At 57.8% G+C, this 113,009-nt stretch carries 107 protein-coding genes and 3 pseudogenes (2 of these 110 running past the window's edge); 37 read left to right on the forward strand and 73 right to left on the reverse strand.

The features are described from left to right. The 21 genes from ACYAS9_RS02170 to ACYAS9_RS02270 all read right to left on the reverse strand — a co-directional run. Positions 1–202, reverse strand: the 5' portion of a protein-coding gene (locus tag ACYAS9_RS02170; RefSeq protein WP_463566669.1) for a DUF3168 domain-containing protein. Its footprint begins 167 nt before the window's first position; the window shows 202 of its 369 coding nt (coding positions 1–202); its start codon is at positions 200–202; its stop codon lies beyond the left edge, outside the window. Continuing rightward, entirely contained in the window at positions 202–678 is a 477-nt protein-coding gene (locus tag ACYAS9_RS02175) for an HK97-gp10 family putative phage morphogenesis protein (RefSeq protein ID WP_463566670.1), read from the reverse strand. Before ACYAS9_RS02175 ends, ACYAS9_RS02170 begins: the two co-directional genes overlap by 1 nt. Next, positions 671–1,012, reverse strand: a complete 342-nt coding sequence (locus ACYAS9_RS02180; RefSeq protein ID WP_463566671.1) for a phage head closure protein — start codon at positions 1,010–1,012, stop codon at positions 671–673. Before ACYAS9_RS02180 ends, ACYAS9_RS02175 begins: the two co-directional genes overlap by 8 nt. Beyond that, the gene (locus ACYAS9_RS02185; protein WP_463566672.1) at positions 1,009–1,326 is read right to left on the reverse strand and encodes a head-tail connector protein; all 318 of its coding nucleotides are present in this window, start codon (positions 1,324–1,326) and stop codon (positions 1,009–1,011) included. The genes ACYAS9_RS02180 and ACYAS9_RS02185 overlap by 4 nt, the downstream gene beginning before the upstream one ends. Then, positions 1,319–1,735, reverse strand: a complete 417-nt coding sequence (locus tag ACYAS9_RS02190) for a HeH/LEM domain-containing protein (protein WP_463566673.1) — start codon at positions 1,733–1,735, stop codon at positions 1,319–1,321. The genes ACYAS9_RS02185 and ACYAS9_RS02190 overlap by 8 nt, the downstream gene beginning before the upstream one ends. 41 nt (positions 1,736–1,776) lie before the next feature. Further along, on the reverse strand, positions 1,777–2,979 hold the full coding sequence (locus ACYAS9_RS02195; protein WP_463566674.1) for a phage major capsid protein: 1,203 nt from the start codon (positions 2,977–2,979) through the stop codon (positions 1,777–1,779). 9 nt (positions 2,980–2,988) lie between these two features. Continuing rightward, positions 2,989–3,645, reverse strand: a complete 657-nt coding sequence (locus tag ACYAS9_RS02200; protein WP_463566675.1) for an HK97 family phage prohead protease — start codon at positions 3,643–3,645, stop codon at positions 2,989–2,991. Then, positions 3,623–4,846, reverse strand: a complete 1,224-nt coding sequence (locus tag ACYAS9_RS02205) for a phage portal protein (RefSeq protein WP_463566676.1) — start codon at positions 4,844–4,846, stop codon at positions 3,623–3,625. Before ACYAS9_RS02205 ends, ACYAS9_RS02200 begins: the two co-directional genes overlap by 23 nt. Beyond that, positions 4,846–6,516 (reverse strand): terminase large subunit, encoded by a 1,671-nt coding sequence (locus ACYAS9_RS02210; protein WP_463566677.1) that lies wholly within the window; start codon positions 6,514–6,516, stop codon positions 4,846–4,848. The genes ACYAS9_RS02205 and ACYAS9_RS02210 overlap by 1 nt, the downstream gene beginning before the upstream one ends. Continuing rightward, positions 6,513–7,013 carry a terminase small subunit gene (locus ACYAS9_RS02215; protein WP_463566678.1) on the reverse strand — a complete coding sequence of 167 codons (501 nt, stop codon included), beginning with the start codon at positions 7,011–7,013 and terminating at the stop codon, positions 6,513–6,515. The genes ACYAS9_RS02210 and ACYAS9_RS02215 overlap by 4 nt, the downstream gene beginning before the upstream one ends. 196 nt (positions 7,014–7,209) lie before the next feature. Beyond that, positions 7,210–7,542, reverse strand: a complete 333-nt coding sequence (locus ACYAS9_RS02220; RefSeq protein WP_463566679.1) for an HNH endonuclease — start codon at positions 7,540–7,542, stop codon at positions 7,210–7,212. Further along, the gene (locus ACYAS9_RS02225; RefSeq protein ID WP_463566680.1) at positions 7,542–7,724 is read right to left on the reverse strand and encodes a hypothetical protein; all 183 of its coding nucleotides are present in this window, start codon (positions 7,722–7,724) and stop codon (positions 7,542–7,544) included. The genes ACYAS9_RS02220 and ACYAS9_RS02225 overlap by 1 nt, the downstream gene beginning before the upstream one ends. Then, positions 7,721–7,906 (reverse strand): hypothetical protein, encoded by a 186-nt coding sequence (locus ACYAS9_RS02230; protein WP_463566681.1) that lies wholly within the window; start codon positions 7,904–7,906, stop codon positions 7,721–7,723. The genes ACYAS9_RS02225 and ACYAS9_RS02230 overlap by 4 nt, the downstream gene beginning before the upstream one ends. Before the next feature lie 50 nt (positions 7,907–7,956). Then, on the reverse strand, positions 7,957–8,277 hold the full coding sequence (locus ACYAS9_RS02235; protein ID WP_463566682.1) for a phage holin, lambda family: 321 nt from the start codon (positions 8,275–8,277) through the stop codon (positions 7,957–7,959). A gap of 235 nt (positions 8,278–8,512) precedes the next feature. Then, positions 8,513–8,896: an antiterminator Q family protein gene (locus ACYAS9_RS02240; protein WP_463566683.1), complete on the reverse strand. Its 384-nt coding sequence runs from the start codon at positions 8,894–8,896 to the stop codon at positions 8,513–8,515. Positions 8,897–8,899: 3 nt separating this feature from the next. Then, positions 8,900–9,217, reverse strand: a complete 318-nt coding sequence (locus tag ACYAS9_RS02245; protein WP_463566835.1) for a hypothetical protein — start codon at positions 9,215–9,217, stop codon at positions 8,900–8,902. After that, positions 9,214–10,506 (reverse strand): tyrosine-type recombinase/integrase, encoded by a 1,293-nt coding sequence (locus ACYAS9_RS02250; protein WP_463566684.1) that lies wholly within the window; start codon positions 10,504–10,506, stop codon positions 9,214–9,216. The genes ACYAS9_RS02245 and ACYAS9_RS02250 overlap by 4 nt, the downstream gene beginning before the upstream one ends. 37 nt (positions 10,507–10,543) lie before the next feature. Then, the gene (locus tag ACYAS9_RS02255) at positions 10,544–10,753 is read right to left on the reverse strand and encodes a hypothetical protein (protein WP_463566685.1); all 210 of its coding nucleotides are present in this window, start codon (positions 10,751–10,753) and stop codon (positions 10,544–10,546) included. Beyond that, positions 10,750–11,400 (reverse strand): replication protein P, encoded by a 651-nt coding sequence (locus ACYAS9_RS02260; RefSeq protein WP_463566836.1) that lies wholly within the window; start codon positions 11,398–11,400, stop codon positions 10,750–10,752. Before ACYAS9_RS02260 ends, ACYAS9_RS02255 begins: the two co-directional genes overlap by 4 nt. Further along, complete coding sequence (locus tag ACYAS9_RS02265) at positions 11,400–12,206, reverse strand: DnaT-like ssDNA-binding domain-containing protein (RefSeq protein WP_463566837.1); 807 nt, start codon at positions 12,204–12,206, stop codon at positions 11,400–11,402. Before ACYAS9_RS02265 ends, ACYAS9_RS02260 begins: the two co-directional genes overlap by 1 nt. A gap of 177 nt (positions 12,207–12,383) precedes the next feature. Further along, complete coding sequence (locus ACYAS9_RS02270; RefSeq protein WP_463566686.1) at positions 12,384–12,578, reverse strand: Cro/CI family transcriptional regulator; 195 nt, start codon at positions 12,576–12,578, stop codon at positions 12,384–12,386. Between the two features lie 104 nt (positions 12,579–12,682). Here ACYAS9_RS02270 and ACYAS9_RS02275 point away from each other — a divergent pair, with 104 nt between their 5' ends. Beyond that, a complete protein-coding gene (locus ACYAS9_RS02275) occupies positions 12,683–13,564 on the forward strand; it encodes a S24 family peptidase (RefSeq protein WP_463566687.1) in 882 nt (293 codons plus the stop codon). Positions 13,565–13,660: 96 nt separating this feature from the next. Then, positions 13,661–14,794, forward strand: coding sequence for a beta family protein (locus ACYAS9_RS02280; RefSeq protein ID WP_463566688.1), 1,134 nt, complete (start codon positions 13,661–13,663; stop codon positions 14,792–14,794). Here the strand turns inward: ACYAS9_RS02280 and ACYAS9_RS02285 are convergent. Then, positions 14,791–15,363 carry a sce7726 family protein gene (locus ACYAS9_RS02285; protein ID WP_463566689.1) on the reverse strand — a complete coding sequence of 191 codons (573 nt, stop codon included), beginning with the start codon at positions 15,361–15,363 and terminating at the stop codon, positions 14,791–14,793. The two genes, ACYAS9_RS02280 and ACYAS9_RS02285, sit on opposite strands and share 4 nt — an antisense overlap. A 93-nt stretch (positions 15,364–15,456) precedes the next feature. Further along, positions 15,457–15,759 (reverse strand): DUF1654 domain-containing protein, encoded by a 303-nt coding sequence (locus ACYAS9_RS02290; protein WP_463566690.1) that lies wholly within the window; start codon positions 15,757–15,759, stop codon positions 15,457–15,459. Positions 15,760–16,524: 765 nt separating this feature from the next. On the opposite strand from ACYAS9_RS02290, the gene ACYAS9_RS02295 reads away from it, so the two are divergent. Next, positions 16,525–16,917 (forward strand): response regulator transcription factor, encoded by a 393-nt coding sequence (locus tag ACYAS9_RS02295; protein WP_463566691.1) that lies wholly within the window; start codon positions 16,525–16,527, stop codon positions 16,915–16,917. A 22-nt stretch (positions 16,918–16,939) separates the two neighbouring features. Beyond that, complete coding sequence (locus tag ACYAS9_RS02300) at positions 16,940–17,251, forward strand: hypothetical protein (RefSeq protein ID WP_463566692.1); 312 nt, start codon at positions 16,940–16,942, stop codon at positions 17,249–17,251. 83 nt (positions 17,252–17,334) lie between these two features. On the opposite strand, the gene ACYAS9_RS02305 is transcribed toward ACYAS9_RS02300, so the two are convergent. Beyond that, on the reverse strand, positions 17,335–18,456 hold the full coding sequence (locus tag ACYAS9_RS02305) for a putative phage abortive infection protein (RefSeq protein WP_463566693.1): 1,122 nt from the start codon (positions 18,454–18,456) through the stop codon (positions 17,335–17,337). Between the two features lie 145 nt (positions 18,457–18,601). Between ACYAS9_RS02305 and ACYAS9_RS02310 the strand changes: the two genes are divergently transcribed. The 5 genes from ACYAS9_RS02310 (at position 18,602) to ACYAS9_RS02330 (ending at position 23,618) form a co-directional block, all read left to right on the forward strand. Beyond that, positions 18,602–18,922, forward strand: coding sequence for a DNA cytosine methyltransferase (locus ACYAS9_RS02310; protein WP_463566838.1), 321 nt, complete (start codon positions 18,602–18,604; stop codon positions 18,920–18,922). 161 nt (positions 18,923–19,083) lie between these two features. Then, positions 19,084–20,229: a tyrosine-type recombinase/integrase gene (locus ACYAS9_RS02315; RefSeq protein ID WP_463566694.1), complete on the forward strand. Its 1,146-nt coding sequence runs from the start codon at positions 19,084–19,086 to the stop codon at positions 20,227–20,229. 82 nt (positions 20,230–20,311) lie between these two features. Continuing rightward, positions 20,312–20,911: a DUF4433 domain-containing protein gene (locus tag ACYAS9_RS02320; protein WP_463566695.1), complete on the forward strand. Its 600-nt coding sequence runs from the start codon at positions 20,312–20,314 to the stop codon at positions 20,909–20,911. A gap of 14 nt (positions 20,912–20,925) precedes the next feature. Beyond that, the gene (locus ACYAS9_RS02325; RefSeq protein ID WP_463566696.1) at positions 20,926–22,062 is read left to right on the forward strand and encodes a macro domain-containing protein; all 1,137 of its coding nucleotides are present in this window, start codon (positions 20,926–20,928) and stop codon (positions 22,060–22,062) included. A 299-nt stretch (positions 22,063–22,361) separates the two neighbouring features. Continuing rightward, complete coding sequence (locus tag ACYAS9_RS02330; RefSeq protein WP_065909778.1) at positions 22,362–23,618, forward strand: integrase domain-containing protein; 1,257 nt, start codon at positions 22,362–22,364, stop codon at positions 23,616–23,618. Positions 23,619–23,766: 148 nt separating this feature from the next. On the opposite strand, the gene ACYAS9_RS02335 is transcribed toward ACYAS9_RS02330, so the two are convergent. From ACYAS9_RS02335 to ACYAS9_RS02355, 5 genes are all read right to left on the reverse strand, one after another. After that, positions 23,767–24,036 (reverse strand): hypothetical protein, encoded by a 270-nt coding sequence (locus ACYAS9_RS02335; protein ID WP_065909779.1) that lies wholly within the window; start codon positions 24,034–24,036, stop codon positions 23,767–23,769. Then, positions 24,033–25,016 (reverse strand): integrase domain-containing protein, encoded by a 984-nt coding sequence (locus tag ACYAS9_RS02340; RefSeq protein WP_463566697.1) that lies wholly within the window; start codon positions 25,014–25,016, stop codon positions 24,033–24,035. Before ACYAS9_RS02340 ends, ACYAS9_RS02335 begins: the two co-directional genes overlap by 4 nt. Then, entirely contained in the window at positions 25,000–25,353 is a 354-nt protein-coding gene (locus ACYAS9_RS02345; RefSeq protein WP_065909783.1) for a hypothetical protein, read from the reverse strand. The genes ACYAS9_RS02340 and ACYAS9_RS02345 overlap by 17 nt, the downstream gene beginning before the upstream one ends. Further along, positions 25,340–26,746 carry a YfjI family protein gene (locus ACYAS9_RS02350; RefSeq protein WP_463566698.1) on the reverse strand — a complete coding sequence of 469 codons (1,407 nt, stop codon included), beginning with the start codon at positions 26,744–26,746 and terminating at the stop codon, positions 25,340–25,342. The genes ACYAS9_RS02345 and ACYAS9_RS02350 overlap by 14 nt, the downstream gene beginning before the upstream one ends. A 1,068-nt stretch (positions 26,747–27,814) precedes the next feature. Then, positions 27,815–28,351 (reverse strand): LasR-specific antiactivator QslA, encoded by a 537-nt coding sequence (locus ACYAS9_RS02355; RefSeq protein ID WP_083224212.1) that lies wholly within the window; start codon positions 28,349–28,351, stop codon positions 27,815–27,817. Positions 28,352–28,884: 533 nt separating this feature from the next. On the opposite strand from ACYAS9_RS02355, the gene ACYAS9_RS02360 reads away from it, so the two are divergent. Beyond that, positions 28,885–29,217: a hypothetical protein gene (locus ACYAS9_RS02360; RefSeq protein WP_431480365.1), complete on the forward strand. Its 333-nt coding sequence runs from the start codon at positions 28,885–28,887 to the stop codon at positions 29,215–29,217. Between the two features lie 441 nt (positions 29,218–29,658). Here the strand turns inward: ACYAS9_RS02360 and ACYAS9_RS02365 are convergent. The 3 genes and pseudogenes from ACYAS9_RS02365 to ACYAS9_RS02375 form a co-directional block, all read right to left on the reverse strand. After that, positions 29,659–29,886: pseudogene (locus ACYAS9_RS02365) on the reverse strand (methyl-accepting chemotaxis protein); the annotation flags it as partial. 45 nt (positions 29,887–29,931) lie between these two features. After that, positions 29,932–30,969, reverse strand: a pseudogene (locus ACYAS9_RS02370) (PAS domain-containing protein); the annotation flags it as partial. Positions 30,970–31,462: 493 nt separating this feature from the next. Then, positions 31,463–33,382: an ATP-binding protein gene (locus tag ACYAS9_RS02375; RefSeq protein ID WP_463566699.1), complete on the reverse strand. Its 1,920-nt coding sequence runs from the start codon at positions 33,380–33,382 to the stop codon at positions 31,463–31,465. A 260-nt stretch (positions 33,383–33,642) separates the two neighbouring features. On the opposite strand from ACYAS9_RS02375, the gene ACYAS9_RS02380 reads away from it, so the two are divergent. The 4 genes from ACYAS9_RS02380 to tnpC all read left to right on the forward strand — a co-directional run bounded on the left by ACYAS9_RS02380 (position 33,643) and on the right by tnpC (position 38,032). Next, positions 33,643–35,433: a sensor domain-containing phosphodiesterase gene (locus ACYAS9_RS02380; RefSeq protein WP_463566700.1), complete on the forward strand. Its 1,791-nt coding sequence runs from the start codon at positions 33,643–33,645 to the stop codon at positions 35,431–35,433. 310 nt (positions 35,434–35,743) lie between these two features. Further along, positions 35,744–36,076, forward strand: coding sequence for an IS66-like element accessory protein TnpA (tnpA, locus tag ACYAS9_RS02385; protein WP_463566701.1), 333 nt, complete (start codon positions 35,744–35,746; stop codon positions 36,074–36,076). Further along, positions 36,073–36,408 carry an IS66 family insertion sequence element accessory protein TnpB gene (tnpB, locus tag ACYAS9_RS02390; RefSeq protein WP_463566702.1) on the forward strand — a complete coding sequence of 112 codons (336 nt, stop codon included), beginning with the start codon at positions 36,073–36,075 and terminating at the stop codon, positions 36,406–36,408. Before tnpA ends, tnpB begins: the two co-directional genes overlap by 4 nt. A 61-nt stretch (positions 36,409–36,469) precedes the next feature. Further along, positions 36,470–38,032 (forward strand): IS66 family transposase, encoded by a 1,563-nt coding sequence (gene tnpC, locus ACYAS9_RS02395; protein ID WP_463566703.1) that lies wholly within the window; start codon positions 36,470–36,472, stop codon positions 38,030–38,032. Here tnpC and nhaA read toward each other — a convergent pair. After that, the gene (gene nhaA / locus ACYAS9_RS02400) at positions 38,029–39,399 is read right to left on the reverse strand and encodes a Na+/H+ antiporter NhaA (protein WP_463566704.1); all 1,371 of its coding nucleotides are present in this window, start codon (positions 39,397–39,399) and stop codon (positions 38,029–38,031) included. The two genes, tnpC and nhaA, sit on opposite strands and share 4 nt — an antisense overlap. Before the next feature lie 218 nt (positions 39,400–39,617). Here nhaA and ACYAS9_RS02405 point away from each other — a divergent pair, with 218 nt between their 5' ends. The 4 genes from ACYAS9_RS02405 to ACYAS9_RS02420 all read left to right on the forward strand — a co-directional run bounded on the left by ACYAS9_RS02405 (position 39,618) and on the right by ACYAS9_RS02420 (position 45,583). Continuing rightward, complete coding sequence (locus tag ACYAS9_RS02405) at positions 39,618–40,898, forward strand: DUF2254 domain-containing protein (RefSeq protein ID WP_463566839.1); 1,281 nt, start codon at positions 39,618–39,620, stop codon at positions 40,896–40,898. A 66-nt stretch (positions 40,899–40,964) separates the two neighbouring features. Beyond that, positions 40,965–42,542: a sensor domain-containing diguanylate cyclase gene (locus tag ACYAS9_RS02410; RefSeq protein ID WP_463566705.1), complete on the forward strand. Its 1,578-nt coding sequence runs from the start codon at positions 40,965–40,967 to the stop codon at positions 42,540–42,542. A gap of 248 nt (positions 42,543–42,790) precedes the next feature. Further along, entirely contained in the window at positions 42,791–44,410 is a 1,620-nt protein-coding gene (locus tag ACYAS9_RS02415; RefSeq protein WP_463566706.1) for a methyl-accepting chemotaxis protein, read from the forward strand. Positions 44,411–45,298: 888 nt separating this feature from the next. Beyond that, positions 45,299–45,583 carry a hypothetical protein gene (locus tag ACYAS9_RS02420; protein WP_032900782.1) on the forward strand — a complete coding sequence of 95 codons (285 nt, stop codon included), beginning with the start codon at positions 45,299–45,301 and terminating at the stop codon, positions 45,581–45,583. A 993-nt stretch (positions 45,584–46,576) separates the two neighbouring features. Here the strand turns inward: ACYAS9_RS02420 and ACYAS9_RS02425 are convergent. Continuing rightward, positions 46,577–47,185, reverse strand: coding sequence for an RBBP9/YdeN family alpha/beta hydrolase (locus ACYAS9_RS02425; RefSeq protein WP_065909794.1), 609 nt, complete (start codon positions 47,183–47,185; stop codon positions 46,577–46,579). 935 nt (positions 47,186–48,120) lie between these two features. Further along, positions 48,121–48,759, reverse strand: coding sequence for a TetR/AcrR family transcriptional regulator (locus ACYAS9_RS02430; protein ID WP_463566707.1), 639 nt, complete (start codon positions 48,757–48,759; stop codon positions 48,121–48,123). A 116-nt stretch (positions 48,760–48,875) separates the two neighbouring features. Here ACYAS9_RS02430 and ACYAS9_RS02435 point away from each other — a divergent pair, with 116 nt between their 5' ends. The 5 genes from ACYAS9_RS02435 to ACYAS9_RS02455 all read left to right on the forward strand — a co-directional run bounded on the left by ACYAS9_RS02435 (position 48,876) and on the right by ACYAS9_RS02455 (position 52,912). After that, positions 48,876–50,426 carry an MFS transporter gene (locus ACYAS9_RS02435; protein ID WP_431480361.1) on the forward strand — a complete coding sequence of 517 codons (1,551 nt, stop codon included), beginning with the start codon at positions 48,876–48,878 and terminating at the stop codon, positions 50,424–50,426. An 80-nt stretch (positions 50,427–50,506) separates the two neighbouring features. Continuing rightward, positions 50,507–51,109 (forward strand): hypothetical protein, encoded by a 603-nt coding sequence (locus ACYAS9_RS02440; RefSeq protein WP_463566708.1) that lies wholly within the window; start codon positions 50,507–50,509, stop codon positions 51,107–51,109. A gap of 99 nt (positions 51,110–51,208) precedes the next feature. Beyond that, entirely contained in the window at positions 51,209–51,445 is a 237-nt protein-coding gene (locus tag ACYAS9_RS02445) for a hypothetical protein (RefSeq protein ID WP_463566709.1), read from the forward strand. 645 nt (positions 51,446–52,090) lie between these two features. After that, positions 52,091–52,273: a DUF1289 domain-containing protein gene (locus ACYAS9_RS02450; RefSeq protein WP_463566710.1), complete on the forward strand. Its 183-nt coding sequence runs from the start codon at positions 52,091–52,093 to the stop codon at positions 52,271–52,273. Between the two features lie 90 nt (positions 52,274–52,363). Then, positions 52,364–52,912, forward strand: a complete 549-nt coding sequence (locus tag ACYAS9_RS02455; RefSeq protein ID WP_463566711.1) for a hypothetical protein — start codon at positions 52,364–52,366, stop codon at positions 52,910–52,912. Positions 52,913–53,028: 116 nt separating this feature from the next. Here ACYAS9_RS02455 and ACYAS9_RS02460 read toward each other — a convergent pair whose 3' ends face one another. The 3 genes from ACYAS9_RS02460 to ACYAS9_RS02470 form a co-directional block, all read right to left on the reverse strand. Next, the gene (locus tag ACYAS9_RS02460) at positions 53,029–53,277 is read right to left on the reverse strand and encodes a DUF6124 family protein (protein ID WP_463566712.1); all 249 of its coding nucleotides are present in this window, start codon (positions 53,275–53,277) and stop codon (positions 53,029–53,031) included. A gap of 372 nt (positions 53,278–53,649) precedes the next feature. After that, positions 53,650–53,862, reverse strand: a complete 213-nt coding sequence (locus tag ACYAS9_RS02465) for a hypothetical protein (RefSeq protein WP_463566713.1) — start codon at positions 53,860–53,862, stop codon at positions 53,650–53,652. 5 nt (positions 53,863–53,867) lie between these two features. Beyond that, positions 53,868–54,107: a hypothetical protein gene (locus ACYAS9_RS02470; protein WP_463566714.1), complete on the reverse strand. Its 240-nt coding sequence runs from the start codon at positions 54,105–54,107 to the stop codon at positions 53,868–53,870. Positions 54,108–54,302: 195 nt separating this feature from the next. Between ACYAS9_RS02470 and ACYAS9_RS02475 the strand changes: the two genes are divergently transcribed. The 4 genes from ACYAS9_RS02475 to ACYAS9_RS02490 are packed head-to-tail and all read left to right on the forward strand — an operon-like array spanning position 54,303 to position 59,644. Then, entirely contained in the window at positions 54,303–57,065 is a 2,763-nt protein-coding gene (locus ACYAS9_RS02475) for an ATP-binding protein (protein ID WP_463566715.1), read from the forward strand. Between the two features lie 11 nt (positions 57,066–57,076). After that, positions 57,077–58,273, forward strand: a complete 1,197-nt coding sequence (gene pvrR / locus ACYAS9_RS02480) for a response regulator cyclic di-GMP phosphodiesterase PvrR (protein WP_463566716.1) — start codon at positions 57,077–57,079, stop codon at positions 58,271–58,273. 42 nt (positions 58,274–58,315) lie between these two features. Further along, positions 58,316–58,963: a response regulator gene (locus ACYAS9_RS02485; protein WP_463566717.1), complete on the forward strand. Its 648-nt coding sequence runs from the start codon at positions 58,316–58,318 to the stop codon at positions 58,961–58,963. A gap of 36 nt (positions 58,964–58,999) precedes the next feature. Further along, entirely contained in the window at positions 59,000–59,644 is a 645-nt protein-coding gene (locus tag ACYAS9_RS02490) for a response regulator (protein ID WP_463566718.1), read from the forward strand. An 11-nt stretch (positions 59,645–59,655) separates the two neighbouring features. Here the strand turns inward: ACYAS9_RS02490 and ACYAS9_RS02495 are convergent, their stop codons facing one another. The 6 genes from ACYAS9_RS02495 to ACYAS9_RS02520 form a co-directional block, all read right to left on the reverse strand. Next, positions 59,656–60,006, reverse strand: coding sequence for a hypothetical protein (locus ACYAS9_RS02495; RefSeq protein ID WP_463566719.1), 351 nt, complete (start codon positions 60,004–60,006; stop codon positions 59,656–59,658). 181 nt (positions 60,007–60,187) lie between these two features. Next, positions 60,188–60,679 (reverse strand): fimbrial protein, encoded by a 492-nt coding sequence (locus ACYAS9_RS02500; protein WP_463566720.1) that lies wholly within the window; start codon positions 60,677–60,679, stop codon positions 60,188–60,190. Positions 60,680–60,699: 20 nt separating this feature from the next. Continuing rightward, positions 60,700–61,668 (reverse strand): fimbrial protein, encoded by a 969-nt coding sequence (locus ACYAS9_RS02505; RefSeq protein WP_463566721.1) that lies wholly within the window; start codon positions 61,666–61,668, stop codon positions 60,700–60,702. Beyond that, positions 61,619–64,249, reverse strand: a complete 2,631-nt coding sequence (locus tag ACYAS9_RS02510) for a fimbria/pilus outer membrane usher protein (RefSeq protein ID WP_463566722.1) — start codon at positions 64,247–64,249, stop codon at positions 61,619–61,621. The genes ACYAS9_RS02505 and ACYAS9_RS02510 overlap by 50 nt, the downstream gene beginning before the upstream one ends. A 35-nt stretch (positions 64,250–64,284) precedes the next feature. Continuing rightward, positions 64,285–64,983: a fimbrial biogenesis chaperone gene (locus tag ACYAS9_RS02515; RefSeq protein WP_463566723.1), complete on the reverse strand. Its 699-nt coding sequence runs from the start codon at positions 64,981–64,983 to the stop codon at positions 64,285–64,287. Positions 64,984–65,049: 66 nt separating this feature from the next. Then, entirely contained in the window at positions 65,050–65,625 is a 576-nt protein-coding gene (locus tag ACYAS9_RS02520) for a fimbrial protein (RefSeq protein WP_463566724.1), read from the reverse strand. 167 nt (positions 65,626–65,792) lie between these two features. Between ACYAS9_RS02520 and ACYAS9_RS02525 the strand changes: the two genes are divergently transcribed. The 3 genes from ACYAS9_RS02525 (at position 65,793) to ACYAS9_RS02535 (ending at position 70,771) form a co-directional block, all read left to right on the forward strand. Beyond that, positions 65,793–69,074: a hybrid sensor histidine kinase/response regulator gene (locus tag ACYAS9_RS02525; RefSeq protein WP_463566725.1), complete on the forward strand. Its 3,282-nt coding sequence runs from the start codon at positions 65,793–65,795 to the stop codon at positions 69,072–69,074. A 172-nt stretch (positions 69,075–69,246) separates the two neighbouring features. Continuing rightward, positions 69,247–69,486: a hypothetical protein gene (locus tag ACYAS9_RS02530; RefSeq protein WP_463566726.1), complete on the forward strand. Its 240-nt coding sequence runs from the start codon at positions 69,247–69,249 to the stop codon at positions 69,484–69,486. 136 nt (positions 69,487–69,622) lie between these two features. Continuing rightward, the gene (locus tag ACYAS9_RS02535) at positions 69,623–70,771 is read left to right on the forward strand and encodes an HWE histidine kinase domain-containing protein (protein ID WP_463566727.1); all 1,149 of its coding nucleotides are present in this window, start codon (positions 69,623–69,625) and stop codon (positions 70,769–70,771) included. On the opposite strand, the gene ACYAS9_RS02540 is transcribed toward ACYAS9_RS02535, so the two are convergent. From ACYAS9_RS02540 to ACYAS9_RS02635, 20 genes and pseudogenes are all read right to left on the reverse strand, one after another. Further along, complete coding sequence (locus tag ACYAS9_RS02540; RefSeq protein ID WP_463566728.1) at positions 70,768–71,301, reverse strand: DUF2514 family protein; 534 nt, start codon at positions 71,299–71,301, stop codon at positions 70,768–70,770. The two genes, ACYAS9_RS02535 and ACYAS9_RS02540, sit on opposite strands and share 4 nt — an antisense overlap. Beyond that, positions 71,301–71,837, reverse strand: a complete 537-nt coding sequence (locus ACYAS9_RS02545; protein WP_463566729.1) for a glycoside hydrolase family 24 protein — start codon at positions 71,835–71,837, stop codon at positions 71,301–71,303. Before ACYAS9_RS02545 ends, ACYAS9_RS02540 begins: the two co-directional genes overlap by 1 nt. A 63-nt stretch (positions 71,838–71,900) precedes the next feature. After that, positions 71,901–72,941, reverse strand: coding sequence for a phage late control D family protein (locus ACYAS9_RS02550; protein WP_463566730.1), 1,041 nt, complete (start codon positions 72,939–72,941; stop codon positions 71,901–71,903). 45 nt (positions 72,942–72,986) lie between these two features. After that, positions 72,987–73,193 carry a tail protein X gene (locus ACYAS9_RS02555; RefSeq protein WP_463566731.1) on the reverse strand — a complete coding sequence of 69 codons (207 nt, stop codon included), beginning with the start codon at positions 73,191–73,193 and terminating at the stop codon, positions 72,987–72,989. Further along, positions 73,168–74,016: a phage tail protein gene (locus ACYAS9_RS02560; RefSeq protein ID WP_463566732.1), complete on the reverse strand. Its 849-nt coding sequence runs from the start codon at positions 74,014–74,016 to the stop codon at positions 73,168–73,170. Before ACYAS9_RS02560 ends, ACYAS9_RS02555 begins: the two co-directional genes overlap by 26 nt. A gap of 9 nt (positions 74,017–74,025) precedes the next feature. Continuing rightward, positions 74,026–77,808: a phage tail tape measure protein gene (locus ACYAS9_RS02565; RefSeq protein WP_463566733.1), complete on the reverse strand. Its 3,783-nt coding sequence runs from the start codon at positions 77,806–77,808 to the stop codon at positions 74,026–74,028. A 148-nt stretch (positions 77,809–77,956) separates the two neighbouring features. After that, complete coding sequence (locus ACYAS9_RS02570; protein WP_463566734.1) at positions 77,957–78,541, reverse strand: phage tail assembly protein; 585 nt, start codon at positions 78,539–78,541, stop codon at positions 77,957–77,959. Between the two features lie 10 nt (positions 78,542–78,551). After that, positions 78,552–79,055: a phage major tail tube protein gene (locus ACYAS9_RS02575; RefSeq protein ID WP_459749807.1), complete on the reverse strand. Its 504-nt coding sequence runs from the start codon at positions 79,053–79,055 to the stop codon at positions 78,552–78,554. 12 nt (positions 79,056–79,067) lie between these two features. Further along, complete coding sequence (locus ACYAS9_RS02580; protein ID WP_463566735.1) at positions 79,068–80,228, reverse strand: phage tail sheath subtilisin-like domain-containing protein; 1,161 nt, start codon at positions 80,226–80,228, stop codon at positions 79,068–79,070. 87 nt (positions 80,229–80,315) lie between these two features. Further along, positions 80,316–81,002, reverse strand: a complete 687-nt coding sequence (locus ACYAS9_RS02585; protein WP_463566736.1) for a tail fiber assembly protein — start codon at positions 81,000–81,002, stop codon at positions 80,316–80,318. Between the two features lie 9 nt (positions 81,003–81,011). Beyond that, entirely contained in the window at positions 81,012–85,082 is a 4,071-nt protein-coding gene (locus tag ACYAS9_RS02590; protein WP_463566840.1) for a tail fiber protein, read from the reverse strand. Beyond that, positions 85,056–86,039, reverse strand: a pseudogene (locus tag ACYAS9_RS02595) (phage tail protein); the annotation flags it as partial. The pseudogene ACYAS9_RS02595 and the gene ACYAS9_RS02590, both read right to left, overlap by 27 nt. Further along, positions 86,039–86,641, reverse strand: a complete 603-nt coding sequence (locus tag ACYAS9_RS02600) for a phage tail protein I (protein WP_463566737.1) — start codon at positions 86,639–86,641, stop codon at positions 86,039–86,041. The gene ACYAS9_RS02600 and the pseudogene ACYAS9_RS02595, both read right to left, overlap by 1 nt. Positions 86,642–86,643: 2 nt before the next feature. Then, positions 86,644–87,522, reverse strand: a complete 879-nt coding sequence (locus tag ACYAS9_RS02605; protein ID WP_463566738.1) for a baseplate assembly protein — start codon at positions 87,520–87,522, stop codon at positions 86,644–86,646. Beyond that, positions 87,519–87,845: a GPW/gp25 family protein gene (locus ACYAS9_RS02610; RefSeq protein ID WP_463566739.1), complete on the reverse strand. Its 327-nt coding sequence runs from the start codon at positions 87,843–87,845 to the stop codon at positions 87,519–87,521. Before ACYAS9_RS02610 ends, ACYAS9_RS02605 begins: the two co-directional genes overlap by 4 nt. Before the next feature lie 168 nt (positions 87,846–88,013). Beyond that, positions 88,014–88,304 (reverse strand): hypothetical protein, encoded by a 291-nt coding sequence (locus ACYAS9_RS02615; protein WP_463566740.1) that lies wholly within the window; start codon positions 88,302–88,304, stop codon positions 88,014–88,016. A gap of 8 nt (positions 88,305–88,312) precedes the next feature. Beyond that, positions 88,313–88,891, reverse strand: coding sequence for a phage baseplate assembly protein V (locus ACYAS9_RS02620; RefSeq protein WP_463566741.1), 579 nt, complete (start codon positions 88,889–88,891; stop codon positions 88,313–88,315). Beyond that, complete coding sequence (locus ACYAS9_RS02625) at positions 88,888–89,418, reverse strand: hypothetical protein (protein WP_463566742.1); 531 nt, start codon at positions 89,416–89,418, stop codon at positions 88,888–88,890. Before ACYAS9_RS02625 ends, ACYAS9_RS02620 begins: the two co-directional genes overlap by 4 nt. Before the next feature lie 49 nt (positions 89,419–89,467). Continuing rightward, positions 89,468–89,794, reverse strand: coding sequence for a phage holin, lambda family (locus ACYAS9_RS02630; RefSeq protein WP_459749816.1), 327 nt, complete (start codon positions 89,792–89,794; stop codon positions 89,468–89,470). A 457-nt stretch (positions 89,795–90,251) separates the two neighbouring features. Then, complete coding sequence (locus ACYAS9_RS02635; RefSeq protein WP_459749817.1) at positions 90,252–90,641, reverse strand: antiterminator Q family protein; 390 nt, start codon at positions 90,639–90,641, stop codon at positions 90,252–90,254. A gap of 303 nt (positions 90,642–90,944) precedes the next feature. Here ACYAS9_RS02635 and ACYAS9_RS02640 point away from each other — a divergent pair, with 303 nt between their 5' ends. Then, entirely contained in the window at positions 90,945–91,766 is an 822-nt protein-coding gene (locus ACYAS9_RS02640; protein WP_463566743.1) for an XRE family transcriptional regulator, read from the forward strand. 46 nt (positions 91,767–91,812) lie between these two features. Here ACYAS9_RS02640 and ACYAS9_RS02645 read toward each other — a convergent pair whose 3' ends face one another. Both ACYAS9_RS02645 and ACYAS9_RS02650 read right to left on the reverse strand, forming a co-directional pair. After that, positions 91,813–92,124, reverse strand: coding sequence for a DUF1654 domain-containing protein (locus tag ACYAS9_RS02645; protein ID WP_463566744.1), 312 nt, complete (start codon positions 92,122–92,124; stop codon positions 91,813–91,815). Between the two features lie 149 nt (positions 92,125–92,273). Next, positions 92,274–93,245 (reverse strand): AraC-like ligand-binding domain-containing protein, encoded by a 972-nt coding sequence (locus ACYAS9_RS02650; protein ID WP_463566745.1) that lies wholly within the window; start codon positions 93,243–93,245, stop codon positions 92,274–92,276. 167 nt (positions 93,246–93,412) lie between these two features. Here ACYAS9_RS02650 and ACYAS9_RS02655 point away from each other — a divergent pair, with 167 nt between their 5' ends. From ACYAS9_RS02655 to hhe, 5 genes are all read left to right on the forward strand, one after another. Further along, positions 93,413–94,477: a nitrilase gene (locus tag ACYAS9_RS02655; RefSeq protein ID WP_463566747.1), complete on the forward strand. Its 1,065-nt coding sequence runs from the start codon at positions 93,413–93,415 to the stop codon at positions 94,475–94,477. Between the two features lies 1 nt (position 94,478). After that, the gene (locus ACYAS9_RS02660; protein ID WP_463566748.1) at positions 94,479–95,513 is read left to right on the forward strand and encodes a phenylacetaldoxime dehydratase family protein; all 1,035 of its coding nucleotides are present in this window, start codon (positions 94,479–94,481) and stop codon (positions 95,511–95,513) included. 17 nt (positions 95,514–95,530) lie between these two features. Beyond that, entirely contained in the window at positions 95,531–96,409 is an 879-nt protein-coding gene (locus ACYAS9_RS02665) for a transporter (protein ID WP_463566749.1), read from the forward strand. A 301-nt stretch (positions 96,410–96,710) separates the two neighbouring features. Beyond that, positions 96,711–97,334 carry an HAD family hydrolase gene (locus ACYAS9_RS02670; protein ID WP_463566750.1) on the forward strand — a complete coding sequence of 208 codons (624 nt, stop codon included), beginning with the start codon at positions 96,711–96,713 and terminating at the stop codon, positions 97,332–97,334. Between the two features lie 152 nt (positions 97,335–97,486). Beyond that, positions 97,487–103,219 carry a DUF4011 domain-containing anti-phage protein Hhe gene (gene hhe / locus ACYAS9_RS02675; protein WP_463566751.1) on the forward strand — a complete coding sequence of 1,911 codons (5,733 nt, stop codon included), beginning with the start codon at positions 97,487–97,489 and terminating at the stop codon, positions 103,217–103,219. 843 nt (positions 103,220–104,062) lie between these two features. Here hhe and ACYAS9_RS02680 read toward each other — a convergent pair. From ACYAS9_RS02680 to rutR, 7 genes are all read right to left on the reverse strand, one after another. Next, on the reverse strand, positions 104,063–104,836 hold the full coding sequence (locus ACYAS9_RS02680) for an outer membrane protein OmpK (protein WP_463566752.1): 774 nt from the start codon (positions 104,834–104,836) through the stop codon (positions 104,063–104,065). A 133-nt stretch (positions 104,837–104,969) separates the two neighbouring features. Next, positions 104,970–105,911 (reverse strand): ABC transporter permease, encoded by a 942-nt coding sequence (locus tag ACYAS9_RS02685; protein WP_463566753.1) that lies wholly within the window; start codon positions 105,909–105,911, stop codon positions 104,970–104,972. After that, entirely contained in the window at positions 105,911–107,026 is a 1,116-nt protein-coding gene (locus tag ACYAS9_RS02690; RefSeq protein ID WP_463566754.1) for an ABC transporter permease, read from the reverse strand. Before ACYAS9_RS02690 ends, ACYAS9_RS02685 begins: the two co-directional genes overlap by 1 nt. Further along, complete coding sequence (locus ACYAS9_RS02695; protein WP_463566755.1) at positions 107,019–108,524, reverse strand: ABC transporter ATP-binding protein; 1,506 nt, start codon at positions 108,522–108,524, stop codon at positions 107,019–107,021. Before ACYAS9_RS02695 ends, ACYAS9_RS02690 begins: the two co-directional genes overlap by 8 nt. Next, the gene (locus ACYAS9_RS02700; RefSeq protein WP_463566756.1) at positions 108,521–109,615 is read right to left on the reverse strand and encodes a BMP family ABC transporter substrate-binding protein; all 1,095 of its coding nucleotides are present in this window, start codon (positions 109,613–109,615) and stop codon (positions 108,521–108,523) included. Before ACYAS9_RS02700 ends, ACYAS9_RS02695 begins: the two co-directional genes overlap by 4 nt. 249 nt (positions 109,616–109,864) lie before the next feature. Then, complete coding sequence (locus ACYAS9_RS02705; protein ID WP_463566757.1) at positions 109,865–110,917, reverse strand: PDDEXK nuclease domain-containing protein; 1,053 nt, start codon at positions 110,915–110,917, stop codon at positions 109,865–109,867. Positions 110,918–110,948: 31 nt separating this feature from the next. Beyond that, positions 110,949–111,581, reverse strand: coding sequence for an HTH-type transcriptional regulator RutR (rutR, locus tag ACYAS9_RS02710; protein ID WP_463566758.1), 633 nt, complete (start codon positions 111,579–111,581; stop codon positions 110,949–110,951). 378 nt (positions 111,582–111,959) lie between these two features. On the opposite strand from rutR, the gene rutA reads away from it, so the two are divergent. Then, positions 111,960–113,009 carry the 5' portion of a pyrimidine utilization protein A gene (rutA, locus tag ACYAS9_RS02715; protein ID WP_463566759.1) on the forward strand. Its footprint extends 69 nt past the window's final position, so 1,050 of the gene's 1,119 nt are visible here — the first part of the coding sequence; its start codon is at positions 111,960–111,962; the stop codon falls past the right edge of the window.

The raw sequence follows: 113,009 nt of genomic DNA on the forward strand, positions 1-113,009 counted from the left end.
CCTGCAGGGTGAAACCATCGCTTTTGGGCCGGCCATGCAGGACATTCTCGGGCGCCCCCGTAATCTGCCTCCAGACCACATAGGGCTTGGCCACACCGTCCGGCGCTTCGCCGTACGAGTACAGCCGACAGTTGACGCCACTGCCCAGCAGCGCGGCGACGGCAGGGCTTGCTGAGCAAGCGGCGAATATCGGCGCATCCATCACGACGACTCCCGCAGTGCTGCGTCAATTTCCTGAGTGAACACCTTGATAAAGCGCTCCGTTACGGTAACGACGTTGGTTGAAAAAGCAGGCCGCATGAACGGCGCGCCGTGGGTGTTTTGGGTGCCAAACTCGATGTAGCGCCAGTGCCGGGTGTCGCCACCCGGGTTGCCGCTGGCATCCTTGCTGTGCTGGTTGGAACTGGCCCCGCCGCGCACACCCACACGCATGACTACGCCACCTTCGCGCAGGCCGCGCCGGGCCGATTCTTGCGTCACGATGTTTTTAAAGACCTTTTCCGCCGTGGCCGGGTCATCGAGCAGCCGGGCGCGGGCCTTTGCATCATCACGCACGATACTCATGGCCTGCCGGGCGGCCTTGCGCAGCCCTTTGCGCCGCAGCTTCGGCGCCAAGGTCTGCATCCGGTCCAGAGCACGCCCCATGCCCCGCAGACGACTGGTGATGCCATCAGCCATTTTTAACCCCCTTGGAGACCAGAATGGTCAGGTAGTCGCGGCCCGACTCGGCATCCTCAAGCGGCGGGCCTTCAATGCTGTAAATCTCGTTGCGGTACACGATGCGCATGGTCGGCAGCACGCCGGTACGGTAACGAATGACAATACGTGCGGTGACCTCGGACTGGGCACCATGAGCGGCGATCATTTCGCGGCTCGACAACGGCGAAACCCGCGCCCAGACCTTCTGCGCGAAGGGCACCCAAGCCGGCTCGCCAAACTCGCCGGTGTCAGGGTCTCGGGATTTAGTCATGTGCTGGATTTCGATCAGGTGCCGCAGTTGACCGGCCCTCACACATGCGCCCAGCGGTGCGGCTTCCAGAGCGCGCTGGTGGCCATGGGCAGCTCAGTCACGCTGCCGGCGGCCGGCGTGGATTCGCGGTTTGCGTACCAGTGCCCGATCAGCATCAGCGCACCCTGCTCGATGGCCTTGGTGATCACCAGGGCATTGCCGACCGGATCCGGCAGCGGCTCGCCGGCCGCCACCAGCGTGCGGTTGGTTTCCAGCTCGAAGGTGCTGAATGCCGCGTCCATGTAGCCTTGGATCAAGGTGTCTTCATCGTCATGATCGACCCGCAAATGCAGCTTCACGCGGGCCAGATCAATCATTGCTCGGCACCAGGGCTTGCAGGGCCTCTTTGTTGGCCGAGGCCGGGAACTCGATCCCCTTGGCCGCTAACCATTCCTTGAGCTTGGCCACGGTCATCTTGAGCGGGTCGGTTTCTGCCTCGGCCGCCTTGATGGCCAGGTCGATTTCGTCCTGAGAACTTTTCGGCTCATAGCCCTCTGGCGGGTAGTTCGCGGCCGGGTAGCCCGCATCGATCCATTCGGCAATGGTGGGACCGTCCAGACGCAGGCCAGCGGCCGACAGCACCTCAAGGTAGGTGGCCACGTCCAGGTGCTCAACCGCCACCAGGGCGCAGCGCGCCGTAACCTCTTGCTCACCGACCGGAATTTCGACGACCTCGTTGCCGTTTACTGCAAATTTGAACGGTGTGGTTACCAAAATCTTTTGCATAAGAACCTCCATGCAAAGGGCGCCCGAAGGCGCCCGCTCGATCAGGCCGCGCTCAGGGTCAGGATCTTGGTCGCCTGGGAGTCGACGAGCATGCCGCCGACGCGCTTGGTGGTGTAGAAGCTCACATGCGGCTTGCTGGTGTACGGATCGCGCAGGATGCGGGTACCGAGGCGGTCGACGATGGTGTAGGTGCGCTTGTAATCGCCAAACGCGATGGCGTTGGCATCAGCGGCCACATCCGGCATGTCTTCGTTTTCGACGATGCCATAACCCAGAATGCTCGAACCCTGCCCGGCCTCCAGGCCTGGACGCCACAGGTAGTTGCCGTCCTCGTCCTTGAGCTTGCGGATATAAGCAACGGTCAGGTTACCCATCATCCAACGGGCATTCTTGCGATAGCCCGCCTTGAGCGCGTGCACCACATCAATGAGGTTATCAGCGGTGATTTTGCCGGCGACGCCGCTGAGCAGCTTTTGCAGCTTGCCGAATGCCCGGACCTTGTCGTGCTCCAGGGTCATTTCATAGGCCAGCAAGCCCTTGGGTTTGCCGACGCCGTTGCCACTGGTAAAGGCGCTGCCTTCACGCTCGGAGAACTCCATGGCGACTTCGCCATTAATCCAGGCCTCGGCATCAAAAAAGATGTCATCCAGGCTCGTTTGCGAGGCTTTCGGGTTGGCGTACAGCTCTCCCATGAAGGCTTTGATGTTCGCCAGTTTCGGCGTGCCGGTTTCAGGGCGTTCATCCAGTTCACCCACCCAGCCAGAGCCCGTGCCGCCCAGGTTGACCAGGCGCTGGTACTCAGGCGTACCGACGGTCATCTGGTTGCACACTTCACGCATGGGCGAACTGTCGCGCAGCAGCTCCAGCACGCTGCGATCCAGTTCCTCAGGCACGGCATACCCGCCGTCAGCTTCGTTACCCACCTGCAGCGCTTTGGCCTGCAGATCGCCCAGGCCGGTGTCGATGCCCTTGCGAACAAACTGCATGAAGGCCGTTTTATGCTCGGTCGCAGCCTTGGTGCCGGTGCCGTTTGGGCGTTTCAGGCCGGCCAGTTCTTTTTCAAGCGCCGATTTCAGCTCGTCCAGCTCGCCCAGCTTTTCGTTGAGCGTGTCGACCTGGCCGGACAGCTTGCCCTTCTCGGCTTCCAGGCCTTCGATACGCTTGTTGTTCTTTTCCTTGAACTCGTCGAACTGCTTGCCCAAAGCCTCGGCAACTTCTTCGATATCTTTCTTATCAACAGCCATGGAGGCTCCTTACTGAATACGGTCTAAAAGGGATTTCAGAGATTTGAAAGCGCTGTCTGCACCCGCCTCTCGCGGTGAAACTGCGCTGTAGCCTTTGGCCATGAAGGCCTTGGCCTGTGAGCCGGAAAACCCTACCTCGCGCAGGGCTCGCTCCACCTTGCTGGGCGGCGGCGTTTCGCCCCGGGCCAGCAGGGTTTTCACATCGGTGATACGGGCCTCATCGTTGGCCGGGAACGTCACCAGGGAGACTTCCCACAGGTCGATGGCCTTGAGGATCCAGACGCCTTTTTCCTTGTCGTACTCGTAGTCATCAAGCATGTAGCCGATAGACATGCCGCTCAGACTGCCGGCCTTCATGTGCGCATGCGCACGCTTGGCCAGCGGGTCGTCGACGATCAAAAGTCGGCCCTTCACATACAGGCCGGTGTCGTCCTCGCGCATTTCGGTGTAAACGCCAATGGGCTCGCTCATGTTGTGCTGCCACAGCATCGCCGGCAGCCGGCTCTTTTCTTTCCAGCGGGCCAGTGAGGCCTCGAACGCGCCGCGCACAACAACGTCGCCGTAACTGTCTTCGACGCCGAACACCGAGCCGTACCCTTCAAACTCGCCGCTGTCGCTGACCGATTTGATGGTCAGCGCAAGGTCAAGACGCTTTTTTGTCTGCATCGGCAGCCTCTGGTTTGGTGGTCATGTTCATTGGTGTCAGGTAGATATCGCCGCCCTCACGGGGGTTGAGGTCTTCCAGTTCGCGGCAATCGTTCGGGCTCAGAATCCCCCACTGGATGCCCTTGCCGTATGAGGTGTAACGCCCGTTCAGATCACCGCGCATCAGCGCGCCGGCATTGAATTTGGCGTAATGGTTGAGCCGGTCTTTATCGTTGAGCAGACCGACCTGAATGCGGTGCTCGATGCGCGTCAGGTACGGCACCAGGCTGAAATTCACGAAACTCATGCCCAGTTGCTCGACGTTGTTGAGCGTCATTTTTTCCATGTTGGCCACCAAGTGAGGCGGCACACGGAACAGCCCGCAGATTTCGTCCTGCGTCAGGCGTTTGGACTCGATGAACTCGGTGTCCTTGGCATTTAGACTGATCGGTTTCCAGTCCAGGCCCATTTCCAGAATCATGGGTTTGTAGGCATTGGCCGTGCCCATGTGCTCGCCTTGAAACTCGGATTTCAGGCGGTCGAATGCGTCATCGGTCAGCGTTTGCTCGGTGCGTAACACCCCGCTGGTCACCGCACCGTTGGTGAACAGCTTGGCCGCATGAATGGCCATGGCCTGGCCCAAGCCGAGCGCCTGACGGGCATAGGCGATGGGATTCAGGCCGTTGAGACCGTCCAGGGTGAACAGGCGTACATGCCAGATTTCGTCCTGGGTGAGCGTGCGTTGACCATCGGAAAAGGTCACCGCGTATTCGACTGTCCAGTCGTCCTTGAGCTTGGGCTGCACCCGGTCCGGGTTGATCGGCAGCAGCTCCACGACATTGCCCAGCGCCTTGACCTTGTAGGCATAGAAGTTGCCACGCAGGCACAGGCACGCGACCAGCATTTCCCAGAATTCCTGGGAGGTCATATAGCTGTTGGGCGCCATAGTCAGCAGCGGATACAGCCGGTGACCGGTCGCCGGCACACGCTGGTTTCCGGTCTGTTTAAGCAATCGGCAAGGCAGCATGCCAATCGATTCGGCCAGCACCCGTACGCAGTTGAACACCACCAGTTGCTGCAGCGCGCTGGTGGTCGTGACCTGTTGCCCTGCGTGGGTGTCGTAGCCTTGGCCCAGCACCTTGTCCAGCTTCTCGGATGTATCGATGACCTGCGCGCTTCCCTTGGCCCCGAACAATCGGCCAATATTTTTGAGTAGCTTCATCAGAGTTTCCGAATTCCGTGTTTCGCGAGGTGGGCCGAAAGCGAGCTTTCGATTTGAGGATTCATCGCGAGCAGAAACACCGCGTTGAAGGTGGCCATCAGCGGGTCAATCTTGGCCGTGCCGCTGGCCTGCTTGGTGATCAGGAAGGCATTCGCAGACGGAACGCCCTTGGCATTACCACAGGCCCAAGCCATCAGCGCTTGGCCGCAATGCCAAAGCACACGCCCGGCCAACTTGCGCTCAATGGTCTTGATCGCGCCTGTCAGCTTCCAGCCTTGCGAGATACCAATGATCTTTTCTTCGGGAATACCCACACCGGCCAGCGCATCGAGCACGGCGCCGATGCCGGCAGGATCCAGGCCCACTTTATCGAGCAGATCGGCATCGTTGACCCGGGCAACGATCTCGGCCAGTTGATCGACGTCGTCACCGACATTGGCGACGATGGTCAGCTCGCCGGCAGCCTCCAGATCCCGCAACCGCGGGGCCTCGGATTTGCGCAGCTCCAGCACTGACTCGTGTACCCAGGCATGCGCCCAGTGCAACCACTCCCGCGTCTCACGATCCCGGCCCAGCACCGCAAGGCCCAGCAAGTCGTCGAGACCACCGCCGTCGACACCCACGTCGATGACTTCGCAGCGGCGCAGGATTTCGTCCAGGGTGAGCCCCTTGCGCGCTTGCGGCTCCCAGAACATGGCCCCGACCCAGCGGTCGGAGCGCAACGCCAAACCGATTTCGACGTTGAGGTGCTTTGCCAGGAAGCCCCGGAACGACTCTTCCCCCCCGGCCTGCGCCTGGGAGAATCCGCGCTCGATGAATGCCACGTCGACAGACAGCCCCAGGTTGGGATTGGTGACATAGGCGTTTTCAGCGTCACGATGCGCGCCGGCCTCGATCATGTGCGCCGGGAATTCGTACAGCACCGGCAGGAATGACGGGTCAACAATCACGCCGTCGCGCACGTCGCGGGCATACTGCAGTTTTTGCTTGAACACACCGGCCGGCGGATCATCCGACTGAGTGGTCGCATAAATCACGAACCCCTCAGGTCGCGAGGCCAGCCCGCCAGTGGCTTCGCGCAGCATGGCCTCGGCACCGGATCGCTTGCCGAACACCCACAGCTCGTCGATGAATACGCCGATGGCTTTCTTACCCGACACGGTGTCGCTGTCGGCCGCCACCACTTTCAACACCGCACTGGTCACCCGGTGCGTGACCGTGCGGATGTGATCCTGCACCTTGAACAGCGCCTTCAACTCATCGTCGGCGTTGATCATGTCCCGGATCGGCAGATAGCTGTTGTCGGCAATCTCTTTGGTCGGGGCCAGAATCAGGTATTCGCCGGACGGCCTCCAGTTCAGGATCATGGCGGTCACCATGATGCCGGCGGCAATAGTCGATTTACCGTTCTTCTTGCTGATCAACAGCAGGAACTCGGTAATCATCCGCCGGCCCGTGTCCGGGTCATAGGCCCCGAAGATGGCCGCGACAAACTCATTCACCCAGTCCCGAACGGTCTCGCACATCAGCGGGCTGCCCGTTGCGTCCACCATTCGGAGCGACCCGAACACCTCCAGGGCTTCGGCGGCCTGATCGGGATACAGGGGGCCACCAGGTATCAACGTCTCGCGGGCAACGATGCGCCGTTCCCAGTCGATGCACGCCGTCAAGGCTTACCACCAGGTACGGCTTTGAGGTTTGGCGGCGGCCGAGTTCCGAACCGACCATTCGCCACTTTTTCGGCTTTGTCTTTCGCGTCCTCTTTCTTGCCGCCTTCACCTTTGCGCTGGTGAGTGAACGGCATCAGCGCTTTTGCGGCATCGACTCGCAGCTTCGGCTCGGTGTCCGGGTCATTCATGACAGCCATCAGGTAACTTTTCGGGTCACTGTGCAAAAGCGCGGCGAGCAGATTAAAGCCACTCTGCGAGGGACCAGGCGAGGCACTTTCGGGGGCAGGATCCGGGGCCGCGCCTTTAACATCCTTGTTAAAATCCTGAGGCGTGATTTTTTTGCTCAGCTCGGCCAACACATCCGGGTCTTTTGCCAGCCGTGATCCCGCTGCAGAGGCCGTTTTCTCTGAGTATCCTGCCGCAATGGCTGCGGCTTTTTTCGACGCACCGCCCCGCAGAGCGTCAATAAATCGCCGCTTTTTGGGTGTTAAAGCCATTAACAAAAATCCTGAGAGGGAAATAAAATCTGCGCGTGGGATGGTGTGGGGTCTAGGAGCAAAAGAGCCCTATGTTTTACCTCCCCCCTACCCCTCTCAAATGAGAATTATTCTCACATCAAGAAATAACCCACACATTTCAATAAAAAACAACAATTATTTTAAATATTTACCAAATAGTCTTTGGTAACGATTATCAATAACCGGCTTTCTCTTCGGCCTGCTTGACCGAGTCGTGACAGGGTTTGCACAGCGACTGCCAGTTGGATTGCCGCCAGAACAGCTCCTGATCGCCCTGATGAGGAACGATGTGGTCGACCACACTGGCGCCCGTGGTGCGACCAAGGCGGGCGCAGTAGGCGCACAGAGGGTTAAGCAGCAGGTAAGCGGCCCGCGCCTTCTGCCACTTGTAGCCATAGCCGCGCTGCGTGCTGGTCTTGCCTTCACGCCAACTGCCCGAGCTGGCCACCTTGATGCGTGGGCCAGCGGTCTGCTGCACGCGCAGACCAAGCGTTTTCAGCCTGGCCATCAGCGGCCGCCAATGGGCTTGCCGCTCAGAGTGCGCAGAGGCTGCTCAGTCTCAGCGTCCTGCTCATCAGCCAAGCTCTCAATCAGTGCCAACTGATTGCGATTGATCTGTCGGAGCAGATTGGTTTGGCTCACCTTCTCAGCCAGAATCTTCTCCAGGAGCAACTCGACTCGATCACTCATGCCAGCAACAACTGGGTTTGGCGCAGCGCATGCGCTTGCAGCAATGCGACGACATAGCCCTGAGTCATGCCTGAGTTCTTGGCTGTATCAATGGCCGCCGTCAAAGCCTGATCCAGCGCCGCAACGCTGGGGTCGACAACTGGTGCTGCCTGTTCAACCAAAGCCAGTTTTTCTTTGCTCATTGCGAGTCTCCGTAAATAGGAAAGTCCGGCCCTGTAAGTGGCCGAGTGGATCATGCTTCAACTTTGCGCTCAGCCCAACGGCGAGCTATGAGCCGCACCTGGTCGACGCCTAGAACGCCAATGAATCCGGCAATCGCGTAGGACCAGCCGCCGTTTAGGCCGAATTTTTCTGCAGCAATCCCCACCAGAAAAACAAGTGAGGCGCCGAGCGCAGCTTCAAGCAAACGCCGCGGCCAACTCGTTTCCTTTCCTTCCCAACAGATCCGCAGAAAGCTGATGGTGAATGTAAGGACCGCTGCCCCGCCGTGCTCCCGCAGCAGCATGATGAGAGGCGCCCAGAAGGCAGGATCTTTTTCGGGCATGGTCGGCATCTCGGCTCTCCCCATGGGGAGTTGATACGAAAAAGCCCCGGCAAATACCGAGGCTTGAATGGGTGCAGATGGCCTGTACGGCACCGGCCTGTATAGCTACGGCTCCGTCGGGCTTGAGCATCTGCATAAACGAAAAAGCCCAGCGCGATGGCTGGGCTTAATGTGTGGTGTCGCGCTGTATCAGCTGAACACCGTGCTATAAAAACAAAGCTATTCCATATGGACAACTATTTTTTCAGGCAGCATCTCGTACGCACTCAATCGCGCAATCGATCCACGCGACACCGGCCTTGATCAGCTCCCGCGCTTTCATCTCACTGACCTTGTAGTGACGCCCCACCTTCACTGCCGGCCATTTTGACCCGTAGTAGAGCCAGACCATATCGCCCATTTGAGCGTCACGGCGGCATAGCCGTGCAAGCGCACCATCTACCGTCAGTGCCAGCTCATCCGTGATCACGTAAGACCTGGATGCGCTAGGCACCATGTCGCGCATGATTGCCAGTGACGGGGACACATAGCTTGGAACACCCTGCCCATCCATACGCCACCACCCCCATTGTTCAAGCATGTACTCGGTATCGCCGAGTGGGCGGTGCAGCGGCTTGCGAATCATCATGAATCAGTCCCCAGTGTAATTTGTGCCGCCTGCGCCCAGACGGTTGCTGTGTTGGTAATGCCCCTCTGGACCAGTGATCCGAGGCTTATTTAATTTGTTGATCAAAAGCTGTGCAGCCCGCAAGCGCAGGCTTAATTGCGTGACTAGCTCCTCCAATGCCAAGGCCTGGCCATCGTCGGCTCTAACCCAGCCAGAGGCGTTGCAGGCATCGCAAGCAAGCTCGTGGAAAACCCCTTTGGTAACCGCTTTGCCTCGGCAAGCCTGGCACTGCGCAAGTTCAATTTGCTCGACACGCATCGCTGGTCCATGGCGCTTTTTCAGCATTTCGCATCCTCGCCTATGGTTGAGTTCGCAATTGCCTTGCAGCCCGCGTCAGACGCGGTGTGCAGGGCATTACCGGAATCTGCCGATCTATTGCCGGTCAATCCGTGGATTGCGTTAAAACCCTTCGCGTCTAGATGGGCGTGCCATTTCTCCAAAGCATCTCGTTTGCGGGCCATCACATCCGATTGGATGTACACCTTCACGTTGTGGCCCATCGCGTGGTTGATCAGCAGCTCACCGACAAGATGGTCAACGCCCAGGTCTGCCCAGCCGGTCCGGGCAAGCTTGCGCAGATCGTGACTAGTCCACTCGCCCTCGCCCATGGTCCTAAACATGCTGCTGGCCCTGCCCTCGCTCAGCGGTTTGTTGTTGCGAGCCGGGAATAGAAACTGGCCTGAGTATCCATGGCCCTGCTGATAGGCGCGGTACTGAGCCAGCAGCCTGCAGACCTGTTCAGTAAGGGGCAGACGATGCTCAACGCCGGTTTTGGTGTGCTCGGCGGGTATGAACCACTCACGCTCGGCCAGGCTGATGTGCGACCAGCGCGCCTGGCGGGTTTCGCCAATTCGGCTGCCATGACACAGCATCATCAACGCGAGCACACCCGAGGGAGGATGGCTGGCCATGACGGACAGCAGACGCTGTATCAAATCAGCCAGCTGGGTACCGCGCAGGCGTGAGGGCTTGACCGTGACTTTGGCTTTCGAGAAGTCGCTGAAGCGGATGCCAGCTAAAGGATTTTTTGAGATAAGGCCCAGCTTTGCAGCCTGCCGAAAGGCCAGAGCCAGTAGTTGAAACACCAGGCGCACATAGTCGATCGATAGCGTTTCCTGCAGCGGCCACATCAGCTCTCGGTCCAGGAGAGGCTTGTCGATAGCGGCTAATGACAAATGCCCCAGACGTGGCAGCAAGTGGCACTTGATTACCGAGGCTCCAGTGTCCTTGCGCTTGGCCGACAGGCTACGGTCACGGGCCATTCGATCAGCGAACCATTGCAGCAGATCTGACATTGTCGTCCAGCTTGACAACACCGCGTGCTGGCCGCCCTGAAGGCGCAAGCGAATATCCGGCAAGGCTGCTATCACCTGCTTGGTGCTCAAATCGGGATAGCCCCCGATGCGATTCCACCGGCCGTTGACCACCAGGTACCAGGAGGCGCGCTCGCGTGCCTGGCTGAAACGCAGATACAGGCCCCGGTTCTCCAGATCACGCAGATTTCGCATCGATCCAGCCGCTTGCCGGCGGATTTCAGCGTCACTGAGTTTTACTGCTTGGGTCGCGCTCATACGACACCTTGACCTTGGCGAGCCAGAGCGAGGCCAGTCAATCTCGATTGGCGCATAGGCTGCACTCTCCATGAAGATCAACGACGGCATAGGTGGAAGGCCACATGCGCCCACCGTGAGCAATAGCCATCGCTTCGGTGCGGTACAAGGCTATGGGTTGTTCTGGTTGGTCGGACAGGCCCAACAAGTGGCTGCATGGATACAGCGCATAGCGGTACTCAAGCAGTTCAGGAGGCAGCAGCATCATGCTCGAGCACTCCGCCCCGCCCGCAGAGCCGCCAAGGCTTTACGGCCGGTTGTTTCGGTACGAACAGAGACCTTTTCAGGTAACGCTTTAGGCATCGTGCGTAGCGGCTCGCCGCTCAAGATCGCGCGCACAGCCATCGAGTAACTGCGCTCGAAAAGTCTATGAACAGACTCGGCCTGTAGCGACCGAAGGTTGTGAAAGCCCACTTCGGTAGCGGCGTGATAAACCGCTTCATGCGTCCAGACAGCTGTTGCCGCCATGGCTGGATGAGCATTACTCACAGCCTCGAGCATCGCTTGTTGCAATGACGGCAAGCCCAGCATCTCTGGAGTAGGACGGGACATTTCGATGAACTCACCCACGCTAGGCGCGAATGGATTTGTCCGCTTGCGGCACTGCTCGATGCCATGACGAATCTGCTCAATTTTTGTGATGCGTTCGGCCATAAACGCTTTGGTCCAGCTCACCTTCGCGGCCCCCACGGCCTTGTCATCCGGCCAAGCCTGTTTCCAAGCAGGGAAAATGGCCATCAGCTCACGGAACAGTGCGTTGATCACCGCCACAGTGCCGTCGTCAGGTCGGGAATTTGTGGTCGGTACTGGTGGCTCGTTACGCAAGGTTGCCAAGATTTCTCCAGGAGTACGCATCACACACCCTCCATGCGATCAGCCCAAGAGGTATCGTCAAAATCAACTTCGACAGATTGCCCGGCAGTGCCGACCGACCTTGCGCGCTCACGCTGGAACCAAATAACCAGCCTGTGACACCAACCGCCAACCGTTTCAACGGTGTTAGGCCTTGCTGCATAAAATCCTTTGAACTGGCGAATAACGCGCTCAGCAATGTCTTCAGGTTCAATACCGGCAATCTGCGTCTGGGCACTCAGGTGACGGCTATCTGGCTGCCAGTCAGCAAACATGGCAAAACGCTGACGCTCATCGTTGGTTTCGAGGGTTTGCCGCTCTTGCTCGGCAATGACCTCTGAGAGCTCGCGCTGCTGCTGTTCGGTTAATTGATGGTTATATGACGGATTGGGTGCAGCTGCTGCACCCCGTTCGTCCTTTAGCTGCACCCCGTTCTGCTGTGAGCTGCACCCCGTGCGGTTTCCTGCACCCCGTTCGCGGGGTGAAGTTCCCGCACCCCGCTCTAAACGGGGTGCAGCACATGCACCTCGTTTTAGCCTAAGGTCATACACCACTGGCCGCCGATCACGGCGGTCAATGTATGCAGCGGCGATAGCTTGATTACCTTCGACGATGAAGCCAGAGTCACGTAATTCTTCCAGCTTCTGGCGTACAGTTCGTTCAGAGAGGCCAGTGTCATCAGATAGGGTTATGGCAGACGGGAAAGCACCCCGTCCGTCAGCGCCGGCATAGTTGGCCAAGCACAGAAGAACGTGCCGTGCAGATGGATTGGATAGCTCGTCTCGTGAAAGCCCAAGCGCCCAGGTCATTGCTTGTACGCTCACTGCATACTCTCTCGCGTCATATCTGACGACACATAAAAAACTGACGCGTCAGTGCTGGTGGACATCACAGATGGCCTCCTACTGGTTAAAAAAACAGCCAAATCAATACCCTGTTGGCACACAGCTAAAGGGCAGATAATTCAGTTTCCGGCTGCCGAATGGCTAGGCGGCGGATTTCTGGGATGGGAACGGGCGCTGTTCCTTTGCCTGAAAGCTGCCGTCGGGCAGCTCAAGCACCTGGATATCTCTTTTAGCCATTAAGGCTTTGTAAATTGCTGGAGCTGTCACACGAAGAAGTCTTGCGGCTTCGGATTGCCCTTTTTCAGCAACGAACTTGTCTAGGGGGGTTTCTTTCATGGTTTGACCTCGATTGCAGGCAAGACCAATATTAACCATCTGTTAATTTTTAATCAATACCGATGGTTTCTTCTAATTTTTAACCATTGGTATACATTCGCCCGATGACCAAAAAACGAATCTTGCCCCCCGACCTTCAGGCCGAGTGCGCAGCAGCGCATCAGCTGTTTCTGTCCAAGAAAAACGAGCTGAAGCTCAGCCAAAAAAAAATTGCCGATGAGCTGGGGATCACGCCGCCAGGAGTGAATTTGTATTTCAAGGGGATCAACCCGCTGAATGCTAAATTTGCAACCGTGCTTGCGCGCTTGCTCAATGAGCCGGTTTCAGCATTCAGTCCTCGACTAGCGGACGAGATCCGCTCCTTAACTGTTGCTCCTGCTGCAGTTGTCCCTGAAAAGGGATCTGGAGCAGCCGATAAGGTGATGGAGATGATCCGCAAACACGGCGGTAATAATCTTGCCGTTGAGGCTCAGGAGAGGATTGCGGAGGCAGCGCTAGCTGCAGCTGGCGAGGCCCATGGCAAGGTCATCGGGACTGATTCGTCAGCACTGAAAGCCAGATCGGACGAGATCGTCATCCGCCAATACGATATTCGCGCCTCGATGGGCCATGGCCAAGTCCCAAGTGACTACAACGAAGTGATCCGCAACTTGATCATTCATGAGGATATATTGCGCGAGAAAGGCGTCTCGTATAGCTCAAAGCACGCCCTCGCAATGGTTACTGGATGGGGTCAGTCGATGGAAGGGACAATCAATGACAAGGATCCGGTCATCGTGGATCGGGGGGTCAATGAGTTCATCGGGGACGGCATTTACGTCATCACCTGGCACGACTTGCTGTATATCAAGCGCCTACAGGTGCTGGATACGGAAAGGTTCTGGCTGATCTCCGACAACGAGAAGCACAAAGACATTGAGGCACGAATCGAGGACGTGACCATTCACGCTAAGGTGCTTCTTATCTGGAATGCGCGGAAAGCATAGACATAGATAAAGCATTGTTGAAGATTAAGCCCATGAGAATGGACAGACTCTGGAAGAAAGGAATTTGCACACAAGTAGTATGACAAGGAGAGCGACATGGAAAAATCTACAAATGCAGTTTATAGCCCGTGCTTGAGGAGCGGTCAGTACGATTTACTCGCCCTCAAGGAGGTGGAAAGCAACAGGAGGAAATTGATCAGGCCGATAATCTCAGCTAAAGGCAGTAGCCTCAAACTTATTTCAGAGTTTGCTGATCATTGGTCAGGAAGTAGCTTTTGGATCGACTCTTCCCGATTCCCTCAAGACTTGCCTAGCCCTCTCAGTGAAAGCCTGAATAACCCGGATGATAATTTTTCCAACAAGCTAAATGCCTTTCTTCAACTTCAAAAAATCAATGATAGAACTTTACCTGTGATAGGTTTCAGATCAGGAGATCGGCAGCGAAACACAGTTCAATTTGGAATTAAGCTATACAACCACTTTGAAAGCGTCGCAATTAGGATTGAAGGCTCGGGTGAGGTTTTAGAGCGAAATATTTCTACCGCAAGAGCGCTACTTAATGCAATTAGCGACGACGAACTGGCTAGAACTAGTCTCATAATTGATTCATGGAGCATCAGTCAGATGCCTTCATTACAAGAGGGCAGCTCTATTCAAAAGGCGCTACAGCTTCAAGAAGAATATTCGATTTCCAAGATCACAACACTCAGTACTTCGTGGCCAGATGATCGTCCGGACAAAGGATCCAATGCATTGGTAACCAACTACGATCCGGTTTGGCAGGCCATCCTTCATGCAAAACTTAAGCAAGCTGGTGTCGAGTGCATCTACGGAGATTACGCGGCAACTAATCCAATGCGCGACATACTTGACGACTATGATCCAGCCAAGATGGCGCAGCCAATACCTTTTGCTGGATATTATATTGCATGCGCTTGGCACCAGGAGCGAAGGGGCGCCGGCGGGGAAAACGAAAAATACAGAGAAATTGCTGAGATATTTAGAGGTCTTGAAGGGTATCACGGCGATGAATTCTGCTGGGGCACGCGCGCGATAGAGGCTATTGCGCTAGGTAAGCGAGATAAGCCTGGAAATATGGCGTTCTGGAACAAAATACGTATAAATCAACACATATGCGCAATGGCAGAAGATATCGACGGCGGCATTCTTGATATAATAATGACCCCGCAGCCAGACGACGAATATGATGCAGATTTTGATTTAATCTAGGTGGTCTGCCGTGCCTTTAAGCATGCCAGTACATACCCTTTAATCTGATCTACAGCTATATGGCTTGAGACCTTGGCTCTAACTGACGCCTTGGTCTCACGCTTTTTCGATTCAATTCCATGCATGGCACACAAGACATCTAGCTCTTCTCGCCACAACAAACCACTTACATCGTAGCCATTGGTAGAGTTGTTAGATTTGGCTGCACGAAGCATGGCGACGCCACTAAGATCGTCAACCAGCAAGATGCCTACATTTTTGGGAGTAATCTCAAGAGCTTTTTCCAAATGTCGACCATGAGTACACAACCAGGTCTCATCAAAAACTCTAGAATACCCTTCGTGCTGCGCCGGCCACCGCTTCAAGGAGTCGGAGCCTGATTTTATTTCAAAGCCAACAAGCCGCCCATTGGCAAGTGCCAAATCTGCCCGAAAAGAAAGATCGATCACGCTATCCAGACGGCTATTCACAAACCCGAACTCATCTATCATGATGTCAGATGGGTCGTGAGAGAGGTGTTTGCCCACCCACTCCCTAAGCGTTCCTCTGATTTGCAATGGCGTCAGCACAGCGAGTCCTTGTAAAAAAACGGCGAAATTATAGGCCTGTATGACCTTACAGACCATAGCCGACTATCAAAATTCTGTCGTTCAAAACGGCACCTACTCATCAATTGCTCCCAGCTCTTCCACTTCGAGCTGACGATCCTCGTCAGTCGGCCTTTCCCACTCGATCAGCACATCCCCATCATCCTGAAACGTCAGGCTGACACCATACGTGTCTCCCAGCATCATCATTACCTCATTCCAGACCTCGTCAGTATCAGTATTCAGCTGGCGAACAGCAGCTGAGCACCGTTCCTGCGCTCTGGGCGAGTTGATCATTCCCGACACCCGCAAACTCAAGCGCTCTATAGCGCTCAATTCTGGGCGAGGCTGAGGTTCGGGTTTCTTCTGCTTAGCCATTTAAGCCATTGCCACCTCATAGCTGTACATCCATCCAGTCATAAAGGGAGCATACCCCATACTCACACAAAATAAGTTAACCATCGGTATTGACTGAAAGATATACCGATGGTTAACTTACCTTCTCGACGCCAAAAATCTTCACGAGGGGCTCAGTCGACTCGCTCTTTAACAATTAGCGCTAAATAAAAAATACGGCACCGCCTCTACGGCGACCGGAGATCAGATTGCCCCGAAAGGCAACCAACGCAATGACCACCGACGGCTGACTAGAGCGAAAGGCTCGAGCCGAGTGAATGACCCGCTATGCCGTGCCAGTGGTAAAACAAAATTTCACTAGCTGACCTGCTCACGCGGGCCAGGCGTGAAGTCACCCTGAGCAACCCTTTTCCGAAAGCCCTAGCAAACCATCGACATCATGGTATTCAAAGGCTAAACGCATTACATGGCTATCGAGAAAGGCAACTTGCAAAGCGCCCTACACCTGGCCACGCCCCTTCCAGAGAGACGCTGAACGGTGGATCTGATTGAGAAGCTCAAAAAACATATGCCGAGCTTGAAGCCCGGTATAGCTGCCCTCCACCCTCCCTTCCCACACCGCACGGGCAGGCACCATCCTTCGAGACCTGCGCGGGGGTTTGGTCATCTTCACTGGCGCCCGACCAATGCAGTCCAAGGAAGCCAATACAGAAATACCGTTCTTCCCACAGCTCTGGTAATTGAATTTCGCCGTGCTATGGAAAGCGCTAAACCGAGATAAGCATCATGGAATCGACGATAACAAGCGGTACATGGACTGGCCATCTTGGGCGCGGCCTTGCGCCTAGGGAGCTGGAGTGCGTGCTGGGAGTTGCCCAAGGCATGACAGCAAAAGAGATATCCCTTCGCATCAAAATCGCGAAAGGGACCGTAGAGAAGCGCTTGACAGCAGCAATGTTCAAGCTCGGAGTGCCGCGCCGTGCGGCGCTTGTAGCTGAGGCAATGCAACGCCAGATCATTACGCATATGTGCGTGATGCTAGCTGTGCTGATTGCTATCCATTCAACAAACGACGACATGCGCCGGGAGCGAAATACCGAGCGGCGCATGGCAGTGTTCGAAGTAAAGCTAGCCCGCAAGGGCGCTATCAAAGCCAGGCCTTGCATCTCGATTGCATAGGCTGTTTCCGAAGGACTGAACAATGACACAGCTCATCAACCTCTCGGCATCCGTACGGGTGGCTGCAGAGGCGCAGGCGGCTATGCAAGCCAGGGCAAATCTAGCTACCAAGGAGTTTTATTCGAAGACCGGTAGAACTCCGCCTAAGCTGGAACCTGCCGTGCGCTTTCAGATCAAAAACAAGGCAAAAGCCTTTCACATCTACGACCGCAAAACTGGACGGGTCGTGGGCTTCTGCTTTAGCTATCGCGCCGCCCTGGTTTATGCCGACGCTATGGAGCGAGGCGCATCACAGCGCCTGCTGCCCCGCCAAAAATCTCGTATGTCCCAATGATCAGCGATTCAGCAGCGCTGTTCCTTTTCGTTGAGCTTAGCAGCTATGAAATATAGTATGAATGAAGAGATAGTAAACGGCCCTCAAACAGAGGGCTCGCTTGAATCTCGCTTATAGATATGCATTTCAATGATTGCCCTGAGCTTTGTGTTACTTATGCTTTCAGAGTCCGCATAGGCAAGTTCATTGAAAAGACCTAACGCGCCAGGCCATCCAGAAATGGAGCTTCGCTCAAAGTCTTTTAAAAGTGAAAATTTTTCGACATAGTACTTTAGCCCTGCTCCTTTTGGGGTTAGGCAATTTAAATAAATCACTGACACCTCTGAAGGGCTCAACTGCGCTCGGAGCATGTTAGAATATGCTCTCTGCGCTGAATAGTTCTCAATAGCTCTTTTTAGAGTAATGTATGCTCCATATTTCCTAGATCGCAGTGCATCTTGACCAAAGCCGTCAACGTATTTCAAAACCTGATACATATTGCGAAAATAATGCCCCAACTCATCGCTATAATTTTCCATCATCGCACGAGAAGACGCCAACATTGCTGATTTACCATCGTCCTCCAAAGACGGAAGCCAACTGGAAAAGTTTAGATGTTTTTTTTCAATTGCCTTAAAGGCATCACTCCCTTTACGCTTAGGTGCTGACGCATGAGCACCTCGTATTTGAATAGAGCCAGCCAGCCTTGAGTGAACGTCCAAAAGCTTGAAGAAAACAGTTTCAAAACTTTGCTTATCTAAGATTGCGCTTTGCTTATTTTGTATGTGGCGGCTTTCGGAAGCATCTTTCCTAGCCAGCTCAAGCTCTTTTCTCTGCATGTTCAAGTTTATAATTACAGCCAGCAAAGCCACAAAACTCAATACAGGATTTAATACACCACCAATAAAATCGCCTATCTGCCCCCAGTACGCGGCGGAATCTTTATTCTTAACCGCTAAAAAAGGGATATCTTGCCCAAGTTGAAAGTGGTAAAAAACAGCACTCATAATAATAGCTGTGCACACCGCACCAACAATCAAAACCATTAAAGTCGCAACAAAAACAGCATCGACCTTCTTTCTACGGCTTGGTGCTTCCCACTCAGTTAAGTCGGCTTGAGATACAGCAGACTTAGCACGAAGAAATCTTGCCCCAAAAAAAAATGCCGCAACAAGCAGAAAAAGCAAAATACCTTCAGCACGAAACGACATAATCCATTCAAACATAGATCTTTCCTTGATTTTATAGAAGATCAGATAATACCTTTGAGGACCAGCTTTGGCCATTAATTATGGAAGCGTCTGCAGTGGCATTGAAGCAGCAACGGTAAATTGGGATCCCATCGACATCCAAGCTGCTTAGTACTCAGAGATCGAGCCATTTCCGTGCGCGGTATTAGCTCATCACTACCCCAACATCCTCAGCCACGGCGATATGACTCGTCTTGCTGTCAGGGCGCTAACGGGCTCCATCGCTGCTGCTGATCTTCTGATCGGCAGAACGCCTTGCCAAACGTTCAGCGCAGCTGGTATGCGCGCCGGCCTTGCAGATACTCATGGCGCTCTAACAATTAAATACTTGGATTTACTAGGTGCAATCCTAGGTGCGCCTTCTCAACGCTTGGGAATCGCTATGCGTAAAGAGTTCTTAGACGACCAATTTAACGTCGTACGCGACAAAGCTAGATGGTGAACGCAGATGCGGTACATGACAATCAAAAAATTTGCCAGCGAATCTGGCTACACCGAAGACGCCATCCGCTCCAAGATTCGGGACGGGATCTGGCGGCTGGGATACATCTGGATCAAGGCGCCGGACGGCCGGACGCTTATAGACGTGGAGGGTTATGAAGCATGGGCAGAGACGGGCGGGGAGTTCGGGCGGTCTCCGATTCGAGTATCGAAATCACGTTCATGTATCGGGGCGTCCGGTGCCGCGAGCGCATCTCGCTCAAGCCCACCGCCACTAACCTGAAAAAAGCAGAGCAGCACAAAGCCGCAATCGAACACGCGATATCTATTGGCGCTTTTGACTACTCGGTGACCTTTCCAGGATCACCCAGGGCGGCAAAATTCGCACCGGAGGCGAGCCAGGAAACGATAGCCGGATACCTGACCCGTTGGCTTGATGACAAAAAAAGGCATGTGTCGAGCAGCACGTTTGATGGCTATGAAAAAATTGTGCGCCTGAGACTCAAACCGGCTTTAGGCAAGATGATGATGGTTGATTTGAAAAGAAAGGACGTGAGGGATTGGCTGGGGAGTCTTGAGGTAGGCAACAAGACCCTAAGGAATATTCAAAGCTGTCTACGTTCTGCGCTGACCGATGCAGCAGAAGAAGAGTTGATCAGTACCAACCCGCTGGCCGGCTGGACGTACTCGCGCAAGGAGGCGCCGCCCAAGGAAGATGATGTAGACCCTTTCAGTCCTGAGGAGCAGCAGGCAATTCTGGCTGCACTGAGCGGGCAGGCGCGCAACCAGGTGCAGTTCGCTCTGTGGACTGGGCTGCGGACCAGCGAACTGGTAGCCCTGGAGTGGAGTGATATTGATTGGTTTCGGGAAGAAGTGATGGTCAGTCGGGCTATGACTCAGGCCGGCAAGGGTGCGGCCGAGGTCACCAAGACAGCATCGGGTCGGCGCGCGGTAAAACTACTCAGGCCAGCGTTGGAAGCGTTGAAGGCGCAGAAAGTGCATACCTTTTTGGCTGATGCCGAGGTGTTTCAGAACCCGCGAACGCTTCAGCGCTGGACTGGTGATGGACCGATCCGAAAAACCATGTGGGTGCCCGCTATGAACAAGGCTGGGGTCAGGTATCGCAGGCCGTATCAAACCCGGCATACCTATGCTTCGATGATGCTATCAGCAGGCGAGCACCCAATGTGGGTTGCCCAACAGATGGGACATAGCGATTGGACCATGATTGCAAGAGTGTATGGCAGATGGATGCCATCAGCGATTGACTCGGCAGGATGCAGGGCAGTTGAAATATTTTCGAGGTGAAAAAAAACCTATCCGAATGACTAGCGGCAAATTGCCATTTTTGGGATATTGTGTGCTTACGCCAATCAAGGAAGGGATACCCATGAGCCATCGCGTAGTTGAACTGCATTGCATCATGCCAGTAGAAAATATCCAATCTGTCGCTAAGCATGGAATCCTGTGTCACGACAGTGCAGAAAAAATAGAGCACAAATCGGTAGCACTACAAGAAATCCAAGACCGTAGGGTAGGCAAAAGTGTTCCTAACGGTTTACGGCTGCATCAGTATGCAAACTTATACTTTAATGCCCGCAACCCCATGATGTATCGAAGAAAGGACATTTGGCAAGACTTGTGCGTCATTCGTATCAGCTTGAATGCACTTAGGATACCAGGAGCTGTCGTAAGTGATCAGAATGCAGCTGCAGACTGGGTTAGCTTTTATCCTTCCCCTCAAGGAATGGAAAATATAAATTTTGATTACGTTTTTGCTGATTGGTGGGATGATGACGATCAAGTCACTGGCTTTCGCAAAAAAGCAGTGAAATGCGCAGAAGCTTTGATTCCCAAGGTTGTCCCCACCAACTACATTGTCGGTTTTTACACCGCAGACGCTCAAACCAAACAAAAACTAGAGACAATTCTTAATGGACTGAACTGGCGACTACCCGTGATGTCCAATGCTTATCTTTTCTTTAAGTAACATTAGGTAAAAACGTGATCAAAGTTCTTATAGGCGACATGTTTCGTAGTGAAGCGCAAACACTGGTCAATACTGTGAATTGTGTCGGAGTCATGGGCAAGGGTGTGGCGCTTGAGTTTAAGAAGCGCTGGCCTGGCCTTATGAAAGACTATGAGAAAAGGTGTTCTCAAAAGCTTGTAGAACCAGGTGTACCATATTTATACACCGACATGATAGGAACATCCATAGTAAACTTCCCAACGAAAGGACACTGGAAATCCGCCTCAAAGTTATCAGATATCGAAAAAGGTCTTGGAGTATTTGCTAGCAGATATAAGGAATGGGGCATAACTTCAATTGCTTTTCCGCCATTAGGGTGCGGAAATGGAGGACTGGAATGGGAAATCGTAGGGCCGGTAATGTACCGAGCTTTATCAAAGTTAGATATCCCCATAGAAATCTATGCCCCATTCGGCACGCCTACCGGCCAGCTTTCGACTAACTTCCTTAATCCAAATCAAGCAAAACTATTTGATGAAGAAGACTATAAAGGCTCCAAAAATCAAAAACTCAACCCCAACTGGATAGTTCTGCTTGAAGTACTTCACAACCTTGAATCCAAACCATATGTAAATCAAGTTGGAAGAACAATATTCCAAAGCATATGCTACGCAGTGACCGCTTTAGGAGTAGATACGGAGCTGGAATTTAAGAAGTCAAACCAAGGGCCACTTTCAGACCAAATTCAGAAGCTACTAGGAACTTTAGCAAATGCAAACTTACTGATTGAGTCTCAATCGGGAAGAAAGAACATATTAAAGACAGGGCCCGAGTATCTTAATGCGAGAGCAAAGTCTAAAAAGCTTTTAGACATCAACAAGAAGAAAATAGCCAAAGCTGTTGACTTATTTAGCAGAATAAAAAATACGGAGCAAGCCGAAGAGGCGACGACAATTTTTCAGGCCGTGCGAGAGCTCAAAAAAAATAACAGTGGTTGTACAGTTACTGAGCGTGAGATTCTTGACTCTGTCCTGGAGCGGAAAAAATCTTGGAGCGTTGAGGGCAAGCGCGAATCAGTTGCGATATCAGTTCGAAATTTGGTCAGTTTAGGCTGGATAGGCGTCAGTAGGAATGACTACCTTGTTTTAGAAAATTCCAAGACTCATATCTAGCGTTGACAGCTTCTAGAAATCCACGCTGAATGACAGCTTTATGACAACTTTAAGCCTGCAGCCCCGGTAATTCGGGCCTTTGCTGCGGGTTCAAATCCCCCCGGCTCCACCACTTCATCATCTAAAGACGTCCACGGACGTCTTTTTTTGTGCCTGAAATCCGGTAAATACGGGGGTTTCAGGGCTACGGGAGGCTTTTCAGGCTTTTTGAGTTCCAGGCAGTTTGGTATTCCCAATGGTATTCCCGGCTGCCCGGCGCTAATCTTGGGAATACCAAAAGGTGTCATGGAGTACTTCTCATGTGCGCTCAAACCACCCGCCTCTCCGACCGCCAGCTCAAGACGGTCAAACCGAAAGACAAGGATTACGTCCTCACGGATGGCGACGGGCTACAACTGCGAGTCAGGGTCAATCGCTCGATGCAATGGAATTTCAACTACCGGCATCCGGTCACCAAAAATCGAATCAACATGGCACTCGGCTCTTATCCCGAGGTTTCTCTTGCGCAAGCGAGGAAGAAAACCGTTGAGGCCAGAGAGCTGCTTGCACAGGGCATCGACCCAAAGGCTCAGCGCAATGAGCTGCAGGAAGCCAAACGAGCGGAAACGGAACACACCTTCGAGAACGTGGCCACCGCCTGGTTCGAGCTGAAAAAGGATTCCGTCACGCCGGCTTATGCCGAAGACATTTGGCGCTCCCTCACACTACATGTTTTTCCGAGCATGAAATCAACGCCTCTCTCGGAAGTCAGCGCCCCAATGGTCATCAAGCTCCTTCGTCCGATTGAGGCCAAAGGCAGCCTCGAGACAGTTAAGCGAGTGAGCCAGCGCCTTAACGAGATCATGACCTACGGGGTCAATTCTGGAATGATCTTTGCCAACCCTCTCAGCGGCATTCGAGCGGTATTTAAGAAACCCAAGAAAGAAAATATGGCCGCGCTGCCACCTGATGAGCTTCCGGAGCTCATGATGGAAATCGCGAACGCCAGTATCAAGCGGACGACCCGCTGCCTGATCGAATGGCAACTTCATACCATGACCCGCCCCGCCGAGGCGGCCACCACTCGATGGGCAGATATCGACTTCGACAAACGCATCTGGACCATCCCTCCGGAGCGAATGAAAAAGCGGCGTCCGCATACAATCCCGCTGACCGAACATGCACTCTCATTATTGGAGACGCTTAAACCCCATAGCGGCCACAGGGAATATGTGTTCCCGTCAGATAGAAACCCGCGCACCCATGCGAATAGCCAAACAGCCAACATGGCGTTGAAGCGGATGGGTTTCCAGGACCGCTTGGTCAGCCACGGCATGCGCTCCATGGCCAGTACAATCCTGAACGAGCATGGATGGGATCCGGAACTGATCGAAGTCGCACTGGCGCATGTCGATAAAGACGAAGTTCGAAGCGCCTACAACCGGGCGGATTACATCGAACGCCGGCGTCCGATGATGGCCTGGTGGAGTGAACATATCCAGAAGGCAGCCACCGGAAGCCTGTCGGCATCCGCCATCAATCAAACTAGGGACCGTAACGTCGTGCCGATACGCTGAGCCGCCGACAATCCGTGCCGTGCAGCAGGGCGACTGAAGTGGCGACTGTCGCTAAATCTGCCGCATGCCTGCGCTTCTTCGGCCAAGCCCCTGAGTATGGGAAGGCTCCGCATTCCCATACTCAGGGGCTCACACTTAAAAGCGTCTATCAGACAACCACGAGTTGCGCCTTTCTGCGGCGGATCAGCCCTGCTGTTAACTCATAGTAATAGACGGTCGCTGGTGCTGAGCAACGCAGATAGTGCTCAAAAAACCATCTGGTGTGCTTTTCCTTCCAGGACCAGGGGGTCGCACAACTCCAGCGCTCACGAATCGCCTCGTGCATCCTTTCTGCCTGCCTGATATGCCGCTGCCGCGTGGCATGCGCACCTTTGAGCACGGGACTCAGAAACAACGCCATATCGAACTCGGACTTCATCGACGACCTCCGATGTAGACACTCACCACGTCGATGCGGTTATGCCCCAACTCGTGGCTGATCTGCTGGCGTGCACGCTGATCGAGTGCTCGATCCTCTCGATGACCACGACCGCCATTGATGGGCGCGGAGAAGCCGGTCAGTTGCTCATAGCGCTCACAGGCGTAAGCCGCCCGCAGTTCATGAAAGCCTTTCAATCCATGCTCATGCAGGATGTCCCGTCCCGGTCGCACGATTGTCTGTAAGAAATCTTTGTAGCTTTCATCAGGTGTTAACAGATTCCGACTGCCCTTGGGTGAAGCCTCGCTGGCCCTGTCGAGGGCGCCACGAACTTGATCCGTGACCGCAATCCAACGCGGTGCCGATGCGCCTGATCGGCCGCCTTTGGTGCCGTCCTGGATATTGATCTTGCCCAGTTGCCGAGCCTCACGTTGCAGCCGGGGCAAGTCCGCCAAGATCGCTTCACGCAGGCGCATGCCGGTCTCCCGAGCAAGGAGCACAATGGCACTCACCCTCGATTGCTGGCCTCGCTCTGACAACGCCTGTGCAATCAACTCGACCTGGACACGGTCTTGGCCTTGCGGGGCCTCACTACGCACACCTGAGCGCTGCAAGCCAAGCGCCTTGCTCGGACTGGGGATTTTGACGTACTGATCACCGCGCAGCGCGGCCATCGTTCGGTTCACGCTGGACAGGCGGTTCTGCGCGGTGGCGATGCCGACGTTGCCCTGATCAACCTGCTCGCGCAAATGGAAGGCGTACCGCATAAGGATCTCGCGGTCGATCTGTCGCGCGTCATTGAGCCTTGGCCCTTCCTCGGATCGACACCAACGCACGAATGCCTGCCAGCGATCGCTATGGGCTTTGACGGTAGCAAAATGGCCGTCGCCAAACAGATCTTTCAGCGCTTGCGGTCCGGCATAGCTGAGCTGGCGACCGAAGCCAAAATTACGTCCCGCTCGCTTACCGACCCGAGCCATTTTTCTGTTCCTGATCGACTGCAGCGAGATCATGCAAAAGGGCTTGCCAGTGCGCACTCACGATGGCGAGCTGGGCCCAATCCGTCGGACGAAAACACAGCCTGTTATCGGAGACGTAGAGATGCGCGCCCTCCTCTTTCAACCATTGGATGATGGCTGTCGGCGAGGTGATAGCTTTATGGGGGGTGGCGACACCGGCGACACCGGCGACAACCCTTGTCCTGCCTGGCTTTGAGCGTGGCGACAAAGTGGCGACAGTCACGGCGACAAACCGCGCTTTCGGCTCCTTTTGGCGCTGAGCTAGGTGGTTGCGCAGCGCTTCATCAAGATTGAACATGGCGCACCTCGAAGGTACAACCGTCAGTGCTCAGCCACTGATGATCAATCAACTCGACCAACAGCTTGGCGGCATGACGACTACTCTTACGGGCAAAGCGAGGACCGTTGCGATTCAGCTCTCGAATACTGAAGCGCTTCCAATTCTTGACCTGCAGCCAGCGCAGCAGCCGGTCTGCCTCCTCTTTTACTCGGCACACCGGCTCCTGTTCGGTCAAGCGCTGGATCTCGGTGAGGTAATAGCCAACTAAGGTTGAGGCTCGCTGGATGTGATCGACCTCCACAACACTGCTCTCCTCCACGACGGCCAAAATGCCGGCGACGCGCAACAGGTTGTCGGCGGCCTTCGAACCGCTGGGCCGCACGCTGGCCAGCTCACCAAACTCACCCAGTTGAGCTTCGATAGCATCATGCAAATCAATCCAGCGACGGCGGGCTAACGGGCTGAGTGTCAGCGGTGATAGCCGCAAGGCACCGTCAGCGGAAAGTGACCAAGGCTGATGAAACAGGGCCGAAAGACGGTGGTGATATCGCTTTAGTGCGGGGTCTTTGGACAAGTCGACAGACTGGTAACTGCGTTGTCCGGCCAGGCTGGTGGGCCAGGTGATGAGGCAGCGACCGAGAATGCCTTGCTCCTGCAGCAATGGGTCACTGAGTAACTGCATGGCTAGATACGGTTGCAGCATCAGGTGCAGGCTTAAGCGTCGATCGTAAGCTCGCAAGCTTTCACCCGCCATAGACCGCGCGCGATCTATCGGACTGCCGTCCCAGAGTGACGACAAGGTCGTAACCGCTTTCAAACGGTTATCTCGACTCATGGTGCTGCTACCGAGGAATTGCCCCCCCTCGTCACAGAACAGGCCCATGCTCGGCAAGTCATGGCAGAGTCCCTTGATCAGGGCCTCGATAGTTGGATCGGTGGTGATCAGCCTAGGTGCAGAGGGCTCTGCTTCAAGCGGTACGCCGTTTGTGGGGTCGGGATCTCGAGCATTGATAAGCTGCGCCTGTCGCTGCGCGACACGGTACCGGGCGAGTTGTTCACGGTAGCGCTGCCACTGCTCTCGCTCCCATTGCCGTGCTGGCAGTAATGCAGATCGGTCTGCCGCCGTTTTACGATCCCCCGAAGCTGCCACCGTGATCAGGTACAGCGACAGGGGATAATTTCTCCCGTCGAGCTGTAAGCCGGCATGACCTTGGGTAGCCAGGGCCGAGGCGGCCAACACCGATTGCGCTGCCAGTGCTTGGGGCACGCCGATGACCTCGGCCATGCGCTCCACCGCAATCCCGAGAATCCCACCCAGTGCCTGCACGGGATAAGGCTGGGGCACGGGGTTCGACTCAATCAACGGTCGAGGTGGTCGTGGTAGTTCAAGCTTCGGATCTAACTGCTGCATGGGCCCTCTCCTCAATCATTGCTAGTTGTCCTCACGTAGTCCCGCCACGACTGTTGAGTGTTATCAGGGATCAAGGCCCCTGCGGCCTGTGAGGTGTTCACTGACGCGGAACGAACGGCTCCTTACAACCGGGAGCGAGGGCATAACCCCATGAATCTGGCCTCCTTAGTCGCATCCGAAGATGCGGGCGGGTAGAGGCTGTGCCGACTGACGAGTTCGGCACCTGGAGATCTGGAGTAGGAGAAGGCAACGACATGGACACCTGGGGCATGCCTGACTGTCAGTCAGATGCAGCCTTTCCATTGGCTGCGGCACCGGTGCCTGTGTCGTTGCGGATGGCGACGAATCGGATTTGTCAGGTCGATTGTCACGAGGAGAGGTGCGGCAATGCCCTGTACAACGTGGCTTGCAGCAGTGGTACGAGCGCCCGTCTCTTTCCAGAAGAAAGAGACGGGCGCGGATTGGCGCAGCGAAGTGTGCCAAGAGGTGAGGTTGCTGCAATGCAGCGAGGTAGGTCCATCGTCTGCCGCAATGGGCAGATTGGTCGAGTAGGCATCCATCACTCTTGGGGAGTGACCGTGCGAGCCGCCGGACGCTAATCGCACTTGGGGAAGAACCCCCACGCGAGTGGCGTAGCCTTAAAGGTTCTGGCTACCTGGGCAGGTGCTGTCAACGACAGCGATCCGTGCGCCAATTGTTATACCCACTCGAAAAGGCGGTCAAGCGTCACGGCCAAAGCGCTCAGAAAATGGCGACTGTCGCCACTTTTGTCGCCATGCTCCAGGCCATGTTCTACGTGGGTTGTCGCCACTGTCGCCGGTGTCGCCATACCTATATCCATGCCCAACGAAAGGATCCGCTTTAACACTGAAACGGCTCTGCGCCCGATACAGATCACGAGCAATTACTGACGGGTAAAAGAAGGCTGGCGCTGATCAAATTTGAAATGAAAGGGAGGGACGCGGTGGCTGCAAGAAAAAGCGAGTGAACCCTCCGATCGGCGCGATCAAGATCGCTTGATCGGAGGGTTTGGCGGGAAAAGCAAAGTCTCAAACGTCAATTACAAACTCAGGTATCGATGCTGGTTGATTGGGAAGTGACTGCCTCACGTCGCATGATTAGCGTCTGCTGCAATCGCAGCAGAAAACCTGCTTCAAATGCTTCTTGGGGATCACCTGGACGATGATGCTTTCGGTTTTGCGCCAGTGCCCACCACAGCGGTAATGATGAGCCATCGAGCCAGGTCTCAGCGCACCGAACGCCGTCCTCAATCATCGGGCGGAATTCATTGCCCCATGGTGTTCGAAGACCAGGACGGCCTTCAGCTGAAGGGACAGAAACGTACTCACCAACCTGTTGATGAACGCGCTGAGCTGGGATACCGGACAAACATCGAAACGCCTTGTCGAACAATACAGCCGCGTCATCCAACAGCTCTACCGCCAGCTCAACATCCTGTGGAAAATGAAGCAGGACGCTCTGTGCTCCATTAAGCCGAAGTATTGCAGCCTGCCGTAGTTTAATCGCTGCATCTTCAGGGGTAAGCGATGAAGTATCGATGCTGTTGGGTTTGGGTAGGCCAATGAGAAGCGAAAGATCAAACATCGCGGAATCCTCCGAGATATTGTGCAGCTTGAATCATTTGGCCAGGGTGGCGCACGAGCTTAAAAGGGGGACAGGTCATTTTCCTTATCTCCTCGGACAGTTAAGGAGCCGTCCACCCAGCCGTTCTGACACGAAATGGGTGGCGGACCGTACGGGGGTCAGAAACCGGCGTCCGAGGGAACCGGCCAGGCCGAAGCCTGCCCCGCACGGACCGCCATAGAAAAGCAGCAGCTAAGCCTATGTAAGCACTTAATAGCTGGCTATGGCGCTATGCGCCTCGAACAATTCAGGTTCTGACACCCGGCCACGGGATTGACCGTGACGGGACAAAGCGTAAATGTGAAGCAGTGACAACACAAGCATGCAGTATCAATAAGCTATACATCGAATGAAGCTGCCAGCCAGATGATGACGCTCGACGGTGACTGGTGGCCCTCCACCGCTTCAGGTCTGACCTAGCGAAGAATAATGCAGAGTCCGACCACGCTGATAGAATCGGCATGGTTGTACATAACGCCCTTCTGAGAAATGTTATGAATACAGAATTGACGGAAGAAGAGATGCGCCGGGCGCTATTCGGTTATTCTCAGTCCCCTGCGCCAGCATTTAACACACACGTGCACGACACCGTCTCGGATGTCGTGATGGTACAACCGGTAAACGCAGCGAAGAAAAAGAAAGTCTCAAAAGGCTTCACGCCCAGGCTGAGAGTCACGCTGCGGGTGGGAAATGAATTTGAAGGCAAAATGCACGAGATGGTGCATGAGGCCGATACGCTGAGCTCAATAGTTGCGGAGCAAGAAGCTACAAAGACGGCCAGAAAAAAATTCAGGTTTGTGGAAGTTGTATCGGTCAAGTCGATGTAAGCGGCCCCTCTAATTTGGCACTAAATCGCTTTCTGTTACCACGGGTCACCCGACCGACCAGTTCGTGTCGATTGAGGCCTTAAACCTCAGTTACGCTAATCATATCGCAGGCTGGATTTAACACTGACGCTCCATCCAAAGTCTCGATACTCAACTGACCGCCAGCTCCCCGCAGCCGAGGGTAGCGATGGGCAGAAACCGGCCAGAAGCGGACGCAGATGACATGTCACTTCCCGGAGGTCATTCATGGCTCTACAATAATCAGCAACGATACAGAGCGCCCTGCATAAATTCCCAACAGATGGTTCATATCTGGGTAATGGATGCTCGAGCTCACTGCCGTTGGTTGTCTACTGTAGATTACTTAGTACGTACCGAGGCAGCGAGCAGATGGACGAATGTCGCGCCAGCTTGGCTTAAACAGAGCAGTAGTTAGCGGGCGATCATTCCGGCAGCTTGTTCGGTTGCTTCTGTAGTGCGAGTCGCGAGCTTGCGAACCTCGTCGGCAACGACCGCGAAGCCACGACCCGCTTCGCCAGCGCGCGCGGCCTCGATCGCCGCGTTCAGTGCCAGGAGATTTGTCTGGTTCGCAATGCTCTGTATAGTCCCAACTATCTGAGACAATTGAGCGATGTTTTCCTCAAGCGTCTGCTGATGCGCGACCTCTGCCTGTCTTAACGCTTCCTGCTCGTGCTGCAGATGGACATCCACGAGGGCCCCTACTACCCGAAGCGGCGAGCCGGAGGCGTCGCGCCGAGTCTGACCTCGAGCTCTGAACCATCGATATTCACCGCTCTTCATCTTTAGCCGGTACTCGATATCAAAGGGCGTCATCCCAGACCGGTCGTTCAGGTGAGCTCCAAATGCGTTGAGGCTTTGCTCCTTATCATCCGGGTGAAGCCTGGATGCCCAGCTATCCAAGACATCTGGGAACTCCTCCACGGTTTCAAATCCAAGCAATCGTCTGAATTGAGGAGACCACCAGAATGGGTTCTTTGGATTTACCGGGTCACCCGCGATAACTTCCATATCCCACAAACCGTCCGAGAGCATTTCCCTGGCCAGTTCGAACCTGGTGATGATGACGTCGTGCTCTTCGTCTCGCTCAAGCTGATCATGGATGTCACGCAGAGAACCCGCTACGCGTATAGGCATACCTCGATCATCCCGCAGCGTTTCTCCTTGTGCGTAGAACCAGCGGTATGAGCCGTCCTTCATCGCAAGCCGATTTTTCACCTTATAAGGGGTGTGCCCGGATTTATCGTTCAGATGGCGGGTGAAAGCGTCAAGAGTGGCTTGCTTGTCCTGCGGATGCAGGCGATCAGCCCAACTCGCCAGAACATTTGGGAAGTCGCGCTCATCGCTGAACCCCAGGAGGTTGCGTAGTTGCTGAGACCACCAAAAACGATTTTTAGGATTCACGGGGTCGCCGGCGACTACCTTCATATCCCAAAGCCCTTCGCTGGAAGCGCGGTTGACAAGGTCAAACCTGATCTCGTGTGCAGAAGCGGACGATGCTGCGTCGCGAAGTAGCTCACGAGCTGCTTCCAATTCCTGCTCAAGCTCCTGTATACGGGACCTGGAACCGCGATCGAGTGAATCAAACGCCCTCCAGGCATCAAGGACTGCAGCAGCTTCAGCGCATCCGTCTACTTGTGGCGGTACTCCGCGAGTAATCGCGGTCACCAATTGTTGTATCGCGCGACGATCACGGCGCATTCCGAAAAGGGTAGTCATGGCAATTGGACTCATAATTGTTGCGGGCCCTATCCATGGCACCTCGCCATCTATATCGTCACTGAAGAAAAAAGCTGTACACAATTTTAAATTTGTACACGTTCTTTTTTTATGAATTGCCCCTGAATGAGCAGATTTCTCAACAGACCTCGATTAGGTCGCGTGTGGTCGGCTTCTAGCGTTAGTGATGGCAGTATTCGGCCAAAGGCGGACGCTTGCCGACCTGAAGCTCAAACTCTGCAAGCAAAAAGCCCATCCTTCGCTTACAGGGCTACCTGAAACACATCACTCCATCGCTTTCTGGCGCCAACAGGATGCATCTGCACGGTCCTACGTCGATGCGGCTGTGGGCTATTCGATCAAGGAGTAGCGCTCGGCAGAACGCAATGTGAGCAACGTGATTGGCTAGCGGTAGTTCGCCAACTTTGAAAGATGCAGTCATTGGCTTCGCGGGGCAAGGCACGAAGGTTGCGAATTGCTCGGCGTATACCTGAGGTGTCGAGCCTGCTCATCGTTGAGAGATTAAACGCTGCACAATTGCTTTAAGCTCTTTTAGGGCAAAGGGCTTTAGCAGGAGTTCGGTCTGGCCGCTTTTAAGTGCGATCGCCGGGACAGCATTTTCCAAGAAGCCGGAAATGAAAAGAACTTTGAGCGTAGGGCATTTTTTGAGCGCGATCACCGCCAATTCATCGCCACTCATACTGCCGGGCAGGCCGATGTCCGTGATCAGTAACGCTGCCTCTGCTTTTGCTGCTAGCTCCCGCAGTGCTTGTGCAGCGGTTCCAGCCTTGGTGACTTGATAGCCGACTTCTTCCAGCGTCTCGCCAATAAGGTCACGAATAGCATCTTCGTCGTCGACCACGATTACCCTTGCGTTATGTGCCTGGAAATCGTGTTCCATACTGATCGGTACGCTGACATCAACAGTTGTGACTTGACTGTGGTGCAATGGCAGGAAAAGGCTCACCGTAGTGCCTTTCCCCATAACTGATTCGATCCGGGCCTCGCCCGATGATTGCTGGGCAAAGCCATAGACCATCGAGAGGCCCAGGCCGGTTCCAGAGCCCAAGGGTTTGGTGGTGAAGAATGGGTCGAAAGCGCGCTCAAGCACGCTTTGGGGCATCCCCGTCCCGGTGTCAGATATCCGGAAAAGTGCGTATTGCCCTGCGTTCAGCGCTGTAGCGCCATCCGTGGTATCAACGCGGGCCTTGCTGATTTGGATCTGGAGCCGACCTCCATGAGGCATAGCGTCGCGCGCATTGATGCACAGGTTCAATATCGCGTTTTCCAATTGGTGGGCGTCACATAAGCACAGCAAAGTTTCTTCTGGTGCCAATAGCTCCAGTTCGATTCGCGGCGTGAGGCTCCTGCTGATGAGTTCCCTCATTTCTTGAGCTAGCAACGCCAGGTCGACAACTGAGCTCGCCAGAGGCTGACGTCGGGCGTAGGCCAGCAGCCGATGTGTCAGAGAGGCTGCTCGGGCAGAAGCATTTCGTGCGAGCCCTACATATAGTGGTAGGTCCTCTTGCTTGCCCTGGGCGATACGTCGGTCAAGCATGTCCAAGCTGCCCGTGATTACGGTCAGCAGGTTATTGAAGTCATGGGCTAATCCACCTGTTAGCTGGCCCACTGCTTCCATTTTCTGGCTCTGCTGCAACTGCGAGCTCACTTGCTCCAGCGCTTCTTGACGTTCCTTGTATTGAGTAACGTCCCGCGCGACCGCAAAGTACAGCCCCTCTCGACGTGCTATTCGCCAGTTCAAGTGCAGTGGTTTGCCATTGGCGCGAGAGCCTTGGGTATCGAGCTCTGCGATATCCCCTCTGCCCAAGGTGAGTAGGGCATCCGACAGTTGGGAGGGGGAGATGAAGCAGAAAAATGCACCACCCTTGAGTTCTAGATCTGAAAGTCCGGTTTCGGTTTGCCAGGCCGGATTCATCGCCACGACGTCACCGTCCTCGGACAGCGTGCAGATTAGGTCAGGGGATACATTCCAGATACCATCTCGCTCCAGTGTACGACGCTCGACCTCATACTCCAGACGATCGTTGACATCGGAGAGGGCGCTCAAGGTTCTTCGGAATAAGGCGCAAACAACCGCCATGCCGAAGGTCACGAATGCGAAACTTGCGCTACTAACCCAGGCGGTCAAGCCATCATTAAAGCCAATCTCGCCAATGAAGAAATAGTGTGCGGTGAGCACTGCTAGCACGCAGCCTATGACCGATGGGCCAACGCCGAAACAGAAACCGATGAACATAAGCCCCGGTATGAAAAACAGGTACGGTAGTGCTGTGAAGGGAAGCTGCACGCGCACGGCGGCACAAAGCGCAATCACCACGACGGTGCCGGCGTAGCTAACCGGAGGGCTTGGCTGATTACGTGCAAATCGGCGCACCAACTCAAGACTACGAGAGAGAATACTGATCAAATGTTGCTCCGTCGGGGCCAGGTCGGAGAGCTGAGGTGCGAATTGTCGGCAGTCGATACGGCGATGGTTCGCCACCTCAGATAATTATCGGCAACCGCTACTTCAGCTTTAAGCGGTTCACAACCAGGCCTATAGTTTCTGATTATCAGCGCAATGGCTAACCATAATTGTTGGAATTTGGCGCCGTGATAAGCTGAAGGCATAGAATCAACACCTAATCTTGGTATTTCCAGCCGACTTATCACTCAATAGTAGCCGAAATGACCACATGCAACTTATGGCCCGAGGAAGAACGCGCTCGGCTGGTCGACGTAGACCGTTTGACCTCCGACTTGGAAAGCGGCTCGGACCCTGTGCTGAACAGCATTGTGGCGATGGTCTCCAGCTATTTTAAGGTGCCTACTTCGCTGGTCAGCATCATCGAGCGCGACTATCAAGTTTTCAAAGCCCGTGTGGGCATGGAGCCTGAACGGACTTCGCGCGAAATATCCTTCTGCGCCCACGGTCTCGACGAAGGGGGGATATTAGAAATATGTGACCCTGTCGCTGACCCGCGGTTCTTGAGCAACCCCTTGGTAATAGGCGCTCCGTTCATCCGGTATTACGCAGGTGCTCCGTTGACAATCAATTCAGGGCGCAACCTGGGCAGGCTCTGCGTGCTTGACTATAAAGCGCATGCGCCGATGGACGAGCAAGGGCGAACCCTTCTGCGCAACGCGGCCCAGGTTGTGGTGGCGCGGTTGGAATCCATGCACCGCTCGCATTACATCGACCCGATGACTGGCTTACCCAACCGGCAGCGCTTTGAAGCAGATATTCTGCAGGCACCTGATCAGCATGAGTGGGGCGCTGTCCTTATAGAGCCGCTCTCCGCATCGGGCATGGACAGTTTGGCGAAGTCGCTTGGCAGCGAGTTTTTCACCAACTTCATGCTGGCGGTCAAAGAGCTGGTCTTGAAGTTCCTGCCCGCAGAGACGCGTTTGTACCGCTCCGGCACTATGGGCTTTGTCGCATTGCTCAACCACCGGACACTGTCGCTGTCCAGCCTGGCCGACAGCATAGTGCATGCGTTCGAAAGGCCGCTGTACTGTGTGGATATCCCCGTTTTCTCCGATGTAGGGATCTGCGTACTGCCGCTCAAGCCCGAATCTGGCCTGCCGAAGGATATCCTGCGCCTGATGTCCAGCATCACTGATGCTGCGCGCCGAAGCGAGAGGCGTTGGCTCGATTACGATCCCGCGATCGATTCGAGCCTGCGTCGCAGCACCGTACTTCTGAATGACATCGAAGCGGCACTTGGCACCGTTGATCAGTTCAGGCTGGTCTACCAACCTCGTGTCGATCTTGCCAGCAACCGGTGCGTTGCTGTTGAGGCACTGCTGCGGTGGTCGCATCCCAAGCTAGGTGAGATTAGCCCTGCTGAATTCATCCCGCTGGCCGAAACCACAGCTTCTATTCGCCACATCACCAGCTGGGTAGTGCGGCGCGTCTGTAAGCAGCTATCAGAGTGGCGCGCTAAGGGCTTGGAAATGACTGTCTCCCTGAACGTCTCGGCGCTGGATCTGACTGACGGACGTCTGTTCGATAAGTTGGTCGAGGCCCTGCAAGCCTTCAAGGTAGCACCACGATTCATTGAGCTCGAATTTACCGAAAGCGTCCTAGTGACTGACTTCCAGGCCGTGCGGGTTCAGTTACAACGTTTTCGCGATCTCGGCGTTGCCATTGGGATTGATGACTTTGGCAGTGGTTACAGTAACTGGGCCTACCTGCGCCAGATTCCAGCAACTAGCGTCAAGCTCGATCGTTCACTGCTAGCTGATCTTCAGCCGGGTAACAACGAATGGCACATCTTCCGAAGCCTGATCAGCTTAATGCGGAATCTTCGTTTGACCGTCGTGGCGGAAGGAGTTGAAACGGAGCTGCACTACCACCTGCTGCGAGGTTGGGGCTGTCAGCAGGGTCAAGGATATTACTTCGCCAAGCCATTATCCCCGGTCGCGCTTCTCGCCTGGTTTGAGGAGGGTGCCTGGTTGTCTGGGCGGCCTAGCTGACGTATCCGCTCTGGGCCTACGAGACTGGAGGAGATTCAGATCGCGTCATTAAAAGCAGGCTTGAGGTTGATCAATTTCTGGGTATTTGGGTCCGAAGGGTTGCCTCATTCCCACTATTACTAAGGGTTAAAGCTTGCGCTCATTCAAAAAGGGGTTGTATCGATGGCGATTGAAGACTCCAAGACGTTAAAGACCGTGAGAACTGAGGTATGCGTCCGGCCAAGTCATCTACCCAGCCCCGCAAAGCTAAGACATGGTGTGCACTTAAATTTAAGTGGACACCAGTTCTAGCCTTTCAAGCGGGTATTTCATGCAGCCAACACGCCGTTCCTATTCCAAGTCCTTCAAGGCCCAGGTCATTCAAGAGTGTGCACAGCCCGGCGCTTCGATTGCCAGCGTCGCGCTCGGCCATAGCCTCAATACAAACCTCGTCCACAAATGGATTCGCCTGCAAACGCAGAAAAGCACCGCGCTGCAACCTGCTTTTATTCCGCTCCCGATGCCGCTGACGGTAGCAAACTCGCAAGCTGCATCGTCGAATATCTTTGTTGAAATCCAGCACTCGCGTGGCACTGTCAAAGTGAGCTGGCCCACTGAAAATGCTGCCGCTTGCGCGACCTTTGTTCGAGACCTTCTGCGATGATTCGCATCGACTCCATCTGGCTCGCCACCGAACCAATGGACATGCGCGCAGGCACCGAAACGGCGTTAGCCAGGGTGATTGCGGTGTTCGGTGCGGCGCAGCCGCACTGCGCTTATCTGTTCGCCAACCGCCGCGCCAATCGCATGAAAGTGCTGATGCATGACGGTTTCGGAATCTGGCTGGCGGCGCGCCGGTTGAACCAAGGCAAGTTCCACTGGCCTGGCATTCGCCATGGTTCTGAGATGGAACTGGATACCGAGCAACTTCAGGCTTTGGTGCTGGGTCTGCCATGGCAACGCGCAGGTTCTGGAGGCTCGATCACACTGCTTTAACGGTTGCCATTAGCCTATCGGTCTATCGTCGCGAATTGCCTGCTCTGGCAAAATTGGCCCCATGACTTCGCTACCCAATCTCGATCACCTGCCCCCTGAACAACTGCGCGTCTTGGCGGCGCAGTTGATGCAGCGTGTCGAGACGCTCGACCACCAGGTCGACACGCTGGGCAAGAAGATCAACCGCGATCAGACGGTGATCGAGAAGCTGACTCACGAGATCGCCCAGCTCAAGCGCTTGAAATTTGCCAAGCGCAGCGAGCAGATGAATCCTGAGCAGGCCAGTTTGCTCGATGACCTGATCGATACCGATATCGCAGCGATTGAAGCAGAGCTTCAGGCCTTGCAGACAGTGCCAGCGGCGCCCGAGAAAAAGCAGAAACCCAAGCGCACTGCATTACCGGCTGAGTTTCCACGCACACTGATCCATCACGAACCGGACAACACTCACTGCCCATGCGGCTGTGCACTCAGGCGCATCGGTGAAGACGTCAGTGAGAAGCTTGATTACACACCAGGCGTGTTCACCGTCGAGCGTCATGTGCGTGGCAAATGGGTCTGCGATGACTGTGAAACCCTCATTCAGGCACCGGTTCCGGCTCAGGTCATCGACAAGGGCATCCCAACCGCTGGACTGCTGGCTCACGTCATGATTGCCAAGTTCGCTGACCATCTGCCGCTTTACCGTCAGGAATCGATCTTCGGTCGAGCAGGCTTGGCGATTCCACGTTCAACCCTGGCTCAATGGGTTGGCGTGACTGGGGCTCAGTTGCAGCCGCTGGTCGATGCGCTGCGCGACGTAGTGCTTGGGCAGCAGGTGATCCACGCCGATGAAACACCGGTGCAGATGCTCGTTCCGGGCTCGAAGAAAACCCACCGTTCCTATGTATGGGCTTACGCCACCAGCCAGTTTTCGTATGTGGCAGCGGTGGTTTATGACTTCAGCCCCAGCCGTGCCGGAGAGCACGCTCGCCACTTCCTGCAAGGCTGGAAAGGCAAGTTGGTCTGCGATGATTTTGGCGGTTACAAAGCCAGCTTCGAGCTAGGTGTGACCGAGATCGGATGCATGGCACATGCACGGCGTAAGTTCTTCGAGTTGCATGCGACGAATAAAAGCACGCTCGCCGAGCAAGCCCTGCGCTATATCCAATTGCTGTACGAAATCGAGAGCGAAGTCCGCGATTTGGAGCCGGATTTACGGCACCGAATACGGCAAGAAAAAGCCGTTCCGGTAATGGACATGCTGCATGCCTGGATGAGCGCCCAGCGCGATCTTGTGCCCGAAGGATCAGCCATCAGCAAAGCACTCGATTACAGCCTGAAACGCTGGGTGGCGCTGTCGCGCTACCTCGATGACGGGGCCGTACCCATTGATAATAATTGGGCAGAGAACCAGATCCGGCCATGGGCTCTTGGACGCAAGAACTGGCTCTTTGCAGGGTCACTACTCAGCGGAAAGCGAGCGGCGGCGATCATGAGTTTGATCCAGTCTGCGCGGATTAATGGTCATGATCCATATGCTTACTTGAAGGACGTGCTAACACGCCTGCCAACGCAGCGGGCAAGTGAAGTCGATCAGTTGCTACCGCACGTGTGGAGGGGCTTTCACAAGATAGGCAATTAGAGTCCTGCGGCTGATCTACCGGCAAATGAGCGGAACTTGGATTTCCCCCAAACCAAACCGAGCATCGCAGCCAAGGACGAAGCGGCAAGTACACTCAATTTTGCCGCCGCGAGTAAACCAGGATCGTCAAACGCAAGGCCGGAAATGAAAATTGACATGGTGAAGCCTATACCTGCTAGCAGCCCTACCAGCGCGACGCCCTCCCAATTGACGCCCTCAGGCAGTTCGCAGATCTTGAACTTTATCAGCATAAAACTGGCGATCATCACCCCCAGCGGCTTGCCAAGCACCAACGCCGTCGTCACACCTATGAACACGCCTTGTGCCGCCGTATCGTCCAGGTTGACACCCTTTAGACTGACACCCGCATTGGCCAGCGCGAACAGCGGCATGACGCCGTAGGCGACCCATGGGTGCAGCCCCAATTGCACTCGCTGCACAGGAGATAACATTTCTCGCTCTGCATGACGCAATTGTTTCAGTGGTTTAGCTACTGCCTTTGGGCTCTGCTCAGCGTGCGAGAAGCGCTCCATCAGTTCCTGAAATGTACGCCCAATCGTATCCAGAGGTCGTTCACGCAAGGGCTTGGAATTGACAGGCGTCATTAGCCCTAGAACAACACCGGCAAGCGTTGGATGAACGCCGGTCTTTAAGAGCCCAAACCATACAATCGCTCCAGGTATGACATAGACGTAAGCTTTGCCAATACCCATGCGTTGAAATATCAGCACGATCAGCAACCCTGCTGCTGCAATGATCAACCCCAGGTAATCCAGGTTGGCGGTGTAGAAAACAGCGATGATCAGTATCGCAACGATGTCATCAATGATCGCCAGCGCAAGTAGGAGGACTCTCACGGAGCCGGGAATCGATTTACCCAAGAGAGCAAGTACGCCCACGGCAAAGGCAATGTCCGTCGCCGTAGGCACAGCCCACCCGCTGGAGGCAGGGGTGCCGAAATTGAGCGACGTATAGATCAGCGCAGGTACGACCACACCACCCAGCGCAGCACCAATAGGTAACGTAGCGAGCTTGAAGCTGGAAAGCGCACCGTCACTTATCTCTTGACGGATCTCCGCGCCCACGACGAGGAAGAACACAGTCATCAATCCATCGTTGACCAGAAAATGCAGCGACCGTGAAATAGTGAATTGCCCAATGCCTATGGTCAGCTCGGAGTTCCAGAAATGCTCATAAGACTCCGATATCGAACTATTGGCCCAAAGGAGAGCTACGATAGCAGCCAACAAAAGCGCAATACCGCTGACTGCTTCGATATGGGAGAACCGCTCCAGCGCTGAAAGCGCACGTTCGGTTAAAACTTGAGGACGAGGAATAGTTGAAGATGCCGGTTTTTTGCTGGCCACAGTGGAACTCCACCGGCGGCCCGACCAGCGCTTGCTTTTAACCTGCGCATCGCTTTATGCAATGACGCACCCAGAGCGATCATAGAAAGCTCGGCGCGCAGATGCAATGCTAGGCGCCTATGCGCTGAACCTTCTGTTGGTGAACGAACTCAATCAGTCTAGGTAGTCGGAGGATGATTCCGTTTACTTCCGAAGCAGTTGTCCAAAAAGGTAAGGCTATGATCGCTCGATGGCGTTGGATGCTGGTGCAACTTACAAAAAAGCTTTGGCTCAGAGCTACCTTGTTTTCACTGCTGGGCGTAGCAACCGCCTTGATATCAATCTTGCTCAAGGACTCGATTCCATTTTCTCTGTCGGCCCGCATAGGCGCCGATGCCGTTGACAAGATCTTGAGCATCATTGCCTCCAGCATGCTTGCAGTGACCACCTTTTCGCTAAGCACTATGGTGACAGCGTACGGAGCGGCCAGCAGCGGCGTAACACCGCGTGCGACGACGCTGGTAATGGAGGACACAACAACACAAAACGCTCTCGCGACGTTCATCGGCTCATTTCTATTCAGCCTGGTAGGCATCATCGCCTTGAGCACCGGAGTCTATGGCGCCCAAGGACGGGTGCTCCTGTTCGCAGCGACCATAGTGGTGGTCATCCTCATCGTTTACACGCTTTTGCGCTGGATTGATCACCTTTCAAAGTTGGGGCGAATGGGCGAGACGATTGATCTAGTGGAGAAAGCGGCCATTGATGCAATCGATCATAGAGTACGGTGGCCATACTTGGGCGGAGTCGCTTTCCCAAAGGGGTGGACTGTGCCTATCGGCTCTCGGATCGTTACCAGTGAATCGACTGGATATGTACAGCATATCGATGTTCAGGCACTGAGCGAGGTAGCGGAGGCCGGAAACCTCAAAATATTCGTGGATATTCTCCCCGGTAGTTTCGTCCACATGGGGATGCCACTGGCCTATCTCGTACCGCTGGCCAAAGAGTCTGTCGAGATCACTAGCCAGCCGTCGGAGAAGGTGCTCGCTACGCTGACAATAGGCATCCGGAGAACCTTCGAACACGATCCCCGCTTTGGACTTTCAGTGCTATCGGAAATAGCATCCCGCGCGCTGTCTCCCGCAGTGAATGACCCCGGCACGGCCATTGATGTCATCGGGCGAGGCGTACGTAGCTTGACTACGTGGGGTAAGCCACAGCCAGTTGCCCCTGAGCATGAAAAAAGCTGCGGCCAGGTTTTTCTGCATGGCTTGAATGTGGACGACTTGTTCGATGACTTCTTTGCGCCGATAGCCAGAGATGGCGCAGCAATCATCGAAGTGGATCTGCGCCTGATGAAAGCCCTGATCAGCCTTGCTCAGATCGATCCCGCTTTGTTCAAAGCCGTTTGCGTGAGGCACGCGAATATCCTTTTGAGAAGATCAGACAGCGCCTTGGCTTTGAACGAGGAAAAGCACCAACTAAGGGCACTGGCAGACAAGTTGCTGTTTAACTAGCCAGCCTCACTACTAAGGTACGAAAGCTGCATAGAGCGCTCAAAAGCCAATTTGATGACGCCTTCTATGAAGCCTTTTTACCTTACCTCCACCAGGCTCGCGCCTTCCATGCTTACCAAAGCACTGCTTGGCTTCATTGCTCTAGTGTGTCTCTCGTTGATTTTGGCTACAGCCTGGCAGATGAACCAGTCCAAGCGTGAGCGCGTAGCTACCGCCAAAATTGCGGTTTCAAACATCGTTCTTGCCGCCGAGCAGCAAGCTCAGGATACGGTACGACACGCTGATAATACGCTGCGTGATCTCGTGGAGCGCGTGGAGCACGATGGTGCAGAGGGGGCTCAGCAAGCTCGACTGGCGAAACTGATGGCCCAGGATGTGGTGAATGTGGACGGCATCCAGGGACTTTTCATCTACGATGCCCAAGGTAATTGGGTCGCCAATTCCTTTTCCCAAGGTATACAGGTGAAAAACAACAGCGACCGCGCGTACTTCGCGTATCACCGCGATAACGCCGATGAGTCCATCCACGTCGGTTCCATTGTCGAGAGTCGCATTACGGGGGAGATGGTTATCCCTATCAGTCGACGCATCAACGCTGCCGACGGTAAGTTTGCAGGTGTGGCGTTAGCGACTGTGCCCGTTGCCTATTTCCAGTCATTCTTCAAGCGCATGGATGTGGACGACAAGGGCGTTATTTTCCTTGCGCTGAACAATGGCGACCTGCTGGCTCGTCGACCGACGTTAACCGCACTCATGACGACCAATGTGGCCAAAGGGGATCTTTTCACCAGTTACCTTCCATACAGCGATAGCGGTACCGCTGTGATCAAGTCTGTAGTGGATGGCGTGGAAAGGATTTATGCCTATCGGCGGGTTTCTGGGTTGCCCATCGTCGCTGCTGCTGGCGTGTCCTGCCAGCATGTATTCGCCCCCTGGTGGGCCTATGCGTATCGATCCATGGCTCTGGTGGCTATGATCACTTTGTCTTTGGCTTCGCTGGGTCTCTTGTTGTACAGGCAAATCCAGCACTTGATCACTGCGGAAAGTGAGTTGAGCATCGCCCGAACCGAGCTTGAGATCATCGCTCAGACCGACAGTCTGACGCATCTGGCCAATCGACGTTGCTTCGACGCTACGTTGCAAAAAGAGTGGGGACGAGCGTCTCGAAATAACTCGGTCATCGCCATCATTTTGTTGGATATCGACTGGTTCAAGCAATACAACGACTGCTACGGCCATCTGCGAGGGGACGACTGCCTGCGCCAGGTAGCCGGGATCATCGGAAGCTGCATCAACCGGGCTGGCGATCTAGCGGCACGGTATGGCGGTGAGGAGTTCGTAATCCTGTTAACTGAGACAGATTTAGCGGGTGCTTTGAGCGTTGCCGAAAAAGTCAGGATGTCCATCGAAAACGCTCTTATAGAGCACTCTGGCAGTCCAGTGGGGAACGTCACAATCAGTTCCGGCGTGGTAGCGATCAACGCACCCGAGAAGGAGGGTTATACAGCCGCCCTGAGGGAAGCAGATCTACTTCTTTACTGTGCTAAAACCAAAGGTCGCAACTGCGTCGAGGGACGAGCAATGGCCGACACCACCAGAAAGCATTTCATATACCAGCCCGTTCTAGGCACAAGCCAATGCTGATTATGGCCGATTTGCTGCCCGTCTCGCCTTCTGCACCCCATTGCAATCCATCCCAGTTGAGATGGGGGTAGGCCTTTTGTGCCGCTGGCCTGATCATTCAACCTGCTTCGTGGCCTTTGAATCTGCATGCCAGGTTTTGACAGCCGTCTAGCGGCCACATCGCCTCTTGACGAAAAGCTTAAAGTTTCCAATTTTGGGTCGATAGCCTTTTGAATATGTCAACCATCATTGGAAAGCAGGAATCTAGCATGCGCCTTAGAAATCTCAATTTAGCTCCACGAGCTGCCCTGTTTTTCACTTCAATCATCATTCTGGTTTTTGTGCTGGGCATATTCGCAGTCCTCCAAATGGGCAAGCTAAGGGATGCCGAAAAAGACGTCGAACTCAATTGGATGGCCAGCATCCGACAAACTGCGTTGATGGACAAGGCGACACTTCGCCTGAGGCTCGAGACACAGCGAGGCCTTGCTGACCCTCAATCCATTCAAAAGAACATTGAAAGCTTCGCTGGCTATCGCAAGGCTTTCACCGATGCGGTGGCGGGCTATGAGCCACTGATAGCGAGCGATAAAGAGCGCTCGTTTTACACGCCAGTAAAAAACAGCGCCGATGCCTATTCCAAACAACTGGATATTCTCGAACCGTTGATGAGACAAGGTGACATAGCCACAGCGGTCAATCTGGTGAGTACAGGTATCCGCCCGCTCACGAATGCGATGGAGCAGCAGATTAAAGACTTGACCAATTTTAACAACGAGGGCGCAGCGCAGGCCGGGCAAACCGCAACCGATCTCTATAACAACGGCCTTTGGCTTGTCGTTGGCCTCATAGCGGGTGTAGTCATTTTGACGATTGGCTTGGCATTACTGCTGACGAAAAGTATTACCTCTCCGATTAACGATGCGTTGTCCGTCGCGGAGCGTATCGCGGCCAGTGACCTCTCCAAGGAGGTATTGGTCAGCGGTACTGATGAAGCAGGGCGATTGTTGAAAGCGCTTGCACAGATGCAGACAAACCTGCGTAACACGATTATGCAGATCTCCGATTCGTCCACGCAACTTGCCTCTGCGTCAGAAGAGATGACAGCGGTCACTGAGGAGTCGAGTCGTGGTCTTGTCGCCCAAAATGACGAGGTCAATCAAGCAGCCACAGCGGTCACAGAAATGAGCGCGGCAGTTGACGAGGTCGCACGTAACGCGGAGTCAGCTTCTGAAGAGTCGAAGCGTACCCAAGGGTATACCGAGGTCGGTTTGGCGCGGGTGGCTCAGACGTTAAAGTCAATTCAAACGCTGAACGGTAACGTTGAAAACACCAGCGAGCAGATTCAAGGGTTGTCAGATCGTGCCCAGAGCATCACTAAAGTGGTCGAGGTGATTAGGGCAATTGCAGAACAAACCAACCTGTTGGCTTTGAACGCAGCCATCGAGGCCGCACGAGCTGGCGAGCAAGGTCGTGGGTTTGCGGTGGTTGCGGATGAAGTAAGAGCTTTGGCCCATCGCACTCAAGTGTCGACCCAGGAAATCGAGCAGATGATCGCTGCCATCCAGAATGATTCTGATCTGGCCGTGAAGGCAATGAACACGAGCCGAGATCTGGCGTCCGAATCGCTTGGCGTCGCCCAGGAAGCCAGTACCTCGCTGGATCAGATCGCCACGGCCATTGTTCAGATCAATGAACGTAACCTCATGATCGCGACGGCCTCTGAAGAACAATCGCATGTAGCCCGCGAGGTTGATCGCAATCTGGTCAGTATCCGCGAGTTAGCAGCGCAAAACGCTGCGGGTGCCAGCCAGACAGCAAGTGCATGCGGTGAAATGTCAAAACTGGCGGTTAACCTGAATCAGCTGGTTAACCGATTTGTGGTATGACAAAGGCTTTAGGGAAGCTGAGGGCCAACCTCGGACTAGCCAGGCACTGAAAGCAGTGTGCCCGAAATGCTCAAATTTTCTGATTACGCGGCAATTCCGATAAATCGGGATTGCCTCAAGCGTAATGGTTGTTCCCGGCATTAAAAGTCCAAAATGACTGAATTGGCAAAGCGCACACGATTAGTCTCAATATTCAGCCTGACTCAGCGTGTTCAGAATGGGGGGGATACCCGTACGCTTACGAACTGAGGGCAAGGCGCAGAGTTGTAAAGCGCCGGGTGGGTGCTGTTGGGGCTGTTCGACCGTAAGGACGGCAATGACCAATACGTGGAGTACCACTTGGGCCAGCCCGCCGAGGCGACTGGGAGCGCGAGGGTATATCTGTCTAAGCGACTGCAAAAGTAAGCCCGGCGCGTTACCAATAACGCCGCTCACGTTCAAAAGGCCGCTACACCTAAGCCGGGTGTGTGGGCCTTTTTTTGCCGGCGGAAACCACCCCCCCATACAGTGGTTTTACGCACTGATGCGCCCTCACTCGAAAAGGAAGCGCAGCCATGCCCTTACCCCGCTACGTGGTTTTCCCGTCGAGGAGTGCGGCCACAACAATTCACTAGCTCTAGCAATTGCACTCTCTGGGGGCGAAGGTGGCAAGACAAAAGTTCAGGGCGCATACGAGAATGATTTCCTCAGCACCGACAGCCACGAAAAGGCTATGGCAATCTACGCCGAGCACTCGGAGCCCTAACCCTAGGCTCAAGTTCGCTCCCTTTGGTCGCATAGCTTGATTGTCGCCTTCGGGTCGTCAGCTGCCGGTAGAGATAAGCTGCAACCGACCCTGTGCTGTCGCTTGTACCCCCCGCCCCACTTGAGCAGTGAAGGAGTCCCTATATGAAAAAGCCCCCCTTGTACCTCTTTGCCAAGGTGCGGTGCATTTGTGAGTATCGCCCCAGTGTTACGGCTATCGTGCTGTTTGGTCTCGAGGTTGAGGGTGAGGACGAACCACCGGTTTATATGGAGATTCGCTTCATTGATTACACCAGCCAGCAGATTGAAGGGGACCATCTGATGCTTTCGCTGGAGGAGGCACTTGAGTACGCTCAAGCTGATTACGGTATCCACCAGACTGATTGGCGTGCGATGAACCAAGAGGAAATTGATCGGATTACCTGGTAGCTAGAGCAGCTACCGGGCCTGTTCCTGACTCGGCGTTGAAAGACGAGTGAGAACCGCAACTGATCAAGAGGAGCCCCTTCCGATGATCGCTCGCAAGACGTTGCAGCCCTCAAGGCCCCAGAAGGAATCCGTTTCGGACATTGTAGAGTTCGGTAATTTGACTGCTCGCCTGCCGCTATGAGTCGAATGCCAGATCGCAGCTCGACGTTGCACTTAAAGCTGTCAAGGTTGCCTAATGCCCTAGGCAGCGTCCGATCCGAAACTGCCATTGCGTCTTTTACACGCCGAGAACGGCTTGGGCTTGGATTCGTTCGAACCTTTCGTGGATGGTTCAGTGCAGAATTTGCGCGATGGCAAATCCCTCTTCGAAACAGGTGAAGCCAAGGATCAGAAAACTGGCTCTGTGGGCTACTGCGAATAGTTGCCAGACAGCGAACAGCATCCTCCCACTGCGCCAATGCAAGCCAGTTGAGTATTTCCAGCTCGAACCAAATATGCTGCCAAGCCGCGTCGGCTTGGATCAAGGCAGTGTCTTGCCATAAAGATTCGGTTTGCGCGACAAAAGCCGACCATGCAAAGAGATTCTTCGACGCTTGTTCGCTCTCGCTGAGCCAGTACGTCCTGGCACCCATAAAATATCCCCTGGCATTGATCCGTAAGTGGCAGCCATCGGCTAGGCGTGAATCACACGCCCTTCAGTTAACATCGATACCAGGATAAAGATCCGCAAGTGGGTGGTAATCGGGATCTTCAAAACGACTATTGTTGTAATGCATTTTGGCAGTAGGCCCCTCGCCTTCGTACGTCACCTCAGAATTGGGAGTCAGATGCCATCCGGTCCCATCTTTGTCGCGTTCGATCAGCGACGGATACAACGTACATGTCCCGCCCGAACCGGATGTCAGCATGAGTTGGTAATAGCGTCCGGCTTGGAGCGTGAACTTTGCCGAGACATAGCAGTAACGAGTGCGTGTCCCGTGGATACGCCAGCGGCTAAATCTGTGTCTCGTGCCCAAGAAGCCTCGCAATAACCGTATATATTTCTGGAAACTGTACAAATCCCTCGCGGTCGAGAAAATGTCCCCCACCACTAACGACTTGTTGCTCGGCTTTGAGGTTGCGGGACAGTTCGATAGATGCTGCAGGCTCAACAATTGAATCGTTGTCGGAAAACAGCGAGATGATTTTCTGTGTACGACGGCAAACTTCCGCGTGGTCCAGCGGTGCATCTGTGAAGGCGTGTAGCTCTGGCAACGTAGACACCGTTCTATCGAAGCCGGAGACCAGCAAGACTCCGCCAGTTAAGGTGTGTGCGGGTAAGGACAACAAGTGCCGTAGAGCAGCGATGCATCCAAGACTATGCCCTATGAGGATCGTGTTTGTGTCAGCTGCTGGCAGTGATTGCTGCAACGCCAATGCCCATTTTATTGGATCAGGATTGAACGAATCAGGCATAGCTGGAATGCTAACTTGCGCGCCTTGCTCCCGTAGCACCTCCGCCAACCAAGGAAACCAGTTCACATTGGGCGAGGCAGTATAACCATGCACAATTACAACGTGTATACCGTCATAGCGGTTCGATGTTCTGTTGACTGCATGCATATTGGGTATCAGAGATCAGCGGATTGATCGGTCGCTGATACTACACTTTCTACTTTCGGCCGGCGAGGATGTCACAGCTGAGAAATTGAGCTAGCTGGATAATTCCCTGCAACGCGTGTCGTGGTATGCGTCCAATCGCGGCCATCGGCAATGCGGTTGTAATCTAGGGCTGATGGCAATTCGTGGCCGTCAATGACCACGACTCGTGCTGGTCACTCCGTTGAAAATGGCTGGTGAAATGCGATGCAAACGAGTGGTCAAGTGAGGGCCAATTTCGCATGAGTGACACAAGACCTGATTTCGGCAAACTTGCCCTCCGTCCAGCCACAGGGTGCGCAAAATTCCCGTGGTATTGCCTAAAGGCGTTGGTTTTTGTGCTGTTAGCGCCGGAAAGTATGCATAGTGGGAGCACTGCCGCAAGAAGCGATGTAGTCGTGTTTTTTGCGGCACAGGCGGCAATGGCAATGGATCACTGATTTGGATGTGGCGGGGATGGCTCCTAGGTGACGTCTGCGCATAAGCAGCTTCCTTGGTACACCGTTGTCGTACGCTTTTCCGATCATGCGAAAATGTCAGCGTAACCGTCCAATTAAGTCAGTCGACTACCCGTCAAGATACTAACTAACCAAACCGTTGAGGGCGTGGGTGGCTCACAATTACACTGCGATTTATCGGGCTGGCGAGTTGGAGGGCTGATGGGGTTTTCGCGAGCAAGCTCGCGCCTACAGGCGTGAGATGTCGGGGGGACGTATGCATAGCCCCAGGTCAGCGCCTTTCCAGCCAGGCAAGCCTGAGCATTTCATTTGCCTCGGTCGGTTACGAGGCCCATGGTAGCTCCCTTAAGCCACCGATATCCTGAGGCAACGCCAAGTAGAACGATAAGGCACCGAAATATACTGGCGAGCGTCTGCTTCTGGCCGAAGCACCGCCTCCGATCAGGCTTGTTTGACGCCGTTGGGTAACATCAGCAGGCAAGCATCAGCAACGGCATGGGCAAACGGGGCGAAGTCCTCGGTATTAGCGGCGATGATGTGATCAGTCGCGCCATGGACGCCCGCATAAATGAGCAATGCCACAACGCTCGGATGTTCTGGCGCCCAATTGCCGGCCAGCTTCCCCCCTTCAATAATCGCAAGCAATTGCTCGAGAATAGCGTTCTTCGAGCCGTTGGCACGATCATGATGGTGGTGGTTCACGTAGACGATATCGTGGATACGATATGTCTTGACGTAGGTTTCGATGTTGGCGTGAATCCAGGCGCGAAGACGCTCTTCCCAGTCATCGGCAGCGCAGCGCGCCATTGCATTGTCCAGGCTGAGCATGAAGCGCTCGGTGTAGCGCACGGCCAGGGCGTCAAGCATTTCGTTCTTGGAAGAAAAGTAGTGATAAAACGTGCCCTTGGCCACTTGAGCTGACTCAACGATCTCGTTGATCGTGGTGGCCTCGACCCCCTGAGCTAGAAAAAGCTCCTCGGCTGCCGCCATCAGTTCATCAAGACGTACTTCGGCGGGTTTGGTCCGGGGCTTGGGAGCACGTTCTGTCGCCGGAGCTTTTAAGGGGGCTTTGGTTTTCATCGTCTCGTTTCGAACAATTCGTCAAAGGAAATCAGTGTAAAGGAGGGAACCAATCGAGGTGGGAAAAAGTTGGAACGATCAATTGACCGACGGTCAGTCGGCAAATATCATGAGGCATGAACATTGATCGCTCCGCCTCAGACAACCCGTTCACCCGGCGCTTTCCCCGTATAGCGGCGCTATGTGCAGCCTACCTCGGCACCTTTCTCGCCACGCTGGATATCAGCGTCGTGAACGTGGCACTACCGACACTGCAAGACGCGTTGCAAACGGATATTTCCGGTCTTCAATGGGTCGTCAATGCATACACGATCTGTTTGTCAGCCTTCATGTTGTCTTCGGGGCCCATCGCCGATCGTTATGGGCATAAGCGGGCTTGGCTGGCAGGTGTGGGGCTGTTTACTGTCGGCTCAGCAGTTTGCGCTATGGCATCCAACCTGGATTTACTGCTGTTCGGGAGGGCGGTGCAGGGAGTCGCCGGTGCGCTTCTGATCCCGGGTGCCCTGCCAATTCTCAGCCATGCATTTCCAGACGCTGAAGAGCGTGCTCACGTCATTGGTGGCTGGTCGGCGTTCAGCGCATTGGCGCTTATCCTGGGGCCATTGCTGGGTGGCTTGTTGCTCCATGGCATAGGTTGGCAGAGTATTTTTGTTATCAACCTGCCTCTTGGGATGATTGCCATAGGCCTGGGCATCTGGGGGATCAGGGAGCGCAAACAGCAAGCGCGCACAGCGCTGGACCCGGCAGGGCAAGTGCTCAGCGTCGTGTGTCTTGCCAGCCTGACTTATGGGCTCATCAGTATCGGCCAGCCGGGCTTGAACCCTTTGATACCCATAGCGGCGCTGGCAGTTGCCCTGGTGGTGTTTATTTTGTTTATGTTTGTAGAGCGGTGTGTAGATCGACCGTTATTGCCACTTTCGCTGTTTCGCAGGCGTTCGTTTGCCGTGGTCAACCTGGCCTCTTTTACCCTGGGTTTTTCGTACTACAGCTGCCTGTTCTTCTTCTCGATCTATTTACAGACGATTCAAGGCTTGTCGGTGGTTGAAACGGGTTGGCGAATGATGCCGCAGTTTCTGGTCACCGGTTGCGTGTCGATTTTGTACGGGCGCTTGAGCGCAGTGATGACATCGCGAAGACTTCTGGTGGCCGGTTATGGCGTGACGGCGCTGGCGATGTCTACCATGGTGACCTTCACAGCACATACCCCTTATTGGATTGTGGGCACCCTGTTCGGGCTTCTGGGGCTCGGAGCCGGTCTCGCAGTACCTGCCACCAGCATGGCGGTTATGACCGCCGCACCGATTGATCGTATGGGGGTGGCCTCTACCACGATGAACGCGTTGCGTCAGATGGGCATGACAATCGGCGTCGCCTTTTTGGGCACGCTCATGAGCAGCGAGGCGTCACGAGTGCTAGCTGCCGCGTTGCGTGATCAAGGGGTAGCCAAAGCGCCTGAGATTGCGCGGTATGTGATTGCTCATGGTGTGGCATCAAGTGACTCGCTGATTGTTTCTGCACTTTTTGTTCCCGCGATGGAGCACGGGTTTCATGTGGCAATGATGGTTTCCGGGCTCGCCTGTGCACTGGTGGCCCTGATGCTGTTAATCACCTCTTTTGAGGCCGACACCTTGCCATCGCCCCCACCGAAACACACAGATGGCGGCTGACTTTGCTTCAGAGTGGAGCCAGCCTTGAAATTCACCTGCAGTTCTGTGGTCTGTACAACAATCCCGTTAAGGACTGTTTTATGCCTATTCGCCGTACCCTCTGTTTCCTGACGCTGCCGTTGTTCGCAGGTTGCCAGTATTTGCCCCACACCAACTACTTCACCGCGCCCGAAAACGAGCCCAATCCTGCCTGGGTACGTATCGTCGACTACACGCAACATGCCGAAGTTTACCAATACGAAAACGGTAAACGTTCGGGCGGCGCTGTTCGCACCGGCCTCCTGCCGTTCACCCATACACAAGACGTGGGCATGCCCAAGGCAGGGCAAGACCTCACATGGGACTATTACGAAACGCGGATCCGACCCGGTATCGAAACGCAGGTGGATCTTTTCTGGGAGGGGGCACGCACTCGCTCCTGCCACATCTCGACGAAGTTTACTCCCCAAGCCGGACGCTATTACCAGTTCAGGCTGACATCCGGCTCATCAGGCAGCTGTAGGGTGTACGCATCGCTGATTGAGCGCGACACAGAAGGAAACGGTTGGCATCTCACGCCGAATCCGCAGGTGACCTACAACGGTGATGGACCGACGGCCCAAACCTATTACCAGAACAGTAGGTTTGAGGACCCCGATTATCATCCACCTGAAGCTCTGTATCCTGGGATGGACATTTACTAGACAGGTGCACGACTACAAGGAATCGTTAATTGGCTAGCGCGAAATACTTCCGAACGCTCGGCGAGCGAGCCTCAGAAGATGTGTTCGCATGGGCGGCATTTGTCGCGCAAACAGAATTCCAGTGGAAAGACACAGCGTCAGTCCAGAACGCCGTCGCCTGGCGACGTATGGTTCGAGCTGGAAATACTCAACGGGCTTGCGCTGGCGCATTGGGAGGATGAGGGAAAGCCTGTTAACTGGTCGAGCCGCTGGAATACCGACTATCGACAAGAAGCTGCGGCCCTGGCGAATGACTTGCTGGAGCTTTTGTGCGATGCAGAATCATCTGGAGGCTGAACCATCACGCTGGTCTCACGCAAAGTGCCCAGAAGTCGGATTGCGGCGAACAACGACCCGACGGTCAGCTCAATACGGATCTAAACCGCTCTTCAGGGAGTTCCTCTGCAAAAATTGCATCGGCTTTCAGCGGCACACCCTCAAATATGCCAGCTTATCCATCCCCATCCGCGCGCTTGTGCAATAGAGCATTTTATAAACTGCTCACACCGTATTGTTCCTCACTGCGTTGATGCTCTTTTGGCTGATACTGCGCGTCGAGATTGTAGAGTGATCACGGGATGACTGCTTCTGGCCGGTTTCTGCCTGTTGCCACCTTCCGACTCGGATCGAGTGCTGCCCGTTGTCCCGCCTGCTGCGAGAAGATCACTGCTTATCATGGATGCGAAGCAAGGTTTTCAGATCAAATACAGGCGGGGGTCAACGGAGTGCTATCCCATGAGGTATTCCATTTGGTATTCCAATCAAAATACACAACTAATATTAACTATAATAATCAATAAGATAATTTACCGTTTCAGATTACCCCGGCCCACCAAATCCCAGAAAAAAGACGCCTTAGGGCGTCTTTTTTTTGTGCCTGGCATTCAGAGAATCTGAAGGATGTCGGAACCGTATCGAACGCTTGGCGCAGAAAGGTTGACCATGGCCAAAGACATCGACCCCCCCTGCACATCGCTATGCCAACTCAGCGGCGACTTATGCAGCAGTTGCGGTCGCAACAAGGAGGACATTCGCAAATGGCGGCGCATGAACCGCCCTGAGAAAATGGCCGCCGTGCAGCGCGCAAGCCAGCGTTTGAAAAGCCTCAACAAAAAGAAGAGCTAAGCAGGATGAATCGGGCGGTGTAAAAGTCGCTCCGCCCTGCAATACTTCGCCAAAATGCCCGCTCATCTGACAAGGCGACCTAGACAACACATGCAACCAAAAACCCTGATCTTCTCGCTGCTAATCACCGCACTGACCGTATTCCAGGCCAATGCCACAGACAAAACCTGCGCCGAAACCATCGGCCAGAAGCGCGCCGAGTTGCTGGTCAAACAATGCATCAACGTTTCTCCCGCTACCCGCCCACCCTGCAACGTGGCCAACAGCTGCGAGTTGATTAACAGCGAAGTCGAACGCGGCTGCGGCTTTCTGGGCGATGATCCGAACACGCCGGACTACTGCCACTTCAGCCTGACCAAACCGGAAACCTTGCAGGGCGCTTTGATTGCCGGCAACGGTATCGATGACTACAGCATCACCGTGCTGGTCAATGACGGTCGACGCTTCAGCGCTTATTGCAAAAGCCAATGCGATGCCTGGTTCGCTGCCGAAGATGAAGGCGAAGCTACCCTGCTGCCGGCCATGATCGGCAAGAACGTCAAGGTCACCGTTGCCCGCGAACTCAACAAAGACCGCATCGCCGGGCCGGCATCGGACGAAAAACTGATCTTTGTGAAGAAGATTGAGGTGGTGAAGTGATAGCGGCGCGTCTGAAGCGCATGGCTACCCCATAAACCAAAAACCCCACCACCTCTTCAGGCAGCAGGGTCCACACCACACAAGCAACTCACCTCAATCTGTCAGACCAACAGCCCTTACGTTTCCTCTACTTCCGGGCTAATCACCGGCCACTGGTCAAGCACCTGATCCAGCGCCAGGTGCGCCTGGGTAATCAAATGCATCCCGGCCATGGCCAGATGGCGTGGCGGGCCTTGCAGGTTGTCGGCGCTCTCATAAACCGTGGCGGTGGCGCAACGCAGCACTTCCACGGCATGGGCCACGCGGCATTCAAGGAGGATCAGGGTTGCTTCGAGGGTGGGCGGATCGGGGACGATCTTTTTCATGGTTACAACTCCAGTGAGACTTAGAAAGTCATCACCCATTGCCTACCAAACGCCGGGTGGCGACCGTGCACAAGTTGGTAGGACCGGTCACTGGCATCCGGCGCGCCCGAAGGCGCCAAGCGCACGGCCGCCATAAAACACAGGCCGTAGAAAAGCGCCTCGCTAAGGGGGCGCCTCGCGTCAGTGAACTCCAGGCCTACCAAACCTGATCGCTGGATTTACAGCGACGGCCTGAGGGTAGTGACCGAAGTTAACGAACGCAAGCGAGCGGGATTTTCTCGGAAATTTCCTTCAATAGAAAGGGAAGCGTCTTGCTATCAACACAATAAAAAGGCCCGGTACAACGCCGGGCCTTCGCAACGCCTGAAGAAATCAGGCGCCGGACTCAGGGTCGCTCGCAGGCCCATCACGAGATTCCTCAAGATCCCCTTCACTCTTACCAACAGTCTCCGGGTACTCACTGGATACCGAATTATTCACATCCACATCGAACAGCTCTTCCTCCACGCCAGCGTCATCGTCCGCAGGCAAAGGAACGTCTTCCCCATGAGTGTGAGGGTCATGACCGGTTGAGTTATTTGCCATAGTCCCTACTCCTCATCAATCAGACTGTCCGTCCTGGCCGTGCCGTTTTCACGGTCAACCTGAGCGTCCTGATCGGAGCCCGGATTGCCTGGAGGCGGATTCCAGTCTTCTGGCCGCTGCTCATTCCCCTGCTTTGGCTCCGACGGAGCCTGTTCAATCCCGGAACCGTGACCTTCGCCGGTATCGGGGGTTTTCTCATCAGGGCCTGGATACGCGGCTTCAGGTCCGTTGTTATCGATTCCCATGATCCTTCTCCTATCAAGGCGCAGAACGTCTGCACATAAGATTGAGAGGGATCGGCACCTTGCAGAGTGCCTGTCTGACGGACGAACGGTAGACACGCAAATGCACGGCATTGGAGACATCGGATTTTCCTGACCTGCCCCCCTTTCAGGAATTGTCTGATTAACGCCAGCTCTTCCAGGCCTCACCCTTGGCGCATGAAATCAACTCCTCAAGCTGCGCGGCGGCTTCTCCATTTATTTGCCTGCGGCCTGATAACCGCAGCCTTCGCCGGCTCGTTTGTTTATTTACGGGCGGTCTTCAGTGAAGAAGTTTCCCTGCGCCGCACCCTCATGAACGAGGCCGTCTTTAATGCCCAGGATTTTTTCGTCAGTCGCCAGACGCTGCTCAAGAGTCTGGTGCTGGCCACGGTGCCGAATAAACACGACACCGAAGCCTTTGTCAGTGTCGATCCAGCAGAAGAGGTGAACATCAATCTGGGCAGTGAGGCGGGTCATTGGAGCCTTTGGCTCACGCGCCGGATGATGGACTATCTGCAGGCGAGCAAGGTCAATCTGCTCTACGTGCCGCAAACGGATGAGCCGAAGGTTGTGCGGTTATTTGAAGTCTCTGCGCGTGTTGGCCGCTTGCCCAAGTTGGTCATGCAACGTCTGGTGGATGAGGGCCGCGAAGCCTCGATTGTGGGCGATGACCTGTGGTTGACGGATAACGCCTCCCTGTACTCGCCCTTCTACCTGTTCACACGGCTTGATTATCGCAACCTGTCTTCCGGCTGGCTGGGCATTGAAGTCGACGTACCGGACCTGGTAGCGGCTTTAAGCAGTGAAAGTGCCGGCGACTTCACGCTGCTTGACGGCCAGGGTCAGATCATTTTCAGCACTATCGCTCCCGCTGCACGGGTGGGTTCATTGCACCTGCAGGAACCCGAAAAGTCGTTCGGTTTTATCGGCAATGGCTGGTATCCCGACCGCCTGGCGATCAGGAAAAAGCTCGGTTACTCCGGCTGGCAGATTGTTTATACCGTGGGCATTCAATCTTTGTTGCCGGTATTGGCCTGGCCGTTTGTGGTGTGTGTGCTGTTTTGTATTGCGCTGGCTGTCGGCTTGCGTTTTCTGATCGTGCGCATTGATCGGCGCCTGATTACGCCGGGTGAGAATCGTATTCAGGCGCTGGTTGAAAGTGAGGCGTTCAGCCGCGCTGTATTACAGGTCGCACCGGTGGCCTTGTGTGTGATTCGCCGTACGGACGGCACCGTGGTGCTGGAAAACTCACTGTCGCAGCAGTGGTTAGGCGGCAGCAGCGAGCGTGGCACGTTATGCCACGGCTGGATTGCTCGCGCCTTCGACGGCCAGGAAATACGCAACAGCAATGAAATTGAAATGGACGATGGCCGTCTTCTTTACCTGGCCTTTGCGCCCACGCGCTACGAAGGTCAGGACGTGTTGATTTGCGCCTTCAGCGATATCAGCGCGCGTAAACAGATTGAAGTAACGCTGCAACGCGCACGGCAGTTGGCGGATCGGGCCAATGAAGCCAAGACCTTGTTTCTGGCGACCATGAGTCATGAAATCCGCACGCCGCTGTATGGCGTGCTGGGCACCCTTGAGCTGTTGGCGCGTACCGAACTCAACGACCAGCAAAGCAACTATCTGAAAGCCATCGAGCGTTCCTCCGGCAACCTGTTGCAGTTGATTTGCGATGTGCTGGATGTCTCACGCATCGAAGCCGGGCAACTGCAACTTGAGCTCAGCACGTTCAGCACGCTGGAGTTGATGGAAGAGATTGTCCAGGGGTACAGCGGAGCCGCGCAGGCCAAAGGTCTGCAGTTGTTTGCGTTGATTGATCCGGCGGTGCCGGAATGGCTCAGCGGTGATGTCACCCGTATTCGCCAGATATTGAATAACCTGCTTAATAACGCGGTGAAGTTCACCGACTACGGAAAAATCGTCCTGCGTCTGAAAGTCGACAGCCGTGATGATGAGCGCGTCATGTTGCACTGCCAGGTATCGGATACCGGCAAAGGAATCGCTCACGAAGAACAATCGCGGCTATTCGAGCCCTTTTATCAAGTTGAGTCCGCCAGAAATGTGATCGGCGGAACCGGGCTTGGCCTGTCCATCTGCAAGCGGCTCATGCATTTGATGAACGGCAATATACGCCTGGTCAGCGAGCCTGGATTAGGCAGCAGTTTTACCCTGCGTTTGCCATTGGTAGAAGTCAACGACCCTCTGCGTGCAAGCCCTGTCGGCGCATTGTCTCCGGGTATCGTTTATGTGGTTTCGCCACTGCGTGAACTGGCTGAGTGTTATTGCGCCTGGTTACGTCGCTGGGGCGCGAGGGCGCAGATGGGCACACCTGAATCTGGCGGCACGTCAGAGGGCGCGGTGTTGCTGGAACTGCACCCAGGCTCTGCCCGGCAGTTAATCAAGCCACGATGGAAAGGGCCTGTGGTGGTGGCCGCCAGCGATATGTCAGTGTCGCCGGCGATTGAAAATACGTGCTGGCTGGCAGACCTCAATAGTTTGCAGGACGTCTACCTCGCCCTGTGCAAGGCGCAAGGCATCGGTACGCCTCTTGAAAGTGGCATAACACGGGCAGAACTCACCCTTGGATTACGCATTCTGGTCGCGGAAGACAACGTGATCAATCAGCTTATCTTGCGTGATCAGCTTGAAGAAATGGGCTGTACCGTGACGCTGGTCAATGACGGTATCGAAGCACTGGAACGCTGGCAGGAAGGAACATTTGATCTGGTGCTGACCGACGTCAACATGCCGAGAATGAACGGCTATGAGTTGGCGATCCAGTTGCGGGCCATGAACGTGACCCACCCCATTATCGGTGCCACCGCCAATGCCATGCGCGATGAGGGTGAACGCTGCCTGAACGCAGGCATGAATCACTATTTGATCAAGCCTTTTACGCTGCACACCCTCTACAACTGTCTTCGGCACTTCTAAAGGAGGATCCAGTGAAGCCTTATCGTGTACTGGTCGTTGAGGATCATCCTTTTCAGCATGAGTATTTGCTGAATGTCTTTAACGAAGCCGGTGGCTTTACCGTTGATACGGTCTGGGATGGCGACAGTGCGCTGGAGTGCCTGGCGCTTAACGACTACGACCTGTTGCTCAGCGACTTACTGATGCCCGGCATGGACGGGGTGCAATTGATCCAGAAAATCGCTGCCCTGAACAATCGACCGGCGCTGGCCTTGATGAGTGCCTCGTCGCGTCGAATGCTGATAAGTGCAGGGCTGGCGGCTAAAAACCTGGGGATTTCAGTGGTGGGCCTGATCTCCAAACCGGTTGAATTAAAAGCGGTCATGCGTTTGAAAGAACGGATGGCGATGTTTCGTCACCCCGATGACAGTGGCCCGGCACAGGCCCTGGAAGTCGATCCGCACAGCATTATTTCAGCCATGGCTGACGGGCAGATTCAAGCCTGGTTCCAACCCAAGAAATCGCTGCGCAATGGCAATATTCTCAGCGCTGAAGCGCTGGTGCGTTGGGCGCATCCGCAGGCCGGCCTGTTATTGCCCAGGGACTTTCTATCCGAGTTGATCAAGCAAGGGCTGGAAGAGCAATTGTTGTGGCTGATGCTCAAACAGACCTTGCCGGCCCAGAGACAATGGCGGGAACAGGGCTGGGATATCCCGGTTTCAATCAACTTGCCCACGCACTTGCTGGATGACCATGATCTGGCTGACCGCTTGCGCGATTATGTCGTGGCCGACGGCGCAGAGCCGCGCAATATCATTTTTGAACTGATGGAAAGTTCAACCACAGAAGAACTCAGCAACTACTATGCTGGCGCTTGTCGCCTGCGCATGATGGGCTTCGGTCTGGCGCAGGATGATTTCGGCAAGGGGTTCAGCTCCTACTTCAACCTGGTGTCTACGCCATTCAGCGAACTCAAGATTGATCGTTCGCTGGTGCATGGCTGTACCGAAAATGAAAATCTGGCCTGCGCGCTGCGCAGTATTGTGGAACTGAGTCGAAAGCTAGGCCTGACGGTCGTCGCCGAAGGTGTCGAAACGCAGGCAGAACTCGCCTTTCTGCGCAGTATCCAGTGTGATCAGGCCCAGGGTTTCCTGATCTGCGCCGCTGTATCGAGCAGCGATTTTGAAACTCTTTTACTCGAAGATAGCTCCAAGCCATCATCAGAGTAGTTCAACGCGGTGGCATGGTTTTTAAGCATCTGGAGCCGGGCGATGCGTGAACTGAAGGTAGTGATTGCCGACGACCACCCCGTGGTATTGGTGGGGCTTCGGGAAGTGATTCTGCGCGATAAGCGCTTTGAGCTGGCAGCCGAAGCCTTGAACTCGTCACAACTGGTCGAGCAGCTGACGCTGCATCAACCCGCCCTGGTGATTACCGACTTCAACATGCCTGGGGATGAAACCTATGGCGACGGGCTGCAACTGATCGAGTACATCACCGAGCATTTTCCCGGAGTGAAAATTCTGGTCCTGACGATGGTAAGCAACCACCTGATCATTTCGCGTTTGATGGAAATGGGGGTGGCGGGCGTGATCGCAAAAAATCACATTCATGAAGAAATCGGCAAGGCCTTGAACGCGCTGGCCAATGACAGGCCTTACAACGCCCCACAGGCACCCGCGCTGTCGGTAATGACCAACCCGAAAGTCATTGATGAGCGCTTTTCCACGCTGTCGCCGCGTGAAGTGGAAGTCTTGCGACTGATGGTGGCAGGCAGCAGTGTCGGTGACATTGCCCGTCAGTTGAATCGCAGCGTCAAAACCGTCAGCACCCAGAAAGTGTCGGCGATGCGCAAACTTGAAGTGCTGAGCGACCATGCCTTGATCACGTATTGCATCAAGGCCGCCGCCTTTGAATAGTTGCAGTGCCTTTTCGATACCGGAGTCCTGTGTGCCATGCCGAAAATGAGAGTCTTGCTGGCCGACGATCATCCGATTGTATTGATGGGCGTTCGCGAAATCATTGAACGCGACCCGCGCTTCAGTGTGGTGGGCGAGGCCATGAACTCGTCCGATTTAATCGAGAAAATCGCGCAACTGCGCCCCGACGTCATCATTACCGACTACAACATGCCGGGGGACGATCAGTACGGCGATGGCACGCGCCTGGTGGAATACTTGCGCCGGCATTTTCCCGAGCCGCGGGTGTTGATCCTGACGGTGATTTCCAACCCTCAAGTGTTGGCCTGGTTATATGAACTGGGTATCAGCGGGGTCATTTCCAAGAACGCCGGGCTGGAACAAATCCTGGTGGCGCTGGATGCGTTTTATCGTGAAGGGCATTTTCAACAAGACACCGGCGGCGAGGTGTCGAGTGACGAGGCGGATGATGTGTCGAGAAAGCTCAGCCAGTTAACGGTCAAGGAGTTCGAAGTGCTGCGCTTGTTTGCCTGTGGCATGAGCGTGGGAGACGTTGCGCAGAGCCTGAACCGCAGCATCAAAACGATCAGTACCCTGAAGATGTCGGCAATGCACAAGCTTGAAGTCGACAATGATCAGGCGCTGCTGGTCCTGTGCGTCAAAGCCAATCTGTTTGCCTGATGGCTCCCTGCTTACAGGTAAATCATTTCCAGCAGCAGCGTTGAGGTGTAGCTGCCGATCGCGGGCAGTTCCTCGCCTGTTTTAACCGGCCTGACCGTCAGCTTGAGTTTCAGCGAAGTGTCTTGAACCGGAAAAATCAATTGTTCTCCCAACGTCAGGCCCAATACTTTTGCCACACCAGTCATGTCGTACAGGCGGGTTTTCAGCCCCAGCCTGTCGAGGCTGGTGCGTAGCGTATCGTTGCCATAGGCGCCGTTACCGGCGCTGAAGCGCAAATGCACCAGGCTGCCCTTGATGCATTGAAAGTCCAGGGCAACCTCGGTCCATTCGGTGATGTCCGAGTTCAGCGAATTAAGGTTCACCTTGGGGATTTCAATACTTTGCGAGGCTGGAAAACTGGCCGTGCAAGGCGGCTTTATCAATGTGCCGGATATATCAATCTGAGCACTCTGCTGAGCATCGGCGCAGGCACGTTCGCTGACACCTGAAGTGGCGACAGAAAAAACAATGGCCCACACGCTCATTCTTGTTCGCATACGGGCCTCACAGGTATTCGATGCTCATCACCGCTGAACTGCTGAAGGCCCCTTCAGACACGGCGCCAAATGCATTCAGTTTCATTTTCATGCTCAGGTCGACCGCCCCGCTCTGATTGTTCAACGTGCGCTTTACACCACTCAGGTTCAGCACGCTGTTATCACTGTTCAGGTACATGTAATAGCCTAGGTAATCTCTGCCAGCCCAGCCTTGTGTAGTGGAACCACTCACAAGCTGCCGGGCCTGGATACTGACGCTCAAAGAGGAATTGGGTGGGCATGTCAGGGTGACCGGAATGTCGATCATCGGCGCGCTGGCGATCTGGTCATAACGCACATTGCCGAAGTTGGCGGTCAGCGTCTTGCTACTGGTCAGCGTGCACGGCGGTCGCGTGAGCGTGCCGCTTACATTGATGGTCACGGCGTCCGTGACTGCGTGGGCAGCGGTGCAGGCAAAGCCTGCCAAAAGTGCAGCGGCCAACGACACGGGTAATTTCATGGTCGGGTTCCTGTGCCTGATCAGCGATAAGTGATGTTGAGGGTGTACTGGCTGGAGAAGTTACCGGCCGGAGAAACACGGGTATTCAAGCGCGGCCGGAAACCGAGACGAATGTTATTGGTGCCGGTGGTCAGCGATAACGTGCGCGGGCTGTTGAAGGTCACCGCCGTATCGTTATCGGCCCAGGTGGCGGCCATCGACAACCCCGCCAGCGTGGTTGCTGATACGCCTGGACTGCCGCTGACTGCACTTTGCGTGGGCACCAGTGTGGCGGTCGCCTGAGTGCCACGTGTACAGTTCATCGTGACATTGGCGATTTGTTGCGCAGTGGCGAAATCGTTGCTGCTCAGTGTGCCAAAAGGCAGGTTCAGGGTGGTGGCCGACCCCATGGAACAGGCGGGTCGTACAACGGTGTACTGCATCAGAATGACTTGCAGATAATCGCCATAGTTTTCCCAACCGTTAATCGACGTGTCGGTCAGGCTGACGCTCACCATGTAGCTACCGGGTGTGGCCGCGGCAGCACCGGCCACCAATACGTTGTAAGAAAACGTAGTGCCGACCGTCAGCGGCACGCAACTGCTTGGCATGCAGGTGGTAGAGGCCGTTCCGATGCTTTGCTCAGGCACCTCACGCCCGGAGTTGACATGAAAAACAAAGAGCTTTGGACCTTTGCCGATGTTGTAGAACTGGGTATGCGAGAGAGACGCTCCCGAGGGATACCAGCGCGTGACTCGGCAATTGGCCGTCATGTTGACCTGAAGGGTCTCGGATGGCGCCACTTCGCCAAGATCGATGATGCCTGTGGTGCCCGTGGCCGTGCACGACAGGTTGTTTTCAATCAACGCAAAGGCCGGCGGACTGGCCAGGCTGAGTAAAAAGCAGAGCAGCATCAAACGGCCCCTTACCCGATTGAAGGCAAGCGGTTTAGCGGTTGATTCATGCATCGGGAGTACCTTGAGTGTCTGTCGGTATTGCGGCCATGGCATCGCAACGAACCTGCAACTGTCCGATACCGGTTTCGGCCAGGTCATAGCTGTTCAGATCCAGCTCCTTGGCGCACCACAGCTGGCCGTTGACGTTGATCTGCAACTGCGTCTTGTCTGGCACGCCGGTCATGAAGACCCGCCCCTTGTCCGCCACCATGGCGCTGTTCAGCAACGTGCCATCAAGCCCCAGCAACCGGGCCTCGGCGGCAAACGGTGCAGGCTTGCCAGCAGTTGAGCTGACGCTGATCAACAGCCGGCGGCCATTACGGGTTTCAAAGCTGGCCAGTACGAAAGCGCCGCGGTTGGGGGTAACTTCCTGGACCAGTTGTTCGATATCGGTGTTGTCCGATAACGAGTCGGTGTTGAGCGAGACCTTGTTTTTTCGGTACGGCTGGGCCGAAGGAATGATCGTGTAGCCGCGGCTGTTGGTTTTAACCCCGCTCTTGGTCAATACGCCGACATCGGCAGCACCGGGCGTGGCCACGATGATGTTGGTCTCGCCCAATGGCTGGGTGAACATCACGCTGTCACGAATGGCGACGACCGCCCCTTCAACACCGTAATCGGCCTGACGAACAGTCTGGTCCCGGCTATAAGAGGCGTGCCAGATCGCATTGGCGGCGTTATAGCGGGCGGCGACCGAGCCGCCCATCAAGCGCTCATCGTCACTGACTTGCTGATTGATGCCCACGCTGTAAGACAGCGCATCGTCCGGCAACCGGGAACCGCTGAACGTCGCCGAACGGTTGGCACCGCCAGCGGAGTCCTGGTAAGTGCTCAGGCCTATGCGGCTGCTGCTTCCCGGATTGCCCAGCGGAAGGCTGACACTGAGCGACACGCTGCGAGTGTCATTGCCGGTGCCACTGTTCTGCGCCACACCCAGGTTGTAGGAGGCGCTGCCGACACTGAAGCTGTAGCCCAGTTGAATCGCGGTATTGCTCTTGGCCAGGTTCCAGTAATCGGTTTTGGTCAGGTTGGCGTACATGCCACCGTAGGTGCCAAATTGCTGCGACACGTTGGCGGTAAAGCTGCTTTTCATGTGGCCGTTCAAGTAAGGCGAAAGCGCAGTGCTGTTGTTCAGGGTTTCATCACGATAAGGGGCCAGCGAATGGCGGGATCGCGCGTTGACGGCCTCGTTGAAACTGTAATAACCGCTGGTGGAATAGCGGTAGCCAATCAGACTGAAGCTGGTGTCTGTCAGGTCGATGGACCTGGAATAACGAAAACGATACGACTGCCCCGACAAGGTCCTGGACTCCGGCCCCATGTCGTCGCTGATGGCGTGGGTCACATCCAGCGAAACAGCACCGAAGCCTGCAAAGTCATGGGCAAAACCCAGCAGCGCCGAGTTGTACTGTTCACTGACGATAGTGCCGCCAAACAGTGTGGTGCCATCGGTCAGCCCGCGGCGGTAAGTGCCTTGCAGAAAGCCTGGTGTTGCCAGGTTCAGGGCGCCGTCTGCCGGGCGATACTGGCCTGCGGTCAAGGCGTAGCTTTGCTGACCTTCGCGCAGCATATAGGGCACCGACGAGAACGACTGGACATACACCTGCCGCTCGCCATTGGGGCCTTCGATCGTCACCTCGATATCGCCGTTGCCCGAGGTCGAGTACAGGTTCTTGAGCGCAAACGGTCCCGACGGTACCCACTGTTCGCTGATCACATAGCCACGCTGGCGCAACGTTACCCGCGAGCGGCCATTGGCGACGCCGCGTACGACCGGGGCAAAGTTGCGCGACTCATCGGGCAGCATGTCCAGGTCAGAAGCGATGCCCACGCCGCGGTATGAAAGGGTGTCGAACAGATCGCTGTCCGTTGCACTCTCGCCCACCGTGGCGATAGCCATCAGGTTGCCCAGATCGCGCTGCACATAGGTGTCGACCGATTTCCACTGACCGTCGAGCTGGGTGCTTTGTTGCCAGGTCGAGAAGTTGCGAAAACGCCAGGCGCCACTGTTGAACCCGCTGTGCACACTGCCGAAACGTGACTGCCGGCTGCCATATTGGCCTTCATAGTGGCTGCCGGAAAAACTGTAGTTGGCAAAGGCAACCGGCTCACCGTTACTCCAGGTTTTACGGCGGGTGGCAAACGGTACAGTACCGATGTAAGCCTGAGGCACGTGCAGGTTCAGGTGCTGTTTATTGAAGTCGTAGTCGTATGTCACACCGGCAAGGTCGCGGTTGAAGTACACACAATTGTCAGCACTGATATCGGCGTTTTTCAGGCGCGCAGGATCGACGCCCAAATCAATCAGGGCCTGAACGCTCAAGCAAGGGAACAGCCCGTTTGGGGTCGAGACCTGACTGGGGGTTTCACGCATGAACGGCAGGTCGCGCTGTTCGATCAGCCGGTCATTCACCGACAGGTCAATGCGGTAGATACCGGGTAGCTGGCCTTGACTCATGGCTTTTACTTGCTCGGCCACTTCAACCGAACTGTTACCACCACCGATTTCCAGGAAGGCGGAATCGAAGCTGTAGTCTGCCTGTGCGGCGGTCGCGCAAAGGCCGACAGAACCCAGGATTAACGTGCTCCAGCAGTTTATTCGGCGCGCGAAGGCGCACATGCGCAGTCGCAGCATGAGGGAGCCCTTCCAGTCAGCTAATCAGTCAGTCATCAACGGGGAGAAACAGGGGTGGCCTTGACCGTACTGCCGTACTCGTCGATATAACTGAGCACCAGCGTGTCACTGTTTTTCAGCGGGATCCGGGCAGTGACGGTGCTGCCGGGCTTGATCACTTCCGGCATTTCCTGGTGGGGGACGTTGTTAACCAGTAGCTCACTGACCACCACGTTGAATCCCGAGGCGTTGTGCACACTCAACGTGCCGTTTTCAGCACGCCATTGCAGGTTTTGTACGGCATCGCGTAGAGACCCTTTCAAGTCGGCGGGCCGATAAAACAGTTTGATCGTGGTCTTGAGTGCGATTTGCAGCACGTTCTGATTACGCTGCTCGGCGCTCATGGCCGGAATCGCTTTTACATTAAGTAAAAACAGGCTTTCCTTGTCGCTTGGCAAGTTCTGCGCGTTGGTCGCGATGATCCGCAGAATGTTCTGGCTATTGGCGTCCAGGCGAAACAGGGGCGGCGTGATGATGAACTCATCGGCGCTCTCATCGCGATTGTCGAAAGGGCTGACCCAGGATTGAACCAGATACGGCACTGCGTCTTCGCCGGAATTGGACAGTGAAAGGTTGGCCTCTTTTTCCTTGCTTTGATACACAACCCGCGTGGAGCCCACATTGACGCCTGCCTGAACCTGGGGCAGCCACAAGCCCGCCGCCAGCGCCAGAAAGGCTGCAACTTTTAAACGCATGAAAGGATTCCTCTGCTTAACGCCAGAGCCCGCGATGACCGCGAGCCCTTACGTTAAAAACATGAATTACTTGTAGGTCACGTCGAAGCTGGCCAGCGCGTTGACTTTACCGGTGCCAATGCCACGAGCGCCTGGAGTGTCACCCGACGCTTCGGTGTCTGCCACCAGGCGCACATAGGAGGCCGTGAAGTCGAAGGTGTTGGACTGAGGACGCAGCACGTAATCGTTGCTGTCGGTGTTCAGCGCCAGTTTGTTACCGGTGCGTGCGTCATTGATTTGAATGCCGATGCCAGACACCTGATTTTCACCGGTCATGCCCAGTACAGTCGCATCGGTGCCCGATTGCTGACCACTGAACTTGATCGAGGCGTTTTTCAGGGTCGAACCGCTGCAATTCTCCAACGAGATCGAGAACGGTGTGGAACCGGCCGTGGCGCCCACGGTGTTTGCAAAATCAGCAATACGCACCTGGCCCATGTCGACCGACTTTTTCACGCTCTCGCTGTTGATGGTGCACGCGTTGTCATTGACGGTACCGGTGAATTCAACCTGACCATCAGCGGCTTGAGCGGTCGCCGCCGCCATCACGATCAGCAGCGAAGAACCACAGAGCGCGGTGTATTTGCCCATTTTTTGAAACATGAAATAAGCCCTATGCAAAGAAGTGGTAAGTAATAGCCCTTTTTAGCCCCTGTTTACGGCGTGCCGCAGCAGGTGTTGCATAGGATGCAATCGAGAGAAAAATCAACCTATCAGACAATTCCTGTTCTACATCTCCAAGGCTGACTTTCAGGATGACGGGCTAACTCATGAAGCATGCAAAGCTACGCCTCGGTGCATTGGCACTGAGCTCACTCAGGCTGAACAAACTGCTGCTCGTGCTGACCGGGCTCGCCTTGTTGCTGGTGAGCATGAGTTATTGGGCGGTTAACCGGGTGCTGAAGGAAGAAGGCGAAAAAACCGACTTCCATTTCGCACGCCTGATGGAAAGCATTCATGAACATGAAGCCTTTCTGCGCAACGCCGTGCAGAGCTACGGCCAGTCCAATGAAAACCTGTTGATGGACAGCAAGCCTTATGCACGCCAGGAGTTGCTGCGCCAGGGCGACGAGCGCCTGTTTCAGAACAGGGACACTGCCAAGTCCTTGCCGTTTACGGTCAGTCAGCGAGACCAGTTCAGCCTTGATGACATGCAGGGGATTTATTCGTTTGGCGTCCAGTTGACCGATCTGTTCACGGCTTACTGGTCAGACTCTTTCTATGCGGCGCCTCAGGTCTTTGTCTTTTCGCCCAGCGACCAGTTCACCATTGCCGTGCCCGGCATCGAGGGCACCCGGCAATACCCTTTGTTGCTGAAAACCAACTTCTTCGACCTGACCAAGCGTTTGTACGATGAGCTTCTACAACCACGGCATACGCTGGCCGATGATCAATTGATCTGGATAAGAGCTCCGGTCGGTCTGATTCAGAATCGTAAATACATCGTGGGCGCAATGAGACTCGACCTGTCCCGCCACTTCATGCCGCAGGCCGGATCGAATGACCCGGTGATAGTGACGGCCTTGCTCAATGTCAGCGACATCAGTGATCTGGAGCGTTTGTTGATGCGCCCCACACAAAGTCGCCTGACCCTGATTTCCCCTGCTGGCGACATATTGATCGGTGACGCTCGGGATGTCGAAGATCAGCCCTTGGGGTTGAGTTTCACGCAAAAGGGCCTGCGCTTTAAGTTGAGCTCAGGTGAAGCGCAGCCGTGGATCGGCCTGTACACCATTACCTATCAGAATTTCTTTGGTTATGCGAAATGGCCATTGATGGGCGCCGTCGGCCTGCTTTTGCTGTTTGCGCTGGTGGGCGGGTGGGCCAACCGCTGGTATCGATTGCAGATTATTGAACCCGCGCAACGCTCCAGCCAATCGTTGGCTGAAAGTGAAGAGTTCAACCGGGTGATGCTCGATAACGCCCCCGTTGGCCTGTGTGTGGTTGAACGAAGTACCGGCGCGGTGTTGCTGGAAAACCAGCGTGCACAACAATGGCAAGGCACACCCGAACTGATTGGCCTGTTGAAACGCAATTATGGCGAGCACGAACTGGGCGAGGTTCAGCTTGAAGTGGCCGGGCGTTATCTACAGGCCTGTTTCGCCTTCACTCGTTACAAGGGCAAGGATGTCGTGCTCTGCGGCTTCAACGACATCACCCGGCATGTGGATGACGCTAACCTGATGGAACAGGCACGGCGCTCGGCCGATGAAGCCAGCAAAGCCAAGACCCTGTTTCTGGCCACCATGAGTCATGAAATTCGTACGCCTTTGTACGGTGTGCTCGGCAATCTCGAGTTGCTGGAGCTGACACCGCTCAGTGAGCGCCAGCATGGTTACCTCAACACCATTCAGCGCTCATCCACCGTGCTGTTTCAGTTGATCAGTGATGTGCTGGATGTCTCCAAGATCGAGTCGGGACAAATGGCCGTCGAAGCCCGGACATTCTGCCCGCTGGATCTATTCGAAGATTGCGTGCGCAGCTATTCGGCAGCGGCCGGCAGAAAAGGACTGAAGGTATTTTCCTGCGCTGATGCGAACTTGCCCGCCCTGTTGCTCGGCGATGACGTGCGGATCCGGCAAATCATCAACAACCTGCTGAGTAACGCGATCAAGTTCACCGACTCGGGGCGTGTCGTACTCAGGCTTAAAGTGACCGACATTGAACACAGCCATGTGTCATTGCAGTGGCAAGTGTCAGACACCGGCATCGGGATCAGTGAGCCGCAGTTGGCGCGCCTGTTCAAGCCGTTCTCGCAGGTGGGTGGCAGCGAACGCGCCGGCGGCGCAGGGCTGGGCTTGTCTATTTGCGCGCGCCTGAGCGAAATGATGGGGGCCAATTTGCGCGTGGTGAGCGAGCCGGGGCTTGGCAGCAGCTTTTCACTGCACATGCGTTTGCCCATCGTCACCGGCTCGCTGCCCAACAGTGCCGATATCGATCTCAAGAATGTGGCTGTCCATGTCAGCGCACCGCTCAAGGATATCGGGCAGAGCCTGGTTGACTGGTTGAACGGCTGGGGCGCACGGGCGCAGCTCTTGCCGGCCGCGGATGCCGGGGACCGTGAGGCGATAGCACTGGATATCGTCACCGATTCATCACACCCGCCGTCAGGGTCGGTCGAACGTGTGATTGCCACCGAGTCGGGCCGCAGCCAGCCGCACAGAACAGCCCGAGGCTGGGAGGTCAGTGCGTATGACATCAGGGCCATTGCCAGAACCTTGATGCAGCTCGCACGCGGAACCGCCCCGCACATGCCTCTTGATGTGCCGCAGCCCTTCACCCGCCTGGACTTGAGCGTTTTGGTGGCGGAAGACAACCCCGTCAACCGCGAGATTCTCAGGGAGCAGCTAGAGGCATTGGGCGTTCGGGTAACCTTGGCCGAAGACGGTGAGCAAGCCTTGCTGCGCTGGCAGGAGGCGCCTTGCGACCTGGTGATCACGGACGTGAACATGCCCAGGCTCGACGGCTATCAACTGACACGCCGCCTGCGAGGCCTGGATGCAGGCGTACCGATTATTGGCGTCACGGCCAATGCCATGCGTGAAGAAGGCGAGCAATGCCTGGAAGCGGGGATGAACGCCTGGCTGGTCAAGCCCTTGAGCCTGACAACGTTGCGCCAGACGTTATCGACCTATTGCCACAAGCTACCGCCGGTCGCCTCGCCCGCGCCTGAAGTGGTTGAAGTAGCTGAAGTAGATGAAGTCCATGGGCAAGAAGCACCCAGCGATGACCTTGAAGGCTGGATGACACTTTCGCCGGCCATGCACCGACTGTTCATCACCACCATGCAAGAGGACCTGGCGCAGGCCGAGCAGGCATTGCAACACGCCAATACCGCAAGGCTGGTCAGCTACATCCACCGTATGCATGGCTCATTCGCCACCATTTGCGCGACCACCCTGGCGGCGGCCTGCAGTGAGTGCGAGAACGACTTGTTGCGCGAACCATTGAACGCCACATCGGCTGCGGCGATCAAAGCACTGTTGCAACGCTTGCACACCGTGGTCTCAAGACTGGTTGCCGGAGAGCTGTATCCCAAGGGCCAGGCCTGAAGGCCGGTGCAATTCGGGCATCACCCGCCTGGGTAATTGCATAGCACCGGGTTTGTTTCCGGCCGGGAAAGGCTATCCTTGCCGGGCAATGGCCGCTCGACAGGCGCTGTTGCAGTCCATAGGCAGCGCTCGCGCCCGCTTTTACCTGATAGCTGCTTGAGAGTCAGAAACCATGCCACAAGAAAAGCTCGACCTCCTCCGCCTGCAAAAGCCCATTCGCGACGAAATGAACGACCTGTTGCGCGCCCTCAACGCCGCCAGCACGCGCGCGGACATCGAGGCCGAAAGGGATATTCAGATCGAATCGATCCAGACGCTGCAAAACACCAAGCGCCTGCGTGCCGCCGACGCCGAAGCACTGTTCATCATTTTCGACGACGCCGTGGAAGCCAGGCTGGAACAATTGCCCTGACTGCCGGTCCATGCACGAACGGTTGAATGAACAAAAATGCGGTCAGGGCCATTTCCATACGCCAGCGTCTTGAGAGACGCCCTGCCCACGCCTTTGTATAATCGGCTCTTTCCGGACTTTCGAGGACTGTCCTCCCATGCAGTCGCTCCTTGAAAACTTTCGTGACCGTGCACTCGATGTCATGTCATCCGGCGCCCCGGTCGAGCCGTGGCTGAGCGAGTTCGCCGTGTTTCTGCAATCGCAACTGCCCGGCTCGGTGGTCGGCATCAGCGTGCTGGACAGGCCCGGCCGCACCTTTCGCCACTCCATCTTCCCGACCCTGCCACGCGCCTTTGGCCTGTGCCTGGAAAACAACGTGATTGTCAGCAATCGCGGCACCTGCGGCCGCGCGATCCTGAGTGGCCTGCCGATTGAAGTACCTGATATCGCAGTAGACGAACGTTTCTCGCCGCCGTGGCGAGCGCTGCTGATAGAGCACGGCCTGACTTCGATTCTGTCCACGCCTGCGCTGGGACTGGATGGCACGCCGCAGGGCTGCGTCGCGGTTCTGCACCCTGTCGCAACCGTTCTGGATGCGGATCAAAGAGCCCTGATCCAGCTGGCCTCGGTGCTGTGCGCCAAGGTCTGTCTCTACAGCCGCACCCGTGAAACGCATCAGTTGCTCATTGGTGAGCTGGAACACCGCATGCGCAACATCTTCGCCGTTATTGGCGGGGTAGCGGATCTGACGCTGAGAAACAATCCGGAGCCGAAGACATTCCGTGAGGCGTTCGGCAAGCGGCTGGTGATGATGCACCGCGCCCACTCGATTGCCACCAGCACCGAGGTGACCGGCCTGGATGCCTTGCTGCAAGAAGTGTTGGCGCCGTACACCAGGGACTATGACATTCAGTACCGCGGCCCCGCTGTGCAACTGGCCCCGGAAGCGGCCTCGGCGCTGGCGCTGGTGATCAATGAGCTGGCGACCAATGCGGCCAAATACGGCGCGCTGTCGGTGCCGGGCGGGACGCTGAGGATTCAGTGGTCGATCGATCAGGAAAGTGGCAGCGACAATAGCAATGCCGACCCGCAATTCTCGCTGAGCTGGGTTGAAAGCAACGGCCCAAGGGTCGAAGAGCCTGCGCGCAAGGGCTACGGCACCACGATGATCAATGGCAGCTTGCGCAATGCCTTTGAAGGCTCGGCGACGTTGATTTATGACCCGGCAGGCTTCCGGTGCCAGGTTCGTGCGTCCTTTACCGACAAACTCGGCAAGCACGTATCCGCCGTGCCCGCTCAGGCTTAAGGGTTCGCCTGCACCTTGCCGGCAAGCACATCGAAGGCCCGCTCGCAGGCCTGCCCGGCTATTCGAGCGGTGTCAGCAATTGCTGCCAGTTCACGATTGCGCGCGACAGACTGGTCGAGCACGACGGCAAGCAGATTGCCGGGGTTTTCGGCTGCCGGGCCGCCGCTGGCAGCGCAGGCGCTGCGGCGCGCTCGATCGGCGGCGAGTAATTGATCGACTCGCTGGCGCAGCCCGTCAGCAACATTGGCAGCATCAGCGGCCTGAGTGAGTGCGGTATCAATCTGTTGTTCAGCATCGGCGTTTACCTGGTTGATGGCGTGTTGCAGGGTTTGCTCACGGCGGCGTTCGGCTTCGCTGGCGGCCAGGCGCGCGGCAGCATCACTGGCATTGCGGGCATTCCAGCGCGCCAGCCAGGCGTCTTCGGTCGTCGAGCGACCATGCTCGTAAGCTACAAACAGTGCCGCCAGTTGGGCGATGGCTGCCAGCAGCGCCCACACGATCCGACTGTCAGGAGCGACCGGCAAACCCATCACGCCATGGCTCCGCCGCAGGCGGTGTACATCGCCAGCAGGTCCGGCTCAGGCACTGGCTGCTGAGCGCGCTCTTCGGTGTAGATCTCCAGCAACCGGGCCAGCGTATGCTCGCGCTGGCCATAGCCGGCACCCGGCAAGCTGGCCCAGATCGGCGCGGCCTTGTTGATCGCCTGCTCAATGCTGCCCGCCTGAATGAGGGGTAATGCCCCGCACTCGATCAACAGTTTGATCGCGGCCAGGTCCTGCGCCTCAGGGGTAAAGCGGCCGATAAAGCCGTAGTTCCTGACAATGGCATCCCAGGTGCGGGCCAAAAACTGGTAGCGGCCGGCGGCCGTGGACTTGATTTTGTAGCGTGGCAAGTCCACCAGCATTCGCGGGTGCTTGCTGTAGTCGGCGAACAGCTTGCCGCCCACCAGCACGTTATAACCGTCATCGCTGGCCTTGATCGTCGAGGTGCCCTCCGACCAGGCCAGCATGTCGAGAAAGGCCAGCACATTGGTGCCGCCCGCGCGTGTTTTATCAATGCGTGCCATGTGATTTCTCCAGGCGAAAAAAAGCCCGCGTCATGCGGGCTACACAGATCGTTGTCATCGGCCTTAGCGCTGGGCGACCTTCAGCGGTTCTAGCTGTTGCTTCCTGCCTTCGGCCCTGGCCTTGCCCTGTTTGCCGCCATTGCATTCCAGGGCGGTGGTCCAGCCGTCGCGGGTGTATTTCTGCTCGACCGATTGCACCTGGTATTCGCCATCCAGACCGACCTTGAAGCCCTGCACGTCAATGGCGCGCTCGGCAAACAGGTCGGTGCGACCGGGCATGACCAGGCTCACATCGGCGGTGGCGCGGTTGAGCGCCGCCAGTCGCGCCCTGGCCGCCTGCTCGGCGGTGGTTTTGTCCGGGTAAAGATGCCGATCGGTGTGCACCGGCGGCAGTGTGTCGGGTGCGTCGTGGTTGACCAGTTCGACGAGCTCCAGCGTGCCGGTCTGTTTGTCCTGATACTGGCTGCGCACGCTTTTCTGCGTGCTGCGGTCACTCAGTCGAAAGCTCCATTGGCTGACATCGCTGTGCCGAATCACCACGTTGGCCAGGCGTGTGCCGCTGGCGGTCGTGCCGCCCTGGCGCGGCATGACCAGCAACTTGCCGTCGGCCACCTTGGCGGTGCAGTCGTACAAGCGGCCCAGCCGGGTGATGAAGTTGAAGTCCGACTCGTTGAGCTGGTCGATACGCGCCACCTGAACCTGCACGTTGCACACCGGTTCCCAGCCATTGCGGCTGGCAATATCGCCGACGATGCTTGCCAGCGGCACGCCTTCCCAGGCGCCGCTGCGCGTGGTCTTGCCACTGCCGCGCATGTCGCTGGCCTTGCCACGGATTTCCATCGTGTCCGGCGGGCCCTTGAACACGATCGAGTCGACGATATAACGCCCCAACCGCGCCAACGGTGCGCCGGCATAGCCCATGAAAATCTCGACACTGGCGCCGCGCGGCGGCAGCGCCACGGCCTGGTCGCGGTTATCCAGGTACAGCTCGAACACATCCGACTCCATGCCGGGTTTATCGAGGGTACGCAGGTACAACAACCGGTCGTTGATCAATGTGGTGATGTCGGTGCCGTCGGCGACGATTCTGAATGTGGGTTGCATCAAGCCTCCGAAAACAGTGAACGGAACAGGCCGCCAACGCGGCGGCTAGCTCCACAGTTGAATGGCCACTTCGCTGACCTGGGTAAGGTCCGGCAAGCGGATCAGCACGCCTGCGCGCAGGGGCTGTACCTCATCGGCAAGGCCCGGATTGGCGTCCAGCACCGTCTCGACCGTGCCATTGAGGTGGCCGTAATAGCCATGGCACAGGGTGTCGAGCAGATCGCCGTCAGAGGTACGCAAGATCGTCGCCATAGCGGCTCAGCTCCAGAGTGAATTTCTGTTTGCGCGGCGCGCCGCCATGCAGCAGCGCGCTCTGCTCCTCTTGAACGCTCAACAGGCACCAACTGCCCAGAATCGCGCCATAGCCGGTGACCAGGTTCAACGGCTGCAGGCGACCGGCCAGGCTGCGCAGGTTTTCAAGCTGCTTGATGCCGGCACGAAAGCCCGGAAACACATCGCCGCTGAGGGTCATGCGATCATCGCCAAAACCCACCGCTTGCTGCGCCGGTCGCCGCGACAGACGCGCCTGCGCCGCCCAGTTGAAAGAAGATCTGCGCGACAGCGAATTGAACGCGGCGGTGTCGAGGTTGAAGTAGTACGGCTCAAGGTTGGGGTCATGCGGCTGCATGATCAGCAAGTGTGGAAACGGCTTGATCGCAGGCGTGGCCGGCGTCGGGTCACTGGTCACCGCCCGGCTGGGCAAGACGTTGAGCAGCGACGGGGCGGACGCCTTGCCGATCAGGTTCTTGGCCGCACTCAGCGCCCGCCCGCTCTGCTCGTTCAGCGAACTCAAGCGCTCATCAATGCCCGACAGCGCCCGCGTTGCCCGGTTATAAGTAGCCGCCACCGCGCCCACCCTGGACTGCACGGCAGTAATGCGGCCCATGACACGGCGCAACTGGCCGCCCGCCAGATCGCCGATGATCGGCAGCCCTTCAAGCTCGGCCGCGGCCCCCGACAGATCGCCGATGGCGCTGTTGACCGGCCCCATCATGCTGTCGAGGTTGCGCCGACCGGACTCGCCGGCCTGCGCCAGGGACTTCACAGCGCCCTGCAACTGCTCCATGTAGGCCATGACGCCTCCTTACAGATGCGGCGCATCGAACAACTGTCGATCGCCGGTGTAGTGGTTGAACTGTGCAAGCACCTGGAGGATGTACGGCTGCAACGACTGGATCAGCGCCTGCGGATCCTTGACGTCGCCCTGCACGGTGATCGGCATGCTGATCTGCTGGTTGACCGGCGCCGGCGCGGCCTGGGCAGTTGTCGCTTGCGTGGCGCCTGCCGGCACCGCACCCGCACCGCCCGGAACCGCACCCGCGACAGGTGCCTGAAACGACGCATTCAGTTGCCGGGCCTGCTCCAGTGCCGCGCTTTGCCGGGTCAGCGAAACATCACGCGACAACGCTTCGATGCTGCTCATCGGCCGCTCGACCGCTTGTGTGCTCAAGGGCAAAACCGTGCCTTGCGCCAGGCTGACGGGCACCAGCGGACGAGGACCTGGCGGCTCTTTGTCGTCGCTGACCAACCAGCGCCCCAATGTGCCGCCCAGCCATTCGCCACCGTCGGCGCCGATAATGCCGCCGATCACGCCACCCAGTGCGGTGCCGATAATCGGTACCACCGAGCCGATGGCAGCGCCTGCGGCGGCACCCGCCAGTCCGCCGGCCAGACCACCGCCAACGCTGCCGATGCCCTCGGCTTTTTCCTCTGTGGTTTTGTCACTGGTCAGCACCTGCGCCACTTGATTACCGGCTTCAAGCACCCTGGCCAGCGGCACCGCCTTCTTGATGACGCCGACGGCCTTGCCTGCCATGTCTGTCACACGACTCAAGCGCCCTGCCCGGGCATTCTCGGGTTCGGGTGGCGTAGGTGCTGGCGGTGCAGCTGGCGTTCGCGCAGCGGAGGACGCCCGATTCGCGCCCGCACGCCGTCGATTGCGCGCCCCACGCCGCCGGCCACGCCCGCGCTGATTGTCAGGATCTTGAGCGGCATCGGACGCTTGCGCAGACGACGATGAGCTTGCAGCGCCGCCGCCCTTGAGTCCGTCAAGATTGACCACGAACACCCTTTGCACGCCGCCCGCCGCTTCGCCATAGGTATGACTGGCGGCATCACCGGCGACGCTCTGATCCTGACCGGCATCCGCACTGCCGTTATCAACCGGGCTGTCATCAGAAGTCGCTGTGTCCGCCTGGCTGTTATCGGTGCGGGTGCTGCTGATCGATTCGCGCAAGGAATCGACGACCTTGAGGCTGGTGCCGACCAGATCGAACCCGCCCTCTTCGCCTTCCTTGGGCTCGCCGCGCAGTTTGCCGGCAAACCTCAGGCCGCCTTCAACGAGGTCCAAGGCCAGTGAGCCCTTGCCGCCACTGCCCGCCTGCGCCCTTTTTTCCATGACTTCGCGGGCAGCTGCGATGCCTTTTTGCCCGATGTCGATAGGGTTGAACGTGTCTTGCTCTCCGTCCTTGGGTTCGCCACGAACAGAGTCCGCGACCTTCAGGCCGCCCTCCAGCACATCCAGCGCCACCGTGCCCAGGCTCAACGGACTATCGCTGCCCTGCGCGGTGTTTTTCTCAAGCACTTCGCGGGTGACGGCAAGGCTCTTGAAGCCCACATCGAACAGATCGACGCCGCCTTTTTCGGCCGGCGCCGAAGTGTCGCGCAGGCCATGCAAGGATTTCAGGGCACCCTCGAGCATCTCCACAACCACCAGAGAACCGCTGCTCTGGGCGCTACCGTCATCAGGGTTCGGTAGTGCGACCGGGGCCGCGACCGGTTTAACGCTGATATCCGTGGTATCAACGGCCGGTGTCCCGACCTCGTGCTCAGCGACGGGTTGCACGACCGTGCTTGCACTGACCGGAGCCACAGCCTGGTCCGGCGCGGCACCGGCGGCTTTGCCCTCTTCGCGGTCCGTATGGCGGCTGGCGAGCCTTTCGGCCAGGAACACCGTACTCGCGGTTGCAAGCAGTTTGCCGCCCGCCTCCCGCCAACCGGTGCCCTGTGTTGGCGTGCGCGCCGGGCGCGGGGCTGAACTGTTTTGCAGCCCTGCACCATTGCCTGAAAACCCCAGCCCCGAGAAGCGCGAGACGAACCTGCCAGCAGGGCTGACCGTCTGCGGGCTCGGCATGTCCGCAGGGCGCTGGGCCGGTTGGCGGGTCTTCGCGGTGTCGTTGCCCTTGCTACGCCGGGCAGCTTTTCCGTTGTTTTTGTCAGGCGGGCCGCTGGCATCAGGCGCAGGCTGCTCCTTGTTTTTGCCGCCCAACGTCCCTTTGGCAAAATTGACCAGCCCTTGCCCGAGCCGGTAAGCCGCAATGCCCTTGAACACGGCCAGTGCCGCCACCGCCACGCCGGCCAGACCCTGCACGACCCTGGGCGACTGTTCCGCCAGGGCGCCGACACTGATCGCGACCTGCCGAACCGTATCGGCCACCACATCGGTGACCGGACGCAGGCTGTCACCGATGCTGCGCATGGCGTCATCGGTGGCATCGCCGGCTTCCTTCCACTTCTGCGACGAGGTTTCGCGCCGCTCGCCCAGGTTCTGGTCAAGCAGCCCGCCGGCGTTCGCACCGCCGTTCTTGTGTTGCTGGTAAAGCTGCTCGTTCTGCGCGGCACCGGCCAGTGCTACCTTGACTTGCACATCGGCAAAGGCGTTGCCGGTCAGCAACGCCTGCTCCAGCGTCTTGAGCATCTGCCGGGCTTTCTCAGGGTCGGCCTCCTGGCTGATCCTTGTGGTGCCTTCGGCCATCTGCCGGGCTTTTTCCGGGCTGCTTTTCTCGAGGTACTGGCGAGCCAGTGCAACACTCGATTCAAGCGGCGACAGGCCTTGCTGCTGCCGCGTAGCCAGTTCGGCGCGGTAATCGATGCCGACCGCCTTGTAGGCGCTGACCGTGTCTGCCGAACCGATGCCGGACACCCAGGTTTTGAGTTCTGCTCCGGCGGCGTCGGCATTGCCGGTCGACCGGGTCTGCACCTGCAACATCGCGCCGATCTGATTGACCGCCGCCAGTCCCGTGGTGCCTTGCTGGCTCATGAGCGGCAACAGCTCGGCGAGCCACTTGGCCATGTCGCCGGTTTCGAAATGCCCGGCCTGGGTCTGATAGGCAATCGACTCCAGGGCTTTCTGAATATCGACAGGCTCGGTGATCCCGGCCTGGTCACGCAGGGCGCTGATGATTTTCGCGGTGTCACCCGCGCCAGCCTCCTGCCCGACCACAAATTTTGACGCCACCGGCGTGTATTGCAGGGCCTTTTGAAGGTCCATGCCCGCCGCAACCAGTTGGTTGAGCACACCGGCCACATCGTTGCGTGCCATGCCCGTATCACGGGAAATGGTAATGACCTGGCGCCCCAGTTGGTCTTCTTCAGGTGTATTGGCCACGCCGGCCTGAATCGCAATGCCGCGAATCAGGGCCTGGTAGTCAGCGCTGGCCTTGACCGGCACCCTGGCCATGCCAATAGCGCCGGACACCTGCGAAGAACTGGCTTGCAGGGCTTTCCAGCCAGTCTGGATCTGCTGTAGACCCAAGCCTTGCTGCGCGCTTTTACGCGCGGTATTGCCCAGCAAACGGTAATGCTGCTCAAGCCTGTCGACCGCGACGCCCTGCTCACGCAAGGTGCCAAGGTTGGCGTCCAGTTGCGTGCGCACCTCACGCGCGTTCAGCGCATGGGTGGCACTGGCCTTGTTCGACTCGCTGCGCAAGCGCATCGTCTGACCGATGATGCGTTGCAGGGCCTGGGCTTCTTCACTTCTTTTTTTCAGTGTGTCGACCCGGCTTTGCACCTCGCCGAGCGCCATGTCGACCATGGCACCGGCTACATCGTCGATCACATTCGTATCTGGAAATCCGCTATTGGCCATCGTCCCTCCTTAACGCCCGTACAGCCGGGTGGCTCAATCACTGAGCCACCAGACCATATCGGCGAATGACATGCCCTGAATCTCGCCAGCCGAGAAACCCAGCTCTTTGGCCAGGCGCCTGGCCAGCGACTTCTGGAAGCCGGGCGTGTCAAATCCCGTCTTCGTCGACCAGGCGAAAATAGGCGGCACGCAAGCGGCGATAATCGCGCAGCGTCAGCCCCTCCAGATCCTTCTCGTCAGCGTCGCAAAGGGCGGCAAACATCAACGCCTCCAGGCGCACGCTGTCGTCCCCGGCCCGCTCTTCGAGCGTGCGGCTCAACTCGATGGTCGGCGAGCGCATGGTCAGCGTGTTGACGGCAACACCGCCCACGCTGAGGGGTGCGCTGAGGTCGATCACCGTGCGCGCCAGCGCCACATCGAGCCACGGCGGATTGTCTTCGCGAGTGTCTTCGGTCAGGCGCACATAAGCCGCCTGGAGGCGGCGGTAATCGCGCACCTCCAGTTGGCCCAGGTCCGCCTCGCCGGTCTGGCACAGGCTGGCGAACAGCAGCAGTTCATACCGCGACTCGCTGTCGCTGGCCTGCGCCAGGGCGGCACGGTCCTGGCGAATGGTCGGCGAGGCCATGCTCAGGCTGTCGACCTGCACACCGTTGATGAGCGTGGGCACGCTCAAGGTGATCAGCGCCTGGTCAGGCGCCAGTTGCAGCCAGTCGGGACTTTTTTTCTCGGTCATGTGGCTTTCCTCAAATGCCCAGGATGGTGCGCATCCGCGACAGCTGGTCGACACCGTCGATCACCCGCACGCCGTTGACCGGATCAATCTCGTAGATCAGGCGGTCGTCGATTTCGAGCTTGTAGTAGCTCACGCTCAGGGCGAACTTGATTTCGGCCTTTTCGCCCGGTTTCCAGTCGCCGTTGTCGACCTCACGGGCCATGCCGCGCAGGGTCGCAACCACGCCTTTCCAGCCGCCCTTCTGGTCCTTGAACGCGCCACGGAACGAGCCGTTGAACGCGGTCTGATCGGCCAGGCCGACGAACTTCAGTGCCTCGCGGCGCATGCCGTTGGTGCTGAAGGACGACTCCAGCTTTTGCAGGCCCATGTCGACGTCGATCTCGGCGTCCATGCCGCCTGCACGGTAGGCCTCGGCCTTGACCGAGATTTTCGGCAGGGTCAGTTGCGGTACATCGCCGGCCATCGACACGCCGTCGATGATCAGGTTGGTGTTGAACAGAATTTCTGGGGTCATGAGAGTCGCTCCTTAAGCGGCGTCGAGCACTTCGGTGAGGTAGTCGTCGGTGATCTCGACGAGGAAATTGGGGTTTTCAGCCGGCGGCACGTCGGTGAAGCGAATGCGCCAGTACACCTTGCCCTGCGCCAGTTCACTGGCCGTGGTCATCTCGGTGTCGGCATACACTTCAAAGTTGATCAAGGCGCCCTGGCTCTTGAGGTCACGCATGAAGTTCTGCAGACCCTCGGTCACGTCCTTGACGTAGGTCTTGGTGATGCCGCGGTCCACCGCCCATTTGTGGCCGTAGAGAATCGCGTCCATGACCATGTCCAGGGTCCGAACGCGGGTGACGAACTGCCATTTCGCATCGCTGGACAGGGTGCGGTTGCCCCACAGGCGATAACCGTCGTCACGAATGATCGTGGCGATGTTGGCGTTGTTGAGCAGGTTGGCGCGGCAGGTTTCATCGCCGTCCAGGAACTCGATCGGCCGGGTAGTGCCGGTGATGCCGGTGATTTCCTTGTTCGACGGCGAAGCCCAGAAGCCGTAAGCGGCGTCGGTCTGCGCGAACATGCCGGCGGCCCAGGCCGAAGACGCGGCGTCGCGGGTCGCGTTCTGCGTGGTGTCCCAATAGCGCACGCCCGGGTCGACCATGTAGGCGCGGCGGTCGCCGAAGCTGGCGGCGTAGGCCAGGGCTTCTTCGTCGGTGGTGTTGGGGCCGTCGATGATGGCAATCGCACGCAGACGCTTGGCCAGGCTCAGCATCGCGGTGGCCACCGCCTGGGTAGCGGAATGCTTGGGTGCAATCAGCAAGCGCGGCTGGGCGTTGAAGCGGCTTTTACCGTCCAGCAAAGCCTGCAAGCCGGTGCGCTGGCCATCGGGCTGGGTGCCGCCGATGATGGCCGAGATTTGTGCCTCGTCGGTGTCGGCCACGGCCACACCGACGGCCACCACCACAGCACCGGCCTGACTGAAGATCGCCGCCAGCGCCCTGGTGATCGGCGCATCGGCACCGAACGCCGCAGCCGCTTCGCGGTTGCTGGTGATCAGGACCGGCACATTGGGTTGTGCCCCGAGCTGCGCAGCCGGGGTGTAGAGGTCGACCAGGCCGATGATCGAAGAGGACGGCAGCGACAGGGTGCGGGCACCGTTATCGACTTCCGTGACGGTAACGCCGTGAAAAAAGCTCATAGAGGTAACTCCATAAATGAAAAAACCCGCACTAGGCGGGGTCGGGTGGGTGAAACAGGTGTGTGGGGCCGTTATCCGGCCGCAGGGTCAGTACGAAGCGTCAAAACCCTGTGCAGCCAGCCAGGCTGCCGCCCCGACAGTGTCGGGAACCAGTGGCCAGGCATCGGCTGCAAGCCCGGGCGCGTCGGTGTCGACGCGGTTGAGCAGGATCGAATAGCGCTTCCAGTCATCAAGCGCCTGTTGCTCGGCCTCGGTGGCCATGTCGAGCTCGACCGCGCGTTGCAACGTGCCGATCTGCTGCGACGCATAGCCGGCCAGCCAGGCCTTGCGCAGTGCGTTATGCGCCTTGAACGCTTCAGGCTCCGGCGCCCAGCCGTCGGCTTGCCAGGTATCGATGGGCGTGACAGGCACCAGAAAGGTGAAGCCGTCAGCCAGCGGCCCCAGGTCCGTGACCTCGACCGGCTGCGCCGTCGCCTTGCTGTAGGCCGTTTGGCCGCGCAGGTCTTGCACCTGATTCCAGGTGCTGCCGTCAGCGCTTAGCACCGGCGCAAAACCCTCGGTCCGCTCGGGCGGCTCGATGATTGCGGCGCTCGCCGGAACGAGCCAGACGCCGGGCTCCAGCGGACTGGGGTCGGCATGGATCAGCGTGAAGAACTCACGGGTAAGTGGATCGTAAGTGCACACCGCCGGCGCAGGTTCAGCACCGGGCAGCGTCCACCAGTCGCCCTGCGCGTCGATGACGCTTGGGGTGTCGGGGGTTTGGGTGTCAGACATGAGGGTTCCTTACAGGTAGCGGATGCAGGCGAGGAGCGCGATGTTGCGGGGGCGGGCTTCTGGTCCGCCAGACGGGCTGACGGATATGGTGTGTGTATGAGCGCCAGCCGAGGTTGTCGGGAGATTCAGGGGGTCCTTATAAAAATCCTCATCGCCATAGACCTGATTACCCTCGCCAGAAGCACGGTCTCCCTTAACATTCACGGTGTGCGTATGCGCACCGGAGCTCGAAGAAGATGCAACGTGGTTGTGCTCAGCGTTTTGCGAACCCTGTGCGCTACCGATTACCCGTCCTGTATCAATATTGCGTCCGTCATCCAGACCTCGAATGAATTCGGCACGCAGATCAGGCAGGTTGAACGTCGTAGATCCATTGCCAGTGCCGTAGGTTGTACCAATGGCAGCAAAGAGCACGGAGTAGGTAGTTCGCGACACCGCGGCACCGTTTGCCTTCAGATATCCGCTCGGGGCAGAAGCCATTGCGAACATTGAAACCATTCCAGCTTCTGACGGCCCGCCGGTGACTTTCGACCAGGGCACAGAGCCTGTCAGCAACTCACCAGACGCCCCCCAGGCCAGAATCGTCGTACCGTTGAGCGTGATGTATGGCGTGCCCGATGATCCGACGCGAATGGAACCGCCAACCTCCGAGTTGTTGGGGTCGCCGTTCAAACGCACCCAGTCACTGCCCCCCGTGATGTGCTCCAGACGTGCCGGCGGCAGCATCCCGCTATTGATCATCGATGCATCGAGCTTCGATGTGCGCTTGATGACTTCAATCCACTCCAGCCATGCCGTGCCGGTATAGAAACGCTCCCAGGTTGTACCGGCGCCAGCAGCATTCGCGTTGGGGCTGAAGGTCTGTTTCACGCCCGTAGTGCTGTAACGCTCAATGAAGAGTGTCCCATAAGCACTGATGCCAGCCGGGAACGTACCCGTCGTTGGTGAAGTGCCACCGATTGTCCGCCACAGGCCTGTAGGTTGGGTGTAATCATCGACATTGGTCACCGTGACCGTATTGCCGATAACGCCAAGGCCATTGGCGGCGAGGCCCTGCTGCAGCGCAGCCATAGTAGCGAGTTGTGTACTACTGGTTCCAACGGCGGCGGTGGGTGCGGTGGGCACACCGGTGAACGTCGGTGAGTCGCTCAAGGCCAGACTGGCCCAGTCTGTGAAACCTGAGTAATCGTTGCTGTCATCGGTTCGGAACCACAGCGTGCCGTGAACCAACACAGCAAACTGCGTACGCTGACCAGCCGCTTCGACTTGCCAGCCAATAGCGTCATAACCGGTTCCAGGAACCGCTCCGGTGGCCGTTGCCGAGAAGCCAAAAAAGCAGGCGCCGCGCAGTGCATCCAAATCAGTCACGTTCGGCGCTTTGTTACCCAGCCCGACGCTCGACAATACCGTCTGTACAAAGGCAGTTGTGGCCAGTTGTGTCGTGCTGGTGCCTAGCGCTGCTGTCGGCGCAGTCGGCATTCCGCTCAATGCCGGTGAGGCCAATGGCGCCTTGCCGGCCAACTGGCTCAGGATGGTTGTCGAAAAGTTCGCATCGTTACCCAGAGCGGCGGCCAGCTCACTGAGCTGGTTCAGTGTCGACGGTGCCGATCCGACCAGAGCCGCTATTGCCGACTGTACAAATGCAGTATTGGCTAGCTGCGTATTACTGGTGCCCGTAGCCGCCGTAGGCGCGGTGGGCGTTCCGGTCAATGCCGGAGAATTGAGATTCGCCGAGCATTGCCAATCAGACCATCCCGTGGAGGTGGTACACACTCGGGTCCAGACCGTGCCAGCACCAGTGACGTTACCTACAGGGGTAAAGGTTTGCTTGAGTGCCCCAGCGTTATAGCGCTCCACAAGAATGTGCGCAAAGGTCGATACGCCGACGGGAAAGGTGCCGGTTGTAGCCGTCGAATTACTCTTGTAAAAGCCCGATTCGGTTGTCGTGGCGTCAAGGCTAGCCAACACCGTAACTTCACCCGTAGCCCCCAGGCCGATCGAGGCAAGCGTTGCTCGTACGTGCGCAGTCGTAGCCAGTTGCGAGGTATTGGTTCCCACCTCAGCGGTCGGAGCTGTTGGCGTTCCAGTCAGTGCAGGTGAGTCGAGCTTGCCGACTTCACGCCAGCTACTCCAGACGCTGCTGGAACTACCACGCCAGAACAATCGTGCATTAGCGGTCGAACTGAAAACACCGACGATCTGCACAGCAGCCGTGTTGCTGTATGGCAGGTGCAGAACCGCACTGCTTGAGGGAAACGGCAGATTTGCTGCATCGTTGTTAGTCCTGTACAAACCGCCCTTTGCAAGGGTGTCCAGATCACTGACCAATGGGGCGATCTGAGCCCCGACACCGAATGCAGCCATTCCCTGTGATAGCGCCGCCATGGTTGCAAGTTGCGAGCTATCGGTTCCAACCGCAGCCGTTGGCGCGGTCGGCGTGCCGGTAAGTGCAGGCGACTCGACACTGGCCGACTGCAACCAGGACGACGCTACTCCGTTGTGGATCGAGCGTGTCCAGACTTGCCCGGTGTTGTATTCGTGATACTGCTGGTTGATGAAGGTGCTACTGCCACGCTTGACCGTCAGCGTCCCGGCGGTGGCTTTCGGGTAGTTCAATAGCAGCGTGGCATTGGCCACCAACGGCTGTGCATACACCCCATAGGTCAGCACCGTATTCAGATCGGTCCCGGCCGCCAGTGTGTTGCTGTTGGTCGCGCCCGGCGCGATCCCCAGCGATGCCAGCAAGGCTTGCACAAATGCGGTGGTCGCAATCGAGGTGTCGTTATCGGTGATCGCCGGCGTCGGTGCTTTTGGGTCGCCCGTGAATACCGGAGAGTTGATGTTGGCCGAGCACTGCCAATCAAGCCACGCCGACGTCAAGGTGTTATAGACGCGGGTCCAGACCGTACCGGCGCCTGTTACGTTACCGACCGGGCAGTAGGTTTGCTTGAGTGTCGTCGCATCGTTGCGCTCGACGAGCATATGGCCATAACTGGAAACGCCCGAGGGAAATGTCCCGGTGGTGCCTGATAGCGTCGTTCTGTAAGAACCCGAAGGCGTCGTGGTGACATCCAGATTGCCCAACACCGGAGCCGGGCCAGTGATACCCAGGCCTACGGCTGCCAGGGCGGACTGCACGAACGCCGTCGTCGCAATCGAAGTGTCGTTATCGCCTTGGGCGGGAGTCGGGGCTTTTGGGTCACCGCTGAACACGGGAGACTCGAGACTGGCCGACTGCAGCCACGACGACGCTACGCCATTGTGGATCGAGCGTGTCCAGACTTGCCCGGTGTTGTATTCCTGATACTGCTGGTTGACGAAGGTGCCACTGCCGCGCTTGACCGTCAGCGTACCGGCAGTAGCTTTCGGGTAATTCAATGCCAACGTGGCATTAGCCACCAACGGCTGTGCATACACGCCATAGGTCAGCACCGTATTCAGATCGGTTCCGGTTGCCAACGTATTGCTGTTGACCGAGCCCGGCCCGATCCCAAGTGATGCCAGTACGGCCTGCACAAATGCGGTTGTCGCAATCGAGGTGTCATTATCGTCAACCTCTGGCGTAGGGGCCTTGGGATTACCTGTCAGGGCTGGCGAGAGCAAAGGTGCTTTTGCCGCCAGCATGTTTATGACCGAGGTCGAAAAGTTGGCATCGTTACCCAGCGCCGCCGCCAGCTCGTTCAACTGATTCAGCGCCTCTGGCGCCGAGCCTACCAGCGCGGATAAAGCCGCCTGGACAAAGGCAGTGGTAGCCAGTTGTGTGCTGTTGTTGCCCGCTACCGCCGTAGGTGCTCGGGGTATCCCGGTCAATGTCGGCGAGTCTGCCAGGGCAAGACTGAACCATTCCGAAAATCCGGAATAATCCATGCTGTCATCAGTACGCATCCAGACCGTTCCCACTGCCAGCACAGCGAACTGTGTCCGCTGGCCAAAGGCTTCGACCTGCCACCCAATCGCGTCGTAACTTACGCCTGGCGCCGCGCCGACAGCGGTGTTGTTGAACCCGAAAAAACAGGTGCCGCGCAGCGCATCCAGGTCACTCACAGTCGCAGCCTTACTGCTCAGACCGAACGATGCCATGCCCTGTAGCAGCGCAGCCATCGTCGCAATCTGCGTGCTGTTGGTCCCGACAGCCGCCGTCGGCGCCGTCGGTGTTCCCGTCAGCGCCGGCGATGCCAGCGGTGCCTTGGGCGCCAGCAAGGCGTCAACCTGAATCGCGGTGTACCACTGCTGAAAGGCCAGCGCCGTGGCGCCCACCGTGATGGGTGCATTGGTGCTCAGAAACCAGAACGTGTCTGCGTTCGTGGTCCCGGCCTCGACGCCGACTTCCAGCATCGGGGTCACATCCACGTTGCTGTCGGCATCAGCGGTGCGCGGCCAGGAGCCGGTGGCGGCGGTATAAAGACCGTTCTGGCTGGCGGTGGACTGGTTCTTGACCAGCACCCGGTCGCCGGCCACCACGGTCACGCCGTCGATGGCTTGCAGACCGCTGAGGGTGATGTTGGCCGTGGTCGCGACCCGCACCGATTTCTTGTGGTCGAGCTTGTTGATCTCGGCGGCCACGGTCTGGTCGACATAGGCCCGTGAGGCCATGACCACGGTGGGGTCGATTTTCAGCTCGACGGTGGCCGAGTTGCTCACGATCAGGTTGATCCGGACCGTCTGGGTCCGTCCCGAACCCTGAGCCAGCAGCGGCTTGAACGAGGGTGGGCAGTTGGCGATTGCCACCAGCGCGCCGTCGCTGTCGTACAGCCCCAGCTCACGAATCCAGAAGCCACCGATCTCGGCCGGCAGAATCTGCTCGGCGACGATCACGGCCGCGTTGCCGGGGTCCACCGACAGCGCGTTAAGCGGCGCACGGCGTTTTTCGTTGATCAGGCGGGTTTGTGTCGGGCTGGGCAACGGTTCGGTGCCGTTGGCATCGCCGATGCCCATATGAGTGATTTTCCACGCCACGCCGAGTGCATCGGCATTGGCCTGCTTGGCCGCCCCCACGTTTGTGAGGATGGCGTAATACTGCGAGGTCTGGTCGGCCATCAGTACACGTCCAAATAGTCGATTGAAGTTTCCCGGCCGTTACGGCCGATGCTGCCGGTGACCTCGATGTCACGAGGTTCCGGGGGATAGATTTCGAGGATTTCGCCGTCCAGGGTGCGGCCCCCGAAGTGCAGGGTTCCGGTGGTCTGCAGGCTGATATCCAGGCCGGTCATGTGCCTGGAAACCGGCCGGGCATCGTCGATCAGCCAGGTCAGTTCGCCATACATGCGCTCGGTGATGCCGGTGTCTTGGACGCCGATCTGCAGGGCGAATGTGCCCGGTTTGCCCATGGGGTCGAGCTGGAACCATTCGACGACCCTGAGCAGATAGCCGAAGGGTTCCACCACCGTGCGAATCGCGGCGATGGTGCCCTTGCGGCGGTGCACGAAGTAGGCATTGCGGCACGCGGCGCGCTTGGTCACCTCGGGCCATTCATCGTCCCAGCGGTCCACCGACCAGGCCCAGGCCAGCATCGGCAGCATCTGCACCGGGCAGGTGTCGGGGTTGTAGAGGGTGCGCAGCGGGTTATCGATGTCATGCCGAAACCCGGCGGCCACCGCCCGTTCAAGGGGTGTGCTGTTGAGGGGGAGCAAGTCGGCCATGGCTACACCACGCCCTTGCCGATCGTCACCCGGGTGCAGTACGCCGCCTGGGCAGCGGTTGGCTTGATGTCGGTCCAGCCGGTCAGCTCGACCCAGGCCACACCGTCGATGTGCAGCAAGGCATCGATGCCAGAGCGCGCCACGGTAATGCCCAGTCGGCGCCGGGGGTTGATCGAGGCCAGCAGGTTCTGCCGGGCGGTGGCCAGGATGGCTTCGTTCTCAGGCCCGCTGCCCTGCATGTAAACCGTGGCGTTGATCTGATAGGGAATCACCTGCGCGCCCTGCACGGTCACCCGGTCGCCCAAGGGCCGCACGCGGTCGTCATTCAGCGCGGCGGCGACCGTGTCGAGCAGCGCCTGGTCGACAGAGCCGTCACCGTTCAGGTGCTGCACCGTGACCACCACGCTGGCCGGTGACGGACTCTCAGCCGAGGCATCACCTACAAGAGCCGACGCATTGCGGGCGTGCAGAATGTAGCTATTGCGCGGCCCGGCGGTGGTCAGCCCTTCGAAGATCAGCTGGATACGCTCGCGGTAGGCGTCATCCTCTTCAAGGATCAGTTCCAGCCGTGGTACGACGCTGTTGTCTGCCGGCTGCACCACCAGACGTTTTACGTCGTAGTTGGCGCCGATCTGGTCCAGGTCGTTACCCGAGGCATAGGCCAGCATCAAGGCCTTGGCGGCGTCGTTGATCCGCGCCCGGTTCATCAACGTCTGGTAAGCGCCTTCTTCCAGGAGCTTGACCACCGGATCAGACTCCAGGGCCGCGTCCCAGTTATCGCCCATGGCGGTGCGAAAGTTGCCCAGCGCCTCTTGGTACAAGGCTTCGAAATCCAGGTCCTCAAGGACCTCTGGCGCCGGTAATTGGCTCAGATCGATCATGCGGTTACCTCCATGGATAGGTCATTGCCGGCATAACGGCCTGAAAGCAGCAGCGTGATACGCCCCTCGACCACGGCCAGGACCTTGACCCGGTCCAGCGCGATGCGCGGCTCCCAACGGCCCAGGGCGCGGGCGACTTCAGCCTGTACCGCGCTTTTCCAGCCCTCGTTGACCGGCAGGTCGACGAAGCGGCGGATGCGGCTGCCGTATTCGGGCCTCATCCGCCGGCTGCCCAGCGGCGTGGTCAGAATGTCCTCGATCGACTGCTTGAGATGGGACAGGCCAGAAATGGGCTGCCCGGTGCGGCGCTCCATTCCGATCATCGCCGGTCACTCCTGAAGGCGCAGGTTACGTGCGCTGTAGCGGGGCTCGCGATGAATGACCGTCGGGGCATGGATGGCCTTAGCGGCCGTGGTTTTCTTGCTCGCCATGGGTTCCTCCAGGCATGAAAAAGCCCGCACGCGGCGGGCTGGATTAGGTTGAAAAAAGACTCAGCCGATCACGCCTTGAACGGCACGAGCGACCTGCTCGGCGCTGGCATCAGCGGGCACGGTGATGTTGATCACCGTGCCCCTGGACCATTGCTGTGGCACGAACTGGCCGCCACTCAGGGCCATGACCATGCCTTCGGCCAACACGTGCGGGTCGTTGTCGCCGGCGAACAGGCGTCGCCAGAAATCACGCATGCGGTGCGCGTCGTAAGACTGGGTAATCTGGCGCTGGACAATCTGCGCCAGCATGAGGCTGCCCATGTCATCGATCGGGCCTTTGGCGTCATCCATCAGGCACCTCAGTGTTTGTGATTGGCGGTGTTGCCGGCGGTGTCGATGATGCGTGCGCCGCCGATGATGTCGGCGCTGACCGTCAGCGGGCCGGTAATGGCAACCTGTCCGGCGATAGAGACATCTCCAGTGATAGAGACCTTGCCGGTGAGGTTGATCGTGCTGTTGGTGATCGAGAGCTGCGAAGACCCGACCTTCACCAGCACCTGCCCGCTGGGCAGGGCAATGGTGTAGGTCCTGGCCTTCCAGTCGTAGACCAGCGAGCCGCCGTCATCGAATGCCCAGACCTCGACGTGATCGCGGTTATCCGGCGCCGGCCCTGCGGCGCTGTACAGCCCCGGCACGAACGTACCCAATGCAGGGTTGCCGCTGGGGCTGACCAGCATGCCCTGCTCGCCCAGGCTCGGCGCCCGAAAGTGCCGGGCCTTGCCGGCGGCCTGGCTGTGCCAGCGCACCCAGGCGCTGGTCCATTGACCGTTGCTGACCCGACACACCGGCGGCGAGGCGCCCAGATCGACCGCCACCACCGCGCATGGCATCAGCACACCGGCCAGCATGCGGTCGTGTTCGGCACTGGCAAAACTCACGGTGACACCCCTTGCGCCGCCTCGCTGGCCGGGTCGTATTGCTCGGGCGAGCCGGTGCTTGAGGCAGGCTCGATATTGAACAGAATCCGCTGCGACTCATCCGTCCACTCAGCCAGCTGGCCGATATACAGCGTGTGCCCCCAATCGACCGCCCAGACCGTATAAGTGTCCTGTGCAGGTGTTGCGGTGTCCGGCCAGGCCCACACATCGCGGGCCGCTTCGACAAACTCCAGCCCCCAGTTCTGGGCATCCAGCAGTTCGCTCAGTTGCGCGGCCAGAATGGCGGCCTGCAAGGATGCGCGCTCGCCGCTGGCATCCACCAGCAGGCGCGCCCTGAATCGCGCCTCTATCGCCGTCTTGCCGCTGCCGTTGTCGGTGGTCGAGCGCATGTTGGCCAGGGCAAACAAGGCCGCCGGCACAGGCACTGTCTGGTCGGGCAACGCGAAGGCTTCGACATGCGCCAACTGCGGCATCGCGGTACGCAGCGCCTGCTCGATCGCGTTATGTAACGTCGTCAATTCATGCATGGCTGAAAGTCATCCTTTAAGTGAATAGGCAGCACCATCAGGGTGATGGTCAGCTGGCGTTGATCTTGCGTTCGGCCCAGCGATTGGCCAGGGCCCGCACACGCTCGACGCCCAGAAACCCCAGGGCGCCGCCTGCGAATGTCGCCATGCCCTGCGGCAGACTCGCCCAGTCCAGCAGCGGCACCAGGCACAACGTCAGGCAACCGCAGAGCATGCCTTCGAAGGCCATCTGCCTGGCCGGACCGCGTCCATAAGCGACGCGCAGCACCGCCACCGCCGTCGACATCGCGGCGGCGTAGAGTTGCGGTTGATGAGTTGCGAGCCACGCCAGCAGCGCAGCCCAGAAAACAGGATCTTTTTCGGGCATAGGGGTCATCTCGATACCCCCGGCGGGGGCGCTGTGAAAATGAAAAAGCCCCGGCATCGGGCCAGGGCTTTTGGGGGTAATAAGGGGGGGCTGTATCAATCGTTGTTCATGCAGTGCCAGTCTGTGTTGTCGACTGGACAGGCTGCTATAAAAACAACTGTTTATCCGCGTGGAAAGCATTTATTCAAAAAACTTTCAGCGTGTTATCAACTGCCTGTAAAGCAAAAACCCCGACTCAATGGCCGGGGTTTGTCTGTGCCCGATTGCGTTATCAACCGGGCATGCTGCTATAAAAACAACTCTTTATCCGCGTGGAAAGCGTTTATTCAAAAAATCTTCAGCGCGTTATCAACGGCCTATAAAGCAAAAACCCCGACTCACTGTTCGGGGTTTGTCTGTGCCCTGTTGCGTTATCGCCTGGGCACGTTGCTATAAAAGCAGGTGGTTATCCGCGTGGAAAGCACTTTTATGCAGCTTCGCGAAGATTCTCCAGCGCGGCATCGATCCAGGCCACGCCAGCCTTGATCAACTCGCGGGCCTTGGCCTCACCTAATCCTGCTTCTTTACCGATGCGCAGCGCCGGGTATTTCGCACCGAAGTACAACCAGACGAAGTCGCCCATCTGCTGGTCTCGCTTGCTCAGCCTGGCCACGGCCTGGTCAATCACCAGTGCCAGATCGTCACTCAGCGTATACGCCTTGATGCCACCCTGGCTGGGTGTGTTATCGCGAATCAATGCATATAAAGGCGAGATGTAGCGTGGCAGCCCCACGCCGTCCATCCGCCACCAGCCCCACTGTTCGAGCAGCCATTCGGTATCGCCCATCGGCTTGCCGGAATAAGTACGCTTCTTCATACGGCGCTCCGCGGTGCTGGGTTGTCATTCAGGTGTTTGCGCGGCCATGCCGCAACGAGGTGACTCATGTCGATCTCTCCACTTCCCGTACGGTGCCCGGCGAAGGGGCGACCAGTTTGTCTGTGTTTATCGTTCGAACCGCCGCTTGGCGGCTCGACAACGTAGTGACTGGCCAGCGCCCTGATCGAGGCGATCAGAAAAAATCCTGGTCATCGAACTACCCTTTTAAAAGGAATGCCTTTATTTTATTTAAAAGGTATACCTTTTTGCAAGCCCAAAGGCCAGCCATTAAATTGAGTCGCTATGGAACTTAAAGACCGCCTTAAATACGCCCGAAAACAGGCACACCTTTCTCAATCGGAGCTCGCCGAGCGCGCCGGTATCAAGCAGGCTTCCGTGTCGGAAATCGAACGCGGCCTGTCACGAACCAGCGGCTATCTGGTGAAAATCGCGCAGATCTGTGGCGTCAATCCCGTCTGGCTCGCCGAAGGCAGCGGCTCGCCGGGCAATGATCCCGACATGACTCAGCCTCACGCCTCTGACGCCAGCAGCTCGGTCGATCAGGTGCGTTCGATGCTGGCCAGGATCGGCAATGGCCTGTCGCAGGAGGCGCGGGACAAGATTCTCGCCGCCGTCGACGAGACCGCGCCGGAAGAAACCAGCCCCGTGCCTGCCGACATTTCCAACCTGCGCGCGCGCAGCGACGAAATCCTGATCCCGCAATACGACATCCGCGCCGCCATGGGCCACGGCCAGGTGCCGGCCGACTACAACGAGGCCATCCGCAACCTGGTGGTGCGTGAAGACGTGCTGCAGGGCAAGGGTGTCAGCTACACCTCCACCTCGGCGCTGGCGGTGATCACCGGCTGGGGCCAGAGCATGGAGGGCACGATCAATGACAAGGACCCGGTGATCGTCGATCGCGGCGTCAACGAGTTCATTGGCGAGGGGATTTACGTCATCACCTGGCACGGCTTGCTGTACATCAAAAGGATGCAGATCCTTGATGCCGAGCACTTCTGGCTGATCTCCGACAATAGCCGTCACAAGGACCAGCAGGCCAGAATCGAGGACGTCACGATCCACGCCAAAGTCCTGCTGATCCTCAATGTGAACAAGGCCTGAAGACTGCCCGGTCATCGGCAGGCGGCGCACACGATGTCGCACCACTCTAGAACGGCGCAGCATCGGGCGCTGCTTGCAGGTCGGTGTCTTCGACGACGCGGTCAGCATCGGTCGGCGCATTCCAGGCCACAAGCACCGTGCCGTCGTCGTTAAAGGTCATTTCCAGGCCATCGGTTTCGGCCAGCAGCTCCATGACCCCTTCCCACGCTTGATCGGAGTCGGTGTCCAGCCTGTGGATCACCGCTGACCGCCTGAGCTGTGCCTGGGGAGAATTGATCATTTCCGAGACCCTGAGCATCAACCGCTCTATCCCGGTCATTTCCTGACGATCTGACGACTGCTTCTGTGCTCTGTCCATGGATTCCCCGATTCGATACTGTATGAATAACCAGTTACGTGCAGAGTATCCAGAAATTTCAGCGCAGTGCCAGCACTCGAATAAATAAAGGTAAGCCTTTAATCAGGGTCGCCAAGGCTTCAAGGCTATTAAATAGCCATCAGCGTTGATCAAGCCTCTGCTTTGCCGCTTGCCGATACGCGCCCGGCCACCCGATATTCGCGTGCGGTCATGCCGTAGCCCTTGCGGAATACCCGGCTGAAATACGCCATATCGCTAAATCCCCAGCGATAGGCAATTTCGCTGATCTGCCGATGGACCAGCAGCGGCTCACGCAGATCCCGCGCGCAACGCTGCAAGCGTGACGCCAGCAGGTAGCGGCCAAACGAGGTCTGTTCTTCCTGAAACAGGCTGTTGATGTAGCGGGCGCTGATGCCAAAGCGTGCTCCGACGGTGGCCAGCGACAGGTCGGTATCGCCCAGTTGCCCTTGAATGAAGTCCTTGATGCGCAGCAGCAGGGCGCTGCTTCGGGAGCCTTGTGCCTCGCCCTTGACCCGCTCGGACAAGGCCATCGCCAGCAGGTCCAGGCCTTGCTCGACCAGCCGCGCCTGCTGCGCTTCAGCCATCTGGTTTTCCAGGCTGGGCAGGCCGGCGAGAAAGTCGAACACCAGCCGATGCAAAGGGGTGTTGCGTGACATCGGTAACGCGGTCAGATACTCCAGGTTACACAGCCGTTGCTGCAGACTGTTACGTGGAATCTGCACCACGGTCTGGCGAAATGCACCATCGAAGTGCAGTTGGTACGGGCGGCGAGTGTCGTAGATGGCAAAGTCGCCGGCCTCCAGCTGCGCCTCGCGGCCTTCTTGCGATACGTGCGCGCGGCCTTCGAGGGCCAGGCTGACCAGCACGAATTCCTGATCGCTTCGGGCAATCCGCGAAGCGTCTCGGACAACGGTTTGCTGGCAGGCCTGGACCTCGACCAACGCCAGTTCACCGAGGCTGTGCGAGTGCAGGCGGCCATGAAAATGCTGCCGGTCCGGGAAGTCGCAACCCAGCGGCACAAAGGTGTTGCACACGACTTCCTGCCAGTATTCGGCGCGCTCCTGCACGGCGATGGTGTGGGTATCGAATGAGATGTTCATGGCGCTCAACCTGCATTTCGAAGCGTTGTGCCGAAAAAGATGCAATTGCGGAACCACTCCGGCGCTTGCCTCCCAGGCAGTCAATAAGCACTTCCTTTTGGTCCTAATGCCGCCCCTGAATCCGCGCATAGCCTGTGGTCACTCACCCGCCATTGGAGTCGACCGCGATGCAAAGCCCGTTGAAAGTTGCCTGTGTACAAGCCGCCCCGGTGTTTCTGGACCTGGATGCGACGGTGGATAAAACCATCGCCATGATCAGACAGGCTGCCGCCGAAGGCGCTGGTTTGATTGCCTTCCCGGAGACCTGGATTCCGGGCTACCCGTGGTTTCTGTGGCTGGATGCGCCAGCCTGGAACATGCCGCTGGTGTACCGCTATCACCAGAACTCACTGGTGCTCGACAGCCCGCAGGCACGGCGCATCAGCGAGGCGGCGCGCGAGGCCGGCATCTATGTGGTGCTGGGCCATAGCGAGCGCAGCAAGGGCTCGTTGTACATCGGCCAATGGATCATCGATGACAAGGGCGAAACCGTCGGGGTGCGCCGCAAGCTCAAGGCCACCCATGTCGAGCGCACCTTGTTCGGTGAAAGCGACGGCTCATCCCTGCGCACCTTCGACACCCCGATCGGCGTACTCGGCGCGCTGTGTTGCTGGGAGCACCTGCAGCCGCTGTCCAAATACGCGCTGTATGCGCAAAACGAGCAGATCCACATCGCCGCCTGGCCAAGTTTCAGCCTTTACCAAAGTGCTACCAGCGCTCTGGGCCCAGAGGTGAACGTTGCCGCTTCGCGGGTCTACGCCGCCGAAGGCCAGTGCTTCGTGATCGCGCCGTGTGCGGTGGTGTCGCCGGAGATGATAGAGCTGCTCTGCGACACCGACGCCAAGCGCAGCCTGTTGCAGGCCGGCGGCGGTCATGCACGGATCTTTGGCCCGGACGGCAGCGAGCTGGCGACACCGCTGGGCGAGCATGAAGAAGGCCTGCTGTACGCAACCCTCGACCCGGCGGCGCTGACCTTCGCCAAGGTAGCGGCGGATCCTGCCGGGCATTACTCGCGCCCCGATGTTACCCGCCTGATGCTCAACACCACGGCCAACCCATGCGTGGTGCAACTGCCCGGTTTGCCGGCCGCGGGCAGCGATGCTTTTGCGCCAGCCGTTGAAGCGCGGGAACAACCTCAACAACACCCCCAAGAACAACCTCAGCAACAACCCGCCGCCTTTGTCGAGGTGTGACATGCACTCAGCCATCCCCGAACATTTGCGCCAGCCACGGCGTCAGGACAGCAGCACCCCGCCCGGCTATCAACCGCCTTATCCGGCGTGGTCGGCGCGTTTCGATCCGCTGATCGGCCAGGTGGTCATGGCCTGCTTCGGCGTCCAGTCGCCACAGGATGTTGGCCTGGACGACCTGAGCCCGGTCACCGCGTACTTCACCGCAAGCAAAGGCCCGAAGTACTGGGACAGCGCCCGCTGCGTGGACGCGGCGGGCTTTCATACCTGCATCGCCATCGCCTACTGGACCGATGTCACAGCCTTCGATGCCTGGCGTCACGACTCGGGTTTTGGCCAGTGGTGGCAGGATCCGGCGCGTGAAGCAGGGTCACTGGGCTGGTTCATGGAAGTGGTCTGCCCCACCGCCGAGCGCTTCGAAACCGTGTTCTCGGCCGCCGATGTACCGGAAGGCATCAGCCACCTGGCCAGCCACATGAGCGAGCCGATTCTGGAACACGCCTACTGGGGCAGCGCCCGCGACCGCATGCCGCTGGCGCAGACCGATTCACTGGTCGGCCATCACGCACCGATCGCAGCAGAACACCTGCGTCCGCGCCGGGTGCGCCTGCCCGGCCGCGACAACCTGTGCCTGATCCGCTCGGGGCAGGACTGGACCAGCACCACAGGTAAAGAACGCGACCTGTACCTCAACGATGTGCAGCCGGTGTTGCGCACCGGCATGACCTTTCTGCGCGACGAGGGCAAGGACATTGGCTGCCTGAACTGCCGCTTCATGCAGGCCCTCGACAGCCAGACCGGCGAGCCGGTGGAAAAGACCTTCGGCCTGGCCTGGTTCGACGACCTCGCCAACCTGGAGCGCTGGGCCAAGACCCACCCGACTCATGTGGCGATCTTTGGCGGCTTCATGCAGTACGTGCAGACCCTGAACTTCCAGATCCAGTTGCGCCTGTACCACGAGGTCGCGGTCATCCCGGCGGATGCGCAGTACTTCGAATACCTCAACTGCCACGCCGACAGCGGCCTGCTCGGTCGCTAAGCCGCCAGGAGAACATCATGCAACGACTTCCCCGCCACGCCCTGGCCGGCGCTTGCCTGCTTGGTTGCGCCAGCACCAGCCAGGCACTGGAAATCACCGCCGCCGACTACGAGCCCCTGCCACCGAACATGGGCGCCTTGCTGCTGTATTTTCAGCACAGCGAAAGCTCGGACTTCTACCGTAACGGCGACAAGGTCTCGGACGACTTCAGGCTCAAGACCGACGTTGCGCTGCTGCGCTATATCCAGTCGGTGCCACTGAGCCCCACGGCCTCTTTCGAACCGCAGTTCATCCTGCCCTACGGCCGCTTGAAGGCTGGCGGCGATGCCCGTGCGCTGGATCAAACCACCGGCACCGGCGACCTGATCCTCGGCGCGCCGATCAAGTGGACGCTGGACACCGCCAACAAGGACGTGTTTTCCCTCGGCCCCTACCTGTACCTGCCCACCGGCAGCTACGACAAGAACGATGCGCTCAACCTGGGTGAAAACCGCTGGCGGCTGCTGATGCAAGCGGCCTACATCCACCACTTCAACGCCCACTGGGCACTGGACACCGCCGCCGACGTGTCGTGGTTCAGCCACAACACCGACGCCGGCCCGACCGGCGCCACGCTCAAGCAAAAACCGCGCTACGAGTACCAGGCTTATTTGCGCTACAACCTCTCGCCTCAAACCCACTTTGCTTTCGGCGGCGGCTATATCGACGGCGGCAAGACCCGGATCGACGATGTGGATCAGGACGACGCACTCGGCACCCGTTACGTGCGCTTCAGCGCCACCCATTTCGTGACCCCGACCGTGCAAGTGCAGGCGGTGCTGGGCAAGGACCTGGAAGTGGAACAGGGCTTCAAGGAAAAGGCCCGGCTGAACCTGCGGTTGGCGAAGTTGTTTTAGTCTGTACGCGGTCGCACAGCAAACGGGGGCCTGCAGGGGATCACCCGCCGCTATTGCGCCGCGCTTTCGCGCAGCAAACCCGGGTCCGTAGGAGTGAGCGCAGCTCGCGAAGGGGCCAGTGAAATCAGCACATTCAGGGTGAATGCACCGTCACCTTCGCGAGCTTTCCGCTCACTCCTACGAATGCGATCAGTCAGATAGTTCTGCGTTGTGTTTGATGAGCGCGCGCTCCTGCAAGGGTGTGTTTGCGGCATGATAGTGACAGGCCTATCGCTCATCCAGACAAAGCAGGACACCCGCCTTGCCACAAAGCCCCGCCATCATCTTCGACGCCTTCGGCACCCTGCTCGACATCCGCCAGCCGCGTCATCCTTACCGCCAACTGCTGAAACTGGGCAAAGCCCAAGGCCGTCAGCCGCTTGCAGACGACACCCGAACGCTCATGCAGCATGCCCTCGACCTGACCCAGGCCGCCAAACATCTGGGCATCGACCTTACGCCTGCGCAACTCGCCGATTTGCAGCAAGCCTTGCAGGTGGAGCTGGCAAGCACGGTGTCCTACCCCGATGGCCTGCAAGCCGTGGCGCTGTTGCAACAGCACGGCCTGCGGGTCGGTGTGTGTTCCAACTTGGCCGCGCCTTATCGGCAGGCCATTGTCGAGCACTACCCGACGCTGGATGCCTACAGCTTCAGTTGCGATCTGGGGGTGATGAAGCCCGATGCTGCGATCTACCGGATAACCTGCGAATCGCTTGGCGTCTTGCCTGAACACACGTTCATGATCGGCGACTCGCAGCGTTGCGATCAGCAGGGCCCGGCGGTGTTGGGCATCCGTGGTCTGTACCTCGACAGAAGCGGTCGTGCAGGCGATTACCCCGAACTGGCCGGTTTTGCCCGGCAGATCATCCATTCGGCAAAAATCTGAAACCTTGCGCCTTGGCCGACATCAGTAAAACAGCGGCCTGAACGTGTCCGTGAAACACCTTGCAAGATTACTCACAGTCGTTACTGTGTCGAACATTGCAGTTCCGCCTTCGCCCCCGCACGCACATTCTTTTTTTCCGGTAGACAAAACACATGACCGCGCACCCTACGGCAGGCAAGCCGTTGACCATGGATGAACGCAACCTGCTCAAGGACCTGCTCCTGGCACTGGTTCCCAGAGACGGCTCGGCCGTGAGCAACACGGCCTTGCAGCAGCGGCTTGAGCACAAGGCTGCAGCCTACGGCGTGGCGGTGGACGTTGAGATCTATGTGTCGGTGCGTGACGAACTGATCGGCAAGGGCTGGCTGCATCACGCCGGTGAAGACGGCGACTCGGTGTCACTGATCGACCAGGACTGGCAGCCAGCAGAACAGCCTCCACAAGATGATCTTCCACCGCCGGCCTTCGAAACCCCGGGCAGTATGGAAAAGCTGCGTGGCCGCCTGCTCGACCTCAGCGCGCGCAACCGCCTGCTCAATTTCTCCCACGCGCGCTCCAAGCGTTTCGTGCGCATCGTCGACGAGCTTCCCGATCAGTTGTTCACCGCGCTGCTCAATGAAACCTCGCTGCGCTTTACCCCGATACCGGAACCGACCGAGCGGCAGTTGATCGAGCAGGGTTACCTCAAACTCGACGCCGAGTCGGGCCGTGTCAGCGAGCTTAAAAAGCTGCCGAACAGCGAGGCCTGGGCGATGAGCCTGGGCATCACCACCGAATACGAATTGCCGCCGGCCCTCGACATCGAGCCCGACAGCGAAGACAAGAAATACACCGACGCCAATCTGCAAACCCTGTACTACCCCGGCGAGCTGGAAGCGCGGCTGCAAACCCTGCATGCCCAGGCGCGTTTGTCGCTGGATGAAACCGGCGCCAATATTCTGTATCTGGCGCTGGGTTTTCTGGAGTGGGACGAGTCACTGGCCGGCAAGAACAGCCCGCGCCTGGCGCCGCTGATGCTGCTGCCGGTGCGTCTGGAAAAAGGCAAGCTCAACCCCAAGACCGCGACGTTCAGCTATGAATTGCAGTACAGCGGCGAAGACATCCTGACCAACCTGTCGTTGCAGGAAAAACTGCGTCGCGACTTCGGCCTGGCGTTGCCGGGCATCACCGAAGACCTGTTGCCGGAAACCTATTTCGCGCACGTGCAGAGCACCTTGCTGGAGACCAAACCGGACTGGAAACTGCACCGATTCGCCTCGCTGGGCCTGTTCGAGTTCGGCAAACTGATGATGTACCTGGACCTGGAGCCGGACAAGAACCCGGCCTTGCTGCAAAACAGCCTGGTCCAGCGCCTGACCGGTTTGTCCGATCCGGAGGCCTCGGAGGCGACAGATTACTCAGGCTCGTCAGGCGGCAGTTTCAGCAGCGAGCACGCCATCGACGAACTGCCCGATGTGCACCAGCAGTTCCCGCTGATCGATGATGCCGACAGCTCGCAGCACAGTGCGCTGATTGATGTGATGCGCGGTGAAAACCTGGTCATCGAAGGCCCGCCCGGCACCGGTAAATCGCAGACCATCACCAACATGATTTCTGCAGCGTTAGCGCAGGGTAAAAAGATCCTGTTCGTCGCCGAGAAACGCGCCGCGCTGGAGGTGGTGAAAAACCGCCTGACCCGCGCAGGCCTTGGCGATTTCTGTCTGGAGCTGCACAGCCATAAAAGCCAGAAAAGCGCGGTGGCCAACAGCATCGGCCAGCGCATCAGCAGCCTGGGCAGTTATCTGCCGCCCGAGCAGTTGAAGGCCTTGATTGCCAACTACGAGCGCCTCAAGCAGCAACTCAACGAGCATGTCAAACAGCTGCACGCTAACCACGCCGATACTGGCTTGAGTGGGCATCAGATTTTCATGCAGGCCACCCGCTTGCGCGAAGAGCTGTCGTTGCGCCCGGCCGATGTGCACCCGGTGCCAGGGCTGAGCCAGGATCGCAACGAGATTCACGAGCAGGCCGGCTACTTCAGCCATCTCTACACCAAGACCGCCGCCGAGGCTGGTCCCAGCGGCGAGCTGGCCACGCACCCGTGGTTCGGCTGTACGCTGACGCAACTCGGCGGCCTGGAAAGAACCGCGCTGTTGCAACAGTTGCAGCAAGCCATCCAGGCGCTGGGCGAACTGGACACGGCACGCGCTACTGCCGCCGTGCAGCTTGAAGCCGCCGAGATTGCCGGCGCCTCGCTGAGCGCTTTGCACACGCTGGCCCAGGCGCTGGCCGCCGTGCCGCTGCCCAAGGGCGATGAAGACTGGGCACTGATCGAGCGCCTTGATGCCAGCAGTTGCACCACGCTGCAAAACTGGCTGCACACCATGGAGCGTCTGCTGGAACAACAGCAGATTCTGGCCCGCTCGCTGAACCCCGATGTCATCGGCGCGACCGGCACGGTCGATACCTTGAAGCAGGCCTGCGCGCAGATTCTTCGGCACAACGACAGCGACAACCTGAAGCTCGATGAACTGCTTGAGCTGACCGACGCCACCCGCGAGCTGATAGGCAGCGCGCCGCAGACCCGACAACTGTTGCAAACCATCGCCCGCACCAGCGGCCAGCCACTCAAGACCGACAAGCCCGGCATCGAGCAACTCGACCTGCTGCTTGATCTGCTGCAACAGTTGCCCATCGGCGTGGTGCACCTGCGCCACAAGCGTTTTGAAAATGCCGCGCTGGACACCGTGCTGCCCGAGTTGCAGCAACTCATTCAGGACATCGAGCGCCTCGAAGCGCAGAGCGCCAGCACCTTTTCGATCGAGCGCCTGCCCGACCACACCCGCCTTGAAGACCTGCAACGGATCCTGGCCGATGATTCGCTGCTGCGCTGGCTCAACAGTGACTGGCGCGCGGCCAAGGCCGAAGTGCTGGGCATGGTGCGACCGGGCATCAAACTCAATGCCGCCCTGGAAGCGCTGCCGACGGCCATTGCCTACAAGCGCAGCCTGCAACAGCTGAACACCCAGGCGGCGTATCGCGACACGCTCGAAGAGCTGTTCAAAGGCATCGACACCCGCACCGAAGAGCTGCTCGCCTTGCGCCACTGGTATCGCACACTGCGTGATCGTTGTGGCCGCGGCTTCGGCGCCACGGTGTGGATCGCGCAGTACCTGCTGGATGAAAGCAACCAGATTCTGGAACAGCTGCAAGCCGATGCGGCGGCGCAGCAAACGTATCTGGCCGATGTGCTGAGCCATCGCCAGCGGCTGGAAAGCCTGCTGCCGCTCGACGCGCATGCCCTGAAGACCGAAGACCTGCTGGCCGCCGATGGCCTGTACGTGCGCCTGGTCAATGAGATCGGTGGCGCACTGAAGGTGCTGTTGTCGCACGTCAAGGAACAGCAACCGACCACCGGCCGGGTGCTGAAACTGGCCAAGGTGCTGGAGCACTGGCAAGAGCTGGCCCACGCGCAGCAACACAACGCTACCGTGCTGGAGTGCCTGGGCGAAGCACAACTACCGCGCCTGGATCACCTCAACGAAGCCCGCAGCCGCCTGCTGTCGTGGCAGCACACCGTGGCCCTGGCCAGCCCGCTGGTCAACCTGCCGATCCGTGCGCACCTGCTCGGCCAATTGGCCGGCGGCACGCCGCGTCAGGCCGAGCAGCGCGTGCAGCAATGGCACGCACTGAGCCGGCCACTGAGCGAGGCGCTGGACAATTGGGTGCGCACACTTGGCGAGTTCGTCGGCACCGCGCACATCGATGAAAGCGAATGGTGGGGCGCGCTGGATCGGGATGACCTGGCCGCTCTCGGCCAGCGCCTGAATCTGGCGGCCAGCCATGAAGAACTGCTCGAGCACTGGCTGGAATACCGTCGCCTGCGCAAACGCCTGGTCGACCTGGGCTTCGAGGCGGTCATCCGCCTGGTCGAAAACCGCACCCTGCCGGCCGAACACACCCGCGAGGCGTGCCTGCTCGGCCTGACCGACCTGTGGTCGCGGCAGATCCTGGAAAGCAATCCGGCGCTGGGGCAGTTTTCCGGCAAGGATCAGGAAGCGATTCGCGCGCGTTTTGCCGAAATCGACACCCAACTCACCCGCCTGCAACGCCAGCAAGTGGCGTCGCAGATCGACCAGAACAAGATCCCCGAAGGCAACAACTCCGGCAAGGTCAAAGAGCGCACCCAGCTGGCGCTGCTCAAGCACGAAGCCGGCAAGAAGACCCGTCACGAGCCGATCCGGGCGCTGATGCTGCGCGCCAGCGAGGCGCTGCAAGGGCTCAAGCCGTGCTTCATGATGTCGCCCATGGCCGTGGCGCAATACCTGCCGGCCGGCAAGGTGCATTTCGACATCGTGGTCATGGACGAAGCCTCGCAGGTGCGCCCTGAAGAAGCGCTGGGCGCGATTTCGCGTGGCAGCCAGCTGGTGGTGGTCGGCGACCCCAAACAGCTGCCGCCGACCAGTTTCTTTGCCCGTCAGGGCGACGATGACGACGAAGAAAATCCCGAGCGCTCGGTGGCCCAGGACAGCGAAAGTATTCTGGAAGCGGCCATGCCGTTGTTCCGCCTGCGCCGCCTGCGCTGGCACTACCGCTCGCGTCATGAAAGCCTGATCGCCTTCTCCAACCAGGCCTTCTACGACAGCAATCTGGTGGTCTACCCGTCGCCGCACCGCGAATCGCCGGAGTTCGGCGTCAAGTTTGCCCGTGTCGAGCGCGGCCGCTTTGTCGAGCAACGCAACCGCGAAGAGGCCGAGGTGGTCGCCAAGGCCATCGAGCATCACCTGCTGAACCATCCGCAAGAGTCGCTGGGTGTGGTGGCGATGAACATCAAGCAGGCCGAGCAGATCGAGCGCGCGCTGGAGCATCTGGCCAAGCAGAACCCGGCCCTGCAAAGTGCCCGCGACCATAACGAAAAAGGCGACGAGCCGCTGTTCATCAAGAACCTGGAAAACGTTCAGGGTGACGAGCGCGATGTGATCTATATCTCGGCCACCTACGGCCCGGTCGAAGCCGGCGGCACGGTGCCGCAGCGCTTCGGGCCGATCAATGGCAGCGATGGCTGGCGGCGCCTGAACGTGCTGTTTACCCGCTCGAAGAAACGCATGCAGGTGTTCGCCTCGTTCACTGCCAGCGATGTGCTGATCACCGGCACCTCCAGCCGTGGCGTGCAGGCGCTGCGTGATTTTCTGCACTTTGCCGAGTCCGGGCGCATGCCGCATGTGCGCGAAACCGGCAAGGCGCCGGACAGCGACTTTGAAGTCTCGGTGATCGAGGCGCTGGAGCGCCACGGTTATCAATGCGAGGCGCAGGTGGGCGTGGCCGGCTTCTTCATTGATCTGGCGGTGCGCGACCCTGGTCAGCCGGGGCGTTACCTGATGGGCATCGAATGCGATGGCGCCGCCTACCACTCGGCCAAATCGGCCCGCGACCGCGACCGTTTGCGTCAAAGCGTGCTGGAGCAACTGGGCTGGCGTATCCGCCGCATCTGGTCGGTGGACTGGTTCCGCAACGCCCGCCTGCAACTGGACACGATCCTTCAGGAACTGGCCATGCTGCGCACCGAGCCTGCACCGCCTGAAGTACAGCCCACCACCGAGGAGGAAATGATCCGTCTGGTGGCGCAAGAGCAGAGCCTGCACACCGACCGCATCACCCTCAAGGGCGGCAGCAACCTGCAAGAAAAGCTCGCGTACCTGGACGAACACATCATTCGCCCTGCGCTGCCGGACACCCCCGAACACCGCCGCCTGCTAAGGCCGGCGATGCTCGATGCGCTGCTGGAATTCAAACCGGGGGACCAGAGTGAATTCCAGCAACAGATACCGGGGTATCTACGCGAAGGCACCGACCCCGAAGAAACACGCTTTATCGACGACGTGCTGACCGTGATCAGCGAAAGCTGAACCCAATATACACACGGCCCCCTGTAGGAGCGCGCTTGCCCGCGACCGAGTGCGTAGCGCTCGCAAAATCTGCGAAACGCTGAAAATTTACGACTGCTAACGCAGCCGGTCGCGGGCAAGCGCGCTCCTACGAGGGTTCGTGTTCCAGGCAGGAATTCATGTAAAGCCAATCGCCCATCTCAACAATCAAAACAAGAGAGAGCCGCCATAATGCCGAGACACCGCAAGACCTTGAACATTTACAGCAGCATCCCGATTTCATTCAGTGCCAGGCCTTCCCGCTCAGCGACAAGGTGGTGCTGGATTTCGACCAGCTTTAACCCGATTACCGGACTGAACCTCCTGTAGGAGCGCGTTTACCCGCGACCGAGTGCGTAGCGCTCGCAAAATCTGCGAAACGCTGAGAGTTTACGACTGCTAGCGCAGCCGGTCGCGGGCAAGCGCGCTCCTACGAGGGGTCGTGTTCCAGGCAGGAATTCATGTAAAGCCAATCGCCCATCTCAACAATCAAAACAAGAGAGAGCCGCCATGACACCGCAAGACCTTGAGCATTTACAGCAGCATCCCGATTTCATTCAGTGCCAGGCCTTCCCGCTCAGCGACAAGGTGGTGCTGGATTTCGACCAGCTTTAACCCGATTACCGGACTGAACCCCCTGTAGGAGCGCGTTTACCGGAATGCCGGACCACCGCGACCGAGTGCGTAGCGCTCGCAAAATCTGCGAAACGCTAAAACTTTACGACTGCTAACGCAGCCGGTCGCGGTGGTCCGACATTCCGGTAAACGCGCTCCTACATGTTCGGCGCCGAGCATGATTTGGCGCCATTGCGTGCAGATCCAGCCTCAGAAATGCGCTTTCAGCAGCAGGCTGATTGCGCTCTGGTTGGTGGTGAATACCTGGCTGTCGCGGATGCCGTATTTGTCGCTCCAGTAGTCATATTCCACGCCCACATAAAACTTCTTGCCCCAGCCCATGCCCTTGGCCAGGTCGTATTTGATCTGTGGGTTGAAGTGCAGGTTGGCGTGGTAGCTCTTGTCGTTGTCGACCACCCAGTCCATGAAGCCGTCGATCACCAGGTCGGAGTTGCCCACCGGCACGGTGTAGCTCCACACCGGGGTAATCTGCCAGACGCCATCGCCGTCGCGCTTGCCATCGGTCTGGCGCAGGTAGGTGTTGATCTGGAAGTAATCGAAGCCCGGCAGATTCAGGTCCACCGCTGGCCCCAGCAAGTAGGCGTCGACATCGTCTTCGCCAAACTCGTAGGTGGCCGAAATCAGTACATCCTTGAGGATGCCGTACGACAGATCGGTGCCGGTGATCTTGCTCAGCGACAGGCGCGGGCTGATCTCGCCATAGAACGTATGGCCGTCGCCGGCACCGTTGGTGGCCTCACCATTGAACTTGATGGTGTCGACGAACAGGAACAGGTCACCGAAACTCCAGCCACTGGCATGCTCGAAAGTCACGGTCTGTTGTCTGGCCGGGTCGACCTTGAAGTCGATGCCATTCAGGTAAGTAAGGCTCTCGTCGTGCCACTGCAACAGGTCGCCCGCCAGGCTTTCTCCGGCCACGAGCAGGCCGCCTGCAACTATCAAGGAAGATGCACTGCACTTCATGTAGGTCTTGCTCCGAGGTGTCTGGATCTGGGGTGATAGGCAGATTTCTGGTTTTTTTAATTAAACTGCGGACATGTCGATGCTCTGACCCGACGATGAGTCACGCATGCACCAGGTCTCTTGTATGAATGGATTAACGCCGTTCCTCGCGAATGAACGGTTCACCCAGCGCACCGGGCTGACTGCCCGACTGGCGACCACGCGACGTGTAACTGCCTTGGGCAACCCAGATCATCACCAGCAAGGTCACGGCATACGGCGTCATCAGCAGGAAATACTGCGGCAGGCGTATGCCCGCAGCGGCCAGTTGTGGAATCAATGCTTCGATACCGCCGAACAGCAAGGCACCGGCCAGCGCGCGCCACGGTGACCAACGGGCGAAGATCACCAGCGACACGGCAATCCAGCCACGGCCGCCCATCATGTCGGCGATCCACATCTTGGTGCTCAGCACCGCGACATAACCGCCGGCCAGGCCGATCAATGCGGCGCCCAGCATAATCGCCGCCAGCCGGTAACCGATCACCGAAACGCCGGCGGCATCGGCCGCTTGCGGGTTTTCGCCGACCGCACGCAGGCGCAAGCCGGTCTGGGTGTAATTCAGCAGCCAGACCACCGCGGCAAAGATCAGCAGCGTCATAAACACCACTGGGTTCTGCACGAATACCTTGCCCACCAGCGGCAGCTCCGACAGCGGCCACAGCTCCACTGCGTGCAGCCCGCTGACCGGCCGGTTGGTCCAGCCCAATACCGTGCCCAGCAAGCCGGTCAGGCCCTGGCAGAAGAACACCAGCGCCAGCCCCGCGATCACCTGATTGATGCGCAGCACCAGCACCATCAGCGCAAACAGCAGCGACACCACCGCGGCCGCGAGCATCGAGGCGCCCAGCGACAAACCGCTCAGGCCCATCGTCAGTTGCATGCCTATGCCGGCCAGCGCGCCGACCAGCATCAGGCCTTCGGCACCCAGCGCCAGCACGCCAGCCCGTTCGGTGATGATCAATCCCAGTGCCGCCAGGGCAAAGGGCACGGCAAAATCAGGCGCATTGCCCAACCAGTGAGTCAAAAGCTCCATCAGCAGTCTCCCGCCTGAATACGCCGCACACGATGGCGAATGAAAAAGTCCGAGCAGGCCACGCAAATCACCAGGATCGCCTGGATCAACTGCACCATGGCAAACGGGATCTGATAGAACACCTGCAAGCTGCGACCCGCCACGAACAGCAGCGCAATCAGCAGCGCAACCACCGTGGCCGCCGCCGGGTTATTGCGCGCCAGAAAGGCGATGAGAATGCCCGAGAAGCCATAGCCCTGATAAAACGACTGGGTCAGCCGGCCCTCCTGGCCTGCGGTGGCGACAAAGCCTGCAAGGCCCGCCAGGGCGCCGGACAATAACACCGTGCCGATAATCATCTTGCGCACCGGCACACCGACCGCACCGGCCACCCGCGGGTTGGCATCGACGAAGCGCAGGTACAGGCCGGCCCGCGACATGCCGACGAACCACAGGGTAAAGGCCGCAATCAGCAGCGCCATGAGGATCGCCAGGTTGTAGCCGTCAAACAGATCGGGCAGGCGCTCGAACGCCTTGAACGGTGGCGAATACGGAAAGTTGTCACGCGGGTCTTTCCAGCTGCCGTACACCAGATGCAGCAAGAAGTTGGCGGCAATGTAATTGAGCATCAGCGTCGAGATGATCTCGTTGACCTTGAGGTGCAACTTCAGCAACACCGGACCCAGGGTCCAGAGCATCGCGCAGAGCATGGCCACCAGCATCATCAGCGGCAGGCGCAGCGCCTCGGGACCGATCTCGAACAGCGACACCGCCGTGGCACCGATCGCGCCCCAGATCATTTGCCCTTCCAGGCCCAGGTTCCAGAAGCGCGCACGAAACGCCATGCAACCGGCCAGGCCGACCATGATCATGGGCGCTGCCTGAAACAGCACGGCGCGCAGGTTTTGCGCATCGAACAGCGTCTGCAGGATGAATTCATTGAACAGCTCGCCGGCCGGTACACCGGCACCCAGCAGGATCGCCGCGCAGATCGACAGGCCCAACAGCAGCGCCAGGCCGATGATCAGCGCCTGCCACGGCCAGGCCAGTTGCTGGCGGATTTCAAGGGTGTAACGACGTCCCAACAGCGGTTGCCGCTCGGCAACGGAGGGTTGGCGCAAGGTTGTCTCAGTCATGGCTCACCATTGCTTTCCCGATGGCCTGACGGTCGGCGGGATGGTCGAATTCGGCGACGATGCGCCCGCTGTTCATCACCCCGATGCGGTCGGCCAGGGCCATGACCTCATCCAGGTCTTCACTGATCACCAGCACCGCAGCGCCCGCATCACGGGCACCGCGCAATCGCGCATGCACCGCTTGCGTGGCGCGCACATCGAGGCCACGGCTGGGGCTGTGCACCACGACCAGTTGCGGGTCGCGGCTGAACTCGCGGGCGATCACCAGTTTCTGGGCATTGCCGCCGGACAACAGCGCGGCGTTCTGTGCCAGCGAGCGCACGCCCTGCACGTCGAAATCGCGCACCGCCGCGCCGGCCTCGTCTTGCAGGCGCTTGCCGAACAAACGCAGCCAGGAACCATAACGACCGCTGTGCACATGACCGATGCCGAAGTTCTCGGCCACGCTGAGCGAGCCGGCCAGGGCTGCGCCATAGCGGTCGGCGGGAATCGAAGCGATGCGCAGATCGCGGCGCTGTTCGGCGCTGGCGGTGCGCAGGTCGCCAAAGCCCTCCAGGTGAATCTCGCCCTCGGTGGGCTGCTCAAGCCCCATCAGCGCATTGGCCAGTTCACCCTGACCATTGCCGCCGACACCGGCGATGCCATAAATCTGTCCGGCGCGCAGGCTCATGTTTACCCCGCTCAACACGCCAGGGCTGCGCAAGTCACGCACCTGCAAACGCACCGCGCCGGCCGGCGGACCGGGCTGATACCCGGCCCGGTTCGATTCACCGACGGTCAGGCGCACCAGCTCTTCGACGCTGACACTCTGTGGCTCAAGCGTCTGGATGGTCTTGCCGCCGCGCATGACCGTGACCCGGTCGGCGAAGCGCTTCACATCGGTCATCTTGTGGGTCACCAGCACCACCGCCGCACCCTGGCGGGCAAAGGCCTGCACCGTGCCCAGCAAGCGCTCGGCCTCCTGGTCGGTGAGCACCGCCGTGGGCTCGTCGAGAATCAGAATGCGCGCCCCGGCCAGCAACACCTTGAGGATTTCCACGCGCTGCTGCTCGGCCACCGACAGGCGCTCGACCAGCTGACGCGGGTCAATCACAAAGCCCAGTTCCTGCGCCTTGGCGCTGATCTGCTGCTCCAGCACCTGCAGGCGCTTGCGGTAGCTGCCCGACTCGGGCTGCGCCGGCAGGCCGAGCAAGATGTTCTGCGCCACGGTAAAGGGCTTCACCAGTTTGAAATGCTGGTGAACCATGCCGATCCGGTAGCGCGCCGCATCACGCGGCCCGCTGAGCCGCACCAGGTTGTCATCGACCAGCAGGCTGCCGGTTTCCGGCGCATACAGGCCGGCGGCGATGTTCATCAGCGATGACTTGCCGGCGCCGTTCTCGCCCAGCAATGCGTGCACCTCGCCCCAGGCGGCGCTGAAGTGCGCATCGCTCAGGGCCTGAAACCCGTCGAACGATTTGTTGATACCGGTGAGTTGCAGCGCATTGACCTGCTTCATTGCTGGGTCATCACGCCGTTGACGAACCAGTCCATTTTCCACAGGTCCGGGTCAGTCATGACCTGGCCGGCAGCGATGCGCTCCTTGCCGTCGCGGTCGCTCATCGGCCCGCTGTAAATGGCTTTTTTACCGGCCAGCAGTTCGGCACGCGCTGCCTGGATCTTCTCGCGATTGGCGGCCGAGATGATCGGGTCGCTGCTCAGGCTGATGTCGGTGCCGCCCTGCTCCATCGACAGCAACGCACCGTTGGGCGCAGGCACCCAGTTGCCGGCCATGACCTTTTTCAGCTCCGGCGCCAGGAAGCGGTCCCAGACCCACATCGACGAACAAACGGTGGCCTTGGGCGCGAACTCGCTGAGGTCGCGGTGATGCCCGGTGCCGTGCACGCCGCGCTCTTGCGCGACGATTTGCGGGGTCGGGCTGTCGACGTGCTGGCCGATCACATCGGCACCGTTGTCGATCAGCGCCATGGTTGCGGCGCGCTCCTTGACCGGGTCATTCCAGGCGCCGGTGTAGACCACCGTCACCGTGGCGGCCGGATTGATTTCACGTGCGCCCAGCTCGAAAGCATTGACCGTCCAGTTGACCTGGCCAAAGGGGTTGGCGGCAACGAAGCCCAACTTGCCGGATTTCGACGCCGCACCGGCGGCCATGCCACACAGGTACTGGCTTTCGTAGGTACGGCCGTAAAAGGATTCCAGGTTGGCGGCATTGGTGGTGCCGGAACCGTTGAGGAAGGCGACGTCAGGGTATTTTTTCGCCAGCGTCAGGAAGGTGTCGGAGTAACCGAAGGCCGTGCCGATGATGATGTTCGCGCCGCGAGCAATCAGGCGGTCCACGACCGGGGTAATGGCCGCTGCGTTTTCGGGAACGCTTTCGACGAACTGGATCTTCTGATCGAGTTCTTTCTCCAGTTTCAGGCGCGACTCATCAAAGGCCTGGGTCCAGCCGCCATCGTTGCGCGGGCTGATATAGACCATGGCAATTTTCGCCGGCCCCTTGAGGGTCAGCCCTTCTGCCTGGGCCTGACTGACTGCACCACCGAGCAAAACCGCTGCACACAAAGTCCCCTGCAAAACATTTCTGAACATGAGTCGTTTTCCTGATGGTGGGCGATGCAAATGGCAATAGCAGCTTCCATGCCATAAAAAATAAGCATTTAAAAACATGGAGTTGATAAATATCAGGGGACAAAACGGATCAAATGGTCTGATTCAGAGCACTTAGTTTGTGCAGGACGCACGAGAAGCGGGCAGGTTTTGGCCCAAGGCAGAACCTGCGCGTAGGAATAGGGTTATTGAAGCAATACGGAACAACGGGAAGGCGGCTTGTGATTCTGCTCAGTCGTCGCGAGTGCCGCCGTCATTTGCCAGTTCGCGCTCGATCTGTTCGATGCTGGGCAGGCTGGTTTGCAGTTCTGCCGGCAAAGACTCCACCAATTGATATTCGGCCACACCGATGGGGCGGGCGTTATCGCGCAGGGCGTATTCGGCCACTACCTTGTTCTTGCTCTTGCACAGCAGCAGGCCGATGGTAGGGCCGTCCTGCGGGTGCTTGAGCTGAGCATCTACGGCGGTGAGGTAAAAACCCAGTTGGCCCAGGTGCTCGGGCTTGAACTTGCCGGACTTGAGCTCGATCACCACATAGCAGCGCAGCTTGAGGTGATAGAACAACAGGTCAATGAAGAACTCGTCACCGCCCACGTCCAGCAGCACTTGCCGCCCCACGAAGGCAAAGCCTGCGCCCAGTTCGAGCAGAAACTCGGTGACATGCTTGACCAGAGCGTTTTCGATCTCACGCTCTTGCGCATCCAGCGTCAGGCCGAGGAAGTCGAAGCGGTAAGGGTCTTTCAGCGACTCACGGGCCAGGTCGGACTGCGGTTTGGGCAGATGGCTCTCAAAATTACTGGCGGCCTTGCCGCTGCGTTCCAGCAGACGAGCCTCAATCTGCATCACCAGAATGTTGCGCGACCAGTTGTGCTCGATGGCCTGAGCGGCATACCAGCGGCGGGTTTCAGGACCGGGCAACTTGTCCAGCAGTACCAGGTTGTGACCCCAAGGCAATTGTGCAGCAGCTTGTTGCACAAATTCCGCCTCCGGCCACGCTTCGGCAAAGGCGCGCATGTATTTGAGGTTGCGCGGCGAAAAACCTTTCATAGCGGGAAAGGCTGCGCGCAAATCCTGCGCCAAGCGCTCGATGACCTTGGCCCCCCAGCCCTGTTGGACCTGCCGGGTCAGGATATCGTGGCCGATCTGCCAGTAGAGCAGCACCAATTCGCGGTTCACCGCCAACGTGGCACGTTGCTGAGCATTATGGATGCGCCCTTTGAGATCGGTCAGCCAGTCACCATAGCCTTCAGGTGGCATGCTCAAACTAACAGGTGCGTCGCTCATGCCTTTTCCCTTATGGCTTTTCGAAGACGAATCAAGGCCGCGGCTCGATACCGTGGCAAATCAGGTTGCGCAGATTCTGCAGCACCTCTTCAAAGAACACCGGGTCCGCCAGGGTCTTGCCGGTGATGGCCTGTACCTGGGTGCTGAAGTCGGCGTAGTGCTGGGTAGTGCTCCAGATCGAGAAGATCAGGTGGTAAGGGTCGAGCTTTGCCAGCTTGCCGGCATCGATCCACGCCTGGATGACCTCGACCTTTCTGCTCACCATCTCGCGCAATGGTTGTTCAAGCTGGTCCTTGATCAGCGGCGCGCCCTGCATGATTTCCATGCAGAACAACCGCGACTCCGCCGGATGGTCGCGCGACAGTTCAAGCTTGATCCGGATGTAATTGCCGATGGCTTCAAGCGGGTCCTGCTCGGCATCGAAGCCCTTCAGCGGTGACAGCCAGGTGTCGAGCAGGTGCTGCATCACATTGATGTACAGCTCGTCCTTGCTGGCGAAGTAATAAAGCAGGTTGGTCTTGGACACATCGGCCGCCACCGCGACCTGATCCAGGCTGGTGCCGTGCATGCCGAACTGCGAGAACAGGCCCAGCGCTGCATGAATGATCGACTCGCGCTTGGTCTTGATCTGCTGCTGACGGCGCTGCTCGGACTTGGCACTCATGGCGCGCGGGGTTTTCGCTTGGGCCGCCGCCTTCTTTTTTGCCGGCGTCTTCTTTTTTTCCGGCGCTTGGGAAGCCGATGCGTCTTTGATGGATTTACTTTTCACAGCCTGAACCGTCAGCCCGAATAGAGGCGCCAGTGTATCAGGCCGCCTCGTGTCCTGAAGAATGCGCACTAATGCTTCACCGCTGCCTGATACCGCATCAAAACCGGGCAAGCCGGCCATATCAAACGATCCAAAGCAGACCATTTGGTCCACATAAAAACCAGATAACCACATAAGCCATTGATAAAAAACAATAAAAAATAACTGGCACGACACCTGCAAAACTCCATTCGAGACGCATGCACATGGCTTGCGCAGCGAATGGAGAGGATTATGAAGATTGGTATCTTTATCCCGATTGGCAATAACGGCTGGTTGATTTCCGAAAACGCGCCGCAGTACAAACCGACCTTCGAGCTGAACAAGCAGATCACCCTGGCGGCGGAACACTACGGTTTCGACTTCGCGCTCTCGATGATCAAGCTGCGCGGTTTTGGCGGCAAAACCGAGTTCTGGGACCACAACCTGGAATCGTTCACGTTGATGGCCGGCCTCGCGGCGGTTACCAGCCGCATTCAACTGTTCGCCACCGCCGCCTCGCTGGTGTTGCCGCCGGCCATCGTCGCGCGCATGGCCGCCACCGTCGACTCCATCGCCAATGGCCGCTTCGGGGTCAACCTGGTGACCGGTTGGCAGCGGCCTGAGTATTCGCAAATGGGCCTGTGGCCCGGCGATGAGTTCTTCAGCAATCGCTACGACTACCTGTCCGAATACATCCAAGTGCTGCGTGACCTGTGGGGCACCGGCAAGTCCGACTTCAAGGGTGCGCACTTCCAGATGGACGACTGCCGCGTCAGCCCGCGCCCGCAAGCCGACATGAAGGTCATCTGCGCCGGGCAAAGCGATGCCGGCATGGCGTTCTCGGCCAAACATGCCGACCACAATTTCTGCTTTGGCAAAGGCGTGAACACGCCCAAGGCCTTCGCGCCAGCCGCGCAAAAGCTGATCGAAGCCAGCCGCCTGACCGGGCGCGATGTCAGCACCTTCGTGTTGATGATGGTCATCGCCGATGAAACCGATGACGCCGCCCGCGCCAAGTGGGAACACTACAAGGCCGGCGTCGATGAAGAAGCCGTGGCCTGGCTCGGCGTGCAAGGCGCGGTCGATAAAACCTCCGGCGCCGACACCAACGTGCGGCAAATGGCCGACCCGACGTCAGCGGTGAATATCAACATGGGCACGCTGGTCGGCTCGTACGAATCGATTGCGCGCATGCTCGATGAAGTCGCCGAAGTTGAAGGCACCGAAGGCGTGCTGCTGACCTTCGATAACTTCGTTGAAGGCGTCGAAGCGTTCGGCCAACGCATCCAGCCGTTGATGAAA

The organism is Pseudomonas sp. HP_08 (genome assembly GCF_055284095.1).

Excerpts from the sequence above, each read along its gene's own strand:
- ACYAS9_RS02175 (WP_463566670.1), bottom strand. The coding sequence starts at position 678 with ATGGCTGATGGCATCACCAGTCGTCTGCGGGGCATGGGGCGTGCTCTG.
- ACYAS9_RS02185 (WP_463566672.1), bottom strand. The coding sequence starts at position 1,326 with ATGATTGATCTGGCCCGCGTGAAGCTGCATTTGCGGGTCGATCATGAC.
- ACYAS9_RS02190 (WP_463566673.1), bottom strand. The coding sequence starts at position 1,735 with ATGCAAAAGATTTTGGTAACCACACCGTTCAAATTTGCAGTAAACGGC.
- ACYAS9_RS02195 (WP_463566674.1), bottom strand. The coding sequence starts at position 2,979 with ATGGCTGTTGATAAGAAAGATATCGAAGAAGTTGCCGAGGCTTTGGGC.
- ACYAS9_RS02200 (WP_463566675.1), bottom strand. The coding sequence starts at position 3,645 with ATGCAGACAAAAAAGCGTCTTGACCTTGCGCTGACCATCAAATCGGTC.
- ACYAS9_RS02205 (WP_463566676.1), bottom strand. The coding sequence starts at position 4,846 with ATGAAGCTACTCAAAAATATTGGCCGATTGTTCGGGGCCAAGGGAAGC.
- ACYAS9_RS02215 (WP_463566678.1), bottom strand. The coding sequence starts at position 7,013 with ATGGCTTTAACACCCAAAAAGCGGCGATTTATTGACGCTCTGCGGGGC.
- ACYAS9_RS02220 (WP_463566679.1), bottom strand. The coding sequence starts at position 7,542 with ATGGCCAGGCTGAAAACGCTTGGTCTGCGCGTGCAGCAGACCGCTGGC.
- ACYAS9_RS02225 (WP_463566680.1), bottom strand. The coding sequence starts at position 7,724 with ATGAGTGATCGAGTCGAGTTGCTCCTGGAGAAGATTCTGGCTGAGAAG.
- ACYAS9_RS02230 (WP_463566681.1), bottom strand. The coding sequence starts at position 7,906 with ATGAGCAAAGAAAAACTGGCTTTGGTTGAACAGGCAGCACCAGTTGTC.
- ACYAS9_RS02235 (WP_463566682.1), bottom strand. The coding sequence starts at position 8,277 with ATGCCGACCATGCCCGAAAAAGATCCTGCCTTCTGGGCGCCTCTCATC.
- ACYAS9_RS02240 (WP_463566683.1), bottom strand. The coding sequence starts at position 8,896 with ATGATGATTCGCAAGCCGCTGCACCGCCCACTCGGCGATACCGAGTAC.
- ACYAS9_RS02250 (WP_463566684.1), bottom strand. The coding sequence starts at position 10,506 with ATGAGCGCGACCCAAGCAGTAAAACTCAGTGACGCTGAAATCCGCCGG.
- ACYAS9_RS02255 (WP_463566685.1), bottom strand. The coding sequence starts at position 10,753 with ATGATGCTGCTGCCTCCTGAACTGCTTGAGTACCGCTATGCGCTGTAT.
- ACYAS9_RS02260 (WP_463566836.1), bottom strand. The coding sequence starts at position 11,400 with ATGCGTACTCCTGGAGAAATCTTGGCAACCTTGCGTAACGAGCCACCA.
- ACYAS9_RS02265 (WP_463566837.1), bottom strand. The coding sequence starts at position 12,206 with ATGACCTGGGCGCTTGGGCTTTCACGAGACGAGCTATCCAATCCATCT.
- ACYAS9_RS02270 (WP_463566686.1), bottom strand. The coding sequence starts at position 12,578 with ATGAAAGAAACCCCCCTAGACAAGTTCGTTGCTGAAAAAGGGCAATCC.
- ACYAS9_RS02275 (WP_463566687.1), top strand. The coding sequence starts at position 12,683 with ATGACCAAAAAACGAATCTTGCCCCCCGACCTTCAGGCCGAGTGCGCA.
- ACYAS9_RS02280 (WP_463566688.1), top strand. The coding sequence starts at position 13,661 with ATGGAAAAATCTACAAATGCAGTTTATAGCCCGTGCTTGAGGAGCGGT.
- ACYAS9_RS02290 (WP_463566690.1), bottom strand. The coding sequence starts at position 15,759 with ATGGCTAAGCAGAAGAAACCCGAACCTCAGCCTCGCCCAGAATTGAGC.
- ACYAS9_RS02295 (WP_463566691.1), top strand. The coding sequence starts at position 16,525 with ATGGAATCGACGATAACAAGCGGTACATGGACTGGCCATCTTGGGCGC.
- ACYAS9_RS02300 (WP_463566692.1), top strand. The coding sequence starts at position 16,940 with ATGACACAGCTCATCAACCTCTCGGCATCCGTACGGGTGGCTGCAGAG.
- ACYAS9_RS02305 (WP_463566693.1), bottom strand. The coding sequence starts at position 18,456 with ATGTTTGAATGGATTATGTCGTTTCGTGCTGAAGGTATTTTGCTTTTT.
- ACYAS9_RS02315 (WP_463566694.1), top strand. The coding sequence starts at position 19,084 with ATGGGCAGAGACGGGCGGGGAGTTCGGGCGGTCTCCGATTCGAGTATC.
- ACYAS9_RS02320 (WP_463566695.1), top strand. The coding sequence starts at position 20,312 with ATGAGCCATCGCGTAGTTGAACTGCATTGCATCATGCCAGTAGAAAAT.
- ACYAS9_RS02330 (WP_065909778.1), top strand. The coding sequence starts at position 22,362 with ATGTGCGCTCAAACCACCCGCCTCTCCGACCGCCAGCTCAAGACGGTC.
- ACYAS9_RS02335 (WP_065909779.1), bottom strand. The coding sequence starts at position 24,036 with ATGAAGTCCGAGTTCGATATGGCGTTGTTTCTGAGTCCCGTGCTCAAA.
- ACYAS9_RS02340 (WP_463566697.1), bottom strand. The coding sequence starts at position 25,016 with ATGGCTCGGGTCGGTAAGCGAGCGGGACGTAATTTTGGCTTCGGTCGC.
- ACYAS9_RS02345 (WP_065909783.1), bottom strand. The coding sequence starts at position 25,353 with ATGTTCAATCTTGATGAAGCGCTGCGCAACCACCTAGCTCAGCGCCAA.
- ACYAS9_RS02350 (WP_463566698.1), bottom strand. The coding sequence starts at position 26,746 with ATGCAGCAGTTAGATCCGAAGCTTGAACTACCACGACCACCTCGACCG.
- ACYAS9_RS02355 (WP_083224212.1), bottom strand. The coding sequence starts at position 28,351 with ATGTTTGATCTTTCGCTTCTCATTGGCCTACCCAAACCCAACAGCATC.
- ACYAS9_RS02360 (WP_431480365.1), top strand. The coding sequence starts at position 28,885 with ATGAATACAGAATTGACGGAAGAAGAGATGCGCCGGGCGCTATTCGGT.
- ACYAS9_RS02380 (WP_463566700.1), top strand. The coding sequence starts at position 33,643 with ATGACCACATGCAACTTATGGCCCGAGGAAGAACGCGCTCGGCTGGTC.
- tnpA (WP_463566701.1), top strand. The coding sequence starts at position 35,744 with ATGCAGCCAACACGCCGTTCCTATTCCAAGTCCTTCAAGGCCCAGGTC.
- tnpB (WP_463566702.1), top strand. The coding sequence starts at position 36,073 with ATGATTCGCATCGACTCCATCTGGCTCGCCACCGAACCAATGGACATG.
- tnpC (WP_463566703.1), top strand. The coding sequence starts at position 36,470 with ATGACTTCGCTACCCAATCTCGATCACCTGCCCCCTGAACAACTGCGC.
- ACYAS9_RS02405 (WP_463566839.1), top strand. The coding sequence starts at position 39,618 with ATGATCGCTCGATGGCGTTGGATGCTGGTGCAACTTACAAAAAAGCTT.
- ACYAS9_RS02410 (WP_463566705.1), top strand. The coding sequence starts at position 40,965 with ATGAAGCCTTTTTACCTTACCTCCACCAGGCTCGCGCCTTCCATGCTT.
- ACYAS9_RS02415 (WP_463566706.1), top strand. The coding sequence starts at position 42,791 with ATGCGCCTTAGAAATCTCAATTTAGCTCCACGAGCTGCCCTGTTTTTC.
- ACYAS9_RS02420 (WP_032900782.1), top strand. The coding sequence starts at position 45,299 with ATGAAAAAGCCCCCCTTGTACCTCTTTGCCAAGGTGCGGTGCATTTGT.
- ACYAS9_RS02425 (WP_065909794.1), bottom strand. The coding sequence starts at position 47,185 with ATGCATGCAGTCAACAGAACATCGAACCGCTATGACGGTATACACGTT.
- ACYAS9_RS02430 (WP_463566707.1), bottom strand. The coding sequence starts at position 48,759 with ATGAAAACCAAAGCCCCCTTAAAAGCTCCGGCGACAGAACGTGCTCCC.
- ACYAS9_RS02435 (WP_431480361.1), top strand. The coding sequence starts at position 48,876 with ATGAACATTGATCGCTCCGCCTCAGACAACCCGTTCACCCGGCGCTTT.
- ACYAS9_RS02440 (WP_463566708.1), top strand. The coding sequence starts at position 50,507 with ATGCCTATTCGCCGTACCCTCTGTTTCCTGACGCTGCCGTTGTTCGCA.
- ACYAS9_RS02450 (WP_463566710.1), top strand. The coding sequence starts at position 52,091 with ATGGCCAAAGACATCGACCCCCCCTGCACATCGCTATGCCAACTCAGC.
- ACYAS9_RS02455 (WP_463566711.1), top strand. The coding sequence starts at position 52,364 with ATGCAACCAAAAACCCTGATCTTCTCGCTGCTAATCACCGCACTGACC.
- ACYAS9_RS02460 (WP_463566712.1), bottom strand. The coding sequence starts at position 53,277 with ATGAAAAAGATCGTCCCCGATCCGCCCACCCTCGAAGCAACCCTGATC.
- ACYAS9_RS02465 (WP_463566713.1), bottom strand. The coding sequence starts at position 53,862 with ATGGCAAATAACTCAACCGGTCATGACCCTCACACTCATGGGGAAGAC.
- ACYAS9_RS02470 (WP_463566714.1), bottom strand. The coding sequence starts at position 54,107 with ATGGGAATCGATAACAACGGACCTGAAGCCGCGTATCCAGGCCCTGAT.
- ACYAS9_RS02475 (WP_463566715.1), top strand. The coding sequence starts at position 54,303 with ATGAAATCAACTCCTCAAGCTGCGCGGCGGCTTCTCCATTTATTTGCC.
- ACYAS9_RS02485 (WP_463566717.1), top strand. The coding sequence starts at position 58,316 with ATGCGTGAACTGAAGGTAGTGATTGCCGACGACCACCCCGTGGTATTG.
- ACYAS9_RS02490 (WP_463566718.1), top strand. The coding sequence starts at position 59,000 with ATGCCGAAAATGAGAGTCTTGCTGGCCGACGATCATCCGATTGTATTG.
- ACYAS9_RS02500 (WP_463566720.1), bottom strand. The coding sequence starts at position 60,679 with ATGAAATTACCCGTGTCGTTGGCCGCTGCACTTTTGGCAGGCTTTGCC.
- ACYAS9_RS02505 (WP_463566721.1), bottom strand. The coding sequence starts at position 61,668 with ATGCCATGGCCGCAATACCGACAGACACTCAAGGTACTCCCGATGCAT.
- ACYAS9_RS02510 (WP_463566722.1), bottom strand. The coding sequence starts at position 64,249 with ATGCTGCGACTGCGCATGTGCGCCTTCGCGCGCCGAATAAACTGCTGG.
- ACYAS9_RS02515 (WP_463566723.1), bottom strand. The coding sequence starts at position 64,983 with ATGCGTTTAAAAGTTGCAGCCTTTCTGGCGCTGGCGGCGGGCTTGTGG.
- ACYAS9_RS02520 (WP_463566724.1), bottom strand. The coding sequence starts at position 65,625 with ATGTTTCAAAAAATGGGCAAATACACCGCGCTCTGTGGTTCTTCGCTG.
- ACYAS9_RS02525 (WP_463566725.1), top strand. The coding sequence starts at position 65,793 with ATGAAGCATGCAAAGCTACGCCTCGGTGCATTGGCACTGAGCTCACTC.
- ACYAS9_RS02530 (WP_463566726.1), top strand. The coding sequence starts at position 69,247 with ATGCCACAAGAAAAGCTCGACCTCCTCCGCCTGCAAAAGCCCATTCGC.
- ACYAS9_RS02535 (WP_463566727.1), top strand. The coding sequence starts at position 69,623 with ATGCAGTCGCTCCTTGAAAACTTTCGTGACCGTGCACTCGATGTCATG.
- ACYAS9_RS02540 (WP_463566728.1), bottom strand. The coding sequence starts at position 71,301 with ATGGGTTTGCCGGTCGCTCCTGACAGTCGGATCGTGTGGGCGCTGCTG.
- ACYAS9_RS02545 (WP_463566729.1), bottom strand. The coding sequence starts at position 71,837 with ATGGCACGCATTGATAAAACACGCGCGGGCGGCACCAATGTGCTGGCC.
- ACYAS9_RS02550 (WP_463566730.1), bottom strand. The coding sequence starts at position 72,941 with ATGCAACCCACATTCAGAATCGTCGCCGACGGCACCGACATCACCACA.
- ACYAS9_RS02555 (WP_463566731.1), bottom strand. The coding sequence starts at position 73,193 with ATGGCGACGATCTTGCGTACCTCTGACGGCGATCTGCTCGACACCCTG.
- ACYAS9_RS02560 (WP_463566732.1), bottom strand. The coding sequence starts at position 74,016 with ATGGCCTACATGGAGCAGTTGCAGGGCGCTGTGAAGTCCCTGGCGCAG.
- ACYAS9_RS02565 (WP_463566733.1), bottom strand. The coding sequence starts at position 77,808 with ATGGCCAATAGCGGATTTCCAGATACGAATGTGATCGACGATGTAGCC.
- ACYAS9_RS02570 (WP_463566734.1), bottom strand. The coding sequence starts at position 78,541 with ATGACCGAGAAAAAAAGTCCCGACTGGCTGCAACTGGCGCCTGACCAG.
- ACYAS9_RS02575 (WP_459749807.1), bottom strand. The coding sequence starts at position 79,055 with ATGACCCCAGAAATTCTGTTCAACACCAACCTGATCATCGACGGCGTG.
- ACYAS9_RS02580 (WP_463566735.1), bottom strand. The coding sequence starts at position 80,228 with ATGAGCTTTTTTCACGGCGTTACCGTCACGGAAGTCGATAACGGTGCC.
- ACYAS9_RS02585 (WP_463566736.1), bottom strand. The coding sequence starts at position 81,002 with ATGTCTGACACCCAAACCCCCGACACCCCAAGCGTCATCGACGCGCAG.
- ACYAS9_RS02590 (WP_463566840.1), bottom strand. The coding sequence starts at position 85,082 with ATGGCATCGTTCGGTCTGAGCAGTAAGGCTGCGACTGTGAGTGACCTG.
- ACYAS9_RS02600 (WP_463566737.1), bottom strand. The coding sequence starts at position 86,641 with ATGGCCGACTTGCTCCCCCTCAACAGCACACCCCTTGAACGGGCGGTG.
- ACYAS9_RS02605 (WP_463566738.1), bottom strand. The coding sequence starts at position 87,522 with ATGATCGATCTGAGCCAATTACCGGCGCCAGAGGTCCTTGAGGACCTG.
- ACYAS9_RS02610 (WP_463566739.1), bottom strand. The coding sequence starts at position 87,845 with ATGATCGGAATGGAGCGCCGCACCGGGCAGCCCATTTCTGGCCTGTCC.
- ACYAS9_RS02615 (WP_463566740.1), bottom strand. The coding sequence starts at position 88,304 with ATGGATGACGCCAAAGGCCCGATCGATGACATGGGCAGCCTCATGCTG.
- ACYAS9_RS02625 (WP_463566742.1), bottom strand. The coding sequence starts at position 89,418 with ATGCATGAATTGACGACGTTACATAACGCGATCGAGCAGGCGCTGCGT.
- ACYAS9_RS02630 (WP_459749816.1), bottom strand. The coding sequence starts at position 89,794 with ATGACCCCTATGCCCGAAAAAGATCCTGTTTTCTGGGCTGCGCTGCTG.
- ACYAS9_RS02635 (WP_459749817.1), bottom strand. The coding sequence starts at position 90,641 with ATGAAGAAGCGTACTTATTCCGGCAAGCCGATGGGCGATACCGAATGG.
- ACYAS9_RS02640 (WP_463566743.1), top strand. The coding sequence starts at position 90,945 with ATGGAACTTAAAGACCGCCTTAAATACGCCCGAAAACAGGCACACCTT.
- ACYAS9_RS02645 (WP_463566744.1), bottom strand. The coding sequence starts at position 92,124 with ATGGACAGAGCACAGAAGCAGTCGTCAGATCGTCAGGAAATGACCGGG.
- ACYAS9_RS02650 (WP_463566745.1), bottom strand. The coding sequence starts at position 93,245 with ATGAACATCTCATTCGATACCCACACCATCGCCGTGCAGGAGCGCGCC.
- ACYAS9_RS02655 (WP_463566747.1), top strand. The coding sequence starts at position 93,413 with ATGCAAAGCCCGTTGAAAGTTGCCTGTGTACAAGCCGCCCCGGTGTTT.
- ACYAS9_RS02660 (WP_463566748.1), top strand. The coding sequence starts at position 94,479 with ATGCACTCAGCCATCCCCGAACATTTGCGCCAGCCACGGCGTCAGGAC.
- ACYAS9_RS02665 (WP_463566749.1), top strand. The coding sequence starts at position 95,531 with ATGCAACGACTTCCCCGCCACGCCCTGGCCGGCGCTTGCCTGCTTGGT.
- hhe (WP_463566751.1), top strand. The coding sequence starts at position 97,487 with ATGACCGCGCACCCTACGGCAGGCAAGCCGTTGACCATGGATGAACGC.
- ACYAS9_RS02680 (WP_463566752.1), bottom strand. The coding sequence starts at position 104,836 with ATGAAGTGCAGTGCATCTTCCTTGATAGTTGCAGGCGGCCTGCTCGTG.
- ACYAS9_RS02685 (WP_463566753.1), bottom strand. The coding sequence starts at position 105,911 with ATGGAGCTTTTGACTCACTGGTTGGGCAATGCGCCTGATTTTGCCGTG.
- ACYAS9_RS02690 (WP_463566754.1), bottom strand. The coding sequence starts at position 107,026 with ATGACTGAGACAACCTTGCGCCAACCCTCCGTTGCCGAGCGGCAACCG.
- ACYAS9_RS02695 (WP_463566755.1), bottom strand. The coding sequence starts at position 108,524 with ATGAAGCAGGTCAATGCGCTGCAACTCACCGGTATCAACAAATCGTTC.
- ACYAS9_RS02700 (WP_463566756.1), bottom strand. The coding sequence starts at position 109,615 with ATGTTCAGAAATGTTTTGCAGGGGACTTTGTGTGCAGCGGTTTTGCTC.
- ACYAS9_RS02705 (WP_463566757.1), bottom strand. The coding sequence starts at position 110,917 with ATGAGCGACGCACCTGTTAGTTTGAGCATGCCACCTGAAGGCTATGGT.
- rutR (WP_463566758.1), bottom strand. The coding sequence starts at position 111,581 with ATGAGTGCCAAGTCCGAGCAGCGCCGTCAGCAGCAGATCAAGACCAAG.